This window comes from Niabella beijingensis, from assembly GCF_020034665.1.
In the GTDB taxonomy this organism is placed as follows: domain Bacteria; phylum Bacteroidota; class Bacteroidia; order Chitinophagales; family Chitinophagaceae; genus Niabella; species Niabella beijingensis.
The window spans coordinates 173,015-288,357 of sequence record NZ_JAIQDI010000002.1 but is presented as its reverse complement, the minus strand read 5'-3'; the positions used below and the strand labels follow the sequence as shown (position 1 = coordinate 288,357).

At 47.6% G+C, this 115,343-nt stretch carries 76 protein-coding genes (1 of these 76 cut by a window edge); 28 read left to right on the top strand and 48 right to left on the bottom strand.

Translation table 11 applies throughout. The annotated features are described in order from the left end of the window. The 3 genes from porK to atpD all read right to left on the bottom strand — a co-directional run. Positions 1-1,093 carry the 5' portion of a T9SS ring complex lipoprotein PorK/GldK gene (gene porK, locus K7B07_RS17245; protein WP_223711768.1) on the bottom strand. The gene continues 140 nt to the left of window position 1, outside the view, so 1,093 of the gene's 1,233 nt are visible here — the first part of the coding sequence; the start codon lies at positions 1,091-1,093; its stop codon lies beyond the left edge, outside the window. Positions 1,094-1,343: 250 nt separating this feature from the next. Continuing rightward, complete coding sequence (gene atpC / locus K7B07_RS17240; RefSeq protein ID WP_223711767.1) at positions 1,344-1,601, bottom strand: ATP synthase F1 subunit epsilon; 258 nt, start codon at positions 1,599-1,601, stop codon at positions 1,344-1,346. Between the two features lie 81 nt (positions 1,602-1,682). Beyond that, positions 1,683-3,176 (bottom strand): F0F1 ATP synthase subunit beta, encoded by a 1,494-nt coding sequence (atpD, locus tag K7B07_RS17235; RefSeq protein ID WP_223711766.1) that lies wholly within the window; start codon positions 3,174-3,176, stop codon positions 1,683-1,685. Positions 3,177-3,483: 307 nt separating this feature from the next. Here atpD and K7B07_RS17230 point away from each other — a divergent pair, with 307 nt between their 5' ends. Together K7B07_RS17230 and K7B07_RS17225 are read left to right on the top strand one after the other, a co-directional pair. Then, the gene (locus K7B07_RS17230; RefSeq protein WP_223711765.1) at positions 3,484-5,247 is read left to right on the top strand and encodes a L,D-transpeptidase family protein; all 1,764 of its coding nucleotides are present in this window, start codon (positions 3,484-3,486) and stop codon (positions 5,245-5,247) included. A gap of 79 nt (positions 5,248-5,326) precedes the next feature. Further along, positions 5,327-6,520, top strand: coding sequence for a hypothetical protein (locus K7B07_RS17225; protein WP_223711764.1), 1,194 nt, complete (start codon positions 5,327-5,329; stop codon positions 6,518-6,520). A 51-nt stretch (positions 6,521-6,571) separates the two neighbouring features. Here the strand turns inward: K7B07_RS17225 and K7B07_RS17220 are convergent, their stop codons facing one another. Beyond that, on the bottom strand, positions 6,572-6,943 hold the full coding sequence (locus tag K7B07_RS17220; RefSeq protein WP_223711763.1) for a hypothetical protein: 372 nt from the start codon (positions 6,941-6,943) through the stop codon (positions 6,572-6,574). 219 nt (positions 6,944-7,162) lie between these two features. On the opposite strand from K7B07_RS17220, the gene K7B07_RS17215 reads away from it, so the two are divergent. Together K7B07_RS17215 and K7B07_RS17210 are read left to right on the top strand one after the other, a co-directional pair. Then, positions 7,163-7,867, top strand: a complete 705-nt coding sequence (locus tag K7B07_RS17215) for a metal-dependent hydrolase (RefSeq protein WP_223711762.1) — start codon at positions 7,163-7,165, stop codon at positions 7,865-7,867. Between the two features lie 60 nt (positions 7,868-7,927). Then, a complete protein-coding gene (locus K7B07_RS17210; RefSeq protein ID WP_223711761.1) occupies positions 7,928-8,230 on the top strand; it encodes a hypothetical protein in 303 nt (100 codons plus the stop codon). Between the two features lie 1,709 nt (positions 8,231-9,939). On the opposite strand, the gene K7B07_RS17205 is transcribed toward K7B07_RS17210, so the two are convergent. Next, positions 9,940-10,425, bottom strand: a complete 486-nt coding sequence (locus tag K7B07_RS17205; protein ID WP_223711760.1) for a hypothetical protein — start codon at positions 10,423-10,425, stop codon at positions 9,940-9,942. A gap of 1,009 nt (positions 10,426-11,434) precedes the next feature. Here K7B07_RS17205 and K7B07_RS17200 point away from each other — a divergent pair. From K7B07_RS17200 to K7B07_RS17170, 7 genes are all read left to right on the top strand, one after another. Further along, positions 11,435-11,773 carry a hypothetical protein gene (locus K7B07_RS17200; protein WP_223711759.1) on the top strand — a complete coding sequence of 113 codons (339 nt, stop codon included), beginning with the start codon at positions 11,435-11,437 and terminating at the stop codon, positions 11,771-11,773. A gap of 96 nt (positions 11,774-11,869) precedes the next feature. Continuing rightward, positions 11,870-12,553 (top strand): lipocalin-like domain-containing protein, encoded by a 684-nt coding sequence (locus tag K7B07_RS17195; protein WP_223711758.1) that lies wholly within the window; start codon positions 11,870-11,872, stop codon positions 12,551-12,553. 284 nt (positions 12,554-12,837) lie between these two features. Continuing rightward, positions 12,838-13,398 carry a hypothetical protein gene (locus tag K7B07_RS17190; protein ID WP_223711757.1) on the top strand — a complete coding sequence of 187 codons (561 nt, stop codon included), beginning with the start codon at positions 12,838-12,840 and terminating at the stop codon, positions 13,396-13,398. A 235-nt stretch (positions 13,399-13,633) separates the two neighbouring features. Continuing rightward, entirely contained in the window at positions 13,634-14,722 is a 1,089-nt protein-coding gene (locus K7B07_RS17185; RefSeq protein WP_223711756.1) for a YbjQ family protein, read from the top strand. Positions 14,723-14,767: 45 nt separating this feature from the next. Beyond that, entirely contained in the window at positions 14,768-15,706 is a 939-nt protein-coding gene (locus tag K7B07_RS17180) for a tetratricopeptide repeat protein (protein WP_223711755.1), read from the top strand. Positions 15,707-15,709: 3 nt separating this feature from the next. After that, positions 15,710-16,801, top strand: coding sequence for a hypothetical protein (locus K7B07_RS17175; RefSeq protein WP_223711754.1), 1,092 nt, complete (start codon positions 15,710-15,712; stop codon positions 16,799-16,801). Between the two features lie 80 nt (positions 16,802-16,881). Continuing rightward, entirely contained in the window at positions 16,882-18,057 is a 1,176-nt protein-coding gene (locus tag K7B07_RS17170; RefSeq protein WP_223711753.1) for a DUF4062 domain-containing protein, read from the top strand. Positions 18,058-18,265: 208 nt separating this feature from the next. On the opposite strand, the gene K7B07_RS17165 is transcribed toward K7B07_RS17170, so the two are convergent. Both K7B07_RS17165 and K7B07_RS17160 read right to left on the bottom strand, forming a co-directional pair. Continuing rightward, positions 18,266-18,493, bottom strand: coding sequence for a hypothetical protein (locus K7B07_RS17165; protein ID WP_223711752.1), 228 nt, complete (start codon positions 18,491-18,493; stop codon positions 18,266-18,268). Between the two features lie 444 nt (positions 18,494-18,937). Next, a complete protein-coding gene (locus K7B07_RS17160; RefSeq protein ID WP_223711751.1) occupies positions 18,938-19,159 on the bottom strand; it encodes a helix-turn-helix domain-containing protein in 222 nt (73 codons plus the stop codon). Positions 19,160-19,570: 411 nt separating this feature from the next. On the opposite strand from K7B07_RS17160, the gene K7B07_RS17155 reads away from it, so the two are divergent. The 3 genes from K7B07_RS17155 to K7B07_RS17145 all read left to right on the top strand — a co-directional run bounded on the left by K7B07_RS17155 (position 19,571) and on the right by K7B07_RS17145 (position 22,639). After that, positions 19,571-20,050, top strand: a complete 480-nt coding sequence (locus K7B07_RS17155) for a hypothetical protein (RefSeq protein WP_223711750.1) — start codon at positions 19,571-19,573, stop codon at positions 20,048-20,050. Between the two features lie 356 nt (positions 20,051-20,406). Next, complete coding sequence (locus K7B07_RS17150) at positions 20,407-20,961, top strand: hypothetical protein (RefSeq protein ID WP_223711749.1); 555 nt, start codon at positions 20,407-20,409, stop codon at positions 20,959-20,961. Positions 20,962-21,139: 178 nt separating this feature from the next. Then, positions 21,140-22,639, top strand: coding sequence for a hypothetical protein (locus K7B07_RS17145; RefSeq protein ID WP_223711748.1), 1,500 nt, complete (start codon positions 21,140-21,142; stop codon positions 22,637-22,639). Between the two features lie 793 nt (positions 22,640-23,432). Here K7B07_RS17145 and K7B07_RS17140 read toward each other — a convergent pair. The 11 genes from K7B07_RS17140 to K7B07_RS17090 all read right to left on the bottom strand — a co-directional run bounded on the left by K7B07_RS17140 (position 23,433) and on the right by K7B07_RS17090 (position 44,674). Beyond that, positions 23,433-24,569 carry a glycoside hydrolase family 88/105 protein gene (locus K7B07_RS17140; protein ID WP_223711747.1) on the bottom strand — a complete coding sequence of 379 codons (1,137 nt, stop codon included), beginning with the start codon at positions 24,567-24,569 and terminating at the stop codon, positions 23,433-23,435. 51 nt (positions 24,570-24,620) lie between these two features. Further along, positions 24,621-26,156: a sialate O-acetylesterase gene (locus K7B07_RS17135; RefSeq protein WP_223711746.1), complete on the bottom strand. Its 1,536-nt coding sequence runs from the start codon at positions 26,154-26,156 to the stop codon at positions 24,621-24,623. Positions 26,157-26,308: 152 nt separating this feature from the next. Beyond that, a complete protein-coding gene (locus K7B07_RS17130; protein WP_223711745.1) occupies positions 26,309-28,093 on the bottom strand; it encodes an alpha-L-fucosidase in 1,785 nt (594 codons plus the stop codon). A 98-nt stretch (positions 28,094-28,191) separates the two neighbouring features. After that, complete coding sequence (locus tag K7B07_RS17125) at positions 28,192-30,144, bottom strand: SGNH/GDSL hydrolase family protein (RefSeq protein ID WP_223711744.1); 1,953 nt, start codon at positions 30,142-30,144, stop codon at positions 28,192-28,194. 148 nt (positions 30,145-30,292) lie between these two features. After that, the gene (locus K7B07_RS17120) at positions 30,293-32,833 is read right to left on the bottom strand and encodes a glycosyl hydrolase family 95 catalytic domain-containing protein (protein WP_223711743.1); all 2,541 of its coding nucleotides are present in this window, start codon (positions 32,831-32,833) and stop codon (positions 30,293-30,295) included. Beyond that, positions 32,830-34,896: a DUF5696 domain-containing protein gene (locus tag K7B07_RS17115; RefSeq protein WP_223711742.1), complete on the bottom strand. Its 2,067-nt coding sequence runs from the start codon at positions 34,894-34,896 to the stop codon at positions 32,830-32,832. The genes K7B07_RS17120 and K7B07_RS17115 overlap by 4 nt, the downstream gene beginning before the upstream one ends. Before the next feature lie 1,298 nt (positions 34,897-36,194). Then, positions 36,195-37,763 carry a RagB/SusD family nutrient uptake outer membrane protein gene (locus K7B07_RS17110; RefSeq protein ID WP_223711741.1) on the bottom strand — a complete coding sequence of 523 codons (1,569 nt, stop codon included), beginning with the start codon at positions 37,761-37,763 and terminating at the stop codon, positions 36,195-36,197. A 10-nt stretch (positions 37,764-37,773) separates the two neighbouring features. Next, entirely contained in the window at positions 37,774-41,142 is a 3,369-nt protein-coding gene (locus K7B07_RS17105) for a SusC/RagA family TonB-linked outer membrane protein (RefSeq protein WP_223711740.1), read from the bottom strand. A gap of 138 nt (positions 41,143-41,280) precedes the next feature. Further along, positions 41,281-42,312, bottom strand: a complete 1,032-nt coding sequence (locus K7B07_RS17100) for a FecR family protein (protein WP_223711739.1) — start codon at positions 42,310-42,312, stop codon at positions 41,281-41,283. Between the two features lie 400 nt (positions 42,313-42,712). Next, positions 42,713-43,303, bottom strand: coding sequence for an RNA polymerase sigma-70 factor (locus K7B07_RS17095; protein ID WP_223711738.1), 591 nt, complete (start codon positions 43,301-43,303; stop codon positions 42,713-42,715). 324 nt (positions 43,304-43,627) lie between these two features. Next, entirely contained in the window at positions 43,628-44,674 is a 1,047-nt protein-coding gene (locus tag K7B07_RS17090; protein ID WP_223711737.1) for a pyridoxal phosphate-dependent aminotransferase, read from the bottom strand. A 405-nt stretch (positions 44,675-45,079) separates the two neighbouring features. On the opposite strand from K7B07_RS17090, the gene K7B07_RS17085 reads away from it, so the two are divergent. Continuing rightward, complete coding sequence (locus tag K7B07_RS17085; protein WP_223711736.1) at positions 45,080-45,955, top strand: alpha/beta fold hydrolase; 876 nt, start codon at positions 45,080-45,082, stop codon at positions 45,953-45,955. 128 nt (positions 45,956-46,083) lie between these two features. On the opposite strand, the gene K7B07_RS17080 is transcribed toward K7B07_RS17085, so the two are convergent. The 5 genes from K7B07_RS17080 to K7B07_RS17060 all read right to left on the bottom strand — a co-directional run bounded on the left by K7B07_RS17080 (position 46,084) and on the right by K7B07_RS17060 (position 53,349). Further along, a complete protein-coding gene (locus tag K7B07_RS17080; protein WP_223711735.1) occupies positions 46,084-47,652 on the bottom strand; it encodes a hypothetical protein in 1,569 nt (522 codons plus the stop codon). Positions 47,653-47,678: 26 nt separating this feature from the next. After that, positions 47,679-49,199 (bottom strand): glycoside hydrolase family 28 protein, encoded by a 1,521-nt coding sequence (locus tag K7B07_RS17075; protein WP_223711734.1) that lies wholly within the window; start codon positions 49,197-49,199, stop codon positions 47,679-47,681. A gap of 227 nt (positions 49,200-49,426) precedes the next feature. Beyond that, positions 49,427-50,851, bottom strand: coding sequence for an alpha-L-fucosidase (locus K7B07_RS17070; RefSeq protein WP_223711733.1), 1,425 nt, complete (start codon positions 50,849-50,851; stop codon positions 49,427-49,429). A 120-nt stretch (positions 50,852-50,971) separates the two neighbouring features. Next, positions 50,972-52,345: a polysaccharide lyase 6 family protein gene (locus K7B07_RS17065; RefSeq protein ID WP_223711732.1), complete on the bottom strand. Its 1,374-nt coding sequence runs from the start codon at positions 52,343-52,345 to the stop codon at positions 50,972-50,974. A gap of 14 nt (positions 52,346-52,359) precedes the next feature. Beyond that, positions 52,360-53,349: a polysaccharide lyase gene (locus K7B07_RS17060; protein WP_223711731.1), complete on the bottom strand. Its 990-nt coding sequence runs from the start codon at positions 53,347-53,349 to the stop codon at positions 52,360-52,362. Between the two features lie 1,381 nt (positions 53,350-54,730). On the opposite strand from K7B07_RS17060, the gene K7B07_RS17055 reads away from it, so the two are divergent. Continuing rightward, complete coding sequence (locus tag K7B07_RS17055) at positions 54,731-55,099, top strand: hypothetical protein (protein ID WP_223711730.1); 369 nt, start codon at positions 54,731-54,733, stop codon at positions 55,097-55,099. Between the two features lie 54 nt (positions 55,100-55,153). On the opposite strand, the gene K7B07_RS17050 is transcribed toward K7B07_RS17055, so the two are convergent. The 10 genes from K7B07_RS17050 to K7B07_RS17005 form a co-directional block, all read right to left on the bottom strand. After that, complete coding sequence (locus K7B07_RS17050; RefSeq protein WP_223711729.1) at positions 55,154-56,347, bottom strand: glycoside hydrolase family 88 protein; 1,194 nt, start codon at positions 56,345-56,347, stop codon at positions 55,154-55,156. A 47-nt stretch (positions 56,348-56,394) separates the two neighbouring features. Then, the gene (locus tag K7B07_RS17045) at positions 56,395-58,269 is read right to left on the bottom strand and encodes an alpha-L-fucosidase (protein ID WP_223711728.1); all 1,875 of its coding nucleotides are present in this window, start codon (positions 58,267-58,269) and stop codon (positions 56,395-56,397) included. Between the two features lie 66 nt (positions 58,270-58,335). Next, a complete protein-coding gene (locus K7B07_RS17040) occupies positions 58,336-59,502 on the bottom strand; it encodes an alginate lyase family protein (RefSeq protein WP_223711727.1) in 1,167 nt (388 codons plus the stop codon). Positions 59,503-59,800: 298 nt separating this feature from the next. Then, positions 59,801-61,936, bottom strand: coding sequence for a glycoside hydrolase family 31 protein (locus tag K7B07_RS17035; RefSeq protein ID WP_223711726.1), 2,136 nt, complete (start codon positions 61,934-61,936; stop codon positions 59,801-59,803). 6 nt (positions 61,937-61,942) lie between these two features. Continuing rightward, positions 61,943-64,507 carry a glycoside hydrolase family 95 protein gene (locus K7B07_RS17030; protein ID WP_223711725.1) on the bottom strand — a complete coding sequence of 855 codons (2,565 nt, stop codon included), beginning with the start codon at positions 64,505-64,507 and terminating at the stop codon, positions 61,943-61,945. A 194-nt stretch (positions 64,508-64,701) separates the two neighbouring features. Then, positions 64,702-67,164, bottom strand: a complete 2,463-nt coding sequence (locus K7B07_RS17025; RefSeq protein WP_223711724.1) for a glycoside hydrolase family 2 TIM barrel-domain containing protein — start codon at positions 67,162-67,164, stop codon at positions 64,702-64,704. A gap of 73 nt (positions 67,165-67,237) precedes the next feature. Beyond that, entirely contained in the window at positions 67,238-68,317 is a 1,080-nt protein-coding gene (locus tag K7B07_RS17020) for a PKD domain-containing protein (protein WP_223711723.1), read from the bottom strand. Positions 68,318-68,336: 19 nt separating this feature from the next. Further along, a complete protein-coding gene (locus K7B07_RS17015; RefSeq protein WP_223711722.1) occupies positions 68,337-69,062 on the bottom strand; it encodes a fasciclin domain-containing protein in 726 nt (241 codons plus the stop codon). Between the two features lie 27 nt (positions 69,063-69,089). Beyond that, positions 69,090-70,652, bottom strand: coding sequence for a RagB/SusD family nutrient uptake outer membrane protein (locus K7B07_RS17010; protein ID WP_223711721.1), 1,563 nt, complete (start codon positions 70,650-70,652; stop codon positions 69,090-69,092). A 13-nt stretch (positions 70,653-70,665) separates the two neighbouring features. Beyond that, a complete protein-coding gene (locus K7B07_RS17005) occupies positions 70,666-73,818 on the bottom strand; it encodes a SusC/RagA family TonB-linked outer membrane protein (protein ID WP_223711720.1) in 3,153 nt (1,050 codons plus the stop codon). A gap of 176 nt (positions 73,819-73,994) precedes the next feature. Between K7B07_RS17005 and K7B07_RS17000 the strand changes: the two genes are divergently transcribed. From K7B07_RS17000 to K7B07_RS16990, 3 genes are all read left to right on the top strand, one after another. Next, on the top strand, positions 73,995-74,867 hold the full coding sequence (locus K7B07_RS17000) for an AraC family transcriptional regulator (protein ID WP_223711719.1): 873 nt from the start codon (positions 73,995-73,997) through the stop codon (positions 74,865-74,867). A gap of 31 nt (positions 74,868-74,898) precedes the next feature. Beyond that, positions 74,899-77,778 carry an endopygalactorunase gene (locus K7B07_RS16995; RefSeq protein ID WP_223711718.1) on the top strand — a complete coding sequence of 960 codons (2,880 nt, stop codon included), beginning with the start codon at positions 74,899-74,901 and terminating at the stop codon, positions 77,776-77,778. A gap of 80 nt (positions 77,779-77,858) precedes the next feature. Next, positions 77,859-79,628, top strand: a complete 1,770-nt coding sequence (locus K7B07_RS16990) for a DNA polymerase III subunit gamma/tau (protein WP_223711717.1) — start codon at positions 77,859-77,861, stop codon at positions 79,626-79,628. 125 nt (positions 79,629-79,753) lie between these two features. Here the strand turns inward: K7B07_RS16990 and yidC are convergent, their stop codons facing one another. The 4 genes from yidC to purL all read right to left on the bottom strand — a co-directional run bounded on the left by yidC (position 79,754) and on the right by purL (position 86,696). Continuing rightward, the gene (yidC, locus tag K7B07_RS16985; RefSeq protein WP_223711716.1) at positions 79,754-81,598 is read right to left on the bottom strand and encodes a membrane protein insertase YidC; all 1,845 of its coding nucleotides are present in this window, start codon (positions 81,596-81,598) and stop codon (positions 79,754-79,756) included. A 122-nt stretch (positions 81,599-81,720) separates the two neighbouring features. Then, positions 81,721-83,373, bottom strand: coding sequence for a CTP synthase (locus K7B07_RS16980; RefSeq protein ID WP_262903581.1), 1,653 nt, complete (start codon positions 83,371-83,373; stop codon positions 81,721-81,723). Positions 83,374-83,616: 243 nt separating this feature from the next. Next, positions 83,617-84,405, bottom strand: coding sequence for a pyrroline-5-carboxylate reductase (gene proC, locus K7B07_RS16975; protein ID WP_223711715.1), 789 nt, complete (start codon positions 84,403-84,405; stop codon positions 83,617-83,619). Positions 84,406-84,467: 62 nt separating this feature from the next. Continuing rightward, positions 84,468-86,696, bottom strand: a complete 2,229-nt coding sequence (purL, locus tag K7B07_RS16970; protein WP_223711714.1) for a phosphoribosylformylglycinamidine synthase subunit PurL — start codon at positions 86,694-86,696, stop codon at positions 84,468-84,470. A gap of 199 nt (positions 86,697-86,895) precedes the next feature. Here purL and K7B07_RS16965 point away from each other — a divergent pair, with 199 nt between their 5' ends. Next, on the top strand, positions 86,896-88,158 hold the full coding sequence (locus K7B07_RS16965) for a hypothetical protein (RefSeq protein WP_223711713.1): 1,263 nt from the start codon (positions 86,896-86,898) through the stop codon (positions 88,156-88,158). Positions 88,159-88,292: 134 nt separating this feature from the next. Next, positions 88,293-90,482 (top strand): glutamine synthetase III family protein, encoded by a 2,190-nt coding sequence (locus K7B07_RS16960; RefSeq protein WP_223711712.1) that lies wholly within the window; start codon positions 88,293-88,295, stop codon positions 90,480-90,482. 105 nt (positions 90,483-90,587) lie between these two features. Here the strand turns inward: K7B07_RS16960 and K7B07_RS16955 are convergent, their stop codons facing one another. From K7B07_RS16955 to K7B07_RS16920, 8 genes are all read right to left on the bottom strand, one after another. After that, positions 90,588-91,898 carry an IPT/TIG domain-containing protein gene (locus K7B07_RS16955; RefSeq protein WP_223711711.1) on the bottom strand — a complete coding sequence of 437 codons (1,311 nt, stop codon included), beginning with the start codon at positions 91,896-91,898 and terminating at the stop codon, positions 90,588-90,590. 40 nt (positions 91,899-91,938) lie between these two features. Beyond that, positions 91,939-93,801 carry a RagB/SusD family nutrient uptake outer membrane protein gene (locus K7B07_RS16950; RefSeq protein ID WP_223711710.1) on the bottom strand — a complete coding sequence of 621 codons (1,863 nt, stop codon included), beginning with the start codon at positions 93,799-93,801 and terminating at the stop codon, positions 91,939-91,941. A gap of 26 nt (positions 93,802-93,827) precedes the next feature. Then, a complete protein-coding gene (locus K7B07_RS16945; protein WP_223711709.1) occupies positions 93,828-97,265 on the bottom strand; it encodes a TonB-dependent receptor in 3,438 nt (1,145 codons plus the stop codon). Positions 97,266-97,388: 123 nt separating this feature from the next. After that, positions 97,389-98,939 (bottom strand): DUF1565 domain-containing protein, encoded by a 1,551-nt coding sequence (locus K7B07_RS16940; RefSeq protein ID WP_223711708.1) that lies wholly within the window; start codon positions 98,937-98,939, stop codon positions 97,389-97,391. A 144-nt stretch (positions 98,940-99,083) separates the two neighbouring features. Beyond that, entirely contained in the window at positions 99,084-100,226 is a 1,143-nt protein-coding gene (locus K7B07_RS16935; protein WP_223711707.1) for a FecR family protein, read from the bottom strand. A gap of 36 nt (positions 100,227-100,262) precedes the next feature. Continuing rightward, entirely contained in the window at positions 100,263-100,967 is a 705-nt protein-coding gene (locus tag K7B07_RS16930) for a sigma-70 family RNA polymerase sigma factor (protein ID WP_223711706.1), read from the bottom strand. 727 nt (positions 100,968-101,694) lie between these two features. After that, complete coding sequence (locus K7B07_RS16925; RefSeq protein WP_223711705.1) at positions 101,695-102,444, bottom strand: DUF4249 family protein; 750 nt, start codon at positions 102,442-102,444, stop codon at positions 101,695-101,697. An 88-nt stretch (positions 102,445-102,532) separates the two neighbouring features. Then, positions 102,533-104,905, bottom strand: coding sequence for a TonB-dependent receptor (locus K7B07_RS16920; protein ID WP_223711704.1), 2,373 nt, complete (start codon positions 104,903-104,905; stop codon positions 102,533-102,535). Positions 104,906-105,401: 496 nt separating this feature from the next. On the opposite strand from K7B07_RS16920, the gene K7B07_RS16915 reads away from it, so the two are divergent. From K7B07_RS16915 to K7B07_RS16905, 3 genes are all read left to right on the top strand, one after another. Further along, entirely contained in the window at positions 105,402-106,157 is a 756-nt protein-coding gene (locus tag K7B07_RS16915; RefSeq protein WP_223711703.1) for a sensor histidine kinase, read from the top strand. After that, complete coding sequence (locus K7B07_RS16910; protein ID WP_223711702.1) at positions 106,154-106,876, top strand: LytR/AlgR family response regulator transcription factor; 723 nt, start codon at positions 106,154-106,156, stop codon at positions 106,874-106,876. Before K7B07_RS16915 ends, K7B07_RS16910 begins: the two co-directional genes overlap by 4 nt. 161 nt (positions 106,877-107,037) lie before the next feature. Further along, positions 107,038-107,259 carry a hypothetical protein gene (locus K7B07_RS16905; protein ID WP_223711701.1) on the top strand — a complete coding sequence of 74 codons (222 nt, stop codon included), beginning with the start codon at positions 107,038-107,040 and terminating at the stop codon, positions 107,257-107,259. A gap of 4 nt (positions 107,260-107,263) precedes the next feature. Here K7B07_RS16905 and K7B07_RS16900 read toward each other — a convergent pair whose 3' ends face one another. Genes K7B07_RS16900 through K7B07_RS16890 form a run of 3 tightly spaced genes read right to left on the bottom strand, consistent with a single transcriptional unit; the run spans position 107,264 to position 110,128 of the window. After that, a complete protein-coding gene (locus tag K7B07_RS16900) occupies positions 107,264-108,580 on the bottom strand; it encodes a glycosyltransferase family 25 protein (RefSeq protein WP_223711700.1) in 1,317 nt (438 codons plus the stop codon). 4 nt (positions 108,581-108,584) lie between these two features. Further along, positions 108,585-109,352 carry a hypothetical protein gene (locus tag K7B07_RS16895; protein ID WP_223711699.1) on the bottom strand — a complete coding sequence of 256 codons (768 nt, stop codon included), beginning with the start codon at positions 109,350-109,352 and terminating at the stop codon, positions 108,585-108,587. 8 nt (positions 109,353-109,360) lie between these two features. Then, the gene (locus tag K7B07_RS16890; protein ID WP_223711698.1) at positions 109,361-110,128 is read right to left on the bottom strand and encodes a hypothetical protein; all 768 of its coding nucleotides are present in this window, start codon (positions 110,126-110,128) and stop codon (positions 109,361-109,363) included. Between the two features lie 327 nt (positions 110,129-110,455). Between K7B07_RS16890 and K7B07_RS16885 the strand changes: the two genes are divergently transcribed. The 4 genes from K7B07_RS16885 (at position 110,456) to K7B07_RS16870 (ending at position 115,023) form a co-directional block, all read left to right on the top strand. Further along, a complete protein-coding gene (locus K7B07_RS16885) occupies positions 110,456-112,750 on the top strand; it encodes a peptidase domain-containing ABC transporter (RefSeq protein WP_223711697.1) in 2,295 nt (764 codons plus the stop codon). Next, positions 112,740-114,092, top strand: a complete 1,353-nt coding sequence (locus K7B07_RS16880; RefSeq protein ID WP_223711696.1) for an HlyD family secretion protein — start codon at positions 112,740-112,742, stop codon at positions 114,090-114,092. The genes K7B07_RS16885 and K7B07_RS16880 overlap by 11 nt, the downstream gene beginning before the upstream one ends. 135 nt (positions 114,093-114,227) lie before the next feature. Further along, positions 114,228-114,602: a hypothetical protein gene (locus tag K7B07_RS16875; RefSeq protein WP_223711695.1), complete on the top strand. Its 375-nt coding sequence runs from the start codon at positions 114,228-114,230 to the stop codon at positions 114,600-114,602. A gap of 181 nt (positions 114,603-114,783) precedes the next feature. Next, a complete protein-coding gene (locus tag K7B07_RS16870; RefSeq protein ID WP_223711694.1) occupies positions 114,784-115,023 on the top strand; it encodes a hypothetical protein in 240 nt (79 codons plus the stop codon). Positions 115,024-115,343 lie beyond the last annotated feature (320 nt).

The window sequence follows — 115,343 nt, the reverse complement described above, 5'->3', positions numbered from 1 at the left end:
CTTTTGATTCAGATTCGGGGGTTCCCCACTGAATATCGGGGTTGAAGCGGTTCTGGAAATTCTCGCCCCCTTCATAGTAAGAAGTGGTCGTCCATTCGGAAACATTATCCGCCAGGTTATACAAACCAAAATCTCCTTTTTTAGCGCCTCTTACATATACCGGGAAGATCTTTCCCTCCCCGGGGATGGCACTTTTTGTATTGTTGCCGATCTCATCTTTTTCGCTTTCGGCGGGTTGGGTTTCTTTTTTGACCGCGGTTTTATTATTCAGGCTGGCAGCATATTCCCACTCTGCTTCTGTTGGAAGCCTTGCCTTTCCGCCGGCACCTCCCCTGTTCCTGGACTGTTGTGCCAGTATCTTATGCTTGGTCATCCAGTCGCAATAGGCACTGGCCTGTTTCCAGCTTACCCCTACCACCGGGTAGTTCTGATATTTTGGACTGCTGAAATAATTAACCGCCATTTGTTCGTTGTTGGAATAACCGAAATCCCGCATCCATGCAAGGGTATCGGGATATACCTGAACCGTATAACGGAAAACAAAATCCTTGGCATCACGTCCCTTATTTTCTTTTTTTGCCGCCTCCTGGTAATTGAAGCCTTCCAGGGCATAGATCAGTTTTTCAGGATCCAGCATCCGTTTCTGGCTGATCGTTTTTGAGGGATCCAGCACCAGGTCGCCCAGCTGTGAAAGAATGGCCGGGTCATTATAATTAATGCGGCTGGCCGCCTTCCAGTTTATAGCAGTATCATTTCCAACAATTGTAACGTACTGCCCTCCCAGGCGTTTTGCTGCAATCGAATCCCGGACCCAGCCCACAAATTCGCGGTACTGTGCATTGGTCACTTCAGTAGCAGACATATAAAAGCCGCTGATCAGTACCGGCCGCTGCTGGTTCTGACTTGTAGGTGAGGTAGAATCTCCATGGTTTCCCAGAATGAATGTACCGGTAGGTATTTCCACTACCGACATGGGCATTGTAGAACCGATTTCAGATTTTTTACCTACAACTTTTCTTAGATTGATACTTTTTTGAGAATACGAATGAAGACATAAAATGGATGCAACAGCAAAGAGAAGAAGATTCTTCATGGAAAAATTTAGGTTTAAAAAACATTTAATTCACAAAATGTCTGCCAGAATCGGAAAATTAAACCTCTTTTATAAAAAACGAAACTTTTTTTTGCGATTTATTGAAGATCTGGCAATTATATCCTGTCGTGGCAGGCTCATCTCTTCAAAAATAATGGATTACAATCATTTACCCTTACCGGTTATGGATTTTTACAGGCAGCAAAAAGCCCGTTCTAAGACGGGCTTCAACAAGTTATATATCTTTCAATTAAAGGGGCGTAGCTCCCTCTATCAGTACGGTCACCTTATTGTTCAGCACTTCCGCAAATCCGCTCTGTATCTGGTAGAAGCTGGTTGCTCCGTTGAGGCGGTCCTTTAAAATTTTCAGTTTGCCTTCCTGTAATGCGGCAATCATTGGTGCATGCTTATCCAGCACTTCAAATGAACCGGAGATCCCGGGCATCTGTACACCGTAAACATCACCGCTGTAGACCTTTTTTTCGGGAGTTAATATTTCTAATTGCATACAATTTGAAAATTTGAAAGTTTGAAAATTATTAATGTAAAGTGCGCCCTTCTCCAATCAGCGCATCTTCAAATTTTCAAATTAAGCCGTCGCCAGTAATTTTTTCCCTTTTTCGATGGCGTCATCAATATTACCAACAAGGTTAAAGGCTGCTTCCGGGTATTCATCTACTTCACCGTCCATGATCATGTTAAAGCCGCGGATGGTTTCGTCGATGGGTACCAGCACCCCTTTCAGACCGGTAAAAGCTTCCGCCACGTGGAAGGGCTGGGAAAGGAAACGCTGTACTTTACGGGCACGGGACACGGTCATTTTATCCTCATCGCTCAGCTCATCCATACCCAGGATGGCGATAATGTCCTGTAATTCTTTATAACGTTGTAAGATCCGTTTTACTTTGTTGGCACACTCATAGTGCGCATCACCCACTACTTTCGGCATCAGGATACGGGAAGTGGAATCCAGGGGATCCACCGCCGGGTAGATACCAAGGTCAGCGATCTTACGGCTCAATACGGTTGTAGCATCCAGGTGGGCAAAGGTTGTTGCCGGCGCCGGATCGGTAAGGTCATCCGCAGGTACGTATACCGCCTGTACGGAGGTAATGGAACCGCTTTTGGTAGAAGTGATCCGCTCCTGCATCAGTCCCATTTCTGTAGCCAGTGTAGGCTGGTATCCCACGGCAGAAGGCATACGGCCTAACAGGGCAGATACTTCGGAACCGGCCTGTGTGAAACGGAAGATATTATCCACAAAGAACAGGATGTCCTTTCCTTTGCCTTCACCATCTCCGTCGCGGAAATATTCTGCAATGGTCAGTCCGCTCAGGGCCACACGTGCACGCGCACCGGGGGGTTCGTTCATCTGTCCGAATACGAAGGTAGCTTTAGACTCTGCCAGCTCTTCCTGGTTTACCTTGCTCAGGTCCCAGCCGCCTTCTTCCATGCTGTGTTTAAATGCTTCGCCATATTTCATAATACCCGCTTCGATCATCTCACGCATCAGGTCATTTCCTTCACGGGTACGCTCTCCTACTCCTGCAAATACGGACAAACCACCGTGTCCTTTTGCGATATTGTTGATCAGCTCCTGGATCAATACGGTTTTACCAACTCCCGCACCACCAAATAAACCAATTTTACCACCTTTTGCGTAAGGCTCAATCAGGTCGATTACCTTGATACCGGTAAACAGCACCTCGGTTGCAGTGCTCAGGTTCTCAAATGCAGGGGGCATGGCGTGGATGGCACGGCCGTTCTCTTTGGAAACAGCAGGCAATCCGTCAATGGGGTCGCCGGTTACGTTAAACAGGCGGCCTTTAATACTTTCGCCGGTAGGCATGGTGATCGCTTTGCCGGTATCGCGTACTTCCGTACCGCGCACCAGCCCTTCAGTACCGTCCATCGCAATGGTACGCACGCTGTCTTCCCCCAGGTGCTGCTGCACCTCTAACACCAAGGTATCACCGTTTTCTTTCGTGAGTTCCAACGCGTTATAAATTTCCGGGAGCGTGCCATCAAACTGAACGTCGATTACCGCACCGATCACCTGTTTTACTTTACCTACGTTTGCCATATCAATATTGAAATATAAGGTTTTATTTGAGGCTGCAAAAGTAAGGTTTATACCAATAATAAATAACGCCGTGACCAAGAATTATTAATAACCTGTGGAAAAAACACATTTATCAGCACTTTGCGTGTATTTTTGCTGCTATTAACGCATTAAAACTTATTGAGAATGATGAAAAACATGGACCAGCAAAAGGAGCCGCCCTAAGGCTTCCGCACTGCTTTATTTTTCCCTGTTACCCCCGCTTTTCGGGTAACAAACATCCCATAAGTTCTGTGATTTCCTGTCTGATTTATAATTTATACGTCCGATGATTAGAAAACTCGTGCTTCCCTTAGCGCTGTTGATGATTCTGGGTATCATATCCTGCAAAAACACTGAAAAAAAAGAGCGGAAAAAAGTGATCCGCGTGGAAAAACCGGTAACCAAGGTAGATGTCACCATCGATACCAGTAATGCCTTTAACCAGCTGTTTATCGACAGCAGCCTGGTAAACGGGTTCCTGGCGGCCGACAGTCTCAGCGACACCCTGGTGAACCGGATCAAAAGTTTTTATAACAGCCGCAATTACCAGTATGCCTGGTTCTCCCCCGAGGGGATACCGGAACATACCATGTCTTTCTGGAACCTGCTGAAGAACTATCTTAACTACTCAAAGGACTCCACCGTATACAACAAGGCCCTGAGCATAAAAATGGAATCGCTGATCGCTTCCCGCGAATCTGTAAAAACAAAGAACGATTCGGCCTTTCAGCAGCTGGAGCTGTCGCTGACCAAGTATTTTTATTTGTATGCCGACCACGAGTATGCCTACGATCCCAATTTTGACATGAAGACCCTGGAGTGGTATATCCCCAAGAAAAAATTAACGCTGGAGGCCATGCTGGATTCGGTCATCTCCGCCAAAGGGCAGTTTTCCGAGGCCTATGCCCCACGCAACCCGCAATACGCTGCGCTGCGAAAAACATTGCAGCAGTACAAAGCCATTAAAGATGCCGGCGGCTGGCAGCGGGTAAACAGCAAGGTAGAGGAAATGAAGAACGGCTACAAGGATGCTGCTGTACTGGCATTAAAAAAACGGCTGAAGACAGAGGGCTTCCTGGAAGGGGAAGACAGCACTTTTACCAATGTGTACGACTCTACACTTGCGGATGCGGTAAACGCGGTAAAGGAAGTGTACGGCTACAAGCCGGATGGAAAGGCTGGGAAAACCTTTCTTAAGGATCTGAATGTATCCGTGGATGAGCGCATTCAGCAGATCCTCATCAATATGGAGCGCATGCGCTGGATACCGATAGAGACCCGCGATTCCGGCCGGGCCATTATGGTAAATATACCGGAATACAAAATGCATGTGTATGAAAACGGCCGCCCTGCCTGGGATATGAATGTGGTGGTGGGGAAAGAGAGCAACAATACCACCGTATTTACCGGTATGTTAAAGACCGTGGTGTTCAGCCCCTACTGGAATGTGCCCACCAGTATTGTAAAAAAGGAAATGGGTGGCCGCCCCAGTGCCGCCTACCTTGCCCGCAACCATATGGAAATCGTAAGCGGGCAGGTACGCCAGAAGCCCGGCCCCTGGAACTCTCTGGGCCTGGTAAAATTCCTGTTCCCCAACAGTTATAATATTTACTTTCACGATTCGCCTGCAAAAAGCCTGTTCAATAAGGACAAACGCAGCTTCAGCCACGGTTGTATACGGCTGAAGGAGCCTGCAAAATTTGCGGAGTATGTGCTGGAAGACACTGCAAGATGGAGTGCGCACAAAATCGATTCGGCCATGCACAGTTATAAGGAAAAATATGTGCGCGTAAAACGGCCGATCCCCGTACTCATCACCTATTTTACGGCGTGGGTGGATGATGACGGGCGGCTGAACTTCCGGGAAGATATTTATGGTCATGATGCCGTTATCGCCAAAAAAATGTTCCTGAACAGCGTGGGCACCACCTGGAGCCGCCAGAAAGCGATCCGCGACAGCCTGCAACAGATAAAGGACTCCATTAAACAAAAGGAACTGGAGCTGAAACAGAAACGGAAGCTGGATAGTCTGAAGCGGGCGGGAAGGTAAGCGGGCAGCTTTGAGAATTGAGAGTTCAGCCATTAACCAGGGACTATCAACTATGAACCAGAATCAATAGTTTTGCGGGATGAGATTAGAAGAGGTTACCACGCCGGCGCAGGCAAAAGCCTTTTTAGCGGTAAATGTGATCATCAATAAGGATGACCCCAACTATGCGCGGCCGCTGGATAAGGATGTGGAAGAAGTGTTTGATCCGGCCCGGAACAAAGCCTTCCGCTTTGGTGAAGCCATCCGCTGGATACTGAAAGATGAGCAGGGAACACTCATCGGGCGGGTAGCTGCTTTTGTTAATAAAAAATATAAAACAAAAGGCGATGACGGCCCTGTGGGCGGTGTCGGCTTTTTCGACTGTATCAATAACCAGGAGGCGGCCAGCCTGCTGCTGGATACTGCAAAAAAATGGCTGGAAGAACGGGGCATGACAGCCATGGATGGCCCCATAAATTTTGGGGAGCGCGACAAATGGTGGGGCCTGCTGGCAGAAGGTTTTGAACCCCCGCTGTATTGTATGAACTATAACCAGCCTTATTATAAAGAGCTGTTTGAGGCCTACGGTTTTCAGCCTTTTTTTTACCAGGCCTGTTTTGCACTGCAGGTAAAAGACCGGCTGCAGGAAAAGTTTTATGAGCGCCATGCCACCCTTTCCAAAGACCCGGATTATTCTTCGGACAATATTAAAAAGAACAACCTGGATAAATATGCGCGCGACTTTACCACCGTGTACAACAAAGCCTGGGCGGGGCATGGCGGGCTAAAACAACTGGAAGAAAAGGTGGCGCGCAACATGTTCCATAGTATGAAGACGGTGCTGGACGAGCGTATCTGCTGGATCATCTATTATAAAAAAGAACCCATCGGCATCTGGCTGAACCTTCCCGATCTTAACCAGTGGTTTAAACTGCTGAACGGAAAGTTTGGTCTGCTGGATAAATTAAAATTCCTGTGGTATAAAAAAACAAGGCCCTGTAATAAGTTTGTAGGGCTGGTATTTGGCATTGTGCCCGAGTTTCAGAGCAAAGGTGCGGATGCCTATATGATCATTGAGGGGTGTAAAAAAATACAGCACCTGAAAATAAACAACGGTAATTACGAAATTGGAAAATCCATTTACGACCTGTATGAAATGCAGTGGATCGGGGAGTTCAATCCTAAAATGATCAATGTGGCAGAATCTTTAGGCACCTACAAAAGCCGGCGCCTTATCACCTACCGCTATAATTTCGACCGGCAAAAGCCGTTTAAAATGCACCCGGTGCTGTAAATAAAAAAGGCAGGCACAACGCCCACCTTTTTGCTATAGTTTTTTTACAGCTTAGCGGTTACAGTCGGCCGTCCAGTTGTTGCCGCTTTTGGTCACTGCAATGTTCAGGTTATTGGCATTAAACTTAATAATACCGGTGTAACCGTTGGCAGTTCCTATATACCCCTCATCGCCTTTTGCAATGGTTACATCTGTTATGCTGGGAATATCTCCGTTGTCGCGAAAATCAAACTTGTACGTGTTACCAACCTTTACCACCGTTACCTTACCATTACCAGAAGGCACCCCGGTATAGCTGGTAGTACCCGAATACGTACCCACAAACAGGTCATTATCCGCCGGGTTATCATCTTTGCTGCACGATGCGAGTGCTACTGTTCCCACAATCAGTGCCAGGCTTAAAAACTTTAATAGTTGCTTCATAGAAATATGGATTTTATTTAGGGTTAAAAAATGTTACCGCCGTAGATAAGGCAAGCACAATGCCAATTTTTTTTCACCCCCGGTCGTTTTAACATTTTCAGACAAAAAAAGAGAAAATCTGTAACTTTTTACAGCCCTTCGCCAACCAGCCATTTCATTGACTTCCACCCTATTTTGCATCCCGGGCCGATATGGTTAGTTTTGTTAAAAATCATTACTATGAAATTTACATTTTATGGCCAGTCCTGTTTTGTTATCGAGCTTAACGGAAAAAAATTCCTGTTCGATCCGTTTATTACCGGCAACGAGCTGGCAAAAAATATTGACATCAATACGATAGAGGCCGATTATATCCTGGTGAGCCACGGGCATGGGGACCATACGGCAGACCTGCTACCCATTGCCAGGCGCACCGGTGCCCTGGTCATCAGCAATTTTGAGATCATCAGCTGGCTGCAGCAGCAGGGCATTACCAATGTGCACCCGATGAATTTTGGAACCTTTGAGTTTGATTTTGGCACCCTTACCTATATGCAGGCGCAGCACTCCAGCAGCTTCCCCGATGGCAGCTATGCCGGTGCCGCCGGCGGTTTCATCCTTGCATCACCCCATCATAATTTTTATTATAGTGGCGATACCAGCCTGATGCTGGATATGCAGCTGGTGCCGCATTATGCAAAAATAGATACCGCCATACTGCCCATCGGCGGCAACTTTACCATGAACGCGCGGGACGCTGTAAAGGCCAGCGATTTTATCCAGTGCAATAATATCATTGGTGTGCATTTTGATACCTTCGGCTATATAAAGATCGATCATGCAGCCGCAACCGGTCTTTTTAAAGCAGCCGGAAAAACATTACTGATCCCCGAGATCGGGACGGGCTACGATTTTAAATCAGTAACCAGCACTGTTGCGTTTTAAACAAAAAGATCGTTTAAACGGGTTATAGCACTATTGCTATGCCATATAATTCCTGCTTTAATGAAGTACCTGGTTGTTTTCGCATGCATTATCCTCGCCGGCTGTCATAAAAACAAGGCCGTTCCCGCTTCCGATTTCAGCGGCGCCATGACTGTTATTAAGGACTGCACCGGCGATTACCTCCGGTACAATAAAAAAGATTACATCATCTGCAACAAAGCCCTTTTGGCCGGCTATAATTCGCTGGATGAGGTAACCGCCTCCATCCGCAAAACCACCTGTTCCGATAACAGGGATGGAACCTGTTATATGATGCACGTTAACGAAGGATGGGCAGAGGTGCTAAGCATTCAAAAAAAATAGCAGCCGGCGGCCAGGCTGTTCATAAATACATCATTCCTTCTGCCAGCCCGTATCCGGCTGGCCATATAGCAGGTACTGCACTGTGTATTCTCAGCCCCCGGGCCGGGCAGGTTTTCCCGCATGCTCCCCTACCCCGGGGTACCTGGGTCTTACACTGCCCGCCAATCCACTACCTTAGCTGCACATACGCTTTTATAACCCACGCATTTCATTTGCTGGTAACAACCGGTAATCATTTATAATTTTTACGGTAAAAATTCAACGCCCTGCCGGGGTTGACCCGCCGTGGTGATCCAATGCCCCCCGCACTGCGGGAGGCTATTCCCATTAAAGCCCTCCGGGCTAAACTGATAAGAGGCCGGAAAGGGCCTCAAGGTGATAGCCCTCCCAGCTAACAGAGAAAAACGCCCGAAAGGGTCTCAATATGCATAGCCTCCAACAGCAGTCGGAGGCTGCCGGACGTTGAAAGATCAACCCCGAAGGGGTTGAACCCCCACGATCATCCAATGCCACCGCATGCCGGGTTATTCCCATTAAAGCCACCTGGGCTAAACTGATAAGAGGCCGGAAAGGACCTCAAGGTGATAGCCCTCTCAGCTAACAGACAAAAAGGCCCGAAAGGGTCTCAATATGCATAGCCTCCAACCGCAGTCGGAGGCTGCCGCGCGTTGAAAGATCAACCCCGAAGGGGGTTGAACCCCCACGATCATCAATGCCACCGTACTACGGGGTTATTCCCATTAAAGCCCTCCGGGCTAAACTGATATAAGGCCGGAAATGGCCTCAAGCTGAATAGCCCTCCTGGCTAACAGACAAAACGCCCGAAAGGGTCTCAATATGCATAGCCTCCAACCCCAGTTGGAGGCTGCCGGAGGTTGAAAGTTCAACCCCGAAGGGCGTTGAACCCCACGATCATCCAATGTCCGGTATTGCCAGGATTATTCCCACTAAAGCCCTCCGGGCTAACCGACAAAGAGGCCTGAAAAGGCCTTAATATGCATAGCCTCCAACTGCGGTTGGAGGCTGCCGCGCGTTGACAGATCAACCCTGAAGAGGGTTGAACCCCCACGATCATCCAATGCTCCCGTATTGCCGGGATTATTCCCATTAAAGCCCTCCGGCTACCAGGTCCTTTACCCCATACGGGATCAGAACCAGCTTTTCATCGGCTTATAAAAAAGCCGCCCGCCATTTGCGGGCAGCATACAATACATAACCCATCTTTACAGTTGCGGTACATCCGCCTTACGCGCCTCCACCTCGGCTACAAAAACCGCGGTTTTTTCCAGCTCCCGCAACACTGCTGCCCATTGCACTCCTTTTACAGCAGTGCTACAGCATCATTATTATACCTGCGGGCCGTAAGCAAAAAGCACCTCTGCCCTGCCCCCGCCCTTCTACCCCCACCCCGGGGGTACCCTCCCGTACCTTAAAGGTGGGGGGCCCTACCTTTTTCCTTAGCGCGTTCACCTTTTTGCTAAACTGTCGAAGCTTTTGCCCGGGAGTCCCCTACCTGCAGGGGTGGGGGTACCCACCTTCCGCCATGGGTCAGTTAAGCTTTTGCCTGCCCCCCACCCACCCCTTGGCAGCAAAGCCCCCACCTTTCGGGTAGGTCGTTTAAGCGTTTTTCTTCACCAGTTTAGGTTTTTGCTTCGCCAGTTTAGGTTTGGGGTACCCCTCCCCACCTTTTGGGTACCCCCTCCCTACTTTTAAGGCAGGGGGTCAGCGTCCGGGGCCTTGCCCTGCCCGCTAAAGCGCTGCCTTAGCTGCTCGTACAGGGTTTTGGTACCCTGTATGCCCGATTCGCTGGCGGCGCCAAATATCCGGTATATGGCCAGCGCGCTGGCATAAGCCTCGCTGCCCGCCAGCAGCTGTGTATCCGCCAGCTTTTCTGCCAGCTGCTGTAGCACCAGCACCAGCTCGTCCAGGGCATGGTAAAGGGCCAGGTCCTTTTTCATATCCTCCACTTTTATAAACGATGGCAGCAGCGCCGCATTATTTACCGCCGCCTGTATGGCATCCTCTGTAAATACTTTATTACCCACATTAATCTTTGGCATGGCCACGCGCTCCGCAGTGGTAAGCCCCACCAAAAAAGGCAGCGCTTTTTCAATAGCTATAATGTGGTCTTTTACCGCCTTTACTACTTCCGGGGCAAGGGTGGCATTCACCCGGTTTACTGTTGCATTTGACATGATGGTTAAATTTTAAAATGATTAATAATTAAAATAAGCCTTGTTTTTGGGGTGCTTTAGCATCGGTACCACAGTTGGTTTTTACCGGCTGTAAAACATGGCATTAAAAATAAGGCAACTCCATTACAGGTTACCTGCTAAAAAATAGTAGAAATCATTACATTCTTTGGTAAAATGCAATCTCCGCGCAGTGCCACCGCTGCTTTTATGCACCGTGCCTATGGCACTCCTGCACTCCGTAGCATGTTAGGGCTCCCGGAATAAATTCCGGGAGTTAAAAGATCCATCAGGCCGATGGCCTTTATAAAAATCCATTGCCGGGTCCGCCGCCTTCACCCGGTCCGCAGGGCATATCACCGTCATCCTCACCGGGCCCGCAGGGCCAGCGGAAGGATCGCTGCAAGCACGCCCCAACCGTCGTCATCCTGACCGGGCCCGCAGGGCGAACGGAAGGATCTCTACGCGCAAGCCTCCTTACCCATCCATTCCCCCGGCGAGGGTTTTTTATTAGCCCGGCTGCAGTGCTTATGGCAGCTTCGTTGCGTCGCACACTTCAGCAGCTGAATATATATATATATATATATATATATATATATAGCTGCACCCCCCGGGCCTGTAAACCGGGCAGCGCCATTGCTGCACCTACCCATCGCCTCCCTCACCGGGCCCGCAGAGCGTATCACCGTCATCCTGACCGGGCCCGCTGGCCAAGCGGAAGGATCTCTCCTTTTGGCGCAGGCCTCCCGACCTGTGCTCATCCGTTATTTGGCAGCGGCTTACAGCAGGTGTTTACAGGCACTGTACCCGCAATAGCAGATCAAGCCTGGGTAACAACGCCGCACAGGCCGGGAGACCTGCGCGAGTTAAAAAAGAATTCTATTTTTATAGAAAATAAAATATCCCAACCTCATTGAAAAAGACCATCACCAGCAATGATGGTCGGCTGGGAGAAAACTAACTGCGGTTATTTCACTAAACGCATGGATGGACCATACAAAGAATGTTGAATATGAATATGAATATAAAAGTAGCGACGAACATAAAAACTGAGATATTTTATTCCGTTCCCGCTTTCCTCAAAAAAAACGGCTGGTTGCTGGCTGCAGAATATGATAGCCGGCTCTTTGACAAAGGGATCGATTTCGATCTCTATCAATTTACCAAAAAGGAACAAATGATATTAATGGCCTGGAACAACTGGTTTGAAGGAGAAATTAAGGCAGAGATGAAAACCCTAATGGAAATAGCAATGAACTTCAATATTAACCTCTCATTCGGCGAGCCGGAATACCTGAGCCGGCCCAATATAATTGAAGAGATGAAAACAGTATTAAAATTTAAAAAATAGAATTCGAATCCCCTTCTTGCGCAGGCCTCCCGGCCTGTGCAAGTTATGAGCGATTTTGAAGATCTTTATGAATTTAAACAGCACAAGTAGTATTATATGAGCCGCTTTGTATTGTTCCTTTTGTTATGTCTTCCACATAGTGCCATGGCACAGCAACAACCCGCGCCTTTTCGGTATTATGTAAACGCGCACGGAGGCCTGTTTGGCATTGACTATCTTACGCTCAGTTCCGATCATTATTATTTTTTTACCGCATCTACAGAAAACGGGTGTGTATTGGAAAAAGGCACCTGGAGTATTAAAGGAAACAAATTGTATATGAAAAGCCTGGACAGCCTGCAGGCTTATCCCATACCCCGGCTGGAATTTATAAAAGGAGACACTGCTGAGTTTGTAACCATTAAAACCTTTGATTATTTTCATAAACCTTTTAGTGGCCTGGCCTTATGGCCTTTACGGCGGGGCGATTCAACGCTGAGCGAATTTGATTGGATGGCCCCCGACTCTCTAAGGCAATTCCGTATTTCAAAAAAAGAATTTGCGGGCTTTTGCTTTATATACCAGATGAGAGGGTATAATATTCCGCTTCCGGATACTGGTATATTTCATGAGTTAACCAACGATCTGAAACAAATAAATATCTTTATCAATTGGCCGGAGGCCGGTGCCCTGGATCGCGGCATCCGCATTATTTCCTTCGGTGGCGAGGCTGTTTTTACCATTAAGGCAGATGGGCTTTATCAGGGAGAGGAACGTGTTTATACGCTTCAGAAGGAGTGAAAACGAAGCATTTGCAATGCATCCTGGTTGTTGCTAGGTGGATGGCAATATTTCAATATGCATGTTTTGCGTATCTTCTGGCGCAGGCCTCCCGGCCTGTGCCCATCCGTAATTTGGCAGCTGCCTGCAGCAGGTGTTTATAAGCACCGCATCCGTAAAGCATGTCAGGCTGAGTAACAACGCCGCACAGGCCAAAGGCCTGCGCGAGATATGTACTTTACGGTTTTCCGTAAAAAATCAACCTATAAAATACAAACCTTTGTTTTAACTAAATTATTTACAAAATGCTTAAAAGATTACTGGTTATTACAACCATCTCGCTCATTACTATAACTTCTTATGGACAGGATACAAAAAAAGAAGGAGAGGATATTAAAACCAAAATGGATGTCTTCGCTTCAAAAACGGGCAGCCTAATAAAATTTATCGATACAAATTTGCCCAAACTAAAAACCTCTTATGGGTCATCAGAAACAAGAATCCGAAAGATTTCAAGTGGTGCTGGAAATGGATATTTTTATCAGATTGTTAAAAAGGGACAATACAGCAATACCACGGCTTCCATTGAATACAGCGACCTTATTGAAGTTCTGAAAGCAATAAAAGCACTGAAAGCAGAAGTTAATAACGACATTGCTGCGAATCCGGATTATATGGAAAACAAATTTGTAACAGATGATGGTTTTCAAACAGGTTATTTTGTTGATAAAGGGAAAGCAACATGGTACATTAAACTGGAAAAATATGGCTCAGACAATACCTTATTTATTGATGATGCAGAAACAATAGATGCCGCATTTACAGCCGCAAAGAATAAAATTGATGAGCTAAGGACATCAAAGTGAAAGGCCAGAATAAAGGAAGTTGGCATCACCCGCCTGCAGCCCTACGATTTTCCGTAATAAAATGCCCCCATTTGCTGCTTCGGGAAAGCGCAGATTTCTCATCTTTTTACTATATTTATTCCACCAAAAGGAGATTAGAGACTGTTAAATGGAGCAACCACCAACTGCGTAAAAGCTTGCTTTACTTGTTTTTCAATCGTCTATTTTGGATTCTGTATATCAATTATCGAATCAGATGAGATCGAAAAGAGACATTTTAGTACTTACAACTTCCTCAGTTGAAGGCAGAAAGATAAAAACTTACTTGCGCCCGGTTTCTGCGCACATTGTTACCGGAACAAATATCTTTAAGGATCTTTTTGCGTCTTTTACAGATATTTTCGGCGGTCGCTCTCAAACATACCAAAATGAGTTAGCAGGTATATATAATGAAGCTATTGAAGCCGTTAAAACCACGACATTTGAAATTGGTGCAAATTGCATCCTGGGTCTTAAAATTGATATAGACGAAATTTCCGGCGGAGGAAAATCAATGTTTATGATAACAGCTGTAGGCACCGCCGTTATTTTGGAAGAAAATACAGAAAGTCCACTAAAAGTAGTTCAGTTTGAGCACACCCCTGATATTGTCAGCCTGGACAAACTCATTTTCTTAAACAAAAGAAAAGTTATCATTGAACAGGCTAATGCAGAAACACTCACCCTTACAGATGACGTTTGGACTTTTATTACAAGGCACCAGGTTGCAGAAGTTGCACCATTAATATTTAAGAAATATATTTCGTTTTTACAGAATGCCGAGATTAACGCAAAGGACAACGAATACCTCGCAAGATATATAGACGCATTACCTCATGAAACAAAGATTAGTATTTTGTATTCGGCAATCGAACAAAACTCAGATCAGGCTTTTATAAAACTACTTAGCAACATTATACAGCAGCTTCATTTGTTCGACTTTGTTCGCTGCCGCCAGCTTCTTGAAAGTGATAACTTCGGTAAACAAAAATTAGGCGTCAAAATTGCAACTTTCGACAAACCGCATTATACCAGGGAAGATCTCAGCCAATTTGAAGACCTTAAGCGCGTTATTGAAGCCACTTTTAAAGAAAGGGGCAAGCGGGTTATGAAAAAGCAACTATTATCCTCAAAGGAAAAAGAAGTGTGGAACTGTGAGTGTAAAAAGAATAATATTGAAATGGAAGCCGTTTGTGATAATTGCGGAGGAGATATTTTCGGATTTACCAATAGTGAAGTAAAGCCAGCCGCAGCTTTAGGTCTTATTAATATTAAAATAGAATTATTGGTTAACAGCCTTAATTAAATCGTCAGTTTCGGTTTTTTCTAGCCGTAAAGAAGAAGTTTCAATATGAAATATGTTCCCGATCTTATTCCAGAAAGATCCAAAGTTTTACCGGATTATTTCAAAGAAGGGCCGCCATGTAAGCCTGCCAAAAAGAGCAAAGCAAGCGATGTGCTAATGTGGATATTGGGAGCAATCTTCTTTCTTTTTGCATTAATCTCCATTCGGCATCCCGCGCTTTTTATATTACATGGCCTGATAGGTTTTATCCTTATTCCTCCTGGACACAATTATCTGGAAAGGAATTTACATTTCATACTAACGTCAAAAATAAAAACCATAACGGCACTTGCTTTATTCATTGCTTCTATCCCTTTGATGGATTACTATCAAAAAATTGATAGAAAAATAGCCCATGAAAAAAAGTTGGCGGCAGAAAAAAAAGCGAAGGAAGATGCAATTGCAGCAGAGCAGGATAGACAACGGGCAGACAGCCTTACATTTTATGTACAACAGAGCACCCAACTCATAGAGAAACGTAAGATTGATGACGCAGAAAAAAAACTGAAATATGCCTTATCTTTTGCAAGCACGCAAGAAGAAAGAAAATCAATAGCAAAACAACAAATAACTATTGCTACTATAAGAACAGAAGACCTTGTTAAAGCCGAAAAATACAAAGCAGCCCTGCCTAAAATTGATTCATTATTAAATTCAGATCCTCAAAACACTGATCTACGCTATAACAGGGCTCTATGTTATGCAAAAACAGGAAAAATTGCGGAGGCCGTCAGTGATCTAAAGCCATTAATTGAGGCTGGCAACACCAATGCCCAAAAGTTACATAACAAAGTCAACCCTATTCGAAAAAGAATTACCGGTTATATTACGCTTTGCCGTGATGGCACCACTTCCAATGCCAGAGGGCGAGGTGCCTGTTCCTGGCACGGAGGCGTTAAAGATTGGAATTACCCCATTTACGAAGAATCCAGAAAATACGAATAAGTTATGAATGGAAGAGTATATGAAATACAGCCATTGATTGCCCGAAGTGCCATGCAAAAATTGTTTGGGCAACATCCGGAGAAAAACGCTGTAATAGAACTTAATAATTTACTAGCCACCCAAAGTATATATACTATCTCATCTGGCGATTTAGAACAATTAAATCAAAAATACAAGCTGAATTTAAAAAGGGAGTACAGGTTAAACCTGGAAGAATTCTATGCAGTATACCTAAACCATTGCCTTTCCGACAGGCGATTGGACGACGAAGAGCTGCAAGATCTCAATCACTTAAAGCTACTTTTTGGGCTGGACGACAACACGGTGAATAAACTTCATGTAAAGCTGGGAGAAAAAATTTACAAGCAATCTTTTGCCGAAGCTGTTGCCGATGGAAATCTTTCAGATGAGGAAAAACAATTTTTAAGGACCCTTGAGAATACACTAAAACTGCCCAAAGAACTTGCAGACAAAATAGCATTTGAAGCAAAAAGAAATTTTGTTAACGATTTTGTTTCAAAAATTGTTTCAAACAATAGCCTATCCCCAAAAGAAGAGCAGGAATTAGAGCAGATAGCCCGTAATTTAAACGTGCAGTTAAAGGCAGACGAACAAACCCGTTATCACTTGGAAAAGCTAAAACAATACTGGGCATTGGAAAACTTGCCCCTGCGAACGATTGAGCCGGACATTGTTATTCAAAAATCGGAAGTATGTTACCTGCAAGTACTCAATGTTAACTGGTACGAGCCCAAAGGCAGCAGATCCAATTATCCCCGTTACCCATCTATCTTTAGTAGCAACACAAAGGCATATGTAGGGCCCGGCAGAAACCAGAGCCGGCCGCAGAATGCGGAGGCGCTACGGCTTATAAATAACGGCATCCTGTACCTAACCAATAAGCGAATTATACTTACACATGGTTGGAATAAATCTATTATACGGTTAAACGATATTTCAAGAACACAGCCCTTTACGGAAGGTGTGGAAATTCATAAGCACAATGACAAAAATATCGTTTTGCAAACAAGCCAAAATGCGGATGTCTTTGCTATACTACTTTCGCGATCATTAAGAAGTGGAGAACAATATTAGAAGTCACCTCATTAATCTAATGAAAAATAGTAGTATTTTTAGATCTAAATCGAACACAATTTAAAAAACTGCTAAACTCAATGAACAGATTAAAAGTATTTGTAAGCTCCACTTGCTACGACCTGTCACAACTTAGAACAGATCTACAAGAATTTATAAATGATGCAGGTCACACATCAATTTTATCCGAGTACAACAATTTCCCTGTAAATCCTCAGCTAAGCACTATAGAAAACTGCATCAAAAGTGTAAAAGACAATGCAGACATCTTGATTCTTATTGTAGGCAATCGATACGGCAGTATGCTTGATAATGGCAAATCAATTACTAATACTGAATTTCTAACAGCACAAGAGAAGGGTATACCTGTTTATTGCTTCATAGAAAAAAGAACATTACATGCATTGGATTTTTGGAGAGATAATAAAGATGGAAATTTTGATAGCTTTGTCGACAATAAAAAGATCTTTGAATTTGTAGAAAACATCAGAAATGATTCCAAAATCTGGACATTTGAGTTTGAAAGAGCACAGGATATAATCGCAACCTTAAAAGCTCAGTTTTCTTATCTGTTTAAAAATTCATTAAGAATAAAAAGCATTTTCGAAAATCAAATTCCTGAATATTTTAAATTAAGCTTATCCAATCAAGCCTTAAAAATATTAATAGAAAAACCAGATTATTACGAATACGCTTTTTTCATACAAACATGGGTTGACGAAATTGAAAAAAAGAGAGATTTTTATAACAATATAAAGTATGCCTTGTTACATGAGCCCAAGCATTACGTCCACACTTTAAAAGAAATCCCAACTTGGGCACAAGAACGATTAGCAAGCTTACTGAATATTTCATCATCGTTAAATAATTTAATTAACGTTGCATTACCCGAATTTATCAATGAACCAGGAATCCCCTCAGATTTAAGGGGGTTAAATTATGTTTCTAGAACATATGCCAACATGTTTGAAAGATTTGTTATTTGGAAGATAGACACTAATAGCACTATCCTCATAGAAAAGCATCAAAAAATATCAAAATCTTTATCAAACATGGCAAAGAATTTAATTAATGAAGTATGGGATGCACCTTTTCAATCTTTTAAAGCTTTCAGTGAGGCCGCTAAGCGATATTCCAAGGGTGAAAGAAACATACAAGTTGTTGCAAATTTAAAATTGACACTAGACCCAGATGAAATGAAGAATCTTGAAAATGACATTGAAGCTCTTAAAATTGATTTCGAAAGGGATATTTGAAGAATATTCTTCTTTTACAAGTATATTGATAAGCAACTGGCTTTTTTCAACTACCTAATATGTGATTTTTTTTTAAATGACTATTCTTGAAAGCATAATAAATGAACTTACAAATAAAGAAAGATCTTTATCATCATAATAAATTGGGCGGGTAGAGAGTATAAACAAGTGCTATGGTTTTTGAGTATTCCCTTCTCAGATAATTTATTTACACGCTATCACCAATTGGCTTAATTCTTTTGCAACACTCATGGGACTGTAACAAAATAATATCATGTTGCATAACAATAGCTTTATCAAAGGTCAACTCAAATTTGTCCTTACTGCTTTCGCGCAACTTGTTGGAATCGTCGTACTTCGCTATCGTTTGTAGAGTCATAAGCATCTTATTAAATTGATTCTTTTGCGCTACTGTGATTTCTATTTTTTTAGACATATAATTGTTTAAGATTTAAACTTGGCAGATTCTGATGTTTGGTAATTATCAAAAGACATTTATGCAGTTGTTTGGTATATAAAGGTACAACGTATAATTCGAAACAGTACTTTTATCATTAGCCAATTAATCAATATTTAACACTTCACTTTCTACATTTTTTTTATTAGGCTATATTTCTCTTGAATGATCATTTGCGATAACAACCTTCTTAATTCGTAAAGAAAACTACTACTTCTTCCTTATCAGGATATATGCAAAAGCCACAATCAAAACAGCCATGCTGCTGGCTCTTATATTTTTCTCATATGCTGAGGCTATCAGGTACGCAAAAGTGGCAATAAAGTAAGCAACAACAGCAGTTATTACAGCAATATAATATTCGGTGGACCATTTTTTCATAAACGCAAGAACAAAAAAGCAATCAATAGTCAAAGCACAAAGCTATTGCTGCCCCACTAGCTTCACCCCCTTACACACATACTCCAACAATTCAATTGGCTTCACATCAATTGCCAAAGCAATCAAATAAAGTTCATCGGCTCTAAGTTTGGTGGTATCATTTAAAGTAAGCTGGTTAACCCGTGCTTTGCTCAGGCCAGTTCTTCTTGCTACTTCAGATTTATTGACCGATTTAGCGGCTAAATATTCTCCTAACTTGGTCATTTAGTTTTCTTTATAATCTGAAAAATAAAAAAGTTTAAAAAAAGAAGACAAAAATTTGGACAAATGAGTTTATTTTATATATATTTGGATAGAAATTCTATCTAAATGATTAATACCTATGCTAAACAACTCAACATAAAATACTCAATAGAGTAATAAAAAATATAAGCGCATTTGCTTTTATTCTCGTGTTAAAAACTACGACCTTTTAAGAATCCGGGACTAGAGTAAATCGCTCATGCTCTTCTTTATTATATATAATATATATTTAAAGATTCAAGCGTGGGCGTTCTTATTCGGATTCGGGGTGTCGTAGCCCTTTAGCACGATAAGGACCAACCCACGCTTTTTTATGGCATATGGGTGGCCCAAGGGTTTACAAAACTTTCAGTTGCTAAAAAACACATCCCTATGCACGCCGTTACTACACCTGTACAAAACACCCACCCCACCTTTAACGAGGAGCAATGGCTGCCCGTACTGTTTTTACTGGCAGATACGCAAACCTGGCTGCAACAGCTGCAGGAGGGCCTTATACACCAGCTACCCGTTAAAAACCGTAAAAAGCTGCTGCGCAAAAGCTGGTACCTGGGCGTAAAGGCCCTGGCCCATATACTGGAGCGCCATTACCACAAGGTGCCCCGCCACCCGCTGGCCGGCAAGTTTACCCTGCCCATACCTGCCCTGGTAGCCGCCATAAAAGACGCGGGGCAGCAGCCACCCCTGCCACCGCCCGGCGGCGCGCCACCCGGCGCCAATGTGCACCGGGTGCATAATGTGGGCACCACCATTGGGTACGATAGCCGCGGCCAGCCGGTGACTACGCTCACCGTAATTACGGATGCCGCGGGCATGATCATTACCGCCTTCCCCGGTGTTACAGACCTATGAGGTCTGCCCGCGCGGCATACAGACCTCATAGGTCTTGCCCCGCGCCACCGCCAGGGCAACCCCTTTCGGGGTTCCATTCCGTTAACCGCGCGTGAAACGCGGGGACAATGATCAGCATACTGGTTGAACCCCTGCGGGGTTCAATACCAACCGTTCCGCAAATAAACCGACGGTATAACCGCCGGCTATCAGGGGTATAACCCCTCCGGGAGGTTCGCGGATCTGCACGACGGAAGGAAAATTGCGCATGCCCCATCAAAGCAGCAGCAAGGCCCGCGACGTGCCGGTAGCGCCCTGCCTCACATAATTACACCCATTAAAAAACAAAATCAATCACTTTTTAAAAATCAACACTCATGAAAAATCCAACAACAAACGACCCCTTTCACACAGAAAGCTGGAGCCAGGAATGTGCCCCCAACCCCTACCGCGTATTTACCCTTTGCTTCGAAAATGCCGGCACTATTGACCAGCTGCGAAAAATGATGCTGCGCCTACCCCTTTTTATGGATCAGAGCAGGCCCGTTACCAAAGTATGCTCCTACCGCATCTCCTGCGCCGTAATGGCCATCAGCTCCGTTATTGATGCCGCCCACCAGCTGTATAAGGAAAAAGAATCCATACCCATGGATAAGCTGCCGGAGTACAGTTATTTTTTTTATACCCAAACGGCACCGGAGTACCGCAGCTTTGCTACCTACCTTATTACCGAAAGCGAGTACAGTAATATGCGTAATGTATTCCGTAAGTTTTTTAATTACAAGTCGCGGGAAGACTGGCAATCGGAACTGCAGGGCCTGCTGTACTACAGCTTAACGGATCATTCCGTTGAAGTAGAAATCAATTCCTTTGCCATCTGGTTTTACCTTACCAAACTGCTGGAAGCGGCTTATATCCTTGGCAGATGCTGATGCTCCTCTGCTGCGCCGCTTATCATCCGCGCGGGCCTTTGGGCCTGCGCTTATACAGCTCTGTACATCATTAATAAAAGCCCCGCCACACACAGCTTTCTTATCCAGGTACTAAGCAATTTTAGCATTCGCTTCCGATTGTTATTTTTTTAACGGATCTTATCCTCAAAATACGATTATGCGAACGGGCTTGTTGCTTCTTTTATCCCTGGCTGTTGTTTCTTTTTCGTCAACAGACAGCTGGCAGTCAAAATACCTGGAAGTAAACAGCGATGGCACCATCCGCTATAATGCAGACGCGCAGGGCAATACTATACCCGACTTTAGCAAGGTGGGCTACCGCACCGGCAATGTGCCTATACCCGATGTGCCGGTGGTGCAAACCATTAGCCCCGGCCCGCATGCAGAAGGCGCCATACAGCAGGCTATTGATGCCCTGGCAAAAAAAGCACCGGGTAAGAACGGCTTTCGCGGGGCCATCCTGCTGAAAAAAGGTACTTATCCTATACAGAACAATATTAAGATAAACGCCAGCGGCATTGTACTGCGGGGAGAAGGAAACGATACCCGGCTTATAGCAGAAGGCACAGGAAGGCGGGCATTGATCGATGTTTCCGGCACCGGAGCCATTGAAGAAATAAAAGGAACCCGCACCGCCGTTACAGCTGCCTATGTGCCCGTGGGCGCTCACGCTTTACAGGTAGCGGCTGCCGCGGCCTTTAAGCCGGGTGATGCCATTATACTGCAATGGCAGGCCCTGCCAAAATGGATAGAGGACCTGAAGATGAACCAGATAGTGGAGCGGCCCGGCACCAAACAATGGCAGGCGGCAGAATATGATTTTAAATTTCAGCGTACCATTACAAAAATTGAAGGCAATACCCTGTTTATCGATAACCCTATAGTAATGGCCATTGATGCGCCATACAATACGGCCCGCGTGTACAAATACCGGTTTGAAGGAAGGATATCCCAGGTGGGTGTGGAAAACCTTAGCTGTGTCTCTGCCTATACATCGGATACTGCGGAAGACCATTCCTGGGATGCCGTTGCATTTAATAAAATAGAGAACGGATGGGTGCGGAATGTTAGCGCCACCTATTTTGCTTACTCCTGTGTAAACCTGGGATCCTTATCCCGGAATATCTCTGTGCTTAATTGCACATCTTCCGATCTTAAATCCATCATCACCGGGGGGCGCCGTTATTCGTTCGGCAACAACGGGCAGATGAACCTGGTTATGAATTGCACTGCAAGGGACGGCCGCCATGATTATGTAACCGGTGCCAGGGTATGCGGGCCTAATGTTTTTTACAACTGCACCGCCACCCGCACCCATGCGGATATAGGGCCGCACCACCGCTGGGCCATGGGCACTTTGTACGACAATATTACCACCGACGGAGAAATAAATATACAGGACCGGGGCAACTGGGGCAGCGGGCACGGCTGGGCCGGGGTAAACCAGGTGGTATGGCACTGTACCGCAAAAAAAGCCACGGTGCAAAACCCCTGGGCATCCGGTAAAAATTATTGCATCGGCCTGCAGGGGCAAAAGTCAACGGGCAGGCTTGCCGGCCGGCCGGATGGGGAATGGGAAGGGCAAAATAAAAAAGGCCTTGAGCCCGCCTCCCTGTATACGGCACAGCTCAAAGCCCGTGGAATGGTCCCCCGTTGAGCAGGACCCGGAGCCTGTCATTGATTTAGAAACGCGTCAGTACGCTTCAGTTCCGAATAATAAAAGGCCATAGCACCCAGCAGCGCGGTTTGCACATCCGCAGCGGCAATCTGCTTCCCCTGCACAGGCGTCGGGATAAGAACAACTTCATCCGGCTGAAACGGCCGGCAGACCGGTAACTTCCTTACAATTTTTTCGAATCAAAACAGGCGCAGCGCGCTGCTCATCGTTATAACCGGAATGCCTGACGACCCCTCCCAGCCGCCGCGCGGCGGTAACCTGCTGACGCCGGTATACATTCCGTTATTACCGGTGCGCTGCACCTAATATGCTGCTATTGTTACCTGCTTCAAATATTAGCGCTGCGTTGCAGCTTTGCAGGTGCGTCAGTGAACCCCACAAGGGGTTCCATCCGATTAGCCGCGCGTGAAACGCGTGGTTAATGATCGGAATCATGGTTGAACCCCACCGGGGTTCAATACCAACCGGTCGCAAATGAACCGGCGGTTACACCACCGGCTATAAGGGGCGTAACCCCATTCGGGGTTTAACAACTCTGCACGACGGAACAGAGTCACGATGCCCCGCTACACAGCCTGCGCGGTGCCCGCATGGCCCTCACGTTATCCTTGGTGCGCTGCACCTAATGGACTGTTTTTGTTACTTGCTTCAACGATCAGCGCTGCGTTGCAGCTTCGCAGGTGCATCGGGTAACCCCACAAGGGTTCCATCCGATTAGCCGCGCGTGAAACGCGTGGTTAATGATCAGAATCATGATTGAACCCCGGAGGGGTTATCGCAGCAAAGCAGTGGCGCACCACAGAAGGGGTGCCTGTCCGTGCAGGTCACCGGTATTCCTTTTCCTGTCGAGGTAATACTGATGATCGTTCTTTTTATTGGTGCCCTCACATACATCGGTAATATCGCCATCGGCATTGATGTATTTGATCAGCGACAGCCAGGCTTTCCGGGCAGCAGGCCCGTACACTTCCGCAGCCAGCCAGCCTTCTTTTACACCGGTGATGAATGCACAGGTGAACATGCCCGTGCAGGAAGTTTCTTTCCAGGATGTGGGATCATCGATCAGCTGCCGCCACATACCATCCTCTGCCTGGTACTTCAGCAGGGTAGCCATCATTTTTTTATACCCTTCCATGATCCGCGGCCGGTTGGGATTGTCTTTAGGCAGTGAATGCAACAGTTCGCTCATCCCCACGGCCATCCAGCCATCTCCCCGGCCCCAGAAATAAGGCACGTCCGGCGCATGGTAGAACAATCCGTTCGGCTGTTGTAATGAATCCAGGTAAAACACCATTTCATTAGCCGCCTTGTTGATATAGTTACGATCGCCCGTAGCACGGTAAGCCTGCGACTGTACGGCCGTGATCATAAACATATCATCGATCCATAAGCGCGTTTGCCAGCTGAGGCCTTTGTTATAAAAACGGTGCGATTCGGCAGTGACCCTTTTTCCTTCCGGAGGGCCCCACTGTTTGTCTGCAAAATGTTTCCCCAGCTTCAGGTAACGTGCATCCTTTGTTTGCATGTACAGTTCAAACGGCACGGATCCGAATACGGTATAGTCCACATGATCGGGTACAGGCACCAGTGTATCCCGGTTGTTCAGCAGGGGTTCAAAGCGGGCGGCTAGCTGCTTTGTAAGGGTCTTGTTCCCCGTCACCTTTGCAAAGGTGAGCGCGCCGTACCAGGTACAGGTTTCCGGATAGGTGATCACCTTCGGCGGACCGGGGCGGTTAAAATTGGTATGCGGTGTGGCAATAAACCGGTTGGCAATAATATTACCGATCTCCTTTGGGGAGCTGCCGGCGGGCCAGTTTTTAAAAGCGGCCGTTGTTTTTGCAGATTGGGCGTTAGCAGTACTGCTTATTCCCAACATAAGGGCTGTAAATAATGCAAGGTTTCGTTTCATGAATATATTTTTTGGGGAGGTGAGTTTTGAGAAGTGTCCGCTAAAATGGGATTAATTTTTATTAAAGGTTTCGCCGGGCCAGTCGTCCGTACGGAAGGGCGATGCGGGCAGTCCGGCTTTATTATACAACACCGCATGCGGAACGGTGGTCCAGCCAAAACGTACGGCAACCGGCGCTGTTATGCCGCTGCCGGATACCACAATCGTATTCCCTTCAATCACTGCTGTTGCCGACACAAACAGCCGGTCTGCCCCGGCAATGGTAAAGCCGGTCAGGGTGCCGTCTTTTGCAACCAATCCGCCATCGGCAAATGAAAAACGGATCCGTATTTTATTGCCTTCCTTTGCTGAAGACTGATACAGCGGACCGGAATACACCCGGTCCGATTTACCGTAGGTTTTTGCCAGCGCCCATAAGGCCAGCCGGTGGCCTACCACGGCTTTATTCCGCGGATGAATATCGAGCGAATCGCCTGCGTCCGTGATCACCGCCATCCCGGTGCGGGGCACGGTTTTATATGTCAGCAATTGTGCTTCGCGGATCTCGGGGTTTTGCTGGTGATGCGGTGCGATCTGAACAAAGTAGAACGGAAATTCCGCCTTCCATTCCTTCCGCCAGCTGCGGATCATTGCCGGGAACAGGTTGCGGTACTGCCAGGCCCTCACGGCATTGGATTCTCCCTGGTACCAGATCACTCCTTTTAAGGTGAACGGGATAAAGGGATGGATCATGGCGTTGTACAGTTTTGTGGGAGACTTGGAATTCTTTTCCGGCTCAACAGGGTGCGTCGGTTTTTTAGGAAGTTTTTCCAAATGCGCGGCCGAATCTCTGAGCCATTGATCCAATTCTTTTTGATACTTAGCCACATCTTCCGGATATGTCTTCACCGCCGTTTCATACCGATGGAGGATGGCACGAAGCGCAGGATCGCCATCCAGCACTTCCTTCCGGGTCCAGGACTCTGCGGGTGTTCCGCCCCAGGAAGAATGGATCAACCCTACCGGCACACCGGTGGCTTCGCGGAGCTCTTTACCAAAATAATAGGCCACGGCAGAAAAGGTGGCGGCGCTCTCCGGTGTGCAGGCCATCCAGCTTCCCTGTACATCCTGTTGCGGTGTTCCCGCAACCTGCTGCTGCACGGTAAAAAGGCGCAGCCGGGGGTCGGTGGCCTTTGCCACTTCCTGTTCGTAATCCGTTACACCGGTACGCCAGGCTTTTTGTTTTGCCAGCGGAAATTCCATATTCGACTGCCCGGAGCAAAGCCATACTTCGCCCAGCAGCACATCCTGTACTTCAATCGTATTTGTTCCGCTAAAGGTGATGGTATAAGGCCCGCCTGCCGCAGTGGTTTTAACTTTTGCCTGCCAGCGGCCATCGGCGGCGGCTGTAATCGTTACCGGCTGCGAGTTCCAGCTGCACCGGATGGCAATGCGTTCGCCTGCATCCGCCCAGCCCCATAAGGCCACGGTTGTTTGTTGCTGCAATACCATATGATCCGTAATAACAGCGGGAAGCTTTACAGCGGCATTTATATTGCTGCTGATGCATAAGCAGAATAATAAATAAAAAATACAATTCCCTTTCATTCGTTTTATCCTTTAAATGGTTCGCCCCTATGGGGCTCCGGCCTTTTTTATACCGGGTGCTACAAAATATTGCGCTCCTACAGAGCTTATTTGAATGCTACTACATAATTCTTCCCCTTATATTTTATCTGCGAAACCGCTACAAAGATCTTTTACTTCAGCGGTTCTGCGATGACGCCCTTCAGTTTAAACAACTCCTTTCCCTGCCGGTAAGGGCTAACCGTAATGGTATACACACCCGGACGCTTTGCTGTGAAAATAGTGACCGGATGTTTGATAAACAACAGCGGCGCCGACTTGTCAAACTCCGAGGTCCGTAAGGTGCGGAACATATATGTTTGTCCCTCCACTTCCAGGCGGCCTTCCTGTTTGGCGCTTTCTGGCGGACAGGCATACTCCAGTATCAGCTTATAATCGCCGGGCTCTGTAATCCGTACCGTGAATGCCACCGCATCTTCCGGCGACTGCATGCCAGTAACGCAGGTCGTATGTTTCCAATCACCAAAATAATGACTGTAGGTGAGTGACTCGATCTTTGAAGCACCGCTTGTTTTTGCAAATACCGCATCCACCGGGTTAACGGCATACTGTGCCGAAACGGTAACCGGTGCCGCTGCATTATACGCCGGCGGGGTGCCCCGGTATTCCACCACCAGTACTTTATCCGGTGTATGTTCTTCCGTAAGAGACGTCATGTTAACAAGCAGGTCGCCGTCCTTTTTTTGAAACGGCAGCGCTTTTTTATCTGTCAGCGCATATACTTTGGTAACCGTGTTGGAAAAACCCGGCACCAGCAGCTGACCATTCTCCGGGCGCTGCCATACATGCAGGAACAGTTTGCCTGGTTTGGAAGTGGTCACACCCCAGGGCTGTGCCGGTACCCAGCCGGCCGTGGTGGCATAGATGCTTTCGCCATTTTTTTGCAGCCAGGCGCCGGTTTCTTTCAGATATTTTACCGAGTAATAAGGGATATTGCCCTTGCCATCGGGGCCTACATTCAGCATCAGGTTGCCGCCCTTGGAGGCCACGTTGGACAACAGCCGGATGATCTCATGCGCCGATTTAAAATTCATATCGTGTGCGATATAGCCCCAGGAATCATTATGGGTATAGATCGACTCCCAGGCGCCTTTAATTGGCACCGGCGGCACTTCCGAATCTCCGAAATCCTTATAATCGCCCAGGCCCTGTCCCACCCGGCTGCTGAAAAGGCTTTTGGGCTGCAATACCCGCAGCTCGTTCACAAAGGCCTGCGTCTGTTCTTTGGTCATGCCGCCCGGCGTATCAAACCACACAATGCCCAGCGGACCATAATTGCTGAGCAGTTCTTTCAGCTGCGGAATAGCTTTCTGCCGGTAATATTGCTGGTAGTCTTTTTTCGACTCATCAAAATCCCAGGTATTCCTTCCGCCATTGGGTTCATACCAATCCTGGAACTGCGAATAATAAAAACCGAATTGTATGCCTCTTTTTCTTGTGGCTGCCGCCAGCGCCTTCATGGGGTCTTTTTTATAGGGTGTTGCATCCACAATATCAAAACCGGTTACTTTGGAATCAAACATGGAAAACCCTTCATGGTGCTTGGCCGTGATCACCATGTATTTAATACCTGCATTCTTTGCCAGCTGCGCCCATTCATCGGCATTAAAATTTACGGGGTTGAAGCTTTCGGCTACCTTGCGGTACCGGCTTACGGGTATCTTTGCCTGGTGCATGATCCATTCCCCGCTGCCATAATAGTTCTTGCCCTCCCAGGTGCCGGCCAGCTGGGAGTACAATCCCCAGTGGATGAACAACCCAAATTTGGCTTCTTTGAACCATTGAATATTCGGATGCTCTTTGGCTACGGACGACTTGTCCCACATTTCTTCCATCCCCTGCTGCGCGTGGCAGCAATAGGATATCACTAAAGCAAGCGCTGTTAAACGTAATTTCATTTTTATTTTATATTAGAGTATTTAGCGGTAATTATATGGAACCGGGTGCAACCCGCGCGGCACCCCAGCCTAAAAAAAACATCCACTTCAGCACCCACCTACTTACCATTCACCAGGAAATAAACGATCCTTACCGCATGGCCTTTTGATTGCGGGTCCTGCTGATCCGCGATGGTAAGGTTCAGGCGGTGCCGTCCTTTTTTTAACCCGTCGCCCAGCAGCAGGTACCAGGGCAGGTGCAACCCGCTGCTCCATTGGGTATAAAGGTCCACCGTCTGCTCCGGTCCGCCGTCGATCGAATAGCGGATCGTTCCCGCATCCGGACCAGAAACCACGGCAATACCCACGGAAGATCCCTGGAAAGCAAGGCTGGTCTGCGCCCCCGCTGCCGTCCCTTCCAGCACCGGTACGTTTACAAACCCAGGCCGTGTACCCACACCATCTGAGGGCTGCCAGGAAGGATGCAACACAAATCCTTTTTGTATGGAAGCTTCTTTTGCCGGAACATACCGTCCGCCTGCATAGTTCAGCGGGTCCATCGGTCCTGGTATCTTTTTAGGAACAACTGCCTCCGGTGTTTCGCCGCTCAGCTGCATTTGCAGCAAGGTCTTTATAGAATTAAAATACAGCGCCTGTCCGAAAGGTGCCGGGTGCAGGTTTTTAAAATCAGCGTCCCAGGTAAATTCTTTATGTGCGATTCGTGCGCTTACTTCCGCAGCCAGGTTGATAAACGGCAATCCGTAATGCCGTGCCACCGTTTCATGCACCGTAATTTCAGGTGGTATGTTCCCGGCCTGAAGATCGGCCAGTTTAAACTCATCGGCAAAGCCCATCAACACGATATCCATGGCAGGGTTGGCGCTGAGCGCATGCCGCACAATGCCTTCCAGTGCCCGCCGCTGCCGGATCTCAGGCGTACCATTCACCCGGTCGTTCACGGCTGCTTCAATAAAGAGCAGATCGATCCTTCCCTGGTCCAGCACATCCTTCTGCAACCGGAACGCATGAGGCAGACTACCCAGTGAAGGAATACCGGCGTTTAAAAAACGAAAACGCGTTTCCGGGTACCGTTCGGCAAGGTATTGCTCCTCCTTGTTGCGCCAGCCCGTCATATTGGTGATGGATCCGCCCAGGAAGGCGACGGTCACTGTTTCCTTATGCCGGATGCGGTACAACAGGTTATCCAGCTTCCCGTACGGATGGATAAAATCTGCTGCGGGCAAGGGCTGCGGCTGCCGGAGTACCTTTTCATAAACAAACCCGGCCAGGGCTTCCACATTTTCTATCGGGAAATGATGCCCTTCCAGTTCCTGCTTTCCGCGGGTCATCGGAATAACCGTTGCAGGCCCTCCGTTCCGTATATAGTTTTGAACCAGCACCAACGTATTCTCTTCCGCCGGAACGATCTTATCCTGCAAACCGATCACATGCACAATGGGTACCTTGTACGCCGCCAGCGCCTCCAGGTTATCTTTCGGCTGATCGGCGTATTGCAGCGCCTGCGTTTCTGTTAATCCGTAAACGTTCAGCAGCTGCTTCCACTCGCCGGGTGCGCCTTTGCCCTTTCCTTTTCCGGCCGGCCAGCTGGTAAAATCACAGACCGGCGCCTCTGCATAGATGCAGCTTACTTTTGAGGGGTTCCTCTTGGCCCAGCCATAGGCATACAATCCACCGCGACTTACCGCCTCCAGCGCTGGCCGTGGCTCGAAATGCTGTTGCGTGGTAAGATAGGTGTACAGATCATCCCAGCGGTTCATTGCACTGGAATGGCCATACCGGTCGCTGGCATTGATATAGGCAATGTATACGCCTTTCGACAGTAATATACTGTCCATCTCCGTATGCCATTCCGGGAAGTAGGCACGCCATACCCAGGGCCGTCCGGCCTGCGGGGCACGGGGCACCGTATACCAGGCCTCATTGCCGTTCAGTTTAAACATTACCCGTTTAAATCCTTTCCAGGTAACTTCTTTCTGATCCGTAATAACCTGCGCACTGCTGTGGAGGCAGATCCCGGCTGCAACCAACAACAATCCTAGTTTATAGTTCATTCACACTGCATTTATTCCGGCAAGACCACGTCGAGCTCCTTACAAAATAAGCGAAGTTTTAGAAACCGCCGGTAACCGCTACTCAAATTCATTGACGGTTTTTTGGCATTCCTGTAAACATTTTTGTCATCCGGGTATTCTCCATCCATCACATCACTTTTTGCCGCAGCTGCTCCGGCCCTGCACCCGGCAATGCTATTACAAACCGGTCGGCAGCCGTTGTCGGAAAAACGAGCAGGTTCCCTTTTGCTGTCCGGAATTTTTTACCGTTCTTATAGATCTGTACCGTTTTTCCCGGCCAGGGATTTTGCAGCCGGCAGGTGGCCCCTGCTTTTGAAACCAGCTCCACAAATACGACCGTCCCGTTGCGAATGACAGCGGAAGTGATAAAGCCACCCCTGCTCAGTAAACTGAACTGTGCATCCCAATCCTTTGGCCAGGCCGGAAACACCCGGATTACAGGGTCTTCGCCCGGAGCAGGTGGAGCGCTCTGGCACAGGGCCAGGTGCAAGGCATCCGATGCCCGGCCGATGCGCTGGATATTGGTGGTATAAAAACCTTCGCTCAGGTCCATACGGTTCTCAAGCACGGGATTGCGCGCCGCACCTTTGAGCTGGTTGGGAATTAAAAAGCGGACGGCAGCGGCCCTGCCAAGCACCGCCGCTGCGGCCGGGATCTTTGATAATACATGCGGGAAAGTCTGCTCCGGCGATGTATGCCGGAAATACCCGTCGAAGGTATTGTTGGCAATGGTAAGCATCGAAGGATCGCCACCCGGGTTACAAAGATCAAAGAACCATACGGGCATGGTATTACCATCCGGCAGGCGTTTCCCGTTTCCGCGTATGGGGCTGGTGGGTTGTAATGAGCCTACCCAGGCCTCCGGTTGCTGAGCCATATCCGGATAGTCCTTTGTTGTAGCCAGGGGCGAAAGATGGGCCAGGAATTCCTTCCACACCGGGAGCAGCTCCGCATCGGTATTTAATAATTCAGCCGCTTTGATCACCACCGGGAAAATACCCATCATAGAGGAGATTTCTTCCACGGTATTGTGTCCGCCCCAGATGGACTCGTTATCATTCACGTGCCGGATGTGGTACTTCCCGTCTTTTTCTTTTTTCACGTTCGGAAAATTGCGGTAGAATTCCGCCATCCCTTTTAGCATCGGATAAGCCTTCTCCCGCAGCCAGTTGAGATCTTTTGTATACTCATACTTTTGCCAGTACTGGTAAGCGATCTTGGCGCCACGCGAGAAGATATGATTCACCGGACCATAGGGCCCGTCGCCCCGTTCCGTATACTCCCATAACCCGTTTTTCCATGTGCCGATGTGTTTCCAGTTCCACCGGCTGAGGAAGGGTTGTTTGGCAAATGCATAGTCCATAAATTTTTTCGAGCGCTGCTCCCAGGGCTTGCGGATCAGGTAGAGCTCGCGCATCTCTGCCGCAATGTCATCAGGTAGTGCAGGCACTCCGTCAAAGCCCACGGTTTCGGGAATAAAGATCCCTTTTGAACCCCATTGCTGGGCAGCGGCTTTCTCAAAAGAAGGATATGCATTGCTGTACATCCTGAACATCGGATCCATCAGCTCCAGGTGATTGGTCGGATACAACGCTTCATAATAACAGCTCTGGTTGGCGCCCCAGAAGGCCCCGCCCCACTGGCGTGCATCACCACCCGTGGTCCACAGCATGCCATTGAATTTTGTAGGAAAGTCGCCCCTAGAACTCGACCCCATCACATAAAGGAAATAGGTATAATTCTTTTCAATCTCATCCGCCACTCCATCTGTGCTGTTCAGATGCACAAAGGATTGCTGCCAGAAACCGGCCCACCATTTTTTATTGGAAGCATAGATCCCTTCAAAACCCTTTTGCTGTGCCGCATCCAGTTTACGCATTGCAGCAGCCGTTACGTCAGCGGTTGAATCGAAAGAAGCGGCACTTGCAATAAACACCGTGGTCTGTGGCGTTCCCGGTGCAATGTTCAGCCGCACGGCTGAAGCCGTTGTTTTTTCCGCAGTGGCGGTAGCACCGGCAAGTCCGATGACCACCGCCGAACTGCAATAATAATCGTCTTCCTTAAACACCTGTTTCAATACAATACGGTCGCCCGCTGTTTCGATCGTGGAAACGGCTGAGTGGTTGCCCCGCAGCGAGACCGGCATCCGCAGCATGCGCAGATGCACCAGCAACGGAAGCGCGGTACTGCGGTTATCCTTTACATTTACGGCCATCACATCCGCTTCATTCCAGGCCAGCACTTTTGCCTGTACGGCTTTGCCGGATACGGTTGAAACCCCATCGTAACAGGACAGCTGCTGCCGGAAGTCCTTCCCTTCAAATACCGGCTCCCCAAAATCCAGGTCCACATAACCGGTACCGCCGCAATAATCCGTGTTCCGTTCAAAAAAATTATTAGAGGCAGAGTTGCTGGCAAATACATCCACCCGGTTGATCTGCATGCTGACCTGCGAAGGAGTGGTCCATACCAGGCTGCCCATACGTCCGTTGCCCACCGGCTGTCCGGCTTCACTGCGTGATGCCGGCTGTTCATACATAAGGTCGGCTCTTGAAACCAGCTTCTGGTAATCCACATCAAACAAAGCGGTGCCCGCGGGTTTTACTGCCTGGCCGCTGGCTGACAAAATAAAAAACAGGCCGGTAATGATTGCACTTACTTTTCTCATAATGATTCGTTTATTTCAGGAGTAATGATCACCGTTTTTTTATCCCAGTCAACGGTTATGGTGGTGCCATCGGAAAATGTGGTACGCTCCCGGGTAAACTCCTTGTTTAAAAATTCATGATTGGTCATTTCTGCAAAGGCCAGCCGTTTGTTCAACGCGCTCATCCGGTTTACCTGCGACAGTGCCAATGGTCCTGCATCAAAATCCCGGCCCAGCTGCGGCAGCCCGGCATTGAGCAACCCGTACAGATCCGAAGGATTGTAGGTGGTTAGGATGGCATCGTGATATACCAGATCCCAAAGCGGTACGGTGATCCCGTTACGTGCTTTGAGGGGCGATGAAAAGTCAACAAAGGGAACCGTCCAGTCGCAGGCCGTTTCTGTGCCCACAATGCCCAGGTGTGCCTTGGCCCAGCGATACAGTTTGATGCGCTCATTCATGGCGCCGGTACGCGTCAGCCGGTTCTGCGGATTAAAGTCTTCATCAGGCGGCACATATCCGAACACATCCAGGTAGGAAGCCTGTGGCTTGATATCGTGGTTCAGCAGCCACTGGTAATTTTTCTTCATATGCCCCAGCATGAACCGGCCGTTCAGGTACGACATCTTACCACCGTCCCAGTAATCCATATAAGGGATCTTGCCTTCTTTAAAATCCCCGAAACGTGTACCCGGAAAGATCGCCGGCAAGGCCGTGCTGTCTTCTTCGTGAATAGCGAATTTTGTGTTGAAGGACGGGGCATCCACATAATAATCGCGGTACTGGTCGTGCAGACCGAAAAGATATCCAATGTCCTTCAGCTCCCGGCCCAGCCGCTGCATGCCTTCCCAGCCACCGGCCGCGGGGGCGGGCGGAAGCACATCCGGATGCTGCCGGTCGTAGCCGAGTTTGGGCCAGCCGGTAAGCACCACCATCAAATGCTTCAGTCCTTTATTCTTCCACTGCCGGAACTGTTCTGCACGCTGGTCAAAGCTCACAACAGCGTGCCGGGTGGCGGAATCCCGCTTCCAGCGGGCACTTCCGGGAAGATAATCGGTAAGGATACCGGAACGGACAATGGGCGTTCCGATCAGGTCGCCTACCTGTTGTCTTGCCGCCACTTTATCTTTCAATGATACGAACCAACCATTCTCAATGGCATATTGCCGGTAACGCTTTGCCATATCCACATAATTCCCTTTTTCAAAAAAGCACATACGTACGGTACGGGGATACCCCAGTTTACCCAGGCTCGGGCGCCAGCGCGGCCCAATGAACGTAGGCCCGCCGGCAGGGTGCCGGAACTGGTAGGCGGCATCATCAGGCGTTTCCACGATCAGCATCATTGCTGAAGTTCCTTTCTGAAACCCCCACCAGGACATGGACCAGTCTTCGATCACATTGCTTTGCAGTTCGCTCCGGTCCGTTTTTGTAATAGTGCCATCCGGCTCAGAAGTGCGGATGGGGTGATACGGCTTTGGCCAGTTGCGGGGCAGCAATACGCCGCGTACATTGCTCAGCAGGGTATAATCGACTGCGGCCGCGTCCAGTGCCGCCGGCCAGTCGAGCTTGCGCACAACGGTATTCTTTTCATCTGCCGCGATATCAAATACCAGCTCTTCCCCGGGGCCTTCCAGCGCCAGGGTAAGGAACAGTTTCAGATCGGTTCCCGCCCAGCCTTCCAGGGTTAGCTGAACGCCTGATTTATATCCCGTATTATAATAGCTGATCTCTTTTTTTGCGGCACCTGCAAGTCGCAATGTTTTTTCTTTTCCCGCATCTTTTACTACAAGATCCCCATCCTGCGACGGGAAAAAGGTCCAGTTACCTGTTATTGTTTTTACCTGCAGGGAGAGATCGCTGCTTTTTAGGAGGACGGTGTTTTTTTTACCGGCGATCATCCAACCGTCGCTGGTCCTGCGCACAGCTACTTCCGGTGCGCCGAAGATCTTATTTTCAAATACCGGTTCTTTTCCCGGGGTACCCGGCTGCTGTGCAGTTGCGTTAATGCTGCCGAGCAGGGCAAGTACTATGCAGCACCGCAACAGGGAGAAGTGCTTTCCAGTTTGTATTTTATGTTGCATGATGATGTTGTTTGTTGATAAAAATTGCGAAAGGGCATTGAGGTATTTTGCCACTGAGACACTGAAATAGTTTGCCACCAAGACCCAAAGGCACGAAGAGGCACAAAGATTTTTTATTATCTGCTCATCTTCCTTCCCGGGCCTTAAAGAGCTGTTGAAAAGCTGCTCACAGATTGATCAGATTTACACGGAAGGCTCAAACAACAATATTATTTGTCTGTGCCAATCTGTGTGATCTGTGAGAATCATTCCCCGTTTTTTTTGCCCCTAAGGCACTAAGACACCAAGAAACACAAAGATTTTTATTATCTACTCCTATTCCTTTCCAGTCCTAAAGAGCTGCTGAAAACTGCTCACAGATTGATCAGATTTACACGGAAGATTCAAAGATCAATGCTCATACCGGTCTGTGCCAATCTGTGTGATCTGTGAGAACCATTCCCCGTTTTTTTTGCCGCTAAGGCACTAAGACACGAAGAAACACAAAGACTTTTATTATCTGCTCCTCTTCCTCCCCGGGCCTTTAAAGAGCTGTTGAAAAGCTTCTCACAGATTGATCAGATTTACACGGAAGGCTCAAACAACAATATTATTTGTCTGTGCCAATCTGTGTGATCTGTGAGAATCATTCCCCGTTTTTTTTGCCACTAAGGCACTAAGACACCAAGAAACACAAAGATTTTTATTATCTACTCCTATTCCTTTCCAGTCCTAAAGAGCTGCTGAAAACTGCTCACAGATTGATCAGATTTACACGGAAGATTCAAAGATCAATGCTCATACCGGTCTGTGCCAATCTGTGTGATCCGTGAGAACCATTCCCCGTTTTTTTGCCGCTAAGGCACTAAGACACGAAGAAACACAAAGACTTTTATTATCTGCTCCTCTTCCTCCCCGGGCCTTTAAAGAGCTGTTGAAAAGCTGCTCACAGATTGCTCAGATTTACACGAAAGGCTCAAACAACAATATTATTTATCTGTGCCATCTGTGTGATCCGTGAGAACCATTCCCCGTTTTTTTTGCCGCTAAGTCACCAAGAGGCACAAAGACTTTTATTATCTGCTCCTATTCCTTTCCAGTCCTAAAGAGCTCACAGATTTATCAGACTTACACGAAAGATTCAAACATCAATGCTCATGCCGGTCTGTGCCAATCTGTGTGATCTGTGAGAACCATCCTTTTTTTTGCCACTAAGACATCAAGAGACACAAAGATTTTTACCATTTGTTTTCTGCCCCTTCGTGATTCTTCGTGCCTTTGAGACTTCGTGGCATATTCACACCAGAACTTTTTTGCCACTACTGATAATCGGGGTTCTGGAAATCCGGGCCCATCATGTCCACTTCGGTTTGCGGGACCGGCCAGTAATAAAAACGGTCTTCAAATACCCGGGTCACATTACCCGGATCCCTATAGCCGTTCAATACTTCTTTCCCTATTTTCCAGCGTTTAATATCATAATACCGCAAGCCTTCAAAAGCCAGCTCCACCCGGCGTTCATTACGGATGGCGGCCCGCGTTAAGGGTGCCGCTTTGGGAGGCATGCCTATACCCGGCCGTGCCCGTACATCATTGATCGCTTTTAATGCCGCCGGATTGCTGGTGGTACCGCCACCCAGTTCCACCATCGCTTCTGCATACATCAGCAGCACATCGGCATAGCGCAGCTTTACAAGCGCCTGGGAGCTGCCCGCCGGTCCGCCGGAACCATCGTTCACGGTAAGGTTGATGTATTTCCGCATACCCAGGTTATTTACAGAAGGCGATTCGGCTTTGAATTTGGCCTCGTTGTTAAACCCGATCGCAGGATTATAGGCCCACGGATCTCCCGGGGTAAAAAGGGTCAGTTTGAGCCGGGGATCCCGGTTCTGATAAAAATCATTGCGCATCCGGTTCTTCGGATCGTAGAACGAAGGCACAACGGGTGCCACAGGAGTGGTACCGTCTTTCATTTCATAACAATCCACCAGGCTGTGCAGCGGCACCATCGAAAACCGGGAACCATAGAGCAGGTCCAGGTTGTGTACCGCGGTGGGACTGCTGGCCTTTACGGAGAACAGGATCTCGGGATTGTTCTCCTGCTCGCCCCAGAAGATCCCCTGGTAGCTTTTTGCCAGTGATGCCCTGCCTTCATCCATCACTTTCCTTGCAGCATCCGCAGCATCCTGCCACAGGCTGTTGTACAAACACATCCTTGCTTTTAATGCGAGGGCTGAAGCGCGCACCGGGTGCCCGTCGCCATAGGCCACATCAGGAAGTCCGGCAGCAGCGCTGTCCAGGTCCTGTATCATTTTTTTTACCACATCTATGCGGGGCGCTTTTTTGGTCTGGAACACATCCGGACCAAAACCCAGCTGTTCTGTGATCAGCGGTACATCCCCATACAGCATGGTCAGCTCATTGTACATAAACGCCCGTAAAAAAAAGGCCTCTCCCTTCATGCGCGCTTTGTCTGCCTCCGTCAGGTCCGGTACGCGGTGCAGGTTTCCGAGGAACCAGTTGCAGCGGGCAATGCCTTTATAAGCATCCGTCCATACACGGGTGATGATACCGCCGATAGTGGGCGTGATCACCCCTCTTGAAATATCCGTATAATTATCAAGCGTGGAGTTGCAGTAGGCATTGTCCGTTAACCCTTCAAACTGCAGGGAAGAGAAGGAACTCAAGTCGATCGCAAAAGCAGGTGTCCGGAGCGAACTGTAGCAACCGGTAAGCGCCAGCTCGGCATCATTTTTTGAGGTCCAGAAAACCTCATTGGTTATTTTATCAAAGGGCTGCTTATCCAGGAAATTATCTTTCTGGCATCCGGCCAGTAACACCACCAACATCCCCCACAAAAAAATTCTTTTTATCGTATAGATCATCATAGTCGTAAGTTTAAAAAGTGACTTTAATCCCAAACGTATACACGCTGGCCTGCGGGTAAATGGCAAAACGGCCGCTGGTATTATCTGTAATTACGCGTTCCGGATCGCCTTCAAAATCTGAAAACGTGAGCAGGTTCTCCCCGGAAAAGTACACGCGCAGCTGCTGTGCCTTTAGCTTCTGCAACAGCCGGCTGCTGAAATTATACCCCAGCACCAGGTTCTTTAAACGCAGGTAGGACGCATCCTGCAGCCAGAAAGAAGAAGCGGCGGTAATCGGCATGTATTGATCCACATACATACCGGGCAGCTCATTAGTAGGGTTATCCGGCGTCCAGCGGTCGCGCCAGAAGGTAGGTGGTGGCGACCATTGCCGGAAGGCACCATATCCCCACTGATCGGTATATACTTTAATACCGGCCACTCCCTGGAAGAAAAGGGTAAGGTCAAACCCTTTATAAGCAGCGCCCAGGTTAAAGCCATAGTTGAACTTCGGGTACTGCCCCGGGATCACCACCCGGTCGTAAGCATCCACCTTGTTATCCGGAACTCCATCCGGACCGCTCAGGTCCGCAAAGATCAGATCACCCGGTTTGGGCGTATACTGCTGTTTGGGTGCGGCATCGATCTGTGCCTGGTTCTGAAACACGCCTGTCCATTGCCACATATACCAGGAGTTCCAGGGCAGCCCCTCTCTCCGCAGCTTATTGTTCTGTATCTCCTCTGCGCCCAATTTGGTAACGCGGTTCTTATAGGTATAATAATTGGCACCTGCAAAAAAATCCACATCACCAAAGCGGTCCTTGTAATCCAGACTGAACTCAAACCCTTTGTTCTCCATGGCACCGGAATTAATGGTAGGTGCCCCCATACCCACAAAGGCCGGCACCTGCGCTATCCGGAGGATGTTTTTGGTTTGCTTGGAGAAGTAATCGAATGTACCGGAGAGTTTACTATTGAACAACGAAAAATCCAGCCCGATGCCGGCAGCCGTCGTTGTTTCCCAGGTGATGTTTGAGTCGGCAAGATTGGCGTTCAGCACGCCGGTAGCCACTTTATCATAAATGTAGATACCATTATCCAGCAGGTTCTGATAAGGATAGTTACCAATATTCTGGTTACCCAGCCGCCCCCAGGAGCCCCGGATCTTCAGGTTGGAAAGCCAGCTGATCCCCTTCATAAAATTCTCCTGCGATATCCGCCATCCGGCAGACATGGAAGGAAAGGCACCCCAGCGTTTTCCTTCGCGGAACCGTGAAGATCCATCCTCCCGCAGACTTACCTCCAGCAGGTACCGGCTGTCGAAGGCATAGTTCAATCTGCCGAAGAACGACTTCAATGCCCATTCATAGCCGTAGCCATTGGTGGTTTGTGCATCAGTGCCTCCGGCATTCAGCGCCGGCAGGTTCTCTGAAGGGAAATCCCTGCGGAAACCGGCCAGCTGCTCATAATTAAAATTCTCCTGGCTGTATCCGCCCAGTGCCGTAAAGTGGTGCACATCATTAAACACCCGGTCGTAGGTAAGGGTGGAATAAAAGGTATAATGAATGTCTTCCTGCTGGGTCTTTGTAAGCGTTATATAGGTACCCAGGTAGTTTTGCTGTGGCGCATAAACCCCGCTGACATCCGGCTGAAACAGGAAGGTAGGCAACGGTATATTCTGCCGCGTCTGTTTATCGGTATTATAGGTTACCCCGCCCTTTACCTGCGCCTTCAGCCCTTTTGCAATGTTCACATCAATATAGCTATTGGCCATTACACTGTATGCCTTGTTGTAGTCCTTGCTCGTCTGCATTACGGCATAGGCGTTCTGGTTGGTAGTTTCAAAATCGTAGGCCTTGCTGGTTACCCGGCCGCTGCCATCGGGCAGGTAGGGCGACCACAGCGGATGCTGGGCATAAATGCTCAGCACCAGGTTCTCGGTATTGCTGAAGGGATCCATTCGGTTGCCCTGCATAAAGCTGATATTACTGCCAAAGCTGATCACCTTGCTCATCTGGGTGCGGAAATTGAACTGGGCATTGTAGCGTTTATAGCCGGTTTTTATCAGGATCCCGTCCTGGTCCAGGTAGCCCAGGCCGAAATTGTATGTTGTCCTGCCCTCTCCTCCGTTCACACTCAGGTAATGCTGCTGTATCGGCGCATTTTTAAACATCAGTTCGGTCCAGTCCGTATTGGGATACTGCGCAGATCCGTTACCATTGCGGTAGGCATCGATCTGTGCCTGCGAATAGAGTTTACTTAGGTTCTGTCCGGTGCGGTTGATGCCCTCATTGCTGAGCTCCATAAACTCCACCGAGTTCCAGATCAGCTTTGGCACACCCAACGGTTTTTGCAACCCCCAGTTGTAGGAATAATCCACATTCAGCCGGCCTTTGGTACCGGCCTTTGTGGTCACCAGTATCACTCCATTGGCCGCCTGCACCCCGTAAATAGCAGCAGAAGCGGCGTCCTTTAACACAGAAATAGTTTCAATGGCATTGGGATTGATATTGGTGAGAGAACCCGGTATCCCGTCGATCAGCACCAGGGGGTTATTACCCGCGGCACTGAAGGTACCCACACCGTGGATCTGGATGGAGGGATTTTCCAGTCCCGGCTGCGCCGAGTTCTGCACCACCTGCAAGCCCGGCACTTTCCCTTGTAACAGCAGGGAGCTGTTGGCCGCCGGACGTTTTACCAGCTCCTGACCGGAGATCGTGGACACTGCACCTGTAAGGTTTACCTTTTTTTGTGTGCCATAACCCACTACGATCACTTCATCCATCTTGCCCTCGGCGCGTTCCAGCACAATGGTAGCCGTCAGCTGACTGGACGGTACTTCTTTTGTGGCATAGCCCACCGCAGAGATTACCAGTATGGCCTGCTCATCTTTTACATTGATGAGAAAACTGCCATCATCTTTGGTAACCGTGCCGTTGGTGGTACCTTTTTCAACAATATTAACATCCGGCAGGGGCGTACCGGCTTCGTCCACCACGGTTGCCTTTACGGGCACGGCGGCCCGTTCCGGCTCATTGCCGATGATCACGATCAGCCCCTTGTTCATTTTTTTATACGAGAAGGCGGTGGTCAGCAGCAGCTGCTGCATCACCTCATCGATGGTAGCATTTTTTGCATACACATCAATCCGCTGCTTACTCAGTGCCACACTGTCGCTGTAAACAAAACGGTAATCATATTTTTCTTCGATTCCCTGTAAAACAGCAGTAATGGCAATGTTGTTTTGTTTTAAACTGATCCTTTCCTGGGCAAAAGTATCGATGGCGATCGCCTGACTGGAAGTCAGCAGGACGATAAAGACGACAAGCTTCATTATCAACAGGTATTTGATAATTAATTGCACCCCATCCCGCATGGCAGGGCAATCTTTAATTTTCATATTTTTGTAATGATTAAAGTGATGGAATATTGCTGTCCAGGCAATTATTTCTGTCCTTATCCGGCGGAAAGTGTTACGAGCATTTTCCGCCTTCTTTTATACATTATGTTTCTTTCTTCATATGGGATCGTTTAAGGGTTATTTATAAAGCAACACGTTATTTTTATCGATCGTATATTTTATACCGGCAGCAAGACGGAAGGTTTCCAATACTTCGGTAAGACTTTCATCCTGAAAGATACCGCTGAGCCTGCGGTTCAGCAACCCGGTATCCTGCACGCGGATGGTACAGCCATAATGCCGCTCCAGCGTTTTTATGATCGTCTCCAGCCGCTCCTGGCCAAATACCAGCCGGTTCTTCAGCCAGCGGGTTTCAGGCGCTGCGGCTTCCGCTGAATCATAATTTACTTTTACCACCGCGATCTCCGGAACGTCCCTGTCAGCAGCGGTGGCGGCCGGGCTCCGCACGATCACTTTTTCCATCGGCTTCAGCAGGATCTTCCCCGTTTCCTTTTGTTTGAACGCCACTTCCACCACCCCTTCCATCAGGGTGGCCTGGGCATTGGTTTCATCCTTGTAAGAACGTACGTTAAAAGCCGTTCCAACAGCCTTTACATCCATCAATTGCGTATGCACAATAAAAGGGTGTGCTTTATCTTTCGCCACTTCAAAATAGGCTTCACCTGTCAGATACACGGATCTTGTTTCCACACCAAAGCTATGATCATACGTAAGCCGGGTATCGGCATTTACCCATACTTTGCTGCCGTCCGGCAGGATGAGGTTGGTGCGGGAGCCCTTTTCCGTTGCCACCACATTGGAGGCCTCCTGTTGATGCGGACGGCCTGTAAAATGGTACAGCAATCCCCCTGTGGCAAGCACAATGATCACGGCCGCGGCAGCCACCCACCGCGCGGAGATCGGGAAGGTCCGGCCCTGCTGTCCGGTCTGGCGGATCCGTTCCCGCAGTTTTTTTAATGCTGCTTGATTTGTGGCCGTTGCCTCCCGGTTAAACAACGGATCCGCGCCGGAAAGCACTTTCAGCGACCGCAGGATGGCCGCATAAGATTCATTTGCTGCGAGGGCCTCATTCAGCTCCTTTTGTTCCAGCAGCGTTATCTCGCCGCTTTCCTTTTTTCTTACCAATTCAATAAACCGGGTCCGTTCCATAAAGACTGCACTTATGGGTAAGAGTATCCGGAGGCTAAAAACCCTTAGTTATTAAAAAAAAATCTGAAAAATTTTTAAAATGGTGCGGTTAGCCTGACAAAGGCTATTCAAATTGAAACTCTCCGGGCTACCGCCATCGTATATTGAAAAGCGTTGTTGCTGCAACAATACTGCATAGCTTAAACAAGGATTGGTTGCGTCCACACGGTAAGATCGACCGGGACAGCATGACGAAAGAAACGCACGTTACTATACCCACATAACGGAAGCATAATGATTGCTCATCCCGCTGAGCAGAATGTAACGGAGCCGAAGGGATTTTAAGCTGTTGAACACTGCGGTTGTTACAGAAAAGTCCCTGGCGCGCAGGCCCTATGGTGTCTCACAGCTTGTACCCCATTTACATACCCGAACGTTTTCCCGGTTTGTAGCGCTCTATCTGTTGCGGCAGCGCCGCCTCCAGGCATTCCACAATCCTGCTGTAAGCCAGCCGCATATGCGCTTCCACGGTTTTAACCGAAATATCCAGCAAGTGTGCCACATCCTTATAGCGGAGGCCGTCTTCCTTTATCAGCCGGAAAACCAGGCGGCATTTATACGGCAGCGCATTAATGGTTGCTTCCAGCAACAGCGTTGTCTCTTTGGCCATAATACCTGTTTCCGGATTTTCAGCGCTAAAGGAAATGCGTTCGTTTTCTTCAGTTGCCAGCGGTGCCAGGCGCTTACGCGATTTAAGATAATGGACTGCATTGTTCTTTAATGCGCGGTAAAGGTAGTTGGCAGGATGGCCAATGGCTGCCAGGTTTTTGCGGTTCGTCCACAGGTTTACAAAAAGATCCTGCACCAGGTCCAGCGCCACTTCCTTATCGCCTGCGAGGGATACGGCAAACACCTGCATCCCTGGGGCAAAATGAAGGTATAGTTTTTCGAAAGCTTCATGGCAATCATTTGCGGCAGCCTGTTCCAGCCAGTCCTTTATCCTGTCATCCATATGCACAACCAATTTATTACACACCGGCCGGGCATTTTGGCCGGGCCGGTATTTCATTCCTGTCTTTTTTCTTCAAAATAACCCCAAAAGACCCCGGCAATTGTACACCTTATTTGCTAAATACTCCCCTTTTTTAACCGTTACCCCGTTCCTGTACCCCCGGAAGGAGCGTATCGGCAGCCGGTAGCCTGCAGGGCATTCCGGTACTTACACAGGCAGCCGGCGGAAAACAGCTGCTCCCTGAAAGACATTCGGCATCAGCTGTTTGGTAAAGATGATTACAGTTTTTTGATTGATTTTGTTACGGGTTCCGGCTGATGGAGTTTATTGAAGCACCTTTATCAGCTGCCGCATTTCATCCATAGTGCCCACTGTAATCCGCGTCCATTGACCCTCCTCTTCATAAATAAACGTGCCTTCTATATTATTGCTCTTAAGCACATCAAAAAAATCCTTTTTATAGTCCGCCAGGGAAAAATAAATAAAGTTTGTAACAGAAGGAATACAACGCATGCCCAGCCGGGTCAGCTGTTCCATGGTATAATTTCTCGCTGCTGTATTTTTGGCATGGCATTGTTTTACAAAATCAACGTCGGCCAGAGAGGCCAGCGCCGCCGCTCTTGAAACCACACTTACATCTCCGTTCGCCCATGTTTGCAGCTCAGCAATCTGGTTAATGGTATCCTTATGGGCAATCGCATAGCCCGTTCTTGCACCTGCCAGGCCATATATCTTGGAAAAGGTTTTTACCACCACCAGGTTTTTGTTATCCGCAATAAGATGACTTACCGAAGGCTGATCTGTAAAATCAATGTACGCCTCATCCACCACCACCATTGCCTTTTCTGTTGCAGCTTTAATAAAATCGATAAGCGCCTTGTGTTCGCAAAAGGTTCCGGTAGGGTTGTTGGGATTGCATACGTAAATCATGCGGGTATCCGCATCAATTGCCGACAGCATAGCTGCCAGGGAAAGTTCTTTTCCGGGCGTTACCGGAACGGCAATCTTTTTTAGTCCCAGCTTTTCTGCTCTTTTTGTCCAGTTGATATACGAAGGATGCCCTACAATAAAATTCCCTTTTTTAAAAGCAAGCCACTGAACGATCAGGTCCAGGATCACCGTGGATCCTGCGCCTATCAAAATATTATCTTCTGTTACGCCCTCTTTTTTGGCCAGTGCTGCCATTAGCTGCTCCGCTGTACCCCAGTTATACCGGTTGCTGCTGTTAATGCCCTCTGCCATTGCTTTCCGCGCCAGCGGGCAGGGTCCGTAAGGATTTTCATTAGAGCTTAAGCGGATGGGGTTGCCGGCTGCCGTATCAACTGCCTGAGCAATGGAGACCGGCAATGCAAAGGTTTTAAAAGGGGCCATGCTCAGGCCAGCTGTTACAAAACCGATTTGCCGTAACCAATTTCGCCTGTTTGTTTGCATCGTATTTATTTTTATATAGGTATTTAACGGAGCCGATCGCCTCCCGTACTGGTATTGCTAATTTATTCCTTTTTTATAACTATATAAAATTTACCGGCCGGGCATTTTCCTCTGGCAGTCAACCGGCTATTCCCCCGGAGGCCGCACAAGGCCACGTATCATTTTTTTCAGCAGGAGTCTGCCCGTTGCAGCCCAATCGCTACTCTGGCCCTTCCGCCCGGACAAACAAAACAGTCCCGGTAATATTCACCCCCAAATTTGTCGCTTTTATACACTGCCCGGTTCTTAAATGCGGTGCATCTTTGTATTGTCAATAAACATTCGCACTACCATTAAACAGGCGTTATGAAACAGTTATTCGACAAGCGTCATCTTTTCAATACAATACTTTTAATTACCATCTTTATGCTTACCGCATCTTCTTCTAACGCGCAGCAACCCGCTCCTGCGGACAGTGGTTATGCCCCCCTCAAGGATTTCAAAGTTTATTACAAGGTTTATGGCCAGGGCCAGCCCCTGGTATTACTACATGGTGCTTTTATGACCATCGATCTCAACTGGGGCCAGCTGATCCCCGAGCTGTCAAAGACCCGCAAGGTTATTGCCATTGAACTGCAGGGGCACGGGCACACGCCGTACTCCGACCGGAAATTATCGCACGCCACCCTGGCAGGTGATGTAGCCGGCGTAATGGATTATCTCCATATCGACAGTGCAGATGTGGCCGGTTACAGCTTTGGCGGGGCTGTGGCCTATCAGTTTGCCATACAAAACCCTGAGCGCGTAAAAAAACTGGTGATCATTTCTGCCACTTATAAAAGTGAGGGCTGGCTGCCCCAGATAAACGCGGCCTTTAAACAAATGAAGCCGGAGCTGTTTGCCAACTCGCCCATGAAAGCCGCGTACGATGCCGTGGCACCGGATACCACAAAATGGATCCCCTTCCTGCAACAGATGATCGCTTCTGCCGGGCAGCCCTTTAACCTGGGCGATGCTAATATTGCAAAAATTACAGCACCCGTGCTCATCATCTCCGGCGATAATGATGGCCTGGATAAACTGGAGCTGATAAAGACCTACCAGCTGCTGGGCGGTAACGTAGTGCTCGATTTTGGAGTAACACCAAAATCGCAACTGGCCATTGTACCGGGACAGGGGCATATGGGTCTTATGGAGCAAACAACCACCCTTTTAAACTACTTCAACGGTTTTTTAAAATAACCAGTTAAGGTTTTTCTGGACCCGGCTGTGGTGCTTATGGCATCGGTCTTGCGTCGCACTCTTGTGCAGCAGCATATGTGGCAGCAAAAGGTTCTTTCCCGCGCAGGCGATCGGGATTGGTTCAGGATCTAATCAGTATTGAATATACTGGTATATCCTATGGCCTTTAGCACAGCATCACCCAGCCGGTCTTTTAGCTGTGCCAGGTATAAACTGCGGGGCGCTACCGGTGTACCATGCGCATCATAAATACCTTCAGGCAGCAGCGGCTCCCTGTTAAAAGGCATGGCCCGCTGCTGCTTTTCTCCTGCTGACCCGATGACCCAATTATACGCACCGGGTGGCTGCTGGTTCAGGTAAGACATCGCCTGGCAGTTCCATGCCACAGCCCAGCCAATGGCCCAGCCGTGCCCGGAGCCCATTTGGCCCCGGTTCATAAAATCGATACCGCCGTCCGGCACCTTACAGTCATCGATCAGCAGGCCCGTAGCCCAGCGCTGGTGCGGCTGTATCCAGCCATTGCCGGTAAATGTACAGTTCAGCAATACGATGGGGCCACTGACCTTGGCTCCTGTTGCCAGAAAAAAAACATTATCCCCATGGATGAAGCACCGGTCGAACAACAATTGAGCCCCGTCCGCAGACAGGTCCGCCGGCTTGGCCGCTCCGATAGTAGGCACAGTATGCCGGATGTCCACACCCGTTACCGTGATCCGTTTACCACCGATGCCGATGCTGTTCACCGTGTTACGGATCTGTACCTCGCGAATCCAGCCATCGGTTAACCCCCGTGTGCGTATTGCCGAATGATGGCCCTGGCTGATGGTAACAGATTGCTCCGGCGCTTCTATCAGCAGCCGCTCCACCCCCGCATTTTGAACCCCACCGGTTTTTATTATTTTTTGTACTGTGGCTCCCGGCTTTATAAAAACGGCGTCATAGTTATCGGTAAGGGGTACATCAACGGTTATGGTATTTCCGTTTATGGCTTTTATGGTGCGCTCCACAGAAAGCTCACCGGTGATCCAGGTTTGTTTTTTTCCATCACGTACCAGTGTATCCATACCCATAAACCGTACCCATTCCGGCGTAACCGGTTTTGTGATCATTACCCCGTCTCCCACCTCAAAGCCTGTTACATCTGCAACGCTGATCCTGTCAGTACCCGAAGGCAGATACACATCCGTGATCAATGCCTTGCCGCCCGACAGCGTTGTTTGAACCGGTGCCTCTACACGGATGGCCACATGCGGCTTACCGGTCATGATAATTTTTGAAGCGGGGCCGCTGCCGCGCAATACGATACCGCTGCTGCGGAGGGTGATGGTTTGTTCGCAGGGGAAACTACCGGAAGCCAGTACCACGGCCCCTCTGAAGCCATCTGCCAGCGGCAGGGTAGCCGCCGAATCAATGGCTTTTTGAATGTTGGGCGCATTATCACCTGCTACCGGGTAAAGGGTTATTACTTCCCTTACTTCCGGCAGCCGCACCCCTCCGCCTTTATACCCGGCATAAGAAAAATCCATAATACGGTCGCCCCGGGGAGTGGTTTTGTATTCCAGCTGTCCGCTGGTATTGATGTGTATCCATTGGCTTTGCTGTGCTTTACCTCCTGCCCGTTTTTGTGCGGCGGCAGTACCCGTAAGCAGCATCAGCGCCAGCAGGGCACCACCGCTTTTTTGAAGAATGTTTTGCATTGTATAAAACTTATTTTACGGCCTGACTACCGACCTTCGTTATACCGCACCCCTTCCTTGCTGGCAGGATCCGCATCCAGCAATACTTTTGCCCTGGCAGCAGCTTTTATTTTCTTCAGCGTGATGGCGTCCGATGACCTTATAGTAATAATGGAAGCGGGGGTGCCTGCGGCACGGAAGCTGCATTGCGTCAGCTGCGCCTGCTGCACATCCTGCATAAAAACCGCCGGGCGCTGGTCTTCCTTTTTTGTTACCACTTCCAGATCCTTCACCCGGATCTGCTGTGCATGACGCAGCCAGAGCCCGTAAGCGGGTATTACCGGGCCAAAGGTTTTTACCTCCGGGTACTGGTCGATGGCTTCCGGTACCATGGCCTCCGCCTCTCCTGCTGCACCGCCGCCCGGCAGTGTAATGTGTATTTTTTCCAGCGTAATGCCGGATATCTTATGTCCCGGCACACCGGTAATGAGGATGCCGCTGGCCGATTTCAGCTGCGTACTGTCTGCCGATACTGCGGTAATATTTTTGAGCACCACGTTTTCAAACAGTCCTGTTTGCTGTTGCACATCCTGCCCTTTGCGGAACACGCTGAGCCGTGAACCCAGGCGCAGCAATACGGGCGTGCGGATATTGGTCATCTTTATACCGGAGATGATTACATTTTTTATCTGTGCACCATCTACTGACAATAGTTTGATGCCACCGTTGCGGGTGTCGTAAATAATACAGTCCGTGATCTGAATATTCTCAAAATCAGCCATGGACTCTGTCCCCATCTTAATGCCGGCCTGGTTGCTTTTTAAGCGCAGCCCGTTTGCCTTTATGTTCCTGCAGGCCATTTTACTGGAGGTGGTTTTAAATACCAGCGCATCATCCCCGCTCTCCACATCGCAATTGCGGATGGTTACCTCCTGGCAACCGTCAATGCCGATGCCGTCATTATGCGCCACCCCTACACTTACAATTTTCAGGTTTTCGATCCGTATATTTTTTGATTGAAAATAATGGGAGGTCCAGGCGCCGGCATATTTCAGCGTAACGTCCTTTACCTGTACATCCGTACAGCGCACTACCCGCAGCAGGAAGGGACGACGGCCCCAGCGCTGCCCCTCAGGCCGGATATCTTTTAAAATATGTGCGGCTTTTAGTTTACTGCCCTGTCCGTCGATGGTACCGGCTCCTTCTATACCGATGTTCTTCCGGTCTACCGCCACTACCAGCGCCCAGCCTACATCAATGCCCAGCCCCTCAGTAAAGGGGTCCAGGTTGCGGTAGGCTTCAATATCGGTGCTGCCGAGAAGTGTGGCTCCTTTTTGAAAATGTAGCACCACGTTATCCTTTAATTCGATGGTACCGGACAGATAATTTCCTTCAGGAAAGAATACCTTACCTCCGCCGCTGCCGGCACAGGCATCAATGGCTTTCTGGATGGCCGCTGTATTCAGCGTGGTGCCATCGCCTTTTGCGCCGAAGTCTGTAATGTTCTTATCCGCAGCCCGCGTACACAGCCAAAAGCCCGACAAACAAAACAACAGCAATGATCTCATCTTTAACAATTACATTTAAAAAAAGGGGTAGTACTGCGCTGCGTATCGCCGTTGCACCGCGCAGCCGCGTGAAATAAAAACCGCAAAGGGCGTAAAGAAACGCAAGGATCCGTTATTGCCTGTTTTGCGTAATGACCTTCAAATACCGGCGCTGCCCTATATGAATGATATCAACCGCAAAGTATGCAAGCGTATTTTTTTATTCGTTTCCGCATGAAATTTATCGGTTAATCCAGCTCGCCGGTCTTCATTTTTTTGGAACCGGTTGTATTTACATTGGCTACAGCGCCCTGCACCTTCAGCTGGATCACCGAAGCAATGGCATCCGGTGCGGCGGCCGGTATATCGATCACCACATTCCCGTTTTCATTGCGGGCTTTTAGTTTTTTGTTACCGGCCAGTAATGCAGCACTGGCTACCTTATTGGCAAGGCCCGGTACCACCAGCTTTCCGTCTTTGGGCCAGTCGAACACAAATAGGTTCAGCAGGGTATTGTCACCGGATTGCTGCATGGTGCACCGGCCCCAGGACAGGTCTGCCAGCGGACTGGCATGTGTGGCGTAAATGGCACTGCTGTTTATCTTCATCCATTTGCCAATAGCTGCCAGCCGTTCAATACTTTCCCCGGGCACTGTACCATCCTCTTTTGGTCCGATGTTGAGCAGGTAGTTGCCGCCCTTGGAGGCAATATCCACCAGGTTACGGATCAGGGTCTCGGTCGATTTCCAGTTATGATCCCAGCTCTTATACCCCCAGCTCCCGTTGATGGTCATGCAGGTTTCCCAGTCCTGCCCATCCAGCTCCGCCTGTGTGGGAATTTTTTGCTCCGGCGTTTTGGTATCCCCCGGAAAATTAGGCCGCTTCAGCCGGTCGTTGGTGATGATATGTGGTTGAAGCTTTAATACATCCTGTAGTTTCTGCGCGGCCTCGTCCGTCATGTTGGTAGGTGTATCCCACCACAGCACGGCGATATCGCCATAGTTGGATAAAATTTCTTTTACCTGCGGCACGGCCACATCGTTAATGTACTGATCAAAAGTCTTTGTTTCCTGTGCAGGATCCCAGTGCCCTTTATGCGCCAGGGTATATGCATCTATTTTTGCGGAATCCGGGTTCGGCCAGCCTTCCTTCATTTCCTTACGCGCCACCGCTCCACCGGGATTGTTCCAGTCCTGCGCCTGGGAATAATAAAAACCCAGCTTCATCCCGTATTTGCGGCAGGCATCCGCCAGGGGTTTCAGCAGGTCTTTACCATAAGCCGTTGCATCTGCCACATTCCATTTGCTGGCATTGGATTTAAACAGCGCAAAGCCATCGTGGTGCTTGGAGGTGATGATGATGTACTTCATCCCCGCATCCTTTGCCATCTTTACCCAGGCATCCGGATCATAATTTACGGGGTTAAAAGATTTTGCCCGCTCCTGATATTCGGCCACGGGAATCTTGCTGCGGTTCATGATCCATTCGGCACCACCCCGCGCCTGCTGGTGGCCATGGTACACCCCGCCCCATTGCGAATACACCCCCCAATGAATGAACATGCCGAAACGTGCTTCCCGCCACCATTTCATGCGGGTATCCTTATCCACCGACTGGCCGTTTACCATACCTGCAAGCAAACATGCAAACGCAATGATTACAATTCTTTTCATATTTATATTTTATATATATTTTTGCCGGCCCGCTGCTACTATCATCGCTTGTTGTGTCACTCCTTTCATCCTCCGGTAATGCTATTCTGCAAACAGGTTACTCCTGACGGAGCACTTGTTCTATTTCGCCTGCGCACCCACTTCATTTGCCTTCAAAGCCTGGGCGGTGGTAGCTGCGGTACTGTACTGGTCGGCACCTATATCCCATTTTTTATTACGCGGCTGCCCCTCCATATCTACGGCTGCAACGGGGTGGTTGCTGCCGCCCGCACCAATAGCCGGACTCCCCTTACTCAAACGCCAGATACCATCAGCACCCTTTACCAATTTGGGATCGGTCACCCGGTATCCCGCTTCCGGCAGATCACCGGGTCCTTTGGTGTTAAAAATAATATTTCCGCTCCATTTTGGTTGTGTGTAAGGCCCTGCAATGGACACCGCGGCATCACCGCCCTGAATAATATTACTGATCACCGATATAAAAGTGGATCCCAACCCGTTCTTCCGTTCGGGCTGTATAATATTCCGTTTGTTGTTTACCAGTGTATTAAAAGCGATCCATACCCGGTCCGGCCGGTCATGGGAAGTCAGCGGTGCCCCATCAGCTACCTCGGCCCCGCCATTTCCAATGGTAATGGCCGGATCACAGTTCTCAAAATAATTGCTGAAGATATGATGGTCATCTCCAAAAATGCGGATGCCAGGCGTATTGAAAAAATAGTTCCCGTACACTTCGCATTTATTGCCATGTCGTAAGGTGAACTGCGCCGGGCAATCGCGGATGGTATTGTAACGCAGCGTTACACCGGACGCTTTTACGGAGATGAGTTCATTTTCTCCATGACATTTTTCAAAAAGATTGTACTCCACAACGCTGTTGCTGGTGGATAAACTGAACCCGCTTAAACCAAACTGCAGGGTTTCCGCACCATTGGCACCACCCTGGTCCGGAAAATTGTAAAAATAATTGTGATGGATGTGCAGGCGCTCCGCTACCTGCTTTCCCTCTCCGCGGATCGCGAGGATACGCCCCATCTCCGTTTTGTTTTGAAAAGTGTTGTAGTCGATTTCATGATCACTGCCGGCAATGGTCAGGTATTCTCCTTTACCAGGTGTTTCAAAAACATTGTGCGTCCAGCGGCAAAAGCGGGTACCGGGCGCCGTACGTGCTTTTGAAGCCGCATGTGTGAACTTAAAACCCGAGATGATGATATAAGCCGCCGGACTAACGATACTTATGCCGCCACTTCCGTTTATTTCCGCTCCGCCGGTGCGCTCGGCACGGATGGTAATGGGTTGTTCTTTGGTACCCTGTTGTGCAATCTTAATATCGGTTTCTGCCGTGTACACCCCATTTTTCAAAATGATCTCATCGCCGGGCTTTGCCTGGCCGATGGCCTTCTGAAGATCCGGCAACGACTCCACGGTAATGGTTCCGGCAAATAATAACACGGGCAATTGTAACAATAGTAAAGCGGTTATGTATCTTTTCATCCTGCTGTTTTTAATCAATCATGCGCCTGCCCGGGATTGGGATTGGTATTCTTTTCATATACCTTAACATCCGTCAGCCACAGGGATTCGTTCTTTAATAAAGGACTTTGTCCAACGGGATCCTGGTTCAGCTTCCCGCCGGCCAGACTTCTGTAAATACCGTATTTATTGCGGATATAAGAAGCCCCGCTGCGCCACAGGTCTATGTTCTCATCCTTAAAATCGATCAGTACCTTGCCATCTCTTATGCGGATGATCTTACAGGAATAAGATCCGTTGTGCGTGTAGTGCATTTCTTCCCGCACCTGCACCCATTCGTTCTCAAAATCGGCCAGCGGTATATTATCAACGATGGTTCCCTTGCCGGTGCTGGCGCCATCCACGGAGTGAATGATCTGTATCCGTTTATTGCTTCCGTTGCTGTTGGCACGGGGAGTAATGGTGATGAGCGGACTCCCGTTATTGGGTCCGTCCTGCGCTTTCAGCTGATGGATGTGACAAAAACTGGAAGTGGGCTGGAATCCCTGGGGCAGTTTGAATTTCCATTCCAGTACCTGCCACTCATCCCAGTTGCCCTGGATTTTGGCCCAGGTGGTATTGTTGGTAGCCGACTTCATCTCATTCCGCTGGCGGTCCACCGTACCGGAACTGCAACGGTCTCCGTCGATCACCGGATCGATATGAATATTAAAGCGGAACACATATTTATTGAGATCCGGGTCCAGCTCGGTATCGCAGTGCACACCGTCCGGATGTCCGCCATAGCCCCCGCTGCAATTGGGATGCTCGGAATAATCAAACCCATAGGTCTTCATAAAGGTATTGATGGCGCTGTAATTCTGGCCAGGCATAGAAGCATTTGATTCCAGTGTGGTGGTCAGCTGGTACCCTTCGTTGGGGTCCGCCGGTCCATCCGGACCATCTACCGCTGTTTTTGTAGTGCAGGCGATGGCAAGCAGGGCCATGCAGCCAAACAATGCATTTGTTGTTTTTAAATTTTTCATATGCGATCATTGTTTGCTCCCGGCAGCCGGGAACGGTCATTTACAAATAACTTACATATTCCGCTAAAAAAATACTCCTGATTTGCATTCTATTCAACGATTTTGGCTGATCCTGCAAGGTTATGTAGTGACGCTGTGTTATCCCGGCAAAAAAGATACTCCTGTTTGTCATGCTATCCCGATGCATCATATATGCGTCAGGTTAATTTTTACTATTAAAAGCTGCAACCAGCATCGATTTTTGAAGTAAGTGACCGTAACAGATAACTTAGGTATAGTGCGCCGGTCATCGCGCAGGGTTTATACATATCCGGTGTGTGAAATTATCGCCGCGCCGCGGCTGGGGCGCTCATTTGTTCACTCCTGGTTACAAAGATTGCCGGCGCGCTGCACCTTTGCGCGCTTGCTTTTATTGATAAAGTGTGCCGGAAAGCCCGGCTTTAAGGGTATTTCATCCTGAAATGGCCTTGCTTATCCTGATACATTTGCGATTCATCAGGCTATTTTTGCATCTAACCCTGAAACAAGTTCAGCGTAACATACACTTCTTTCGTAATACTGAGCGGAGCACAGTAGGCCCATGGCATGTAAGCTAAATAGTCAAACCCCGGATGGGATTATACTTCAATAGCCGGCGGTTACACCAATTCGTTACTACCGGTTGGTATTGAACCCCGGCGGGGTTCAACCAGTATTGCGATCATTAACCACGCGTTTCACGCGCGGTTAATCGATACCTCCGAAGCTGCAAGGCACCGCTGATCTTTAAAGCAAGTAGCAATAACAGTCCATTAAGGTGCGGCGCACCGGGAATAGCGGGAGGTGATACGGCCGCCACGCAGCAGGTTACCGCCGCGCTGCGGCTGGGAGGGGTCGCCGGGCATTCCGGTTACAACGATGAGCGGCGTGCTGCGCCTGTTTTGATCCGGCAAATCGTAAGGGGTTCACTGATACGTCTGCGAAGCTGCAACGCAGCGCTGATCTTTAAAGCAAGTAACAATAACAGCCCATTAAGGTGCGACGCACCGGTAATAGCCGGAGGTTATACAGCCGCCACGCAGCGGGTTACCGCCGCGCTGCGGCTGGAGGGGTTGCCGGGCATTCCGGTTACAACGATGAGCGGCGTGCTGCGCCTGTTTTGATCCGGCAAATCGTAAGGGGTTCACTGGTGCGCCTGCGAAGCTGCAACGCAGCGCTGATCTAAAGCAAGTAACAATAACAGTCCATTAAGGTGTGGCGCACCGGGAATAGCGGTGTTTGTACGGCCACGTAGCAGGTTACCGCCGCGCTGCGGCTGGAGGGGGTCGTCAGGTATTCCGGTTACAACGATGAGCGGCGTGCTGCGCCTGTTTTGATCCGGTAAATCGTAAGGGGTTTACTGATGCGCCTGCGAAGCTGCAACGCAGCGCTGATCGTTGAAGCAAGTAGCAATAACAGTCCATTAAGGTGCGACGCACCGGGAATAGCCGGAGGTTATACGGCCGCCACGCAGCAGGTTACCGCCGCGCTGCGGCTGGGAGGGGTTGCCGGGCATTCCGGTTACAACGATGAGCGGCGCGCTGCGCCTGTTTTGATCCGGCAAATCGTAAGGGGTTCACTGATGCGCCTGCGAAGCTGCAACGCAGTGCTGATCTTTAAAGCAAGTAGCAATAACAGCCTATTAAGGTGCAGCGCACCGGGAATAGCGGGAGGTTATACGAATCCCTGGAGCAATTGCGGCATAGCCGCACATGCTATCGGAACAGGGTGATGACAGAATAATTATACTTTTATCATGTAGTCCAAATGCTCCATGAATCGGGTATCAGAACAATTTCTTCCCCGCCTGAAGTTGCTGCAGCCGCTGCAATGCTTCCAGGTAATAATAGTCGGCATAGCTCAGTGGCTCATCCACTTCCGTGTTCGTTAGCTTTGTACCGGTGCTGTGCAGCAGCAGGAATCCGCTTGCGGTGCCAATGGGCGCCCGGTAATTTTTTGTAAGACTTCCAACGATCTGGTCTGCCGCTGCCCGGTATCTCTTTGCGTTCTTGCTATAGGTGCTCAACTCATACAATGCCGATGCAATCACCGCCGCAGCCGAGGCATCACGCGGTTCATCGGGGATCCCCGGTGCATTAAAATCCCAATAAGGAACACCATCTTTGGGGAGATGGGGATGACTGAGTATAAAGCCGGCAATGTGCTCGGCCATCTTCAAGTACTTTGCATCCTTTGTTTCCCGGTAGCACATGGTATACCCATACAGTCCCCATGACTGCCCGCGCGACCAGGCAGATTCATTGGCATAGCCCTGGTGAGTGGTCTTCTTATTGATCTTACCGGTAACCGTATCATAATCCACCACATGATAAGAGCTGTAATCCGGACGGAAATGGTTTTTCATGGTCTGGTCTGCATGACTTACCGCTATCTTATACAACGACTGGTCACCGGTAAGTTTCCAGGCTTCAAACAACAATTCAAGGTTCATCATATTGTCAATGATCACCGGAAAATCCCATTTATTTTTACTGTGGTCCCAGGACCGGAGCACACCGGCCGTTGGATTGAATCGTGTGCTCAGCGTCTTTGCCGCCTGGATGATCACTTCCTTATAATGCGGATCTTTTGTGAGCCGGTACCCGTTACCGAAACTGCAATACACTTTAAATCCCATATCATGCGTGGTGCCATTGATTTTCTCCTGTTCAATGTCTGCCGTAAAGGTTCTTGCGGCTGTTTCCCATTTTTTATTACCGGAAAGCTCATACAGGTACCAGAGCTCGCCGGGAAAAAAGCCGCTGGTCCAGTCGCGGGAGGCCACCAGCTTCAACTTTCCGTCTTCCAGGGTTCTTGGAGATAGCCCTTTTTTATCTGTTTCCTTTGCAACACGGATCTCCCGGAGCATTACGGCCGTTTGCTTTTCGGCATCTTTCACTGTTACCGGAATATTTATACGCTGTGCAATTCCTGTTAACGCACTCGCAACGAAAGCGATGATGATTCCTGTTTTCTTCATGGTTTGTAAAATAGCGTCCGCCGCCGCGGGTTTAAATGATTTATGTTTTAATGAACGATCAATTGTACTTCCAGCAATTTCATCAGTTCGCTGCCGGAGACTGTTTCGGGACTAAGTACCAGGGTATTCACGCCCTGCTTCAGCTCCAGTTTGCCAATTTTTTCAGTAATCACTCCCCCCTTTGTATGCTGTACTTGTCCTTCAATCGATGTGACACTATTCAGCAATAACTTATAGCTGCCGCCGCATTCGGGTCCTGTTACATATTTAATCACCACATCATAGCTGCGCGCTTTCATTGTCTGCACCGTCCAACTTATCTTTTGTTCCGGCGATTTCCAGCCGTCTACATAGTAACGGCCGGTCTTTCCATCACCAAAACCAAATCCTTTTCCCTTCAATTGCGCGTCAAATGCCAGCAACCGGGTGATGGGGATATTGGGCGCCGCAAAGAATACAGGGTTTGTTTCGGGCTCGCTTTTTAATTCCAGCGCTACCACGGTATTAGCGGCATCTGGCGTAACACCGGTAAGGTCGATCTGCACCTCGTCCGTGCCAATGCGTTTTGCCGCTACTGTCTTTTTACTGCCTAACAGATATGCTTTTCCTATGGCAGTTTTCAATCCTCCCACATACAGTTTTTTATCCGCAGGAAAATCAAATATATGCAAGTAAATCTTGTTGCCCTGCATCGTACTTACCCCCCAGTTCTGCAATGGCAACGGGCTTGGCACAACATTATAAATGCTTTCACTGTTTTGCTTTATCCAGTTGCCGATTCCTTTTAAAATAGCAAGATCTTTTGTATCGATGGCGCCGTCTCCCTTCGGACCGATATTCATTAGCAGGTTACCACCACGCGCAGCCGCCTTTGCCAGCAACTGTATAAAAAAGGAAACCGGCTTATGGCTGTTATCATACCTGGAATATCCATAGCTTTCATTGGTGGTGGGGATGGCCTCCCACCTGTTCCGATCCTCTATAGCAACCGGTGCAAACTCTGCAGGCCGGTCTGCGGTATTCAGATAATCCCCATAATTGCGGGCGGCACTCCTTGCCAGCCGCCCGTTCACCACCACATTGGGATCCGTTTCCCGTATCATCTTTAAAATACGCAGGTTCTCGGAGAAGGGCAGCTTATGTGGTGTATCAAACCAGATGATATCGGGGTGGTATTTTGTAAGCAGTTCTTTTATCTGGGGAATGGCTTTTTCATTTACATATTTCACGGCCTTTGGCAGCAGTTCGGGGTGCTTGTCGTACCAGTCGCGCCCGCCATACAGGTTCTTATCGCCTCCCGGGTTATTGTACTCCCAGTCGTTACCAGGAGCATCCGGATGCTCCCAGTCGAAGGCATGCGAATAGTAGAACCCGAATTTGATACCGTATTTTTTGCAGGCAGCAGACAGCTCCGCCAGCGGATCCCGCTTAAAGGGCGTCTGATCATGAATATTAAAATCAGATACAACGGAAGGATAGATGGCAAACCCATCGTGGTGTTTGGCGGTGATGATCATATAGCGCATACCCGCGTCCCTGGCCGTCCTGGCCCATTCATCTGCATTGAACAGCACCGGGTTGAACCGGTGCGCCAGTTCCAGGTATTCATTGCGCGTGATCTTTTCCTTGCGCATTAAATGTTCGGCATAGCCATCCACCTTCTTTCCCTTCCACTCGCCGCCGGGCAGGGAATAGATCCCCCAGTGAATGAACATCCCGAACTTGGCCTGCCGCCACCAGGCGATCCGCTCTTCATGCGTTTTCATAGATTGTGTCCACCAGCCGTTTACCGCTTCATCAACCGCCTGCTGATCCCGCTGCTGTCCTTTGTTATACATATCCTTATCTTCATCGCCCGCTACCTGCGCGGTAGCAGTAAAGATGCCGGTACTAAATAATATGCCTATAAAAAAACGTTTCATAAAATTTTTGCTCACAGCTTTCGACGATTTACACAGACGATGCGATTGCGTCATTTAAATTCATTTTTATTGGATCCATATCAACGGGTTTCTTACCGGCAGGTTCCGGATCACTTCTTCTGTTTCCGGTGCATGATCCAGTTTTTTCCAGGTATTGAACCAGTCATTTTTTTTAAATGCAACAGCCCCAAATACCAATGCGGGCTGGGCCACCGGCCAGTTATCCCAGTACATTACATCCTGCCTGTACGGCCATTTATTTTTATCGGCGATGAACGGATAAAGAAATTCAAGTCCGTTCTTTATCGAACGGCCGTCAGGGGTTTCATAATTCCAGAGATCATCCGATTTTGTCGATAATACCTGGCAGATGGTGGTCATGGCATCGAGGTTAAACAGGGAATATCCGTACGGCTTGGTACGAGCCAGCTCTTTGGGGAAACTGCCGTCCCGGGCCATCTGGTTGGGCAGCAGTACTTTCTTATACCGGTCGCTGCAAAACTGCATCAGTTCTTTATTACCGGTAAATTTTGCAAAAACCGCTACCTGCATTACCCAGCAGGTACCGTGGTTGTTGGCCGCGTTCATTTCATCCTTGCCATATTGATGGGTGGTCAGCCATTCCAAAAACCGGGCAAACCATTTTTTTGTGGCGGCCAGCGTATTCCGGTCCATTGCTGCATCCCGTTCCATCACCCTCAATCCCTGCACTACTTCCATCAATTGTATGGCATCGATGATGCCGATACCGCGCCCGGTAGCCCTGCCTTTTATGGCCTGCGCGTAGAGCAGGTCCGGATTCATTAAAGTGGCCGTATCCATAAACCAGGCTTTGCAATGTACCAGCACCTGCTTTACATATTTTTGCTGCGGGCTGATGCGGTAAGCGGATGCCAGGGCGCCAACGATCCGGCTGAAACGGATCATCGCATGCCGGTGCGCTACAAAATTATCGGGGTTTGTTTGTCCATCTTTTTGAATGTACGGACTGTCCACACTTACCGGGTTGGGCCACCAGTAATCACCTTCGCTGTAAAAATCATGTATGCCACCGGTACTGCGGGAGGCCCGGTGCGCAGTTACGGTCTCCGGTTGCTGTTGCATGGCCCAGGCGGCTTTTGCAAGTACCTGCCTTTTTAAAACCGTCTTTACGCCATCGATATCCTGGGCCTGGAGCCCCTGTCCTATAAAGGCCCCTATAACCAGGATAACGTATAATAGTCTTTTTTTCATTTTTATTTTATGCCAGTGTTTCTACCCTTATAGATCACAATTGTCAAATATGTATCGAGCTTACAGCTCTCTGTTTTTCTTCTGTTGCCCATACGCAACGAATTACATTCGTTGCTACACTATCAATACAAGGCTACGCCTTTGCCTTCTATATCCTCTCCCATATTCGCATCGATGCTGACCACTCCATCATTTTGTTATAAGCTCAACAGTGATCTTACCGCAGGCCAGACGATCAATACAAGACTATGTCCTTGCTTTCAATATCCCCATATCCGGATCAACGCCGATCACTCCATTATTTTGTCATAAATTGGAATGTGACCTTACCATAGGATTGGACGTCCTTTTTATGCGATGGCTCAATACTGCCTTTTAATTTCCCTTTGCTGTCTTTTTCTATACGAATGGTTCTCCAGTCGTACCTGCCTTTTTCATAATCAAAGGTTTCTCCATCATCATCATACAGCCGGTAATTGCCCGTCTTTTCACCATACACCCGGATCTCAAGGTCTACCTTTTCGCCAGCCTTTGGTGCATGCAGCAAGGGCGGCATCATCGGAATGACCCCGCCATCCTTTACATATACCGGTATTTTGTCCAACCCTGGCGTAACGGTGATCACTTCCCCGTCGCCGGCGAAAGCCCCGGTATAGAAATCGTACCAGCGCCCTTTGGGCAATACCACTTTTCTTGATGTCTGACCGGTAAACAACGGAGCTACCAGCAGGTACTCACCCGCCATATACTGATCCTTTACTTCTTTGGTCACCGCTTCCAGGTAAGGATTATCTTCCAGGTTGTTTTTTACAGAGCTGTTGGCATTTACCTGATATCCGGGCTCCAGGCTCATACCCCGGAACACCGGTGTGCCTTCAAAATGATATTTTGCAAACTCCGAATACCAGTAGGGCATCATCCGCATACGCAGTAATGCCAGTTCCTTTATCGGTGCCGCCACTTCCGGGTACGACCAGGGTTTGGTGCCGCTGGACCAGGCATTGATCATCGCCATCGGCGAAAAGATCACTGTCTGAAAGCGACGCAGCCATTCCTCCGCCGTTTTTGATGCGCGTACTTCGGGCGTCCATAAAACGCCGATATAGCCGCTGTTGATGAGCGCGGTGATAAAATCCTCGTGATGATAATAATCATTGTACAGCACATAGGGATAACTGTTGGCACCGGCGTTGGAAGCCCGTACCAGTCCGTAGGTGCGCTGGTTCTTATCTCTAAACAGGTTCACACTGTACTTCATCGCGAGCACTCCATAGGTCTGGCGCATTTGTTCGCCGGACAGTCCGGAAGGGAAGGTAGCCACATCCGGCCACAGGTAATAATCATAGCCATCCACTTCATCGATCTTATAACCGCTCACACCAATATCTACCTGATCTTTTTTCAACTGTCCGAAGAAAATATTGCGCGCCTCCGGAATGGTAAAGTCCGGCACTTCTCCTGTCCAAACGGTATGTGAACCGGTAAAGGGGGTGATCGCTTTATAAAAAGAAGCAGATTTTGACACATACGGATTGATCCAGAGATTCAGACGGATCCGTTTGTCCAGCATTTCTTTTACAAAGGCCGGAGGATCCGGATACCGTCCCTTATCCCATTCAAACGTACCGGGATAAGAGCGGCTCTGCCAGCCGGGCTCCAGCCCGATAAAGTCAAGCGGGTATCCCTTTACAGAAAAAGAGTCGGCTTCCTGTTTTACTTCAGCTGCTGTGAACAGCGACCGCACGCGTTGGGTGAAACCCAGTCCCCAGCGCGGTGGCAGTGTACCCCCTCCGTTGAGCAGGTTGTAACGGCGTACTGCATCCAGCGCGGTTGGTCCTGCAAAAACATATACTTCGGTTCCCGGTGCGGGCACCAGTAATTCCACCGCATCTGAATAGGGGCGCGAGCTCCAGCTTTTATCCGTATTCCGGTCCTTCTCCTCCGGAGGGTTCCTGCTGTCCTTACGTACACCCGAACCGGCATATACATTGATATACCGTGCAGCATTTACAAATACCCCGTAGCCCTTTGAAGAAACATAAAAAGGCACGGGCGCATGGGTACGACCGTTATCCTTACCACCGTAATGATCCATATGCAGCTGCAGTATTTTACCACGCTGGTGCACCGTCTGGAAATTTAGTCCGAAGCCAAATAACTGTTCCTCCTTCTCCAGCGGAAAACGCAGATAGGTCTTGCCATCTGTAACGGTACCGGAAATATCTGCCTTTGCAAAGGGAAACTCCTGTTCACTCATGTTCTTCAGCGCGGCAGCCGGCCGGGCATCTGCGGCTTTTAAAAGATCGTAGGCTTCCGGTTTGCCCACAATACCCTTCCATACCCCCGGCGCCACAGTACTCCAGGTAATGTTTTGCGCTGCGATCCCATTCCCTGTAGCCACCAATAAAAAAAGATAAATGATTCTGTAAAACATAATAATTTATAATGGTACAATCGTGTACTGCTTACCTTTTACTGTTTTAAAATCGATGGCATAGCCTTTTCCAGCAGCCAACTCCACCAGTTTTGCGTCCTTATTTTTCTCATAAGGCGGTTTCCCATAAGCCGTAAGCAACGGATTTAAACTTGCCTCCGTTGCTGTTGTGGCATTTACCTCCACCACTTTTACCGGTATGGAAGTATGTACCCGGCAATCACCACCGGAACCCGACAGCACCGTGGCTTTCATCAGACGGCCATTGGCCCATTCTATATTCCACTGAAAATTGCCGCGGGCGCGGATGCCTTTTACCGATCCCTTTTTCCATACAGATGGTAATGCCGGTAATAAGGCAATATATCCGTCATGACTTTGCAACAGCATCTCGGTGATGCCGGCGGTGGCGCCAAAATTGCCATCGATCTGGAAGGGCGGATGTGCATCAAACAGGTTGGGATACGTGCCGCCCCCACCCATGGTTTCTCTTGTCTGCCTGGGATCAATATAAGTAAACGCATCGCTTAATATCTTATAGGCATGTTCGCCGTCCTGCAACCGCGCCCACCAGTTGATCTTCCAGGCCATGCTCCAACCGGTGCTTACATCCCCGCGGAAGATCAGCGATTGTTTGGCCGCTGCGGCCAGCTCCGGGGTTTCCCTTACATTGATCTGGCTGCCGGGATACAAACCGAACAGGTGTGACAGATGCCGGTGCTTGTCCTTCGGATCATCCCAATCCCTAAACCATTCCTGCAACTGTCCATACTGCCCGATATGATACGGATAGAGTTGGTCTTTTATTGCTTCCAGTTCACGGGCAAATGCCGCATCCGTTCCCAGTATCTTTGCCGATTTGATCACGGCTGTAAATAATTCCCGTATGATGGACATGTCCATAGTACTGGCCATTGTGAGCTGGTACTCTTTTCCTTTTATTTTTATCGTATTCTCCGGTGAAGTGGACGGGTTGGTGACCCAATAACCCGAAACGGGATCCTTTACCAGCCAGTGCCGGAAGAACTGAGCTGCTCCTTTCATCAGCGGGTATGCCTCCTTTTGCAGGAAGTTTTTATCACCGGTAAAAAGATAATGTTCCCACAGATGCGTGGAGAACCAGCCACCGGCCATAGGCCAGCAGCTCCAGCGCGGCATTCCCCGCGGATCATCCCATCCCTGTCCGCCGGGAGGGGATGTTTTGGCCCACAGATCGGAATTATGATGCGTTACCCATCCTTCTGTAATGCCGTAATTTGTTTTTGCAGTAACCGCACCATTTACCGCCAGCTCTTTCATAAAATCAAACAGGGGCTGGTGACATTCGGAAAGATTGGTATTCTCCGCCAGCCAGTAGTTCATTTCCGTATTGATATTCGTCGTATAGTTGCTGCCCCAGGGCGGTTGCACATGATCATTCCAGATGCCCTGAAGATTGGTGGGTCGTGCACCCGGCCGGGAAGCCGCGATCATCAGGTAACGCCCGAACTGGTAATACAGGCTCTGCAAAGCAAAATCATCCGGTGCTTTTGTAAAACGCTTTAACCGTTCGTCGGTTGGTAATTTCTGTTTGCCGGCATCCGCTCCAAGATCGATCGCTACCCGGTTGAACAGCGATTGATAATCGTTTATATGTGCCGACCGCAGTAGTGCATATTTTTTTTGCAGGGCCTTGTTGAGAACAGCTGTGGCTTCAACGGAAGGATCTTTTCCTTCTTTGCCCGGCGATTGATCAAAACCGTTAAAGCTGGTGGCCTCGGAAAGATAGATGGTTACTGCATCAGCGCCCGATACCGCCAGAGAGGTATCCTGATGGTTTACCGAACCGCCTTCGGTGATAATTTTTGCATACACTTCAAAATTCATCCCTTCTCCGCTCCAGTCGTCATATACGACCTGTTGCGGTTCATATTCCCGGTTGGCCACAAATTTAGGCGCCTTCCCTTTTAGTACCAGCAGGTCCTGCCCCTTGTTCTCCGTTCGGTATTTCAGTTTACTGGTAAGACCCGCAGTAAAACTGATGGCATTTTTTTTATCTGCCGTAATGCGGATCATCATTATTTTATCCGGATGGCTGATAAAGGTTTCCCGTGTATACTGTACCCCGCCTGCCTTGTAGCGGACGGTAGCGGTGGCGTTGGCCAGGTCCAGATCCCGGTAATAATCCGTTGCCTGGGTATCCTTTAATGAAAAATCCAGCCAGAGATCCGCCAGTGGCAGGTATCGGGCTGAATAAGGTCCGTGCATCTTTTTCCATACAACCGCTGCGCTGTCGTAATTCCCCGCAAAGACCAGCGCCCTTACCTTTTCCAGTATTGCGGGTCCTTCCGGCTGATTGCCCGGGTTGGGCGCGCCGGACCAGAGCGTGTTGTCATTTAACTGGTAGCGTTCCTTTACCACACCACCAAATACCATGGCACCGGTCTTTGCATTCCCCAGCGGCAGGGCTTCTTCCCAAATGGTGGCGGGCTGTGCATACCAGAGTTTGAGTGTATTGCCTGCTCCGCCTGTTTGCGCATTTAACGCCCATCCGGGAATTGTCATTGATAAGAGGATCAGAATTTTTTTCATTAATATGTATCGCCCCTACAGGGCTTGTTTTGCGTTAAAAACCTGTTCTACAAATATGTTGCCCCTGCAGGGCCTCCATCAGACCTTTCTTATAAGATTTACAGCGTTGCTATTTAATCATTAACATTAAGAACAAAAACATCGCTTAACAATCCTTAACTTCTTAATGGTCTCCCCATATCCGGTTATCATGCCTATAGATCCAGGAATGCCATTGGCAGCTTACCGGATCGTGCACTTACCACCACCCGTTCTTTTCCTTTCTCTACGCTGATAAGCGCACGGCCATTATAGAACTGCACATACCGGGATCCGGAGGAAGTACCCAGATCATCCAGCAAACGGCCATCTCCTGTTAATCCGAAACGGATCCAGTCCGTTGCGTCCAGACAGCGCACGCCTTTATCATCCAGCAGCTGCGCCTGAAGCGTAACGATGCCGTTCTCCTCTTTTATTTTCTTTAATTCCAGTTGCGCGGGCTTTGTCCATTTTTCGGTCTGGTATTCAAAACGGATGGTATCCGTAACTGTTTCTTTTCCTTTTTTAGCTACGACCTTAACTTCGTATTGCCCTTTTTTCAACGGCACATTCCAGCGCAGACCGGCAGCAGGGAAATCCTGGCTGTTCCGTTTTTTGACCCCCAGCGATTGACCATTTACAAACAATTCCGCCATATCACAATTGGAATATACCTTGATCATTTTCTCTTCGCCTTCGTTGCCCCAACGCACCGGCCAGCTATGTCCGTAGATATGCGCCATCGGTTTGGTGGTCCAGTAAGACTGGAACACATAGTAAGCTTCTTTTTTGGTAAGGTTCCGTTCCACCACGCCTTTCTGATTCATATACGGAACGGGATTATCCGGGCGCACCGGTGTGGAAAAATCCTTGAACGGCCATTGTGCAGTACCTGTGAGCCAGGGCATGGTCTCCTGTTCTTTCAGGTGCCAGTCTACCAGGTTACAGAGATAGGTCTCACTCCAGTCACCATCCTTTGATGCCCGGGCGGCCCCTCCGTATAAGGAAGCATCACCGGAACGTTCATCCGCAGCACCCGTGGCTTTTATATTCTGTAATGATTTATCCGGGTTTTCAGAATGACGTCCGGCATGACTGTCGCCCCCCCATTCCACGTGTAAAAAATGATCCACTTTATCAAACTCGGCTTGGGTCACCTCTTTATACTCCGTATAGATCCCGCGGTACCAGCCCGCCCAGATGGATGGGGAATACACATCCACGATATCGCTGCAAAAATCGCAGCGGCGGATGGCGGTCTTGCGCGAAGGATCCAGGCGATGCGACAGGTCATTCAATTCTTTCATGAACTGCCGGATCTTTTCTTTGTCAAATGTGGGAAAATCACCGGGCCAGTCGTTCTCATTTCCCAGTCCCCAGATGATCACCGATGGGTGATTGTAGTGTTGTTCGATCATATGCGTGAGCATGCGTCGTGCCTGCTCCTTATAGACATCACCACCCAAACCACCCCGGCACCAGGGAATCTCTTCCCATACCAGGATGCCCAGGCTGTCGCATAAATTCAGGATGATCCGCGATTGCTGGTAATGTCCCAGCCGGATAAAATTCACGCCCATTTCTTTCATGGAGATCATTTCGGCGCGCATCATCTCTTCCGTCATGGCAGCAGCAACACCAGCGTGATCCTCGTGCCGGTGCGTGCCCCTTAACAACAGCCGCTTGCCGTTCAGCAAAAAGGGGCCGTGTTTCACAAATTCAAAACTCCGGAAGCCTATTTTGGTCCGCTCTTCATAAGTGCCGCCGGCTGTGCGGATGGTGGTAACCAGCGTATACAATACCGGCGCTTCGGGCGACCACAATTGCGGCCGGCCCAGGTTCAGGCTTTCAAAACGGTATTCTCCGTTTACCGGACGCTTCTTAACTACTTTCTTTATTTCTTTCCCGCCGGGATCCAGCAGCTGCAGGGTCATTTCCGCCTCACCTGTAATTGCCGCAGGATTGTACAACCTTGTGCGCACATTTACGGTGCCCGACCTTCCATCTTTTCCCGTCACAGCTTCTGCAAAAACCTTATCTAAAGAAACAGCCGGTACATATACCAGGTTCAGGTACCGGTACAGACCACCATACAAATTAAAATCCGAAAGATCAGAAGGGATCATCTCCAGGTCGCGCGAATTATCGCAGCGGATGGACACGGGCACTTTTCCTTTGAATTGTTTTACCAGACTGTCCTGTTTCAGGAAAGCATTCACGGCATCCGTAATATCGGCTGTCCATTCATCATAGCCGCCTACATGCGTGGTCACCCTGGTGGTATACACATACACTTCCGTTTTTTGTCCGGCCCCTTCAAAATGCAATAAGGTCCTTCCATTGGCATAAGGATTGTTAATGGCAAGCTGCGTGCGGTACCAGGCGGGGCCCTGATAATAATTCTCATCCGGATCCACTGCATCACGGGCATTCACACAATGCGGTAATGTAATATTTGTCCACAAAGGCACACTTTCCGGGTTGCCTTCTTTTACCGGCCGCACGGCCTCCCATACTCCACCCAGGTCCTGCTTCAGGAACTGCCAGTGATCGTTCAGGCGGACTGATTGCTGGGCCAGCCCCTGCAGAGCGGTTATCAGCAACAGCAACAGTCCTATAAAGCCGGTCCTATTCTTCACCCTAACCATTAAATGCATAATTTATTTTCTGATCTCCAAATGTATTCGAATCCATCAGGATATACAATACCGTTTACGGATTGTTTAACGGTGTACCGTCATTATTGATATAAACGCTCTTCAGGGAAATGGTGGTCCCTGTACTTCCTGATTTAGACGGGAACGTGATCCGGTATTCTTTTGCCAGTGGTTCCTCGTATCCCGGATAAGTTGCACGCGCATATTCCAGCCACTTTTTTAAACCATCACTTTCGAACCATAACACGCCGTTTACATAGGTGGAGAAAAGCTCGTTTTTGTCTACGGAAAAAGTAAAGCTTTTTAACTCATCCTTTGCCAATGTCAGTTGTACATTCTTCCCTTTTACCGGACTGATCAGTGGCAGCGGGGCCGGCAGCGTGTTGGCATCACCGCTCCAAACGGATGTATTCGTTGCCGGAGTGAATAGTTCATAACGGATCTGGTAGTTATCGGTTGCAGCGGGGTTTGCAGTTGGCCATATCTCCCATCGGATTTCGCGAATATATGGAATCTCCGTTTTTGCCGGTTGCACAAAAAACAGGCTGAAGTACATATTAGACCCGTCCCTGTAAAAATTCTTCCAGCCTAACTTTGTTCTTATTGAAAACGGCAATTTTAGTGGCGCAAGATTCAGCGTTCTCCTGATATTGGGCGTACTGCTGGAACTCGCAGTAAGCTCCGCTGTAGACTTTGCAGGATCTACATCATTTTTAAGCACCGGGGTTGCAGTATTACTGGTGCTCCACCCGTTGCCGTTAAATGTATAGGCACTTTGGAATTCATCAAAAAAATAGCGTGTCACTTTCATTACGGTAGAACGCGAGGAGTTGCTGCCCCCGTTCTTTGCTTTTGCTGTTACCGTATACTCTCCTGCCTGAGCAGGAGCGATCCACAAATTTTCAAATAGGTCCTGTGTCCGGAATCCGTCAAACGTCCCCCCGGTAGCGGACCATTCATAACGGATACCGTCCTTGTCTCCTGAAGTAGCCGCCCATACAGGCACTTTTTCTCCAAAATAAAACTCTTCCCCCGATTTACTTAAAGACTGGATCTGGATATCTGCATTTTTCTTACAGGAGAACAACAGAAAGGAACAGATCATTACAGAAAAACAATTGATTATCTTATTCATAAAAAAGATTTGTCGCGATTTAATTAGCTTTTATGGCTTCACGTGTAGGCTCAAACAGCCAGCGGTTCATTACATGAACCACCCCGTTTGTGGCATGCAGATCAGGTGTACGCGGCGCAATATTTACCCAGTTAGCTGCAATATTTGTTTCCTTATAGATAGTAGGAACACCCGTATAATTATTAATCCGCAGGTTGGCTTCCCGTACATTTTCAAGGTACAGATACACCTGGGCAGAGTCGTTGGAGTTGCTGTAGGCAAAGGTCTCCACCCAGCGGGGTTTTGAATTCAATGTGGAATACGTCTGAACCCCCTTGACAACATGATACCGCAACATATTGGCGATGGTATCGCGGCTGTATTGCGACCAGTCCGAACCCCGCATCGTAACAATACTGTCCGGCCTGCCCGGGTAAGGCTGTTTAATGGTATTGATTACCCAATAACTATTGGCATCTTCCAGGTTGATAAGCGCGGTATTGCTCAATAATAAAAAGGTATTTCCGCTGGTCGTATACATTTCTTTTACATCTTTAAACTTCGGATCCTGATCCACATAGTCGATAGCGGCCAGCATACCCGAAAAGAGGTCGGGGCGCGATTTCATAAAATCCATCACGCTCATCTTCAGGTTTGTATTATAAAATGATTTTTCATAGTCATACCCTTTCTGCAGTTTACTGCAGGCCGTCAGCAGGATTGCCGCACATAGCACAACTGTTGTATAGACATTCAAATAACGCATAATTTCTTTTTTTAAAATGAACAGTAATTACTCATCGTAAGGAGGATTCTGGTCTCCCAGTAATTTATGATTGGCATTAAATGCTGCTGAATTAATAGGAAATAAGATCCTGCCCATATTGGCTCCGGAAAACTGGATCCCACCATTCATTTCGGTAAGCAATGGGTTCATGATCTCTCGCAGATAGCCATAACCATTATCAGAGTAATCATATACTTTCCCGATGCGGCACAGATCAAACCACCGTTTCCCTTCTCCCAGCAGCTCCAGCTGGCGTTCGTCCAGGATGGTGCGTTCAATACCGGTGGTCAGGTCCCCCGAGTAATCCGTTAATTTGGCAGCTACCGTATATCCTACACGTTTACGAATGTTATTAACAATATCCAGCGCGCCCTGGTAATCGTTGGTATGCGCCATAGCTTCAGCACGCAGCAACAGGATATCAGCAAAACGATAGACCGGAATGGCTACACTGCAATCACTGTTTCCCTGAAAGGTAAATCCTGTACCGATTGCCGCATTGGCCTTCCAGGGAGAATATTTACCCATTTGTGCTACAGCGGCATCATAAGTCTCTGCAGTATTATAAGTGAGCGTGTCGAACATTGCCCAAAAACGACCGTCGATCGATTTTCCGGTTACGGGATCCACATGATCTTTCAGTTGCTGCCAGATAAATGTACGGGGCTCGTATTGGTTGGTGTTGGAAGCCGACCCTACTTTTGAGCACACCCCCACACCGGTGCCTCTTTCCGTAACGGACCAAAAAAGATTAAAGATCGCTTCAGTGGAAGTAGCCGGGGTCAGAAATATATTCTTCCAGTCGGCGATATTTGTTACAAGCTGGCATTTACTTTCCTTAATACAATTCTGTGATGCCGTCAGGGCTGTAGCGTAATCCTGGAACCACATCGCTACATCAGTCTGCAGGGCATATACCGCTGCCTTTTGCATATAGAAGCGTTGTGTAGTAACACTGCTAATCAGCAACAGGGAAGAATCGATATCACTTTCAATCCGTTTACGCACTTCGTCGATGGAAGAACGCGCTACTTCTGTTTCCTGGCTCAGGTTTTCAATGGGACTGGTCAGCAAAGGCAATCTGCCCCAAACCCGCAGACCATAGAAATACATCAATGCACGCAGGCTGTAGCACTGTCCAAGATAATCGCGGTAAATGGCCGCACCCCCATCTGCGTTGGTTTCGATCATCTGGGGAAAATATTTAATGCCGTAATTACAAAGGGAAATGGTGGTGTACAGGTTGGTCCAGGTAGTAATCCCGTTAATATCCGCATCATTACCCGAAAGTGTATTCGAAATCATGGTTTGCTGTGCATTACCGGTACCCCCAATACGGACATTATCAGACCGCACTTCGCCCCAGTCAAAAAAGGCACTGCTCAGGGTACTTTGCATCTGGTTATAGATCCCTGCCATCCAGGTAGCTGCATCATTCTTATCTTTCCAGAATTTATCCGGCGCTACCGTCGAAATCGGATCCTGCTGCAAGAACTTCTTGCAATAGCTCAGACTGATCAGCAGCATGAAAAGACCGATCGCGGAAATTATTATTTTTATCTTTTTCATATATCAAACTTTATTAAAATGTAATATTCGCTCCCATTCCAAATTCCCGTTTATGCGGATACTTGCCGGGATCATTACCGGGCTTTAATACGCTTATCTGAGAAACTTCCGGATCAAATCCGGTGTAGTCGGTCCAGGTGAAGAGATTGTTGCCATAAACGTAAACAACAAAACTTTTAGAAGCAATTTTCTTACTGATCCGTGCCGGCAGGCGATAGCTTAACCGCAGGCTCTGCAACCGAACAAAAGATCCGTTTTCAAGGTACTGGCTTCCCCCTCTGCGCATGTTATCTGCGTCCTTGTTGCCACCAATATACGAGTCCGTAATCTGTCCCGGATACTTCCACATGTTTAAAATGAAATAAGCATCGGGTGTCGTATTGGAATTAGAGAAGGACGCCAGGTTCCTGCGGTTTTCATTATAGATAGTGTTCCCAAAATTACCATAGAAATTAAACGAAAGCGCAAAGTCCTTATAGCTAAGACTGTTTGACCAGCCCATGCTCCAGCGCGGCTGGCCATGCCCCAGGAACTGACGGTCTTCATTACCGATGTTTCCATCATACACGCCATTTGCATCAGGAAGATTCTGCCAGATCACATCTCCGCCTTTGGACACAACGCCATTAGTGGTCAGTTGTTTTACGGTACCATTATAAGCCGTTCCATCCGGAAGTGTGTACCCGATAAGAATGGGTTGGTTATTTTTCTCGATGATCACATTACCATTGCCATCTTTTTTAAACTGGGGGGTCAATCTTGTTTTGTAATCATCGGTATAGGCATTGGACTGGTCGTATTCATAAATACCGAGAAATTTATAGCCGAAAAAATTTCCCGCTTCCTTCCCTTTTTGTACGCTCCAGATATCATCAATATAATCTACCGGAAGATCCGTGATCCGGTTGCGCACATTTGACCAGTTCAGTGTTGTCTGCCAGTTGAAATCCTTGGTTCTTACCGGGTAGCCGGACACCATTAACTCGATCCCTTTATTTTCAATACCCCCCGCATTCACACGGGCTTTACCGGGGAATCCCACTTCAAACGGTAATGGACTGTCGTAAAGCAGATCGGAGGTTTGTTTTATATAATAGTCCCCGGTAAAACTTAAACGTCCGTTCCAGAGTGTGAGGTCCAGACCTACGTTCTTTTGCGTAGTGGATTCCCATTTCAGGAACGGGTTTCCCATCCTCGTATTGGTACGTACTCCGCTTACCCCGTTGTAGAAATAACCGCCGAAAATATATTGCTGTGCAGCATCATAATCTCCGATGCCCGAATTGCCCGTTGCGCCATAACTAAGACGCAACTTGGCGTCCGTCACTACATCGCGCAATGAACTCATAAATTTCTCGTCGCTGATGCGCCAGCCTACAGAAACGGAAGGAAAATTACCCCACCGGTTTTCAGGACCAAAAACGGAGGATCCATCGCGACGGAAATTCACATTCAGTAAATAACGTCCCTGGTAGTCGTAACTGGCACGTCCTACAAAACCAATTAGTGACGATTGCGTAGCAGTAGAGTATACATTGGTAAGATCATACTGCCCCGCGGCGTTCAGTGTCTGAACCGCTTCCGTTACAAAAAGACTGCCTTTAATATTTAATTCTTCCTCACGGTCCCTTTCCATATTCATTCCTGCCATGGCAGAAAAATTGTGTCCACCGGAAAAAGTTTTTTTATAGTTGGCAAATACATTCCCCTGCAAGCGTATGGGCAGGGTTGCATTATCCGCGCCGGTGCTGATGGCAGGATTACTGTTAGACAACAGCTTTGAGACAAAAGAATTGCTTCTCCTTATCTGAACATCAGCAGAGGCGTCTGCGTGCAGGTTCAGTCCAGTCATTACATTTAAATCAAAACCCTGGTAAATGAGGCCCCTGTAAATTTGTGTTACATCCTTTCTCAGATACGCTTCTGCCAGCGGGTTTCTTCTTCCTCCGTTAAAATAAATATACTCCCCGTCCGGAAAGTACAAGGCCATTCCCGGAGGCCGCTGCAATGCCTGTTGCAGCATATTTCCTTCACTGATATTATTCCTGTTCTGATAGGAAAAACTAACACGGGTCGCCATTGAAAAACGCTTGGACGGTTTGTAATCTATATTCGTACGAAACGACAACCGTTTATTATAACTGGTGATCAGGATACCCGTTTCATCCAGGTATTGCAGGCTGCTGTAATAGTTCAGGGTTTTACTGCCCCCCATAATACCCAGATCAACCTGGTTGCGCACGGCTGTTTGCGTCATCAGCGACTGGTAGTCATTGTCCGAATTTCTTGAAAACGACGTGGAGTCATCCGGCTTGGGATCCAGACCCAGGTTTGTCCTGCGGTCGAACATCTGGCGCTGTAAACGGTTGGCCTGCGATATGCGGTTGGACAACGTATTATAGCTGCGCAGATACCCCGCTGTTATTTGCGGTTTTTCCGATATGCCTTTCTTGGTTGTAATAATAACCACCCCGTTGGCCGATCTTGCCCCATAGATGGCCGCTGAAGCTGCATCTTTCAGGATCTCAATGGACTGCACATCGTTCGGATTGATATTATTAATGTCGTCCATTGGAGCACCATCCACAATATAAAGCGGACTTACACCCGCATCCGACAAGGTTGAAAGTCCCCGTACGGTAATCGAAGACGAAGCACCGGGAGCACCGGAATTGGACATTACCCGTACACCGGGGGCTGCCCCCTGTATCGCATCAAAGATCGATACCGGTTGTTTCTCTTCGATCGTTTTGGCATTAATGGAGCTGATCGCTCCTGTAACATCCCGCTTTCGTTGCGTTCCGTAGCCCACCACAATAATTTCATCCAGGTCGTTCAGTGCCTGCTTCAGCACCACATTGAGGGTCCGTTCCTGATTCAGTTCCTGTTCCAGGTTCGTAAAACCGATGGCCGAGAACACCAGGGTTCCTTTTCCGTCGGGAACGGAAATGGAAAATCGTCCGGAAGAATCGGACATGGTTCCGCGATCCGAATCCTTTAGTCCCACAGAGGCTTGCGAAACCGGGTCGCCTTTTTCATCCAGCACGGTCCCCGTTATCTGGATGTTCTTTTGCGCCAGCAAAAAAACGGGAAAAGAAAGCAGCAGCGGAAACAGGATCAGCAGTTTTAGGACTTTCCGTTTTCTCGTCATAAAGCAATACGTCATATAGCATGTTTTTTTAAAAATGTTCAATCGTTTGCACAGATTGCAAATAAAGACGTTTTTGTTGCTTCAGGTTTTTCGATATTAACCAACTACTAAACTATTTTGGCTTTACCTCTTTTGGCTTTTCAATTGTGGTGTATATTTCGTTTACTAATCCGAGTTAATAACGATTTTGAATGAAACCACATGTTTTGAAAATGGCGCACCTGCCGGGTACTTCGTTCGATGTAAGAAGGGACCTTACACCGCTCAATAACCGCTGGCACTGCCATAAGGAAGTGGAACTGATCTATATTGCCAGGGGAAGCGGTACGCTGCTGATCGGCGACCATATCCGGAATTTCACCGACGGCACCATTTGTCTTATCGGTGCCAATGTGCCGCATTACTGGCGCTTCGATGACTCCTTTTTCGAAGAAGACATGCCCATTGACGTGATCGCCATTCACTTCCAGGAAGCTTTCTGGGGCCGTCAATTCCTCGATCTGCCCGAAAACAACAGCATCCGCGATCTGCTGAAGCGGGCAGCACGGGGATTACTGATCCACGGAAGGACGCGGGCACTGATACATTCCTTTCATTACCTGCAGGAGATCAACGGGCCTTACCGCATTATCTCACTGGTGACCCTTTTATCAAAGATCGCGGGATGGGCAGAAGTGACCAGTCTGGCCTCTGAAGCTCCGTCTCCCGCACCCGGAAGAGTAGAAGAACGGAGGATCAATGATGTATACGAATACACGATGAAACATTTCCGGCGTAAGATCCATCTGAGCGAGATCGCCGGAGTAGCCAATGTAAGTCCCAATTCCTTTTGCCGGTATTTTAAACTGCGGACACGGAAAACCTATTCGAGGTTTGTCACCGAATTAAGGATCGGGTACGTTTGCAAACTGCTGGTGGAAACAGATAGCTCGGTTAAGCTGCTGTGTTATGAAAGCGGTTTTAACAATTTCACTTCGTTTCACAAATGTTTTAAACAAATAACCGGCATGAGCCCGCTGGTCTACCAGAAAGAGCGCCGCAGCCGGACAACGCTGAGCCATTGAACGGCCGGCACTTCATAAAAAAATCCTGTTCATGAAATCATTATTGCTTTTCCTGTTTGTTGCCCCGTTCTTTTCCCTGCTATATGCCCAGCAGCATCTGCCGGAGCCTTTTATAGCAGGGATTGATGGCGACACATTGCTGATAACGACAGGAGCCACCTATTCATTCAGTGTGGATACACCGGAAGACAGTGGCCTGGTACAGATCACCCCCACTGTAGCCCAACTCCTGTCTGCGTTTCGGGACGCTGCCGTTCCGTATCAGATCAGTGCAGCAAACGGGACGCATAAAACATCCGGTACCGTTGCAGCAGGAGACCGGCTTATAGCACCGCATCCGGACGGGCGTTCAAAACAGTTCATTATAAAGCTGATCCGTAAAGCATTGAATGGCACGCTTACAATTGTACAAAAAAATCGTACCGTAAATACGCGCACCGATCTCACATTCTGGTATAAGGCCGGCCAGCGAAGCCCGGATGCAACCGTAACGGTCCGCTTACCGGAGGAGGTAAAGGCCACACCGGAAAATACTTCCGTAAATATTATCGGGCGTGGGGAAGTATTGTTAAAAGACCTCGGCCAACAATCAGCGGGCCGCACCGGAACAGGATATCCCTATCTCAGAACAGGATCGGTTGACATAACAGACAACGGACAAACACTTACATTTAAACATCTTGACCTGCGCCCGGATAACGGTGCCGACCTCAAGATCACCATCCAGGGTGTCCGTTTTGAAACAGCCGGCAACCGGCAGATTCAGGCTGCTTATACCACCAGCGCCCCCGAAGTGCTGACAAGCAGCTACAGTACCTCCACTCTTATAATAACACCTCTTATCAGCGACCTGGAGCGGATACCCGCGTCGGGCACCTATAATGAAGCCGGAGGATTATATACACGCACACTGCTGAAATGGGCGCCCGTAGCAGCTTCCGGAATTGAAACAGAACAATCACTTGATTCGGGAAAGACCTGGAGCAGCATAAAGACAACCATCGATCCTTCAGCCGGCAACGCCCGCATCACCGGTCTTCAGCCAGACAAACAATACCATTTCCGGCTGCGCGTAAAAGGAGGCCCTCATGAAGGCGTATCAAACAGCGTGTCATTTTACTCGGGGAAAACCGATGCAAAACAGTTCGGTATTACCGGCTCCGATACAGAAGATGCGACTGACAAGATCAACCAGGCGCTGAAAACAATACATCAATCGGGAGGCGGTACCCTTTTATTTTCCAAAGGCATTTATAATGTTCGTACCCTGCACCTGCAAAGTAATGTGTGGCTTTACCTGGAAACAGGAGCCGTTATAAAAGCCCTGAAAGGCGGTGATGCCCCGGAAAGCACCTGGTTCAGTGATAAAAAATACCGCTCAGGACTGTCGCCCACCGACAAAGGTCCCTACGAAAACCCTGAGAACTGGCTGACCAAACAGGATGTGGGACATACTTTTTTCAAAAATGCAATGTTCTTCGGAGAACGGCTGCACAATATAAAAATTATCGGCAATGGTCGCATCACCGGTGACGGCAACCTGGTAACCGGCGACAAAGTAATGAACAACCCCTCAGACAATCGTTGTGATAAGATGTTCTCCCTAAAACTCTGTACCGCTGTGGAGATCGGAGGTATCCAGCGAAATGAAGACCTTTGGTACGACAGCACAGCGGATGCGCCCTATTACATTTTAAAAAACAAAACAAAGGACTTCAATACACAGAACATGCTCCAGATCGACCGCGCCGGTCATTTTGTGTTGCTGGCTACCGGTACGGATTCCATTGACGTGCATGATACCTATTTTGCCCGGCTCCATACCGGTAATGCCCGCGATATCTACGATTTTATGAGCTGCAATGAGGTTACTGTCACAAATATCTATTCAAAAGTAAGCTCTGATGATATCGTAAAGCCCGGTTCGGATTGTTCACTGGGTTTTACCAGACCGGCTAAAAATTACAGGGTGCGAAATGTCATCGGCGATACCAATTGCAATCTTTTCCAGATCGGATCGGAAACAGCAGACGATATCACCGATATCTGTGTAGACAATATCTATGTACTGGGAGCCAACAAAGCCGGGTTTTCCATTTCCACCAATGACGGCGGACATATCCGGAACATCCATCTCAACTGCGGGCATACCGGTGTTTTACACCACCGTTCTAAAATGCTGCGTACCTATACGCCCTTCTTTATTTCGATCTCAAACAGGGGACGCGTACTGGGTGCGGATGTACAGCGTTTCCGGTTTACTGAAAATGGCACCACCCGGGATGAATTGCTGGTAACAAATGTATCCATGGGAAAAGTAGAGGATATTTTTCTGAACGGTGTGGATATTTCAGAAGTATATGGCGGAAGTTCTTATGGAAAAGAAGGCCGGCGCTGGACACCCTATAACGGAACACAGCGGACCGCTTCCCCGATCATTGCAGGTTACCAGCTGCCGGATGCAAAGCATGTTGAGGGCGGGCTTCCGTTCCGTTTACCGGATGGCAGACACACGGCCTATATCAGCAACATCCGTTTCAATGACATCACCGTTCTTGTAAAAGGCGGGCATCCGGCTACCGATACCGTTGCCAACCCTCCGGAATTGGGTGTAGGCCAGTACAATGCATCCAACCTGAAACTGCAGCCCTCCTGGGGGCTCTGGGCCCGGCACGTCAAAAACCTGAAAATGACCAATGCATCGTTTCAATCAGAAAAACCTGATGGCCGTTATCCGCTTTACTTCGATGACGTACATCAGGTGCTCCTGCAAAACATAGCGATCCCTTCCGGAACGCAGCAAATCTTTTCTTTTAAAAATGCTACCGCTATCTCCTTAAAAAAGAAGGAAATGGCACCCGCTGCACCCAACAGAAAGGACCGGAAAAGCAATCGCAATACCGGTCTCTGACACTTTTCCACATTCATCCCGGCCACAACAAAAGCTTATCCAATTATGTTACATTTGTTAGATAATATCAGGAGCTTTTCATGGATAAATTTATTGTTTCGGCGCGCAAATACAGACCCCAGACCTTTGATACGGTTGTAGGACAGGCACATATCACCACTACATTAAAAAATGCCATTAAACAGAACCAGCTAGCACATGCGTTCCTGTTCTGTGGTCCCCGCGGAGTAGGTAAGACCACCTGTGCCCGGATTCTGGCCAAAACCATCAACTGCGAACATCCCACCCCGGATGGTGAGGCCTGTAACGAATGCAACTCCTGTGTATCCTTTAACCAGGGCACTTCATTGAATATCCACGAACTGGATGCGGCGAGCAATAACTCCGTGGATGATATCCGGACTCTTGTAGACCAGGTGCGTTTTGCACCACAGGCCGGCCGCTACAAGGTATATATTATAGATGAGGTGCATATGTTGAGCTCTTCGGCCTTCAATGCGTTCCTGAAAACATTGGAGGAACCACCGCCTTATGCCATCTTTATCCTGGCCACCACCGAAAAGCACAAGATCCTGCCGACCATCCTCAGCCGTTGCCAGATCTTTGATTTCAAACGGATCACCACCAATGATACCGTAGAGCATCTGGAAGCGATCTGTGAGAAGGAAGGTGTAAACGCAGAGAAGGCGGCACTGCAGACCATTGCCCAGAAAAGCGAGGGCTGTATGCGCGATGCGCTGAGCATCATGGATAAGATCGTAAGTTTTACCAATGGTGAACTGAACTATACCAACACCCTGGAACATCTTAATATCCTGGATGAGGATTATTATTTCAAACTACTGGATCATATGCTGCAACAGGACCTTTCCTCGGCGATGCTGCTGTATGATGATATCAACCGGAAAGGATTTGAAGGTGACCTGGTACTGAACGGCTTTGCCGCATTTATCCGGAACCTCCTGGTGAGCAAGGATGAAAAAGTGGTGGCACTGCTGGATACCGTGGAGAGCTTTAAACAGAAATATCTCGAAACGGCAAAGAACACGCCGGCCTCCTTCCTGATCAGCGCACTGAATATATTGAACGAATCCGAGATCAATTACCGAGCTGCCCGCAATAAGCGGCTGCACGTGGAGCTGACGCTGATCAAGCTCTGTTACCTGCAACAGGCAATGGAACTGGCCGCCGGCGATGCCGGGCTGGTTAAAAAAAAAATAGCGGATAAAGCGGTTGCGGTCCCGTTCCGTAACATCCAACCCGTGCTGGCGAGATCCGCCACCTTAAAGGAAACAGTACCTGCCACTACACCGGCACCACAGGCCAGCCGGCTGATCATTGAAGAACCGGCACCGCGGCCGGTGGCTCCAGTTCCGCCGGTGCAAAAAGAGCCCGCCTCTTCAAGAAAGATCAGCAGCCTGGAAAAACTGCGGCAGCAATTCAAAGACACCCATGTAGAGCAGGTGGATCAGCCCCTGACACAGGAAACATTACAGGAAGCCTGGGATGCTTTTATCGTGTTATTAAAAGAAAACAAGAACTCGGCTGCCCAGAGCTTTGACCTGGCTCAGCTGAAAGTGCTCGATGACAATTCCTTTTATGTATATACGGCTAATGCGATCGAGTACCGGTTTATTGAAAGCTGTAAAACGCAAACGTCGGAGTTCCTGCAACAACGCCTTTCCAATACCCAGCTCCAGTTCTACATCACCAAACGGGAAAATGTGGAGGTGACCGGGAATAATGACCCCAAGCCACTTACGGCCGTACAGCAATACCAGAAAATGATTGAAAAATACCCGCTGGTAAAAGAGTTGAAAGAGAAACTAAAAATGGAACTGGACCGGTAGGGCTATTGAGATTTCAGATTTGAGAGTTGAGATATAAGTTAATACCTTCAGCTAAAGCGTGGCAATTAAATGCTGAGTGCCGAGATAATCTCAGCACTCAGTTCTTATATCCCGAATTCCTGTAGCTATTTTTTCTTCCGCTGATCCTGCATTTGCTTTTGCTGCTCCTGCATCTGTTCCAGCCGCTCCTGCCACTTGGATTTAGTCTTTGGCTTTTTGCGGTTTTCCTGTATCCGCGTGAGGATCTTGTCGTGATCGATGATATAATTCTGTATCACAAACTGCAATGCCAGCGTAATGAGGTTGGACACCGTATAATACCAGGTAAGTGCCGAAGGCAGCCTGTTGAAGATAAACAGCAGGAATACCGGGAAAATATACGGCATGTATTTCATCATCGGGTTGCTCTGATCGGGCGACATACTCATACTGTAAATTGAGATCAGCAAGCTGGTGACGGTAGCCGTAATGGTAAACAGGCTGAGGTGACTGCCCAGCAATGGTATGTGAACACCAAAGTTGAGGGGCGCATCAAAGGCCGACAGGTCGTGCGACCATAAGAAATCCGCTCCCCTCAGGTCTACGCTGGAATTAAAGAAGCTGTACAGCGCAAAGAAGATCGGGATCTGGAACAATGCCGGAATACAGCCTCCCAGCGGGTTAACCCCGGCCTCCCTGAAGAGTTTCATCTGCTCCATACTCATCGCCTGCTGGTCGGTTCCGAATTTTTCTTTCAATGTGGCGATCTCCGGCCGCAGTGCCTTCATCTTGGCGCCACTCAGGTAGCTCTTATAGGTAAGCGGTGAAATGAGCAGTCGGATCACCAGTGTCAGCAACGCAATTACAATACCGTAATTGGTCACAAAGCTCTTCATCGCATTGAATACGGGGATGATCACATACTGGTTGAGCGGCCGTACAAAGGCATACATGCCCTGTCCGAGATTAACCATTTTGCTGAAGCCGTTATCGTATTTCTTAAGGATATTAAAATCAGCAGGTCCGTAGTAAATGCTCATGGCTACATTGGCAGCATTGCCGGCAGGCACTTTTAATTGCATATTGGCCGTGCTTTTTACCACTTCCTTGTTGGCATCCGGAGGTATGGACCAGGAGATCTTGCCACCGGCAAAATTATCCTTGGCCACCAGGAAGGTATTAAAGAAGCGCTGGCGGATGCCGATCCAGTTCACACTCTTTTCAAAATTCACGTGGTCTTTGCGGCCGATGGTGTGATAATCGAAATTACCATTCTCCATATAGCCGATCTGTGTATTCTGTTTTTCAAACTCAATATCGGACTCCTGTTGGGCGGCATCATACTGCCAAACCATATTCATGGTATTTTGTGACAACAGGCTGCCGGGCTGCAACAGACCGATATTAAAATCGATCTTGTAGTCGTTGGGATAGATAATGAACTGGTGCGTGATAGCGCCGGCACCTGATGTGCTGTCTCCTCCTTTCAATTCAAATGTCACCAGTTTTGATCCGGAAGGTCCCGGCTCTACCCTTCCGTTGCTGAAATACAGATCGGCCGTCTGGGCGCTCTGGTTGGCCGCAGTATTGATCGCATAGCTGATCTTATTAAAATCGGTGGCCGCCAGCCGCACGTGCTGGCTGTCCATCGCATTTTTAAATTTCTTAAGCTCTACATATTTCGGCTGTCCGCCTTTGTTGGTAAAAGCGATCTTAAACACTTCGTTCTCCACTGTCACCAGTTGCTCGGCGCCCTGTGCCGCACTCACAAACATTCCGGCACTGGCCACATGCCGCTGGGAATCGGCGCGGATGGAATCCAGCCGCATGGCAGCAGTATCCAGCTTTGGTTTCAGTGCATTGGCGATGGAATCCTGTTTGGCCTGCTGCTTCTGGTGTTCTCCCTGCTGCAGATTATTGTAGTAGAAATAAAAGAAGAAGAGTACCGCTAAAAGTCCAAACCCGATGATCGTATTCCGGTCAAAATTCATTACTTACGTATATTTTTGAGGCGGCAAAGATAAGACAAAGCGGGGGATTTGTCTTTGCCGATTTCACAAAAAAAAGTCGCCCGGGGTACAGGCGACATTATTTTCATGAATTATATAATCAATTATAAATCAACATTTACCGTATCGCTTTTCTTGGCCGGGATGCTGTTGGCCGCTGCATGCTCTACTGCAGCCTCCACAAACTTAACAAAAACCGGATGCGGGTTTTCCACAGTGCTCTTTAATTCGGGGTGGAACTGGACACCGACAAAGAAGGGATGTGAGGGCAATTCAATTACTTCCACAAGACCACTTTCGGGGTTCTTTCCGCTGGCTACCATACCGGCATTTTCAAAGGCTTCCAGGTAGTTGTTGTTGAACTCCCAGCGGTGGCGGTGGCGCTCAGTAATATGCTGTGTGCCATAAATGGCTGCAGCCAGACTGCCTTCCTTAAGCTCACAGGCATAGGACCCCAGGCGCATCGTACCGCCCTTTTCCGTGATGTTTTTCTGACTTTCCATCAGATCGATCACCGGATCCTGCGCATTTTCATCCATCTCTGTTGAGTTAGCCCCCTTCAGTCCCAGCACATTCCGGGCAAATTCTATGGCGGCCATCTGCATTCCCAGGCAGATCCCAAAGAACGGCAGCCCGTTCTCACGTGCATACTGCACGGCTGTTATTTTTCCTTCCACACCACGGAGGCCAAAACCCGGCGCCACCAGCAGCCCTTCCAGCCCGCTCAGTTTTTCTGCTACATTTTCCGGAGTGATGTATTCGCTGTGCACATTCACGATCTGCACCTGGCATTCGTTCACCGCACCGGCATGCACAAAGGCTTCCAGGATGGATTTATAGGCATCCTGAAGTTCCAGGTATTTCCCGATCAGCCCGATACGCACTACTGACTTGGGATATTTTACTTTATCGAGGAACGCACGCCAGCGCCCCAGTTCCGGTTCTTTAAAATCGGTGATGCCCATGATCTTAAGTGCCGTAAGGTCCAGCCGTTCACGAAGCATGGCCATCGGCACTTCATAAATGGTCGACTGATCTGCAGATTCGATCACCGCATCCTGCCGCACATTACAGAACAGCGCTATCTTCCGGCGCAATTCAGGGGTAAGGGGTTTTTCGGTCCGGCATACGATGATATCCGGCCGCACTCCTTCCTGGCTCAGCATGCGCACACTGTGCTGTGTGGGCTTGGTTTTTAATTCTTTTGCTGCTTTGAGGTAGGGAACCAGTGTAAGGTGAATTACCACGGTATCTTCATCGGGCAGCTCCCATTGCAGCTGCCGTATGGCCTCCACAAAAGGCAGGCTTTCAATATCACCGATGGTTCCGCCGATCTCCGTGATCACAATATCATATTCGCCGGTGGTGCCCAGCTCCATCATGCGGCGTTTGATCTCATTGGTGATATGCGGCACTACCTGTACCGTTTTGCCCAGGTAGGCCCCTTCCCGCTCTTTATTGATCACGGTCTGATAAATACGGCCGGTGGTCACATTGTTCGCCTGTGAAGTAAAGATGTTCAGAAAACGCTCGTAATGGCCCAGGTCCAGATCGGTTTCCGCGCCGTCTTCCGTCACATAGCATTCCCCGTGCTCGTAAGGATTCAGGGTACCCGGATCGATATTGATGTACGGATCAAATTTCTGTATCGTAACCCTCAGTCCCCTCGCCTGCAACAGTTTTGCCAGCGACGCGGCAATAATTCCTTTTCCTAATGAGGAGGACACCCCTCCGGTTACAAATACATACTTAGCCATAATGGTATATTAAAATCAATAAATTATTCCTTAACAAGAATCATTTCACGAAAAAACTCAACCTGTTTCGACAATATCCAGTCTGCATTATCTCCGAAAAAATAAAATCAGCCCGCTATGACCCATAAAATCCTGTGGAAAATTTGAAAGGTCATGCAAAGATAAAAAAACTTGCCGGAATTAAAATTTTTGTTTTGGTGCAAGGCCCCTGTAGGTACAGGGCGCCGGGTCAAGAGGCCATAATTAATCCTTTGCGATCTTCTTATAGCTGGCAATTACCCCGCGGATGAGCGAAGAGCTGAACCCGCGATGTTCCATTTCGTTGAGCCCTACGATGGTACAGCCTTTTGGTGTGGTCACTTTATCAATTTCCTGCTCGGGGTGACTGCCATTTTTGAGCAGCAGCTCCGCAGCGCCTTTTGCCGTTTGTGCGGCGATCAGGTTCGCCGTTTTTGCATCAAAGCCGATCTCGATACCGGCCTGGATATTGGCACGGATATAGCGCAATGCAAAAGCGGTTCCGCAGGCTCCCAGCACCGTAGCGGCATCCATCAGCTTTTCATCGATCAGCGCTACCTTGCCCAGGGTATTGAACATATCTACTACATAAGCGGCCTGCTTTTCCGTCGCGTTGGCATAGCTGATACAGGTGATGCTTTCCTGGATGGCAATGGCTGTATTGGGCATGGCACGGAAAACAGGCAGGTCCTTTTTTACCATCTCCTGGAGATCTGTCAGGGAAACACCTGTGATCACGGATACTACCGTGTGTTTTGCAGTCAGTTGTTTTTTAAATCCTTCAATAACCGCAGCCACCTGGAAGGGTTTTACCGCCAGGATCACCAGATCGCTCTGCTTCACAGCTGCGGAATTATCGTTACTGATTTTTACGCCTTTTTTCTCCAGTTCTTTCAGTGTTGCTGGATTCCGCTTGGTGACCGTGATCGCTTCCGCCTTACAGAATTTACTTTTAATCAGTCCTTCCGCAATTGCGGTTCCAAGATTTCCGCCACCGATGATCGCTATGTTCATTTTAGTTCTTTGATTTGAGACCAGAGATTTGAGAATTGAGATTTGAGATTTGGGTATTTCCCCTACAATCCTCCCATTGCTTCCGTTGCTGCTTCTTTTGCAAGATAGCTTTCTATCGCCGTGTCATATTTATCTTTCCATGCACTGATCGTTCCCCAGTCTTCGCCGTTTACCTGAAGCGCTCCGGCGTTTACGGTTCCGATCTTTTCAAAAACAACACCGGCCTGCTGCTCAAATACAGCAGCCTTATCCGCTGCAACACTTACCACCACACGGCTCTGGGCTTCGCCAAACAAAGCAGCATCTTTCCGGATGGAACCGCTGGTTTTAATGCTGAATCCAAGTCCGCGGCCAAAACCGCTTTCCAGCAACGTGATCAGCAGACCGCCCTCGCTTATATCATGCGCAGAAGCGATCACCTGATCACTGATCAGTCCGGCGAGCGCCTGCTGAAGGGCAAACTCTTCTTCCAGCTCAAAATAAGGGGCCGGCGAATGCGTTACACCATGAACATGGTACAGGTATTCGGAGCTTCCAAGATCTTCAGGCTGTTTTCCCAATACGTAGATCACATCCCCTTCCTGCTTGAAATCGAGCGTCATTTTATTTCCAATATCTTCCAGCAGCCCCACCATACCAATAGTAGGTGTGGGATTTACCGGGCCGTCCGGGTTCTGGTTGTAAAAGCTAACATTGCCACCGGTAACGGGTGTATCAAATTTCCGGCAGGCATCTCCCATTCCTTTTATCGCATTTACAAACTGGTAGTACACTTCGGGATCATAGGGATTTCCGAAATTCAGACAGTTGGTCACACCCAGTGGCTGAGCACCGCTGCACACCAGGTTGCGGGCAGCTTCGCTCACCGCGATCATGGTACCTTTATAAGGATCAGCGTGTACATAACGGCTGTTACAATCGGTAGTAATGCCCAGTCCTTTTTTGGTGCCTTTTATGGTAACCACCGCTGCATCGGAAGGCGCATTGGTAGAGGTGTTCACAGTACCCACCATGCTGTCGTACTGGTTATAGATCCAGCGCTTAGACGCTATCGAAGGCAGGGTCACCAGCTGTTCGGCAACGGCTTTCAGGTCTGCCGGTTCAGTAATGGAGGTACCATCAAATGCCCGGATCTGCTCCAGGTAAGCCGGTTCCCGGTATTCCCGGTCGTATTGCGGTGCACCGCCCCCCAGTACCAGCTCTTCAGCGGGTACGGAGGCTTCCAGTTGCCCGTTCATATAAAAATCCAGCAGTCCGTTATCGGTAACCTCACCGATCACCGCTGCGGGCAGGTCCCATTTTTCAAATACCGCGATCACTTCATCCTCCCTTCCTTTCTCCGCCACCAGCAGCATGCGCTCCTGGCTTTCACTCAGCAACAGTTCCCAGGCCTTCATATCTTTCTGGCGGGTAGGCACTTTATCCAGGTCGATGCGCATTCCCACACCGCCCTTTGCGCTCATTTCTGCGGTAGAGCAGATGATACCTGCAGCACCCATATCCTGCATGCCTACCACAGCACCGGTCTGGATCACTTCCAGGCAGGCCTCCAGCAATTTCTTTTCCTGGAAGGGGTCGCCCACCTGTACCGCAGGTAATTCCTGTACGCTCTCCGAGGTAATATCCGCAGAAGCAAAGGAAGCGCCGCCGATGCCATCCTTCCCGGTGGCACTGCCCACAAAAACAACCGGGTTTCCTTTTCCTTCTGCTGTGGCAGAAACGGTTCCTCCTGCTTTTACAATGCCCACGCTCATGGCGTTCACCAGCGGGTTGGTATGATAGCACTGGTCAAAATAAATTTCACCCCCAACAGTGGGTACGCCGAAACAGTTGCCGTAATGCCCGATGCCGTGCACCACTCCTGCCAGCAGGTGTTGGGTCTTAGCCTCATTCAGCTTTCCGAAACGCAGGGAGTTGAGCGCCGCGATCGGACGGGCACCCATGGTAAAAATATCCCGGTGGATACCACCCACCCCGGTAGCCGCACCCTGAAAGGGCTCCAGTGCCGAGGGGTGATTATGTGATTCGATCTTAAATACAACCCCTAATCCGTCGCCGATGTCCATCAGTCCTGCATTTTCCTCACCTGCCGCTACCAGCATGCGGCCGCCATCGCGCGGAAGGGTCTTCAGCCATTTAATGGAATTCTTATAACTGCAGTGTTCACTCCACATGGCGGAAAAGGCACATAGCTCATTAAAATTGGGCGTACGTCCCAGTTTTTTCCGGATCAGTTCAAATTCTTCTTTTGTCAAACGCAGTTGTTCTGCGGTTTTTACAGTAATTTCCATTATATCTTATTGCTGATTTAATTGTAGCATTAAAAAATCGCAGCGAATTTACAAAACTACTGCCATTCTTATCCAGAAACATTGAACGGCCGTCAAACATTTTTCAAAACAAACAGCCGGTATTCGCTGCCCCGGGCCCGCCTCAGATCTGTTTTTCTGCAATTAATGGTTTATCATTGTAGCATTAAATGATTTTCATTTGGAAGTGGTGCTTTTTGCGGTTTATCTCCTGCTGTTCTGCTGGTGTGTAACTGCAACCCGTTTTTTCCGGAACAGCGGGCTTTCCCGGTTCCAGCTTATGGTACTTTTTCTTTTAAAAGTGGCCATGGGTGTTGCCTATGGCTGGATCAACTGGTTTGACGGAGCCCAGCCGGGCCAGACGGATACCTGGGCGCTGCATGCGGAAAGTCTGAAAGAAACAAAGATCCTGCTGACAAGCCCGGTTCGCGCCATCACCAGTTTTTTTTACAACCCGTACACCAATAGTTTCGGAAGCCTTTTCGCTTCCAGTGACTCGTACTGGAACAATCTGAAGAACAATACCTATATCCGGATCGAATCCCTGTTCAACTGTTTCAGCTTTGGCAGTTATTTTATCAACATCATCTTTTATTCATTTCTGACCTTTTTTGGTGTGGTGGCGGTTTACCGGGTGATGCGGCACCACCTGCAGGGCAGCCGGCTATTGCTGCTCATCGGCTGTTTCCTGGTGCCCTCCTTTTTATACTGGACCAGCGGACTGCATAAAGACGGACTTACCTTTCTGGCATTAGGCACTATTATATATATTCTTTATTTCCGCACGGGAAAAAGGAGGCCGGTTGCCAGCTACCTGTTGCTACCTGCTGCATTGCTCCTGCTCTTTGCCCTCCGGAACCATATCCTGCTGGTATTGCTTCCGGCATTGATCTGCTGGATACTTGCCACCCGTTTCCCCCGGCAGCGGTTGTGGATCTTTGCAGCCGTTTACCTGCTTGGTGGTGTATTTTTCTTTACCGCAAAATATCTTTGGCCGGCGCTCGACTTTCCGGCCATCGTGCTCAGCAAACAGGAAGCATTCAACCATACCGGAGGCGGCTCTTCCCTGACCGTAAGCCGCCTGCGGCCCGATTTTGCCGGTTTTATGCAACAACTGCCCGGTGCCATCTCCCGGTCTGCCTTCCGTCCGTTTGTCTCGGACCTGAAAAAGCCCGTCATCTACCCCGCATTTATTGAACTCCTGCTTACCGGTTGCTGCATATTGCTTTTCCTGTTCTTCCCCCGGAAAAAGACATTCCGCCCTTTCAGCCTGTTTCTCCTGGTATTCGCATTCAGCATTTTATTGATGATCGGTTATACTGTGAATAACTTAAGTGCCGTAGTACGCTACCGGTCCATTCTTTTCCCGCTGATCCTCCCCCCTGTGCTGCTGGGAACAGACTGGAAAAAACTGGCGCGAAAATTAAATATAAAAATAAATTAATGTATTATTTTTTATTCAATTCATCTGGTTTTTAGTGAATAATCAAAAAAAAGAATACAATTTATTTAAAAAATAGAAATTATTTATATCATAAATACTATTTTCATATTATTTTTGCAAAAAATTATTTTTAAATGTCATTAAGATTTAACGCAATTTCTGAGCTGCATACCTACAATACGGATGTAGGCAAGATCACTCCGAAGATCACGGAGGTTTTTGGTTCTCATGTGTTTGATTTGAAAACCGCGAGAAAGTTTTTAAGTGATGAAGCTTTTAAAAGCCTGAAGGCTTCCATTAATGCCGGTCAGAAAATCGACCGCAATGTAGCCAACCAGATTGCGACGGGCATGCGTGCCTGGGCGGAAACAAAGGGTGTAACCCACTATACACACTGGTTTCAGCCACTGACAGGAACTACTGCGGAGAAACATGATTCCTTTTTTACATTAAAAGGAGATGGTACGCCCATAGAAGAATTTGACAGCGCCGCGCTGATCCAGCAGGAGCCGGATGCTTCTTCTTTCCCCAACGGCGGCCTGCGGGCTACATTTGAAGCAAGAGGCTATACAGCTTGGGATCCTTCATCTCCTCCCTTTATCGTTGAGATCGGATATGGCAGAACATTGTGCATTCCTACCATCTTTATTTCTTATACCGGTGAATCGCTGGATTATAAAGCACCATTGCTGAAATCCATTGATGCCCTGAACAAGGCAGCCGTGGATGTATGTAACTACTTCGACCGCAATGTGCAGAAAGTAACTGCTACCCTGGGATGGGAACAGGAGTACTTTGTGGTAGATGAAGGGTTATTCAATGCCCGCCCCGACCTAGTAATGACCGGCAGAACCGTTTACGGACATAACTCGGCCAAGAACCAGCAGCTGGAAGACCATTATTTCGGAGCAATCCCGGAAAGAGTATACGCGTTCATGCGCGATTTTGAGAATGAGTGTTACAAGCTGGGTATCCCGCTGCGCACCCGTCATAACGAGGTAGCACCGGCCCAGTTCGAATGTGCGCCTATTTATGAAGAGATCAACCTGGCGGTAGATCACAATACGCTGCTGATGGATACCATGAGCCGCATCGCTCCCCGCCATGGCCTGAAGGTATTGTTCCACGAAAAACCGTTTGCGGGTATTAACGGAAGCGGCAAGCACAATAACTGGAGCATGGCCACCGATACCGGTGTGAACCTGCTGGCTCCCGGCAAAACGCCAAAGACCAATTTAATGTTCCTTACATTTTTTGTAAATACCATTAAAGCGGTACACGATTATGCCGATATCCTGAGAGCTTCCATCGCTTCTGCTCCGAACGATCACCGTCTGGGAGCCAATGAAGCACCTCCTGCGATCATCTCGGTTTTTATCGGGGAGTACCTTACCAAGGTGCTGAACGAAGTGAAGGAGCGCGTTTCCGAAGCAATGGATGAGCAGGATGAAAGCATGCTGAAACTGGACATTCACAAGACCATTCCGGAACTGTTCCAGGACAATACCGACCGGAACCGTACCTCTCCGTTCGCATTTACGGGCAACAAATTTGAACTGCGCGCTGTAGGTTCTTCTACCAACTGTGCCAACCCCATGACCACGTTGAATACCATCATGGCACAAACGCTGAAACAGTTCAAGAAAGAGGTGGACAGCCTGATCGAAAAAGGCGAGAAAAAAGAGATCGCCATCATGCAGATCATCCGCGAGTATATCATCTCCAGCGAAAAGATCCTTTTCGAAGGCGATGGCTACAGCGAAGCATGGGAGAAAGAAGCCGAAAAACGCGGTCTGCCCAACTTAAAGACAACACCGATTGCACTGGATGCGATGGTGAATGAAAAAAACACAAAGCTGTTTGTTGAAAATGGCATTTACTCCCATTCCGAATTGGAGGCGCGCCATGAGATCGAACTGGAAAAATACATTAAGAAAGTTCAGATCGAAGGACGTATCATGGGAGAAATGGCTACCAGCATTATCCTCCCTCCTTCCATCCGTTATCAGAATCTGCTGAGCCAGAACATCCGGGGACTGAAAGAAGCGGGATTGTCGGAAGAAGCGTATGCCAATCAGAAACAGATCCTTGATAAAATTTCCGAACACATCAATAAAGCCAGCGACCTCGTTGAGCAAATGATCGAAGCGCGTAAAATATGCAATGCAATTGAAGACACACGCACAAAAGCTATTGCATACGAAAGCCAGGTTAAAGCAAAATTCTTTGATCAGATCCGCTACCACGTAGACAAACTGGAATTGCTGGTGGACGATAAAGAATGGTACCTGCCGAAATACAGGGAGTTGCTGTTCATGCGGTAATTTCTTTTCAAATAAAAAAAGCCGGCGACCGATCGCCGGCTTTTTTTATTGCAATCAGCTTATTTCCCATCTCTGACAGCTGAAAGCTGATTGCTGACAGCTCACTTATTCAGAAACAATTTTCCGTACCACATTATTGTTCTTGTCCAGCACATAAACGGTTCCGTATTTATCCACGCCCACCCCAATGGGAGCCGAGAATTTGGCACCCGTGCCGATTGCGTTCATAAAGCCGGATACATTACCGCCGGCAAAGGGATCTACCTCCCAGGTGCCGGCCTTTATCATCCGCACGGACTGGTCACCCACTGAAGGATCCCCGTTCCAGGTACCATTTGTTCCCACATAAAGGTTTCCGTCGGCATCGATCGCCAGTCCCCACGGATAGGAGAATTTTGCTTTATCCCCGGCTCCGTTCGCATAACCTGCCACATCCTTTGTTCCTGCTATGATGGAAGAAGCCCAGGTACCGGCGGCCAGTTTCCGGATCACATGTTCCCCGCTGACCGACACATACAGGTTCCCGCTCTTATCGGCGGCAATCCCGGCAGGATAGGATAGTCCTTCCGCCACCGTTGCGCTGCCGCCGCCAGCTACCGGCAAGCTGTGGATACTGCCGGCATCGGTACAGGTATAATAAATGATACCGGTAGTCTTGTTAACGGCGATCCCCCAGGGCGCGCCCGGTGCAAATCCAAGCGTGGTGGCCGTTCCGTCGGGTGTGATCTTGCGGATGTCCCAGTTTCCCGGATCCACGCAGTACAGGTTATCGTCGGCATCCAGCGCCAGGCCATAAGGCAGGGAAAAGCGCGCTGTATTTCCTTTTCCATCCGCATAACCCGATACACCCGGCGCACCGGCGAACAAGGTTACATTACCGGATGAATCGATCTTGCGGATACAATGATTGCCGGGATCCGCCACATATACATTCAACGCCCGGTCTGCCACCACGCCCATACTCCGGTACCAGGCGTTTGCAGGATCCGAGAAATAAAACTGAGCATCGGCTCCTTTTCCGTTAGCAAAACCATATACGCCACTGCCTGCGAATGTGGTTACAATACGGTTGAACTGGTACGTAAACGAAGCAGTGCTGGTAGCGCTTTGTCCGTTCACGGTTATCACGACCGGCCCCGATCCTATTTTTTTGGGAACAATAGCCATGATCTGGCGTTCATTGGCCCCGATAATTTTTAAAGGCCGCCCGTTGATCGTAACGGATAGCTGTGCCGTATCCGAAGAAAAACCGGTACCCGTGATCAGCAGCTCGGTTCGTCCTCCTCCCTGCTCGGGTGTAAAACGTTCAATACTTACCGGACCGGAAGGACCGGCATTTTTATCTTTTTTGCAGGCATACAGCAGCCCGGTCAACAGGTACCCTGCTATAACATATAGGATCCATTTCTTTCTCATACAAATTAATTAAGCAATGATCAATGGGTTTTAAGACGCATTACCATCCCGGGTTTTGTACCAGCCCCCTGCTCTTGTCCATATCGTCCTGCGCAATCGGGAACAGGTACATGCGGTCTGCCCAGAAGCGGGTTTCCAGCAGGTTCCGGGTATAAAACCCGGCAAAGGAAAATCCCTGGCCATTGTCGTTGGCCATTACATTCATGCGATAAATGGCCCGGTTCTTTGTATCGCCCATCATCATCCGGCGGGTCAGTGTAAAATAACGGTCGCCTTCAAAACATAATTCGATCTGCCGTTCCCGGAGGATCACCTTTCGCATCTCTGCAGTGTTTCCCACCAGATTGGGATACACCGTTTCAAAAGCAGGGAGCCCGCCCCTGGAGCGGACCGCATTCAGGTACCTGAGCACATCCGGATTACCGGGATCATATTCATTCAGCGCTTCAATGTAATTGAGTAATATTTCTGCGTAGCGAAGATGGATATAGGGGCGGTACTGCGCCTGATCGTTCCGTATGTTAGACGCGGGGTTTGCTCCTTTCTGCACAAGATAACCGGTAATATCCCCCGTATTGGTAGCCAGTGTGCCCGACTTTCCATTGTAGTAAAATTCTGCGCGGCCTCTTCCATCCTTATTCGGATCAGAGGAAAAATAATTCCGGTCGTCTGATGTCGGCGCCGAGATCACAGGCTTCCCGTTGTACTGAATGGCTGCGTAGAACCGTGCTTCACGGTTTACATACATGTTACTGTTACCGGCAATATAGCCCCGGTTGATACCATCCCGGGCCTGTCCCCATTTTGCGGGATCATCGGTTTGTACAAACCCATCTTCTGCATAACCCGATGCCGGATCATCGATCGTTCTGCCGTTGCGCATATAAAAGATATCCACGATATTCTGTGTGGCATTCTGCATGTTGATCCCTCCCGGACCCGGGTTACATCTTTTTTCCCAGCCCCAGATCCAGGGATTCCCTGCCAGGTTGGAGGAAAAGATGATCTCACTGTTCCAGTTGGAAATAAACACATTCCTGTAAGAAACAAGCGGATCAAATACCGCATCCCCGTCATCGGTGTTTACATAAAGCTTATAGGTGTTCAGATCGATCACCGCCTTTGCAGCAGCAGCGGCAACCCGCCATTTGTCCGCATCAAAGCCGGCGGGTGCCAGTGGGGTACCATCATTGTTCTTTAACGAAGCAAACAGGGTATTACCGTTCCACAGCGGACTTGCAGCCAGCAATGCCGCCTGCGATTTTACCGCCAGACAGGTTCCTTTGGTAGGCCGCCCGTAATTGGAAGAACTCTCCCAGCTCGCGGGAAGTCCGCCCGCTGCACGATCCATCAGCCGGTTGATCTCGGCCAGACAGGAATCAAAAGGAGCACGCGTATAGTTACTAAAATCCTCGTTTAAGCTCAGTATGTTCCGCAGGATCACAAAGGGGCCATATTGCCGCAGTATTCTCCAGTAGAACCATCCCCTTAAAAAGAGCACTTCACTTTTATACTGGTTCTTCAGCTCATCGCCCAATTCCTGTGGCGGCACTTTATCAATGTTCTGTTCAAATACAAATGACTGCCGGATGCCGCTGTAATAATCGGGCCAGTAATTCCAGTAATAGCTCTGTGCGCTCCAGTTACCTGCATTCATCTTACGCACATTTAATCCGGCCAGGCTGCAAGCCGTTTCATCGCTGGCGCCCAGTGTAGTGTAATCATCCGGTTGCAGCTGTACATGGCTGTATACCTGGTACAGGTAGGATTCTGCGGTAGACCGTTTCTGCCAGATCATATCAGAAGTAAGCAGGTTATCCGGTTGTTTATCCAGGTATTTGGCACACCCTGCGAGGCTAACCACAACATAAACCAGCATACCGTATATAAAAACTCTTTTCATGTTACATTGAATTTGCGGTGATTGATTTAAAACTGGGCCCTGATCCCGAACGTACCCATACGTGTAATGGGGTATTTTGCGCCATTGGAGCCCAGCTCCGGATCCCATAATTTGAACCTGGAAAAGGTAAGCAGGTTTTGCCCTGACAGGTAGAAATATAATGCGCTGAAGCCATAACGTTTCAATTTTTCAGCAGTCAGATTATACCCCAGTGAGGCCTGCTTCAGCCGCAGGTACGCACCGTTCTTTAACCAGCGGGAACTGTTGAGATAGTTGTTATCCGACAGGCTTGCAACGGTCAGACGGGGATAATAGGCATCCTGTCTCGGATCCTCTGCTGTCCACCGGTCTTTAAGAATGCTCATTGTATTATTAGGATACTGGCCCAGACCGGAAAAAGGGATTACACCGACACCATCCACCCCGTCTCCATTGCCACGAATTTCAGATCCGTTCGCCATCAGCGCCACATCGGCAATTCCCTGGAAAAGTGCCGACAGGTCAAAATTGTGATAGCTTACCGTAAAACCTGCGCCATACAACCATTTCGGGAACCAGGATTTTCCAAGAAAAGTCCAGTCATTGGCGTCCACTACTTTATCCCCGTTAAGATCCAGGTAGCGTACATCCCCCGGTGCCACTACCCCAAACTGCTGTACCGGGCGGCTGCTGATATCATTCTGATCGATAAATAACCCGTCGGAGATCCAGCCGCTGAACTCACCAAACGAGTGACCGGTACCGCTTTGGTAGGCGTACTTCCGCGCCGGCTCATCCTGGAACAGGATCTTATTGACGGCATAGGTAAAATTCCCGAACACCCGCAGTCCGACTTTACCCAGCTGATCGTTGTATTCAACATTGCCGTCAATACCGCTGTTACGGCCTTCCCCCAGGTTGGCAAAGATCCGGGCCCCGCTATAACCCGCAATGGAGGAGACCGTCTTCCGCTCCACGAGGATATCTTTCCGGTTGTCGACAAAATAATCGGCGATGATGTTCAGTTTGTTGAACAGGCCGATCTCGATACCTACATTGGTTTTATAGGAACGCTCCCAGGTAAGGTTTTCGATACCGATAATATTCTCTGTGATGCCGCTAAAAGCACCGCCGTTCAAACCGAAGCCGGCGCTGCCCCCGCCTCCCATCTGTGTGAGATAAGGGAAACGTGACCCGGTGAAAATATTGTCGTTCCCTACAACGCCATAAGAGCCTCTCAATTTTAAAAGAGAGAAGGTATTACCCAATCCTTCAAAGAATTTTTCTTTTGACACCACCCATCCCCCCGAGACGGATGGAAAGAAACCGAATTTCCGGCCCTGTTCAAAATTCTCAGACCCGGTATAACCGGCATTCACTTCCAAAAGATATTTATCAAGATATCCATAATTGACACGCCCTGCCAGGCTCTGGTTCCGGTAAGGAATAGAGCCGATCACATCCCCGGCCGTACTTACCAGACGGTTGCGCATATTATATAAGATCATACCACCAAAACGATGCGCACCAAAGGCCCGGTCATAGTTCAGGTTAGCCTCCAGGTACATCGTCCGTTCTCCCATAGAGCTTTGTGAATAGCCCAGGAACTGCTGTCCGAAACGGGACTGGGTATAGATAAGGTCTCCATTCTCATCCCTGCCGGTTGCATAATACAGGTCATTGATCCCATTGCGGTTGTTGTCAAACTCGCCATAGCTGTCGAAGGAAAAACGGCCATAAGCCGAAAGGCCTTTTGTAATGGCATCCAGCTTTTGTGTTAACGTGAAAACCGATTGCACAGAAGGCCTGAATTCTGCAGTATACCCTCTGTTCTGTACCTCATTCAACGGGTTGGCGCCTCCGTTGTTGGTAGGTCCTGCCCATTTGCCATCCGGGTAACGTGCCGGATAACCCACCGGGGTGGTAGCATAACTCTGGTACCAGAGCCGGCCGGCTGAAATGCCCGGATAACGGGCGTTTACCAGCATTGCGGCCAGGTTCATCTGCAATAACGTGGAGGATGTAAGATTCACATCCAGGTTGGTACGAAAGTCATAACGTTTAAAGGACAGATTGGGATTAAAATCATTTAATTTTTCCACCTTGTAAGGTCCTACCTGGTTATAAAAAGAGCCGGACAAAAAATAACGTACCGCCTCTCCGCCTCCGGATACATTCAGGTTCACATTGGTAAGGGAGGCGTATTTCTTATATACCGCATCGATCCAGTTTACATTGGGGTAAATATAAGGATCCAGTCCGCTGGCCGTCTTATCGATCCGCTCCTGAGAGTAAAATGCTTCCTGTCCCATATTCCTCCGGGCCTCATTAAACAATTCCATATAGCTGACACCGTCCAGCATTTCCGGTGTTTTGGTAAATCCCGTAAGGCCGGTTTCCGCCTTCAGCGAGATCCTGGGCCGGCCGGCAACCCCTCTTTTTGTAGTGATGATCAGCACACCATTTGCCCCCTTGGCTCCATACATGGCGGTGGAAGAAGCATCTTTCAATAATGTGATGCTGGCCACATCTTCGGGATCGATATTATTAAAGGCACCACCGAAGGTGCTGTTCACATCGTCCCGCTGTACTCCGTCCACAATAATGAGCGGAGAATTATTACCGGTAAAGCTCCCGATACCCCGGATGGTAAAAGTGGAGTTATCGTAGCCGGGTTCGCCACTCGACTGAACAGAGATGATACCGGAAACCTTACCGGCCAGCGCATTGCTGAGATTGGGAACCGGAGTGCGCATGTCTGTCATGTTTACAGAAGAAACCGCACCCGTGACCGTGATCTTTGATTGCTTTCCGTAGCCCACTACCACCACATCTTTCATTGCATCCGTTTTTGCAGCAAGTGTGATCTTCAGTGCGCCTCTGTTCGGAACAACTGCTTCCTGAGGCATCATGCCCACCATCGATATATCCAGTATATCGCCCGGCTTTGCACCGATGGTGAAGATTCCCATATCATTGGTTATCACGCCCCTGTTCGGTTCGCCTCTTGGAGTTACAGAAGCTCCTGCCATGGGCACCCCTTCCGCATCCATCACCGTTCCCTTTACCTGGGCACTGTCATTGTCCCTTTCTATTACCCTTACCGGTTTTTCAGTCATTTTTACCGGCGCCCTCTTTTTTTCATTCAGCAGGATCTTTTGTCCTTTTACCTGGTAAGAGACATCACGGTCGCGGAACAGGTAGTCCAGCACCTCCTCCAGGCGGGCATTCTGAAAATTCAGGCTTATTTTTTCCTTGTCATTCAACACCTGGTTGCTGTAAAAGAAAACCAGGCCCGTTTGCTTTTTTATTGTCTGAAAAGCCTGATACAGCGATCCGTTCTGCTGGCGTATGGTAACCGTCTTTTGCAACGGATATTGCTGTGCCATACTGCTGTTCATCAGGAAAAAAAAGCAACAGCAGCACAATAACAGCCGCAGCACGGCTTTCCTGCCGGAGCAATCTCTAATACATTTTTTACCCATAAAATAGTTTATCTCGATTTAAGAAAGAGGATGACAAGCGTTCCCTGTTTTAGCTACAACCTGCGCATGAAAGCGGGTGAAAAAAATTACAAAAATTTATTCTTTTTTTCAAAACAGCTTACGCTACTGTTGCGCGCCCTTGCTGATGCGGTTATCTACAATGCGGGGTTTACCATCAATATCCGTGGTTCCATTGATAGCAGCGCTGATCACCAGGCCGGTATTCCGTGCAGGTGAACCGGCTTGCAGGTGCAGGTCCGGCGTGGTTAAACTCACCAGCAACGGATCCTGCCCGGAGGTGGACCTTACATCACCGCCACTGACCATCCGCCAGGCTTCCAGGTCATTTACCGGTGTTCCGTTGGTACTGTTCCAGATCCAGCGGGGTGTGCCGGTGGTATAGTACAGATTATCATCGATAACATTATCCGCACCCGTATCCGTGTATTTATGAATGAACACATCTTCCGGACGGGCGTAGATAATATTATTCCGGATCACATTATTGAAACAACGTTCGGTCAGCCGGATCTCACCCTCGATCTCGCCAAAAGCGCCGGTGGTCTTATTATTCTGATAGAGGGTATTGTTGACCACGTAACAATCATAAGTGCCGGCTGTGGTATAGTTAAGATAATCTCCCATGTAGATACCCGTACGCCAGTTATTATACACAAAATTATTCCGGACGATCACGTTCCTGGTAGGATAGGCATTGTTCTCACTTACAAGCCCGATGCCCCGGTCGCAATCGTATACCTTATTCCGTTCCACAATGGTGTTGGCGCCACCGCATACATAGATGGCAATTGCGCCGTAATTATTCAGGCCCCACACATCGGTGCTGTTGGCCATACTTACCCGATACAGTTCATTATCACTTACCACCCCATTACGTGCAAAATTGGTAGCGGGATCCCCACCCGGATTTAAACCGCCTCCGTCTGCAATGATGATCCCGATATTTTCTGTTTTGTAGATCCTGTTATGCGTTATTTTAAAGCCATCCACATTACCCGCCAGTGTAATGTTTTCACTGGTGCCGGTTTGGGTATCGTGCACCGTGCAGCCGGTGATCTCAATACCGGTAATGGCCTCTGTTCCGTTCCCCACTACCAGGATGGCATGACCGCTGCGCCAGTTCTCCAGTGTGGCCGTATTTTTTATATTATATATGTTGCAGTTGCGGATGGTTATGTGTTTTGTATTGCCATTGACTGCAATTCCCTGCGGATCGGCCCCTTTTACCGATGTTGTCAGGTTGCGGATGTCAAAACCGTCAATCGTAATATATTGCACATCCCGGAGGGTCACCAGGGCCTCCCAGCCATTGATGCCGATCATGCTGCCATCAATAACAGGCCGTTCGCCGGTGTAGGCTTTTAATACCACCTCCTTTCCCGGGATCCCCGATCGTGTAAAGCGGACCTTTTCATTATAAACACCCCCTCTTACCAGGATAACATCCCCCGCCGCGGCCTTTGCCAGCGCATTGTTGATACTTTTCCAGGGTGTGCTTATACGCCCGTCGGCCGCATCATTACCATCTGTAGCCACATAGTACGTGTGATCCGGAGCACCGGCATCAGAAGGTATACCGGGGAGGGAGGATTTGCCGCAGGCACCCAGAAAGGCAAGCAGCAACAGGCAGGACAACCATTGTTTCTTTTTCATTGACCATTGTTTTATAGCAATCAAATAAGGAAGCGATGCTTCCCTGGATGCAACAACTTTTTGAAAAAAAGGGTGAATCCCCCTGAAAAAAATGAGAAAGTTTGTCGGATGCCATCGCCTTCCGGAAGCAATCCCGGAAAGCCATTACCGGTAGATATGCAATGTAGCGCCTGAATAATAATATTTTATTCCAATCGTTGTTTTCAGGTCTTCCAGCAGTTCGGGCAGGTTGTTCCGGTCCATCACACCGGATACCGAGCGGCCGGGTAGTGTCTGCTGGTCGATTGAAACGGAGACCCCATAACAACGCGACATAAGCGCAACGAGCTCCCGAAGCGGCAGATCATGAAAATAATAAACCCCTTTCACCCAGGCCACAATATCATCCATATCCGCTTCTTCCACAGCAAATCCCTTTGTGGTATTATAAACCGCCACATGTCCCGGCTGTAAGGGTTGTGCCGCTCCGCCCGGTATTCCGGTCAGCACCTTTCCCTCCACCAGTGCGGTGGATACAGTGCCTTGTTTATACGTGTTAACATTAAACTGCGTACCCACCACCTCAACCGTTGTAAGCGGGGTATGTACAATAAAAGGATGCGCCTTGTCTTTGAACACCTTAAAGTAAGCTTCCCCCTCGAGGTATACATCCCTGGTAGTACCGCCAAACCGGAAGGGAAACCGGAGTTTCGAGTCGGCATTAAGCATTACCACGGTGCCGTCCGATAAGGTCAGGGTGTAACTGCCTCCCCGGGGTATCGTAAGCTGATTGGTGGCGGTATCCGTAGAATTGAAATTCAGACTGTCCCCGCCAAGATTCAGTACCGTATTGCCCAACGTTAACTGGTCTGCAGTCTGGTCCAGATCAACGGATGTGCCTGAAGCCAGTTTTAGACGGACGGCATCTTTTTTTTCACGAATCACTGATGCGATGGCCTGCGAATCGGTGATCTTTTTCTGCTGCAACAGAAAAAAGGCGGCAATGCTTACAGCAACAATTGCCGCAGCTGCGGCACCCCAGCCTGCCATACGGCGCAGCCGGGTACTGCCTCCGGAAGGCAACTGCAATCGTTTTTTCAGCTGGTGAAGCTCGGTCTCCGGCTCCAGGTTCCTGAGAAAATGCTGCATCTCCGGCGTGTTTCCCTCCCGCTCCAGTTGTTCCCATAATTTTTTTACCGGTCCCCCTGATGCCAGCTCCCTGCTCAGCAGCGCAGCATCCTCCGGGCTGATCGTTCCTGTCAGACTTTCCAGGTAAAGGACAACTATTTTATCGTGATCAATGGTCATTATATTAACTACAACAAATCCTCAAAAACGGGTTAATTATTTTTTGTTTGCCATGCCCAGTCTTAATGTTTTCAGCGCGCTTTTCAGGTGGGTTTTCAATGAATTAACACCAATGCCCATTTCCCGGGCTGCTTCGCTGTATTTTTTCTCTTTAAAATAGACCATATTCAGGGCGGCCTTTTTCTGACCCTTCATATCCGACAGCAACATGCGCAGCTGTTCCTGATGATCGGCCGGATCATTGCCGGGTTCCGGCTCACCGGACTGTTCATGATAAAACCGGTTGAACGATGCTGCTCTTGCACCTTTTACTTTCTGGCTTTTTATAAAATTAAGACAGCGGTTCTTGACTGCCAGAAACAGGTAGCCTTTTACATCTTTATGAAAATGCTCGTACAGTTTTTTTTCCCATATATCCAGGAACAGGGTCTGCACCAGGTCTTTAGCTTCATTCTCATTTTTCAGGAACAGAAAAGCATTTGCACACAGCAGTTTAAAATACTTCAGGTACAATTCATCGAACGCAGCAATGTCGTTGCTTTTTAATCGCGTTACCAATAAAATGTCCTGCTGCTGCGACATATATAGCTGGTTTAACAAACAATAGACCCGGTAATCATCCGCTCCATGGCAGATCCGCGCCCTTTCCGGGTATTTATATTCCCGGATACGGACCGTTCTCTCAAATATAATATAAGATTTGATGCAAACCTGCAGCGATACGGGTGCAATCGTTTCCACAGATCATGACTGAAGGTCTTTTTAAAACCGGCAGCAGCATAACCGGCAAACCGGTTGCACCTTCTTTTTAAACAGAAAAGAAGATGCGACGGTATCAAAAGTTCCTGCTGTTATGCCAAAGCCGCTTCTGCATAACAGGACATTATAAAACAATATTCATACAGCCGTATGAACGCTTACTCCGGGGTTACTTTCACGATCCCTGAGTGCTGTGCCTTGCCATTAAAGAGCAATGGGGGCATAATTTCTAAACATTTCTTTACATCGTACGGGTCTCAGACTGCTCACAATAATCAGAATAACAGATTTACAATAGCGTACGGATAGATTGCAATGGGTTGTTTCATGGTCTTATTTTGGATGCTCATTTTTAGCAGTGTTTCAACTATATTATTCATCCTAAAATGAATCATTAACATTTTAAAACTGTAGCTTTAATTTCAGAAAGCACCTGATCTTTCTTCAAACGTGACAATCAGGATGGATTTTAATGGCCGCAGCGTTCTAATTACAACATTTTTAATAAAATCCACAATTAATGTGCGCATTTGATTAACATCTTGTAACGGTATTGCTGTTACATTTATTCATTCAAATTGCACAACCCTGAGCATCGACTCGGGTCAATCGTTCCGCCGCAGCTTTCCAGTTGCGGCTTTTTAATGAAACCCATAACCGCTCCGTTTTGACGGAGGCTGATACATGCAATGGCTGCGCCTTCAATTAATTACTTTATGGTATAATTCACTACGTCCACTTCTGATAGTCTGAAATATCCATAAGCGAAGTTGGCAAAATGGGTCTGATTGATAATATTGCCTCTCACCGAACCTGGTGTTGTTTGAAAGGGACCGTTACCAGCCCCGGAGGCGGCTAACAATTTTCTGAAATAATCATAATAGCTCCTGGAAATGCCATAGAGTCGGATGTTTATCATGTCCCCGGCTTTCAGCTCTTTATCGGAAAAAAACCCCTGCAACAGGCTGCCCTGACTGTTCTTATCATCTTCGGCTTTATAATCCGGAAACCTTGATACAGGCGATAGAATACGATGCAGATAGTGATTTTCCTCACGTCCATTATCCCGGTAATAGTAGGTAATTTCCACTTCGTCACCTCCAAATCCACCGCTATTATTCTGCGTAATATTATTTTCAATATCCGGCACACCTATACAGGTTTCGGTTGCGGTATAAATCTCCCCGTTTAAAACTACTTTTAATGTATAAGTTTCCCCGATAACCGGGCGGAAATCGAAGCAGCTGTATTCTCCTGTACCAGGACTTTCTATAAAACGAAAAACAGTATTTGCTGAATTTGTTATAATTATATCCGCTCCCGAAACTGCCGGAAATATCGTACTATCATATCCGGTTGTGGTGGAGAGTTTGATTTTCTGCTCATTGCCTGTCGTACCCTTTACCCAATCAATGGATGCGTCAATTACCAGTTTTGGTTCTGCTGTTTCCAAATCCATTTCCACTACTTTTGTGCAAGCCAGAAGAAAAAAGCAGTATGAAATATTCAGGTATTTAAGTATATTTTTCATTTTTTTATTATTAGCATTAAAATCTGAAATTATAAGTTACACCCGGTACGATACCGAAAATTGATACCCGCTTTGCCTCATTCAACCCTGTTTCCCTGTTTTGCTCGAACATAATAGATGCGGCGTTGCTCCTATTATAAACATTGTAAATGCTGAACACCCATTCACCTTTCCATCTTTTTTTGCTGTCAGGCTTTGGCGTGTAGGTAGCTGATAAATCCAAATGATGATATGCCGGAAGCGAATTGACATTTCGTGCTCCATAATTTGCGATGGTAATTCCCTGGTACTGGTATTTACCAATGGGATAGGTGGCCGCTTTCCCGGTTTGGCAGGTAAAAATGCCACCAAAACTCCATTTTTTTGTCAGCTGATAAGCAGCTGTAAGCGAAAGGTTATGCGTTTTATCGTAACTGGCACGGTACCACCCGCCGTTGTTGATACCAGGTTCTTCTGCATTTCTTCCCGGTGTGCGTTGCTCTGCTTTTGAAAGTGTATAGGAAAGCCAGCCTGTCAGTTTCCCGGTATTTTTCTTCAACATCACCTCAAGTCCGTAAGCCCTTGCTTCCCCGTTTAGCAATACCTGTTCTATGGCCCTGTGGGCAATCAGCTCGGCACCATCAATGTAATCTGCTTTATTTTTAGTTTTCTTGTAAAAAGCTTCTGTTTCCAGCGAATATTTTCCATGGCCGAAATTCCTGAAATAGCCCAATGCAACCTGATCAAGAATTTCGGGCCTCAAATACCGGTCGCTCGGTGCCCAGATATCGAGAGGAGAGACGGAAGCTGTGTTGGAAATTAAGTGGATATACTGACTCATCCGGTTATAACTTGCCTTAATGGACTGACCGTCATTCAGGGCATAAGAAACTGCCAAACGAGGTTCTAAATTCCCAAAACCAATAATCTTTTTATTTTTAGTATAGTATGTTGTACCTGTAGGAGTTCCTTCCTCATAAATTTGCAGCTCAGGATTAAAAACCACTGCCTGATTATTGGCATAGTTATTTATATGCTGTTCCCCCAACCGTTGAAAATTACTGTACCGCAGTCCATAATTCAATGCTATTTTATCCGTGAGTTGTTGCTCGGCGCTGAGATATACTGCATTTTCCCAGGCATATTTTTTTTCGATCTGATCAGCATTGACAGGCGATGCCGCATCCATTGGTTTTATTGTGCCGGGATTGAACTGGTAGTAGATGGAATTGACACCATAATTCAGGACCAGCTTGTCGGACAAATGCTGACTAAAATCGTACTTAAAATTATAATTACGGATGTCCGATGCCCAGTCGATGCCAACATTCTTTATCTTCAGGCCATAGTCATACTTACTGTAAATGACCGATGCATTGGAGAAAAATTTTTCGGAAAAGATATGATTCCAACGAAGATTAAAGAACGAGTTGGAATAATCATTGCTGAAAAAATCGCTGAAATCCATTTTATCCTTACCGAAATACCCTGAAAGAAAAATCCTGTTATCGCCATTGATCTTATAGTTCAGTTTAGCGTTCAGGTCATAAAAAGAAACAGCGTTGGGGTTATCAGCCAGTTTCAGAAACAAATGAGCATAAGAAGTACGACCCGCAACTATGAACGAGCTTTTATCGCTTACAATAGGACCTTCCGCCAGTAACCTGCTCGAAACCGCGCCAATTCCGCCCGTTATATGATGTTCTTTATTGTTCCCCTCTTTTTGATAAATATCCAAAACAGCCGAAGTGCGTCCACCGAAATTTGCAGGTATTCCACCCTTATACAATTTTAAATCTTTAATCACATCTGCATTAAAAACCGAGAAAAAGCCGAACAGGTGTGAAGTATTGTAAACAATGGCTTCATCTAACAATATTAAATTACCATCAACCGAACCACCCCTGACGTTAAAGCCTGTTGCACCTTCCTGTGCAGTGGAAACTCCCGGAAGTTGCAAAATAGCTTTCAAAATATCAACCTCGCCCATAACTGCCGGCATCTTTTTGATGGTGGAAATAGAGAGTTTATTCACACTCATTTCCGGCTTCCGGATGTTGCTTGCTGAACTATTGTATTTTATCGCTACTTCATCCAGAGTTTTGCTTCTTTCAAACATCGAAAAATCTTTTCTGCTGTTTTCCGTCAGAACGATATGCTCCTCAATATTCTCAAAGCCCACATAGCTGATAACGACAGTATATGTCCCTTTGGGCAGGGTGATGGAATAAAAGCCATAGGCATTGGTAACTGTTGAAACCTTTGCTTCTGGAATGAAAATGGTTGCACCGATTATTGTTTCCGTGTTTGTTTTTACGGTAATTGTTCCACTCAACGTAACTTTTCCCTGTGAACAGACTCCGAATGAAATGGTTATAAACAGTAGTGTATAAATAATCTTATGTCTCATTTTAAAAAGTCGATTTAGCCATTGCACTTCAGACACAAAACTATCCCTTTGGATAACCGCCTTTTTTTAATTATATCAAACGCCGCATCTTTTATAGCAAAGTGTGCCGGAGCACTACAAAATATATCATCGTTTTACGCGTTCTGCAATCGCTCCTGCTTTCGTATAAAAAGCGAATACTTTCGTATAAAAGCAAATCAGACCATTGCTTTAAATGTTAAATTTGTTCTATACAATTATATAAATGAATGATTCTACCCATCAACAACCTATCAGCGAAAACGTTCTTTTTCGTTTCCTGATTTCACCCGACCGCAGGATATTCCGGCACCTGTTGCTCATTGTTTTTATAGGTACTGTATTGTACAACAGCGCTTACGTAATTGCCAGTCCGACAACGATACTGGTATATTTCATTATACTATTCTATGTAAATATGTATGTGCTGGTACCAAAGCTTTTGTTCCGGAATAAAAACATTGAATACATTCTATCGGTGATCAGCATCCTTGTGATAGTAGCTATTTGTGGTTATTTTTTCAATCCTTTTAATAAAGAACATGGCCTGAATATCCCACTTTTCTCCTTCCTTACCCTGTTACTGCTAGCGGCATCCTCTTCCATAAAACTCTTTCAGAAAGGAATGATGGACAGGCAATTGATCTACGAGTTGGAACAGTCGAAAACCTATGCAGAGTTAGAACAACTGAAAAACCAAATCAACCCGCATTTCTTATTTAATATGTTGAACAATGCCAATGTTCTGACGAAGAAAGACCCCGAAAAAGCCTCGCAGGTTTTAATGAAGCTAAGCGATTTACTGCGCTACCAGCTTTATGACAGTGCAAGAGAGAAGGTATTGTTGACGGCGGATATTCATTTCCTGGAAGATTTTTTAAATTTGGAAAAAGTAAGGCGGGATCGTTTTGATTTCCTGATTTCAAAAGAAGGAAATTTGAGCGGCGTGCAAATTCCTTCGTTGCTGTTCATTTCTTTCGTGGAAAATGCTGTAAAGCACAACAATGATGCGACAAAACCATCTTATGTAAACCTGTATTTCGATGTCAGAAACGATGAACTTTTCTTTAAATGCATTAATTCAAAACCTATCCTGAAATCGGACGGTAATGCCGGCGGTTTAGGACTGGCAAATATCAGGCGAAGGCTTGAACTGCTGTTCCCCGCAACACATCGTTTGATTATTGAGGACGACACAGAAACGTACTGTGCAGCATTAACCATAAAATTATGAATTGTATTATCATAGACGATGAGCCGCTGGCAAGAGAGGCTATAGAGATATTGATTGACCAAACAGGCGACCTGGAATTGATCGGTTCATTCAACAGCCCCGGTGTGGCTGCTGATTTTATGGGGAACAATACCGTTGACCTAATATTCCTGGACATACAAATGCCGGGAATAAACGGTATTGAATTTGCGCGCACGATTCCAAAAGAGACATTTGTTATTTTTACCACGGCCTATTCAGAATTTGCTACTGACAGCTATGAAGTAGACGCCATAGACTACCTGATAAAACCTGTAAAAGCAGCGCGTTTTCAAAAAGCAGTTGAAAAAGCACACACCTATTCCAAATTGCTTGCAGCTGATTATTTCAACAACAATATTGAACGGATCACAGACGATTTTTTCTTTGTAAAAGCAGACCGGCGGATTTTCAAACTATATTTCAGCAACATTCTTTTTATCCAGGGATTAAAAGATTATGTGGTGATGCACCTCGAAAATCAGAAGGTAATTACCGCTATGAATATTAAGACCATCTACGACCGGTTACCAAAGGAAATGTTTGTGCGGGTGAGCAAATCATATATCATTAATGTTAAGCACATCAACGCTGTTGATAATAACACGGTGTACATTGGCGCTAACGAAATTCCCATTGGAAATATTTACAGGGATTTCTTTTTCAGTGAATTTGTAACTAAAAAGATTTTAGGAAAATAGACCCATGCCGATACTGACACATAAAGAGGCGAAAATGAAGTTACGGATAGCGCAAATGATTTTAATCAGTGACGGCCTGGCATCCGCGTTCCGTTCTAAAATCACAAAAGTCAGGTCATATTCATATTCCCGATATTTAAGCGCTTAGCGGGGCCATCAAAATGAAAAAAACGTTCTTCAAGGTAAAAACATTTGCGACACTCCTATCGCTCAATAGGGAATTTCAACCCTATACGGTCCCGGCCGCCGATATACTGGAAATATGGCAGTTCTGCAGCTACGAAACAAAACAGTTCCCGGAGCCGGTTAGTGATCTGCAATATATCGGGGAAAATGTAAAAGAGATATTATCTGAGCTTGGTAAATTTAAAAAGAAAGCGTAACCGTTTATTCCATCCAGATCTGTCCTTTTTGGAAATTTTCAGCGTTAGATAAAACGTCAAGCCTATTAAGAACCCGGGTAAACGAATTAGATGCTTCAGATTGATTCAGGGACGGATTCGCCAATTCATTGTTCGCAGACGACACAAATGGAGCCAATGCCATTTTATAACTACTACAGGAAGATAATAAGTGATAAAAGAGACTTGTACTTCTGTCCGGCGTATTAAGTATTTTCTTAAAAACCGACTTGTACAAAACAAAAAAAGTTGTTCCCGAGAACCGGTCAACCCAAAATTTGTTACCCACTGGTAATGCCATACCGAGATCAGTAGCATTTCCGCACAAAATTTCAGTATGCAGATAGTGTGCTTCCAATATATTTTGTATGAAATGTTGCCTGTTGTATGAATTTTCGAATACGTGAGAATCTTCACAAACTACAATAATATCATCTTCTTTTTCAATTGCAATCGATATAACATGTTTGATGCTTTTCCATAAATCCAACTCCTTATCGTCGGTTGTAATGCCTTGAACCAGGCTGGTTTCAAACTCATTTTTCCCTATAAATTGTCTTTGAATATGCAATGCTGTCTGCTCATCCATATTTCGACAAATTATGTAAGTCGGAATCGTTATGTCATCTGCTATACCTGGGCTAATACTGGTAGGCTTTATTTTTTTATAAAAAACTGAGAAAAAAGTAAGATGGTTACATCTCTGTTCAGTCATTGCAAAAAGCTTTTCTACTCTTTCGGAACCGTTGTTCTTTGTAGTAACATCTGAGTATCCGAATTCTTTTTGAGTGGAAATGAATGGATGACAGAAAAAACTCTTATTTGAAAGTCCTGAAATCTTGTAATCCGCAGCATTCATATTTCCAAACTCCGCAAATAATATTTTTGAAAAGAATTTTTTAAAAATGATTGTAAACTGAAGACCTGAAAACTTTTTGACCCAAAAAAGTTTGTTACTGATCGGTACGGCATCTTCCCACCAACTAACCCCACCAGACAGAATATCTGCATTAAGACTTTTTGCCTCTGCAATTGCTTCAAATAGCCGTTCTTTTGAATAATTCTTTGTGAACTGATGATCATCTTCACAAAGTAAGATATGCTCTTCTGCTGAGTCTACTAATTCCCGGAGAATATACTTGATGGTATTCCACAAACTAACTGCAGCAATATCGTGTTTAACAGGGCGGACAAGTTCTATATTAAACTCGTCCCGCCCGTTAAACTCATTTAAGACATGTGCCTGGCGATCGGTCCTTTTTTCTAAATTTAAGATGTAAGTTCTGATACGCGTAGTTTCCATAAACCTATTTTTCCCGGCCGGGCTGCCCGTTCTTAAACCTGATCATGCCCCAGGTTTTCTCAATGAACTCATCAAGCAGATCGGAGGCTTCTTCAAAGGAGATTTTTCTGTTTGCTTCATGAAATAAGTTGTAGTGAAGTACCAGATACCCGACCCGTCTCTTATAAATAATAACTTCCTTACTTAAGCCCACAGCACAAGAAACGGTTGTTGGATTTACGAAACGGAGCATAATAACGCTGTCGGCGTTTAGTAAATGCTTATCAAGCTGTGGTAAATTAAAAAATACATTCGCGCTATCATAGCAAGGTATGGCTTCATGCCTTAACTTGTTTTGTGTTCTTCGAAAAGTGATCAATCTATTGCATTCCGTTTCAAAAATTGAATCCCGGGCTACCTGATTAGCCAACGGTATGTCTTCCAACATTTTTGTTGTCTCTTCAATAATTCTAAAGTTAATAGAGACGCTGTCTATAAACGGTCTTACGGAATAACCGATGGTGACTCTGTTTTTACGTGTATTGGAATTCCACAAACCTCCAGAAAAAAAAGATCGACGATACCTGTCATCAATTGTGGTATAAAGACTATCCTCGGGCTGATAAAATTTTGCTGAAACAACGTCCAAATTCTTCTGGATCGAGTCCGCCGGTAATATACGGGCGGGCATGGCCCCATAAGCAACTATCTCACGCTGCGCATGTAGTACCGATGAAAAAACAACGACAAGCAAAAACAATAATGCTTTTGCACACCTCAATACTGTAAGCATTGGATACATTATTTGGGGCTCAAGGTTGTAAGACCGACCATTTCAGATGCGGGTTTTTGAAGTAGGCCGCCACCATTTTGTTTGTCTTCATATTTGACATACCAGTCGCCATCTTCATTTTTATAATAGCCGGTCACATTCACAGCATGGCTTCCTCCTCCAGGTACGTTATAATAACCCACACCTTCTATTTTAATTTCAGAAGCGTCTTCATATTGGGTCTCAAAAAAGTTAAGCAAATCTCCGGTCGCTCTGGTTTTTGCAGTAAATCCATTCATATCCGCTGCAAGATCAAGAACACTGGACAAATCGGAAGGATCGACCCCAGTAGTGGTGCTATCCGTTCCATTATGATGATCATAGGCATCTAATGCAAATGAAGTAGGAATCATCCCTCTTTCAAGAGGATTAATCATTCCTGACATAAGCGCGTCCAGGGCCAGCGGCAAACAATCTGTAGTTCCGGGGCTCGTACCAAGATCAAACTCCCCTGAACCGCTTCCACCATTATAAACATACGCCCAACCTCCCCAATCTGAGCCAAAATCATAATCCTGGTGAGCAGAAAATTGATACTCATTTTGAGACCCTCCGGGTGCCGTTCCATAGTAACCGCCATACCCATCCTCTGTAAAAGTAAACCCTTTAGAAACCAGAAGGAACATCAGGTCATCAACCGCAGCTCCACCGATTATTGTCTTTAGTTCTTCTGAGGTTTCAATGACTAACAATTCTGTACTAAGGTCATCGAAGGCAAGTTTTAGTTTTTTTCTCATAGTAATTTAATCTTAGTGTTTAATAAAATTGGATTTATGGCTAAGCCGGTACAAGTATAAATATAATTATTATTATAAATTTATAAAAACCTATAAACAAGTTATATAATTTATAACAGAATCACCCGATTAACACATGCTTAACATTCGAGGATATATTTTTAAACAAAAAATGAAAAGAAAACTAACTTCTGATGACTTCGACATCAACGATATTATTGCATACGCTCTCCAACGGCTTCACTAAATTCCAGCTACTTATTTCTTATAATAAAAACGCCGGCTAAACACTACCCGCGCAGAGCGCTCTAATAAATTAAACCAAATATGATTAATCGTTTCCCCTGCGACCGGCAACTGGATATGATGGATTGCGGGCCTGCCTGCTTAAAAATGATTGCTAAGTACTATGGAAAATATTATAGCCTGCAGTACTTAAGAGACAAATGCGGAATCAGTAAAGAAGGTGTCTCCTTTCTTGGCCTTAGTCACGCAGCTGAAGGTCTTGGTCTGCGCAGCCTTTCGTTAAAATGCACAATTGATGAACTAATTATAAAAGTACCGTTGCCTGTAATCGTGCACTGGGATAACAGCCACTTCATTGTAGTTTATAAAACCAATCCGCGTACTACCGGTATTTATGTTGCAGATCCTGCCAAGGGCTATATCCGTTACAGCAAAGAAGAGTTTTCAAAAAAATGGATCAAGAAAGCCGAAAAAGACAAAGGCGTTTTGATGGCAATGGAGCCACAGGCTGACTTTTATCAACGTAGAGGCGATGAACGTAGCGAGCGTAAAAAGACCTTTGAAAATTTTCTTGGCTATTTCCGCCCGTATAAGAAAAGTTTTATCAACCTGTTTGTAGTCATGCTGGTTGTAACAGCACTACAGGGACTGCTTCCTTTTATTTCCAAAGCAGTTATAGATGTGGGCATACAGACCCATGACATTGATTTCATCAATATTGTACTTATTGCCAATATTGCCATATATGTCAGCATCCTGTTAAGTAATATGGCAAGGGACTGGATATTGCTACACGTAACAGCCCGGGTAAATATTGCCCTGATCTCTGATTACCTGATCAAGCTGATGTTACTGCCTATTACGTTCTTTGAAAACAAAATGACGGGCGACATATTGCAGCGGGCACAGGATCATGAGCGTATCCGTTCATTTATTATGAACAATTCTATTAACATGATTTTCTCCACGCTTACCTTCATAGCGTTTGGCATCATACTTTTATTTTACAATACCACTATCTTCTATATATTTTTAGCAGGCAGCGTATTGTATGTCGTCTGGGTAATGGGCTTTATGCGATTGCGCAAGAAATTAGACTGGGAATATTTTGAGTTAGTATCCAAAAACCAAAGCTACTGGGTAGAAACCATCAGTGGCATCCAGGATATAAAGATCAATAACTATGAAAAACCCAAACGCTGGAAATGGGAGGATATCCAGGCCCGGCTGTATAAGGTAAATGTACGATCGCTTAACATCAATAACCTGCAAAATACCGGAGCACAGTTTATTGACAATACTAAGAATCTCGCCATTACATTTTTCTGCGCCACGGCCGTCATAAAAGGGAACATGACTTTTGGGGTGATGATCTCCACCCAGTTTATGATCGGAATGCTGAACGGGCCGGTAGTACAATTTATACAGTTTCTCCTATCCTACCAGTTCGCAAAAATCAGCTTCCTGCGACTTAATGAAATACATCAGTTAAAAGATGAGCATGAAGAAGTGGGCACAAATCCCATTAACCTTCCTGAAAACAAAAGCTTAAGCATCAGCAATGTTTCCTTTCAATACACGCCACAATCTCCTGTTGTTTTAAAGAATGTCCGCTTGCATATACCAGAGGGAAAAGTAACGGCGATCGTAGGAGACAGCGGCAGCGGAAAATCCACGCTGTTAAAGTTGATACTGCGCCTGTACAAACCCTCTTTTGGCGAAATACTTATCGGCAATATGAATGTAAATAATGTCAGCCTGAAACAATGGAGAGACAAATGCGGAGCGGTAATGCAGGATGGAAAAATATTTAACGACACTATTCTAAATAATATTGTGCTGGATGACGAAAAGGTAGACTACGTAAAACTGAAAAAAGCACTGGATACCGCCAATATCGCCGCAGAAATCGAAAAGCTACCGTTAGGATACCAAACCAAGATGGGTGAGCAAGGACGCGGATTAAGTGGCGGTCAAAAACAACGGATATTAATAGCACGGGCACTTTATAAGGATCCGGATTATCTGTTCTTTGACGAAGCCACCAACTCCCTGGACACCCTTAATGAGCAGAAAATAGTTGCTGCGTTGGATAATGTGTTTAAAGATAAAACGGTCGTTGTTGTAGCACACCGGCTAAGCACCATACGTAAAGCAGACCAGATCATTGTAATGCAGGATGGGCTTATCGTTGAGATGGGCAATCATGAAAGCCTGATGCAACGAAAAGGGAGGTATTTCCAGTTGGTACAATCACAGCTGGATTTAAGCAGTACCATAATGACGGAAAAAACACAATTGGTAACCAATGAGATCAAGAATCTTCCTTTGACGATTCCTGGAAACGTAAAAACCGATACACCGGATGAACAATAAGCATTTTGAAAGTAACACAATGGAAGAAATTGATACAGAAAGATATCGGGGTACCGAGCGTACTGAAGAAGTAAGGGATATTATTGAGCGCATGCCCACAAAGTTTGGATGGCGGGTCAGCATGATTGTAGTATTCATTTTTTTACTTCTTCTATTCTTTGGCTGGATCATCCGGTACCCGGATATTGTAAAAGGACAGGTAACCATCAATACACCGGTAGCTCCGATAAAATTAGTTGCGAACAGTGCGGGTAAAATAAAGCTGAACCGCACCGTATCGCAGTCACGGGTAAATGGCGGAGATATAGTAGGCTATATAGAAAGTGCCACTTCTTATGATACGCTATGCCTGATTAAGGAAGCATTAAAAAACTACAATCCTAATGACAGTTACAACACTTCCATTTTAGCTACGTTGCCTTCCAGGGTGGCGCTGGGAGATCTCACTTCCAGGTATTATGGTTTCTTAGGCAGCCTGCAACAGATGGCCAATTTTAACAACAACAAATTGTATGACAAACAAATCCAAAGCCTCCGGAGTCTGCGTGAGCACCAGATGAACGAAGTCAGGAACAGCTCAGATCGGATCAATATCAACAAAAGCACACTGGAGTACTCGGAAAAGTTTTTAAAACGGGATTCTATTTTATATGCGGGGAAAGTAGCCGCGGAAGCAGAACTGGACCGGACAAAAATGGAATATCTAAGTACCCAATCCGGGTATGCTAATGCCCGAAGCAGCCAGATAGATGCAGAAAAACAGGCACAGCAAACACTCAGTAAAATAACGGAAGTGGATGTGCAGAAAAATGAAAAGCGCAAAGAACTGGAAATTGCGCTGCTGGCAGCTTACAATGATCTTATTGATAATATTACACTTTGGGAGCAACGGTATTTATTCAAGGCTCCATTTAAAGGGCAGGTGCAGTTCCTGCGGTTTTGGACAGATGACCAGTTTGTACAGGCCCAGGAACCCGTATTTACCATTATACCGGATGCCAATGAGCCATATGGGCAGGTAGCGCTTCCGGCGCTGGGCGCTGGTAAAGTAAAAACAGGACAGGAAGTGATCGTAAAGCTGGACGATTTTCCCTACAACGAGTATGGATCTATTACCGGAATAGTAAACAACATTTCGCTCACCACTAATACAGAAAAAACACAACAGGGAAATGTTGAAACTTACCTGGTTACCGTAAAATTTCCAAAAGGGCTTATTACCAACTATGGCAAGCCGATCGCCTTCAGGCATGAGGCAAAAGGGGCCGCCGAAATTATAACCAAGGACCGTCGATTGATTGAGCGGTTATTTGACAATCTGAAATATGCCCTGAATAAATAAAGCCGCAAGGTCTATCGTCTTTATATCCCACCTTGGTATTTCAGTATTGTTTATAAACAATTCAATTGGCATAATACTTGCGTAAGTCAGCATTGGCACCCTTAGTAGTCACTTTTAACTAAAACATGTTTTCTTATGAAATTCATTTTTAGAGGACAGTTTCTCTTGTTAGCTTTCCTATTTTTCATTTCCTGCAATAAAGATAACGACGCCATTAAAGATGACAACTTTAAGCCGGAAGACTTTAAGGTAACTATATTAAAAAATACTTTTTTGGGGGGCAGTTACGAGGTGGAATATAAATTGGAAAACCTAAAAGATAAGGCTTATAAGGAAAGTTATGGCTACAGGCTTTGGCTTGAAGTCAGGGACGGAAATAAAGGTGGCCCCGCGGTGGATTTTCCAATCCCCGATATACCGGCTAACGGATCTATACAAGGGGCTGAGAAAATAGGGGTAGACAAAGAGGTGGCTAATCCGAAAGTATTCTACAACATCTTACTCGATTGATATAGAATGCAAAACCATCCTCCCCGGCGGTCTATCAGGCTGTTGCAGGCAGAAATGAAAATTTAGTATAGCGATTGAGAAATTGTATGTTTTCGCATTGTTCCTGGCGCTATTTGCCGGAATAATGAGTAAGTTCGCGTTACATCTATTTGTAACATGCTGAACGAACTGCATTAATAAAATGCTTCCCGAAGACAGCGGATCACCTGAAGACTTCCTGGACTTTGTATTATACCTTTCCGACGAGGTAACGCAGGACGACAATCCGCCAAATATCAACGAGCTGGGTGCTTATATGGCGGATCATCTTAAGTCAGACTTTAGCCCTTACTGGTCATTTGATGAGCTGTTGTTAAAAGGAAAGCCCAGCGGCCAGTTCACACGTGGCCTTTGGGCAGTAAGGCTGTCAATGGAAAACTAATTTGCGATCACCCAAATATTCAACGTGATCCCAAATCGTATGCAATAAAAAAGACCCGCTTTCGCGAGTCTCTTTATTCAATTGATAATCAAGTGCCCAGAACAGGAATCGAACCTGCACTCCCTTGCGGAAACCAGATTTTGAGGCGTATCAAATATCTAATTTCATTTAATCGGATTTCACTTGGTTTATCCTAATTGTTTATATTTCAATCATTTAAGAAAAATAACTTACTTGCGTTAAAAGTCATTTATATGGCGTTTAACCTCTGATTGTTTGCAAATCTGTTTGCAAATTTTTATCAGGAAGGATTTTTTAAT

Bases quoted from the DNA above. Each gene is read 5' to 3' on its own strand.
- atpC (WP_223711767.1), bottom strand. From the start codon at position 1,601: ATGCAATTAGAAATATTAACTCCCGAAAAAAAGGTCTACAGCGGTGAT.
- atpD (WP_223711766.1), bottom strand. From the start codon at position 3,176: ATGGCAAACGTAGGTAAAGTAAAACAGGTGATCGGTGCGGTAATCGAC.
- K7B07_RS17230 (WP_223711765.1), top strand. From the start codon at position 3,484: ATGATTAGAAAACTCGTGCTTCCCTTAGCGCTGTTGATGATTCTGGGT.
- K7B07_RS17225 (WP_223711764.1), top strand. From the start codon at position 5,327: ATGAGATTAGAAGAGGTTACCACGCCGGCGCAGGCAAAAGCCTTTTTA.
- K7B07_RS17220 (WP_223711763.1), bottom strand. From the start codon at position 6,943: ATGAAGCAACTATTAAAGTTTTTAAGCCTGGCACTGATTGTGGGAACA.
- K7B07_RS17215 (WP_223711762.1), top strand. From the start codon at position 7,163: ATGAAATTTACATTTTATGGCCAGTCCTGTTTTGTTATCGAGCTTAAC.
- K7B07_RS17210 (WP_223711761.1), top strand. From the start codon at position 7,928: ATGAAGTACCTGGTTGTTTTCGCATGCATTATCCTCGCCGGCTGTCAT.
- K7B07_RS17205 (WP_223711760.1), bottom strand. From the start codon at position 10,425: ATGTCAAATGCAACAGTAAACCGGGTGAATGCCACCCTTGCCCCGGAA.
- K7B07_RS17200 (WP_223711759.1), top strand. From the start codon at position 11,435: ATGAATATGAATATAAAAGTAGCGACGAACATAAAAACTGAGATATTT.
- K7B07_RS17195 (WP_223711758.1), top strand. From the start codon at position 11,870: ATGAGCCGCTTTGTATTGTTCCTTTTGTTATGTCTTCCACATAGTGCC.
- K7B07_RS17190 (WP_223711757.1), top strand. From the start codon at position 12,838: ATGCTTAAAAGATTACTGGTTATTACAACCATCTCGCTCATTACTATA.
- K7B07_RS17185 (WP_223711756.1), top strand. From the start codon at position 13,634: ATGAGATCGAAAAGAGACATTTTAGTACTTACAACTTCCTCAGTTGAA.
- K7B07_RS17180 (WP_223711755.1), top strand. From the start codon at position 14,768: ATGAAATATGTTCCCGATCTTATTCCAGAAAGATCCAAAGTTTTACCG.
- K7B07_RS17175 (WP_223711754.1), top strand. From the start codon at position 15,710: ATGAATGGAAGAGTATATGAAATACAGCCATTGATTGCCCGAAGTGCC.
- K7B07_RS17170 (WP_223711753.1), top strand. From the start codon at position 16,882: ATGAACAGATTAAAAGTATTTGTAAGCTCCACTTGCTACGACCTGTCA.
- K7B07_RS17165 (WP_223711752.1), bottom strand. From the start codon at position 18,493: ATGTCTAAAAAAATAGAAATCACAGTAGCGCAAAAGAATCAATTTAAT.
- K7B07_RS17160 (WP_223711751.1), bottom strand. From the start codon at position 19,159: ATGACCAAGTTAGGAGAATATTTAGCCGCTAAATCGGTCAATAAATCT.
- K7B07_RS17155 (WP_223711750.1), top strand. From the start codon at position 19,571: ATGCACGCCGTTACTACACCTGTACAAAACACCCACCCCACCTTTAAC.
- K7B07_RS17150 (WP_223711749.1), top strand. From the start codon at position 20,407: ATGAAAAATCCAACAACAAACGACCCCTTTCACACAGAAAGCTGGAGC.
- K7B07_RS17145 (WP_223711748.1), top strand. From the start codon at position 21,140: ATGCGAACGGGCTTGTTGCTTCTTTTATCCCTGGCTGTTGTTTCTTTT.
- K7B07_RS17140 (WP_223711747.1), bottom strand. From the start codon at position 24,569: ATGAAACGAAACCTTGCATTATTTACAGCCCTTATGTTGGGAATAAGC.
- K7B07_RS17135 (WP_223711746.1), bottom strand. From the start codon at position 26,156: ATGAAAGGGAATTGTATTTTTTATTTATTATTCTGCTTATGCATCAGC.
- K7B07_RS17130 (WP_223711745.1), bottom strand. From the start codon at position 28,093: ATGAAATTACGTTTAACAGCGCTTGCTTTAGTGATATCCTATTGCTGC.
- K7B07_RS17125 (WP_223711744.1), bottom strand. From the start codon at position 30,144: ATGAACTATAAACTAGGATTGTTGTTGGTTGCAGCCGGGATCTGCCTC.
- K7B07_RS17120 (WP_223711743.1), bottom strand. From the start codon at position 32,833: ATGAGAAAAGTAAGTGCAATCATTACCGGCCTGTTTTTTATTTTGTCA.
- K7B07_RS17115 (WP_223711742.1), bottom strand. From the start codon at position 34,896: ATGCAACATAAAATACAAACTGGAAAGCACTTCTCCCTGTTGCGGTGC.
- K7B07_RS17110 (WP_223711741.1), bottom strand. From the start codon at position 37,763: ATGATGATCTATACGATAAAAAGAATTTTTTTGTGGGGGATGTTGGTG.
- K7B07_RS17105 (WP_223711740.1), bottom strand. From the start codon at position 41,142: ATGAAAATTAAAGATTGCCCTGCCATGCGGGATGGGGTGCAATTAATT.
- K7B07_RS17100 (WP_223711739.1), bottom strand. From the start codon at position 42,312: ATGGAACGGACCCGGTTTATTGAATTGGTAAGAAAAAAGGAAAGCGGC.
- K7B07_RS17095 (WP_223711738.1), bottom strand. From the start codon at position 43,303: ATGGATGACAGGATAAAGGACTGGCTGGAACAGGCTGCCGCAAATGAT.
- K7B07_RS17090 (WP_223711737.1), bottom strand. From the start codon at position 44,674: ATGGCCCCTTTTAAAACCTTTGCATTGCCGGTCTCCATTGCTCAGGCA.
- K7B07_RS17085 (WP_223711736.1), top strand. From the start codon at position 45,080: ATGAAACAGTTATTCGACAAGCGTCATCTTTTCAATACAATACTTTTA.
- K7B07_RS17080 (WP_223711735.1), bottom strand. From the start codon at position 47,652: ATGCAAAACATTCTTCAAAAAAGCGGTGGTGCCCTGCTGGCGCTGATG.
- K7B07_RS17075 (WP_223711734.1), bottom strand. From the start codon at position 49,199: ATGAGATCATTGCTGTTGTTTTGTTTGTCGGGCTTTTGGCTGTGTACG.
- K7B07_RS17070 (WP_223711733.1), bottom strand. From the start codon at position 50,851: ATGAAAAGAATTGTAATCATTGCGTTTGCATGTTTGCTTGCAGGTATG.
- K7B07_RS17065 (WP_223711732.1), bottom strand. From the start codon at position 52,345: ATGAAAAGATACATAACCGCTTTACTATTGTTACAATTGCCCGTGTTA.
- K7B07_RS17060 (WP_223711731.1), bottom strand. From the start codon at position 53,349: ATGAAAAATTTAAAAACAACAAATGCATTGTTTGGCTGCATGGCCCTG.
- K7B07_RS17055 (WP_223711730.1), top strand. From the start codon at position 54,731: ATGCGCCTGCGAAGCTGCAACGCAGCGCTGATCGTTGAAGCAAGTAGC.
- K7B07_RS17050 (WP_223711729.1), bottom strand. From the start codon at position 56,347: ATGAAGAAAACAGGAATCATCATCGCTTTCGTTGCGAGTGCGTTAACA.
- K7B07_RS17045 (WP_223711728.1), bottom strand. From the start codon at position 58,269: ATGAAACGTTTTTTTATAGGCATATTATTTAGTACCGGCATCTTTACT.
- K7B07_RS17040 (WP_223711727.1), bottom strand. From the start codon at position 59,502: ATGAAAAAAAGACTATTATACGTTATCCTGGTTATAGGGGCCTTTATA.
- K7B07_RS17035 (WP_223711726.1), bottom strand. From the start codon at position 61,936: ATGTTTTACAGAATCATTTATCTTTTTTTATTGGTGGCTACAGGGAAT.
- K7B07_RS17030 (WP_223711725.1), bottom strand. From the start codon at position 64,507: ATGAAAAAAATTCTGATCCTCTTATCAATGACAATTCCCGGATGGGCG.
- K7B07_RS17020 (WP_223711723.1), bottom strand. From the start codon at position 68,317: ATGAATAAGATAATCAATTGTTTTTCTGTAATGATCTGTTCCTTTCTG.
- K7B07_RS17015 (WP_223711722.1), bottom strand. From the start codon at position 69,062: ATGCGTTATTTGAATGTCTATACAACAGTTGTGCTATGTGCGGCAATC.
- K7B07_RS17010 (WP_223711721.1), bottom strand. From the start codon at position 70,652: ATGAAAAAGATAAAAATAATAATTTCCGCGATCGGTCTTTTCATGCTG.
- K7B07_RS17005 (WP_223711720.1), bottom strand. From the start codon at position 73,818: ATGACGTATTGCTTTATGACGAGAAAACGGAAAGTCCTAAAACTGCTG.
- K7B07_RS17000 (WP_223711719.1), top strand. From the start codon at position 73,995: ATGAAACCACATGTTTTGAAAATGGCGCACCTGCCGGGTACTTCGTTC.
- K7B07_RS16995 (WP_223711718.1), top strand. From the start codon at position 74,899: ATGAAATCATTATTGCTTTTCCTGTTTGTTGCCCCGTTCTTTTCCCTG.
- K7B07_RS16990 (WP_223711717.1), top strand. From the start codon at position 77,859: ATGGATAAATTTATTGTTTCGGCGCGCAAATACAGACCCCAGACCTTT.
- yidC (WP_223711716.1), bottom strand. From the start codon at position 81,598: ATGAATTTTGACCGGAATACGATCATCGGGTTTGGACTTTTAGCGGTA.
- K7B07_RS16980 (WP_262903581.1), bottom strand. From the start codon at position 83,373: ATGGCTAAGTATGTATTTGTAACCGGAGGGGTGTCCTCCTCATTAGGA.
- proC (WP_223711715.1), bottom strand. From the start codon at position 84,405: ATGAACATAGCGATCATCGGTGGCGGAAATCTTGGAACCGCAATTGCG.
- purL (WP_223711714.1), bottom strand. From the start codon at position 86,696: ATGGAAATTACTGTAAAAACCGCAGAACAACTGCGTTTGACAAAAGAA.
- K7B07_RS16960 (WP_223711712.1), top strand. From the start codon at position 88,293: ATGTCATTAAGATTTAACGCAATTTCTGAGCTGCATACCTACAATACG.
- K7B07_RS16955 (WP_223711711.1), bottom strand. From the start codon at position 91,898: ATGAGAAAGAAATGGATCCTATATGTTATAGCAGGGTACCTGTTGACC.
- K7B07_RS16950 (WP_223711710.1), bottom strand. From the start codon at position 93,801: ATGAAAAGAGTTTTTATATACGGTATGCTGGTTTATGTTGTGGTTAGC.
- K7B07_RS16945 (WP_223711709.1), bottom strand. From the start codon at position 97,265: ATGGGTAAAAAATGTATTAGAGATTGCTCCGGCAGGAAAGCCGTGCTG.
- K7B07_RS16940 (WP_223711708.1), bottom strand. From the start codon at position 98,939: ATGAAAAAGAAACAATGGTTGTCCTGCCTGTTGCTGCTTGCCTTTCTG.
- K7B07_RS16935 (WP_223711707.1), bottom strand. From the start codon at position 100,226: ATGACCATTGATCACGATAAAATAGTTGTCCTTTACCTGGAAAGTCTG.
- K7B07_RS16925 (WP_223711705.1), bottom strand. From the start codon at position 102,444: ATGGATTTGGAAACAGCAGAACCAAAACTGGTAATTGACGCATCCATT.
- K7B07_RS16920 (WP_223711704.1), bottom strand. From the start codon at position 104,905: ATGAGACATAAGATTATTTATACACTACTGTTTATAACCATTTCATTC.
- K7B07_RS16910 (WP_223711702.1), top strand. From the start codon at position 106,154: ATGAATTGTATTATCATAGACGATGAGCCGCTGGCAAGAGAGGCTATA.
- K7B07_RS16905 (WP_223711701.1), top strand. From the start codon at position 107,038: ATGAAAAAAACGTTCTTCAAGGTAAAAACATTTGCGACACTCCTATCG.
- K7B07_RS16900 (WP_223711700.1), bottom strand. From the start codon at position 108,580: ATGGAAACTACGCGTATCAGAACTTACATCTTAAATTTAGAAAAAAGG.
- K7B07_RS16895 (WP_223711699.1), bottom strand. From the start codon at position 109,352: ATGCTTACAGTATTGAGGTGTGCAAAAGCATTATTGTTTTTGCTTGTC.
- K7B07_RS16890 (WP_223711698.1), bottom strand. From the start codon at position 110,128: ATGAGAAAAAAACTAAAACTTGCCTTCGATGACCTTAGTACAGAATTG.
- K7B07_RS16885 (WP_223711697.1), top strand. From the start codon at position 110,456: ATGATTAATCGTTTCCCCTGCGACCGGCAACTGGATATGATGGATTGC.
- K7B07_RS16880 (WP_223711696.1), top strand. From the start codon at position 112,740: ATGAACAATAAGCATTTTGAAAGTAACACAATGGAAGAAATTGATACA.
- K7B07_RS16875 (WP_223711695.1), top strand. From the start codon at position 114,228: ATGAAATTCATTTTTAGAGGACAGTTTCTCTTGTTAGCTTTCCTATTT.
- K7B07_RS16870 (WP_223711694.1), top strand. From the start codon at position 114,784: ATGCTTCCCGAAGACAGCGGATCACCTGAAGACTTCCTGGACTTTGTA.